Raw genomic sequence first — 90,922 nt, forward strand, 5'->3', positions numbered from 1 at the left:
ACGACCGGCTTAACATTACCGAGGGCTTGGGAGAACACCTCGAGGGGGGCCTTGCCGGACTTCTTCTCAATGATTTCCAGGGCGCCGTACACGATGCGCTCGGCAACCGACTTCTTACCGTCTTGCATGACGACGTTCATGAACTTGGACAGTTCTTCGCTACCGAACTTAGGATCCGGCAATACTTCACGTTTTGGTACTTCTCTACGACGCGGCATTATTCAACCTCAGTAGTTTTCAGTTGAGCGCTTTCGGCGCTCGCGACCACTCAGGGGAGTGATCACTTACTCGACGAGACCCTTGGGGCTACTCGCCGTCGTCGCGAATGTCTTGATCGAACAAGACCGGGCTCGCGACTCAACCCAGGCAAATTAAGCCTTCGGACGCTTGGCGCCGTACTTGGAACGAGCCTGCTTACGGTCCTTGACACCAGCGGTATCCAGGGAGCCGCGCACAGTGTGGTAACGCACACCTGGCAAGTCCTTCACACGACCACCGCGGATCAGCACGACCGAGTGTTCTTGCAGGTTGTGGCCTTCACCGCCGATGTACGAAATCACTTCGAAACCGTTGGTCAGACGCACCTTGGCCACTTTACGCAGAGCCGAGTTCGGCTTCTTCGGAGTGGTGGTATAAACGCGCGTGCAAACACCGCGCTTTTGCGGGCAAGCTTCGAGCGCAGGCACCTTGCTCTTGGCCGTTTCCGCCACACGTCCTTTACGGACGAGCTGGTTGATGGTTGGCATTATCTTTTTCCCAAAAGTAAAAAATGGCGCACTTCATGCCTAGGCATGAAGACGCACCCCCACTAAAAGAGCGCGGATTATAGGTAAATCAAGCGCTTAATGTCAACAAACCCTCCGGGCGACCAACGTGTTGCCACTTTGGTCGCCCGGAGGGTTGCTGATTCACCCAAACCCGATACGCCGGGCCGGATGGATTTCTGCTTAGGCTTCTTCCTGCGCGCTTTCGCTGGTTTCTGCTACCGCATCGATAGACTCGATATTCGGCAGCGTCTCGCCATTGCGTTGGCGGCGGCGGTTGTTGTGGTAAGCCAGACCGGTACCAGCCGGAATCAGGCGACCCACGATCACGTTTTCCTTCAGGCCACGCAGCTCATCGCGCTTGCCCATGATGGCAGCCTCGGTCAGCACGCGGGTGGTTTCCTGGAAGGAAGCCGCCGAGATGAAGGAGTCGGTCGACAGCGAAGCCTTGGTGATACCAAGCAGGATGTTGTCAAACTGGGCCGGCTGCTTGTTCTCAGCCAGCAGGCGATCGTTCGCTTCCAACACTTCGGCACGCTCAACCTGCTCACCCAGGATGAAGTCGGAATCACCGGCATCCGAGATCACCACGCGGCGCAGCATCTGACGCACGATCACTTCGATGTGCTTGTCGTTAATCTTCACCCCCTGCAGTCGGTACACTTCCTGCACTTCTTCGGTGATGTAGCGAGCCAGCGTTTCGATGCCCTGCAGACGCAGGATATCGTGCGGATCAGCCGGGCCGTCCACGATGGTTTCGCCGCGGTTCACTACCTGACCGTCGTGGACCAGCACATGCTTGTCCTTCGGGATCAGGTATTCGTGCGGGGTGCCGTCCAGGTCGGTGATGATCAGGCGCTGCTTGCCCTTGGTGTCCTTACCGAAGGAAGCGGTACCCGTGACTTCGGCCAGCATGCCGGCATCCTTGGGCGAACGGGCTTCGAACAGCTCGGCCACACGGGGCAGACCACCGGTAATGTCGCGGGTCTTGACCGATTCCTGCGGAATACGCGCCAGCACTTCACCCACACCCACCTGTTGGCCATCCTTCACGGTGATAATGGCGCCGACCTGGAAGGTGATGTTCACGGCGGCATCGGAGCCAGCCAGTTTCACTTCCACGCCGTTTTCGTCCAGCAGCTTGATCTGCGGCTTGACGCTCTTGCTCGCACCGGCCTTGCTCTTCGGATTGATGGCAACCAGGGTCGACAGACCGGTCACTTCGTCAATCTGCTTGGCCACGGTCACGCCGTCTTCGATGTTCTCGAAGCGCACCTGACCGGCGTACTCGGTGATGATCGGACGGGTATGCGGATCCCAGGTCGCCAACACGGCACCAGCCTTGATGGCTTCACCGTCGGTGACCTTCAGGGTCGCGCCATACGGCACCTTGTGACGCTCACGCTCGCGGCCGGCATCGTCGAATACGACGACTTCACCCGAACGGGTAATCACGATCTGCTCGCCCTTGGTGTTGGTCACGTAGCGCATGGTGCCAGCGAAACCAACCTTACCATTGGACTTGGTTTCCACCTGGCTGGCCGACGCGGCACGCGAAGCGGCACCACCGATGTGGAAGGTACGCATGGTCAGCTGGGTGCCCGGCTCACCGATCGACTGAGCGGCAATCACACCGACTGCTTCGCCAACGTTCACACGCTGACCACGGCCAAGGTCGCGGCCATAGCACTGGCCGCACAGGCCGTAACGGGTCTCACAGGTCAGCGGGGTGCGCACCTTGACCTCATCGATGCTCAGCGCTTCGATCTGGTCAACGATATCTTCGGTCAGCAGGGTACCGGCTTCGAACACGGTCTCCTGGGTAGCCGGGTCGATCACGTCCACAGCCGCCACACGACCAAGGATACGGTCGCGCAGCGCTTCGATCACGTCACCGCCTTGCAGCACGGCCTTCATGTTCACGCCGTTCTTGGTGCCGCAATCGTGCTCGGTCACTACCAGATCCTGGGTCACGTCAACCAGACGACGGGTCAGGTAACCGGAGTTGGCGGTCTTCAGCGCGGTATCGGCCAGACCCTTACGGGCGCCGTGCGTCGAGATGAAGTACTGCAGAACGGTCAGACCTTCGCGGAAGTTGGTGGTAATCGGCGTCTCGATAATCGAGCCGTCCGGCTTGGCCATCAGGCCCCGCATACCAGCCAGCTGGCGAATCTGGGCTACCGAGCCCCGGGCGCCCGAGTCGGCCATCATATAGATGGAGTTGAACGACTCCTGGTCGACCGTATTGCCTTCGCGGTCCACGGTCTTTTCCTTACCCAGGTGCGCCATCATGGTCTTGGCTACCTGGTCACCGCAGCGACCCCAGATATCCACGACCTTGTTGTAGCGCTCGCCCTGGGTCACCAGACCCGAGGTGTACTGGGCTTCGATTTCCTTCACTTCGCGCTCGGCCTCGGCCAGCAGCGTGACCTTCTCGGCCGGCACCAGCATGTCGTCCACGCAGATGGACAGACCGCCACGGGTCGAGTAGGTGAAACCGGTGTACATCAGCTTGTCGGCCAGGATCACGGTCTCGCGCAGACCGACGCGACGGAAGGACGCGTTGATCAGCTTGGAGATTTCCTTCTTCTTGAGCGCCTTATTGACGTTCTCGAACGGCAGACCCTTGGGCAGGATTTCCGACAGGATGGCGCGACCGACGGTGGTCTCACGACGCACCATCTTGTACTGCCACTCACCGGCTTCGTCCTGGTACCAATCCTTCAGGCGCACGCTGACCTTGGCATTCAGCTCGGCTTCGCGCGTTTCATAGGCGCGGATCAGCTCTTCCAGGTCTGCAAAGCGCAGGCCTTCGCCCTTGCCATTGATGCGCTCGCGGGTCATGTAATATAGACCCAGCACGATATCCTGCGACGGCACGATGATCGGCTCGCCGTGCGCGGGCGACAGCACGTTGTTGGAGGCCAGCATCAGCGTGCGGGCTTCCATCTGCGCTTCCAGCGACAGCGGCACGTGAACGGCCATCTGGTCACCGTCAAAGTCGGCGTTGAAGGCGGTACAGACCAGCGGATGCAGCTGGATGGCCTTACCTTCGATCAGCACCGGCTCGAAAGCCTGGATACCGAGACGGTGCAGCGTCGGTGCGCGGTTCAGCAGCACCGGATGTTCGCGGATCACGTCTTCGAGGATGTCCCAGACTTCCGGCACTTCCTGCTCGACCAGCTTCTTGGCGGCCTTGATGGTGGTGGCCAGGCCCAGCACTTCCAGCTTGTGGAAGATGAAAGGCTTGAACAGCTCGAGCGCCATCTTCTTGGGCAGGCCGCACTGATGCAGCTTCAGGGTCGGGCCCACCACGATGACCGAACGGCCCGAGTAGTCGACGCGCTTACCCAGCAGGTTCTGACGGAAACGACCGCCCTTACCCTTGATCATGTCAGCCAGCGACTTGAGCGGACGCTTGTTGGCGCCGGTCATGGCCTTGCCGCGACGACCGTTGTCGAGCAGCGAGTCGACGGCTTCCTGCAGCATGCGCTTTTCGTTGCGCACGATGATTTCAGGGGCCTTCAGCTCCAGCAGGCGTTTCAGACGGTTGTTACGGTTGATGACGCGACGATACAGATCGTTCAGATCGGAGGTGGCGAAGCGACCGCCATCCAGCGGCACCAGCGGACGCAGCTCAGGCGGCAGCACCGGCAGCACGTCCATGATCATCCACTCGGGCTTGATGCCCGACTTGTGGAAGGCTTCCAGCACCTTCAGGCGCTTGGCGATCTTCTTGATCTTGGCTTCCGAACCGGTCGACTGCAGCTCATGACGCAGGGTATCCATTTCGGCATGGATATCCAGCGTACGCAGCAATTCGCGCACGGCTTCGGCGCCCATCAGGGCCACGAACTCGTCACCGTATTCTTCGACCTTGGCCAGGTAGTCGTCTTCCGACAGCAGCTGACCACGGTTGAGCGGGGTCATGCCCGGCTCGATCACGATGAAGCCCTCGAAGTACAGCACGCGTTCGATATCGCGCAGCGTGATATCGAGCACCATGCCCAGACGCGACGGCAGCGACTTCAGGAACCAGATGTGTGCAACCGGCGAAGCCAGTTCGATATGGCCCATGCGCTCGCGACGCACCTTGCTCAGCGTGACTTCGACGCCGCACTTTTCGCAGATCACACCGCGGTGCTTGAGGCGCTTGTACTTGCCACACAGGCATTCGTAATCTTTGACCGGCCCGAAGATGCGGGCACAGAACAGACCATCACGCTCCGGCTTGAAGGTGCGGTAGTTGATGGTTTCCGGCTTCTTGACTTCACCGTACGACCAGGAACGGATCTTGTCAGGCGACGCCAGGCCGATGCGGATGGCATCGAACTCTTCTTCCTGCGTTACCTGCTTGAACAAGTCGAGCAAAGCTTTCATGTCTTTTTACCTCGTATGACCCGTGAGGCCCTGCAAGCCTGGGCGGGATCGCCCTTGGCTCTTGGGGCGCCTGGCGGGACGCGGCCTCACTGCCTCGTCCCGCGCGCCCATGTTGTTGCGACGGCTTAGAAGCGGTCCAGATCGATATCGATACCGAGCGAACGGATTTCCTTCACCAGCACATTGAAGGATTCCGGCATGCCGGCGTCGATCTTGTGATCGCCCTTGACGATGTTCTCGTACACCTTGGTACGACCATTCACATCGTCCGACTTCACAGTCAGCATTTCCTGCAGCGTGTACGACGCGCCGTAAGCTTCCAGCGCCCACACTTCCATCTCACCGAAGCGCTGACCACCGAACTGCGCCTTACCACCCAGCGGCTGCTGGGTAACCAGCGAGTACGGGCCGGTCGAACGGGCGTGCATCTTGTCGTCCACCAGGTGGTGCAGCTTGAGCACGTGCATGTAACCGACGGTCACACGACGCTCGAAGGCCTCACCGGTGCGGCCGTCATACAGACGCAGCTGGGTGCGGGTGTCGTTGAAGCCCAGACGCTGGGTATGCTCGGACTCGGCCGGGTAGGCGAGTTCCAGCATGGCCATCAGGTCGGCTTCCTTGGCACCGTCGAACACCGGCGTAGCGAACGGCACGCCGTCGCGCAGGTTGTCAGCCAGCTCCAGAATCTCAGCGTCGCTCATCGACTTCAGATCTTCCGGCTTGCCACGGGTGTTGTAGACCTGCTCAAGGAACTTGCGCACTTCACCCGCGCGCTTGGCTTCCTTGACGCTTTCGTCCTGCAACATGCGGTCGATGCGCTGGCCCAGACCCTTGGCAGCCCAACCGAGGTGGACTTCCAGAATCTGACCCACGTTCATCCGCGACGGCACGCCGAGCGGGTTCAGCACGATGTCCATCGGCGTACCGTCGGCCATATGCGGCATGTCTTCGATCGGCAGGATCTTGGACACCACACCCTTGTTACCGTGACGGCCGGCCATCTTGTCACCTGGCTGCAGACGACGCTTCACGGCCACATAGACCTTGACCATCTTCTGCACGCCTGGCGGCAGTTCATCGCCTTGGGTCAGCTTGCGCTTCTTGTCTTCGAAGCGCAGATCGAACTCGGCGCGCTTCTGGACCAGGTTGTCCTTCATCAGCTCGAGCTGCTTGGCCACTTCCTCGTCGGCCAGGCGGATGTCGAACCAGTCGTGACGGTTCAGATCAGCCAGGTATTCCTTGGACAGCTCGGTGCCCTTGGCGATTTTCTTCGGACCGCCATTGACCTTCTTGCCAACCAGCAGACGCTCGAGACGCTCGAAGGCATCGTTCTCCAGAATACGCATCTGGTCGTTCAGGTCGAGGCGGTAGCGCTTCAGTTCTTCATCAATGATGGACTGGGCGCGACGGTCGCGTTCAATGCCTTCGCGGGTGAACACCTGCACGTCGATCACGGTACCGCTCATGCCCGACGGCACGCGCAGCGAAGTGTCCTTCACGTCGGACGCCTTCTCACCGAAGATCGCACGCAGCAGCTTCTCTTCCGGCGTCAGCTGGGTTTCGCCCTTCGGCGTCACCTTACCGACCAGCACATCACCGGCTTCCACTTCGGCGCCGATGTACACGATGCCGGCTTCATCCAAACGGCCCAGCATGCGCTCGGACAGATTGGAGATATCGCGGGTGATTTCTTCCGGTCCGAGCTTGGTGTCACGGGCCACAACCGACAGCTCCTCGATATGGATCGAGGTGTAACGGTCCTGGGCAACCACGCGCTCCGAGATCAGGATCGAGTCTTCGTAGTTGAAGCCGTTCCACGGCATGAAGGCGACCAGCAGGTTCTGACCGAGGGCCAGTTCGCCCAAGTCGGTCGACGCGCCGTCAGCGATCACGTCATGCGCAGCAATCACATCGCCCACGCGCACGATCGGGCGCTGGTTGATGTTGGTGTTCTGGTTGGAACGCGTGTACTTGGTCAGGTTGTAGATATCCACACCGACTTCGCCTGCACGGGTTTCATCGTCATTGACGCGAATCACCACGCGGTTGGCATCGACGTAGTCAACACGACCACCACGCAATGCCTTCACGGCGGTGCCCGAGTCGACCGCACAGGTGCGCTCGATACCGGTACCGACCAGCGGCTTCTGCGCACGCACGCAAGGCACGGCCTGGCGTTGCATGTTGGCACCCATCAAGGCACGGTTCGCATCATCGTGCTCAAGGAAGGGAATCAGCGAAGCAGCAACCGACACGATCTGGCTCGGCGCCACGTCCATGTACTGGACGCGCTCTGGGCGGGCCACGATGGTTTCGCCGTGTTCACGGCAGGTGACCAGTTCATCGATCAGCGTGCCGTTGTCGTCCAGCTTGGCGTTAGCCTGGGCCACCACGTACTTGCCTTCCTCAATGGCCGACAGGTATTCGATCTCGTCGGTAACCTTGCTATCCACCACCTTACGGTACGGGGTTTCCAGGAAACCGTACTCATTGGTGCGCGCATAGATCGCCAGCGAGTTGATCAGACCGATGTTCGGGCCTTCCGGCGTTTCGATCGGGCAGACGCGGCCATAGTGAGTCGGGTGCACGTCACGGACTTCAAAGCCGGCACGCTCGCGCGTCAGACCGCCCGGGCCAAGGGCCGATACACGGCGCTTGTGAGTGATTTCCGACAGCGGGTTGGTCTGGTCCATGAACTGGGACAGCTGCGAGGAACCGAAGAATTCCTTGATCGCGGCCGACACCGGCTTGGCATTGATCAGGTCGTGCGGCATCAGGTTTTCGCTCTCGGCTTGCGAGAGACGTTCCTTGACGGCGCGCTCAACACGCACCAGACCGGCGCGGAACTGGTTCTCAGCCAGCTCACCAACCGAGCGCACGCGACGGTTACCCAGGTGATCGATGTCATCGACTTCGCCACGACCATTGCGCAGTTCCACCAGGATGCCGATCACGGCCATGATGTCGTCGACGCTCAGTACCGGCGAGCCGGTGGTGCCTTGCTTGCCCACGCGCTCGTAGAAGCGCTTGTGCCAAGCCGGCGCCTTGTCGTCCAGGCGATCCGGATAGGCGCGACGGTTGAACTTCATGCGGCCCACGGCCGACAGGTCGTAACGCTCAGGCGCAAAGAACAGGCCTTGGAACAGCGCCTCAACCGAATCTTCGGTGGGCGGCTCACCAGGGCGCATCATGCGGTAGATGGCAACGCGCGCGGCCTGACGGTCCGGCGTTTCGTCCAGACGCAGGGTGTTCGAGATGTAAGCGCCCTGATCAAGGTCATTGATGTAGAGCAGCTTGATTTCCTTGACGCCCGCACCTTCGAACTTGATCAGCAGATCTTCGGTGATTTCGTCATTGGCCTTGGCCACGATCTCACCGGTGCTCGGATTGATGACATTGGCGCCCAGCACGCGGCCGACCAAGAGATCGACCGGCACTTCCAGTTCCTTGACGCCCGCGTTCTGCAGGTCACGGATGTGCTTGGCAGTAATGCGCTTGTCCTTCTGGACCAGCACCGCGCCATCGGCACCGACGATGTCGAACTTGGCCACTTCACCACGCAGGCGTTCGGCAACCAGCTCCATGAACACACCCTGCTTGGTCAAGCGGGCGGTGTCGATCTCGTAGGACTCGGCAAGGATCTGCTCGTTGTTGTAACCGAGCGCACGCATCAGGATGGTGACCGGCATCTTGCGGCGACGGTCGATACGGAAGTACAGCAGGTCCTTCGGATCGAACTCGAAGTCCAGCCAGGAGCCGCGGTAAGGAATGATGCGGGCCGAGAACAGCAGCTTGCCCGAGGAGTGAGTCTTGCCCTTGTCGTGCTCGAAGAACACGCCCGGGCTGCGGTGCAGCTGGGACACGATCACGCGCTCGGTGCCGTTGATCACGAAGGAGCCGTTTTCCGTCATGAGCGGAATTTCGCCCATATAGACTTCTTGCTCCTTGGCTTCCTTAACCACCGGCTTGGACGATTCACGATCGAAGATGGTCAGACGTACGCGTGCGCGCAGCGGGGCGGCAAAGGTGATGCCACGCTGCTGACACTCCACCACATCGAAGGGTGGCTCGCCCAGCTGATAGCTGACGAAATCGAGCTTTGCATAGCCGTTATGGCTCGTGATCGGGAAGATCGACGAGAAGGCGGCCTGCAGACCAGTCGTGGTGCGCTGCTCTACTGACACGCCCAGCTGGAGGAACTCCGTGTAAGAGTCGATTTGAGTGGCGAGCAGATAGGGAACGTCCAGGACGTTCGCCCGCTTCGCAAAGCTTTTACGAATGCGTTTCTTCTCAGTGAACGAGTAACTCATAGAGTCTCCGATCGAGGTGGGGCGCTAAAACCAAACCGCAAGGCCCGTGTGAGCAGGCTTTCCGGTTTGGCTGCGCGGATGGCTGACGATTTGCTACAAGCGCAAGAAGGCTGACGACAGAGTCGTCAGCCTATCTTGCAATCACCCGAGGGTGATTACTTCATCTCAGCGGTAGCACCGGCTTCGATGAGCTTCTTCACCATGGCTTCAGCATCAGCCTTGGCAGCGCCTTCCTTAACAGCCTTCGGTGCGCCATCAACCAGATCCTTGGCTTCCTTCAGGCCCAGGCCGGTCAGTTCGCGCACGACCTTGATCACGCCAACCTTGTTGGCGCCAGCGCCGGTCAGGATAACGTCGAATTCGGTCTTCTCTTCAGCAGCGGCAGCGCCGGCGCCAGCAGCCGGGCCAGCAACGGCCATGGCAGCAGCGGAAACGCCAAACTTCTCTTCGAACGCCTTCACCAGGTCGTTCAGTTCCATCACGGTGAGGCTACCTACGGCTTCGAGGATGTCTTCTTTGGTCAGAGCCATGTTTACTACTCCTGATTAATACAGTCTGTCTATTTGAAAAGGCTGTCTGTGCGAAACAGACTTAAGCGGCTTCCGGGGCAGCTTCCACTGCTGCGGCTTCGGCCGGGGCGCCTTCGGACTTCTTGGCGGCCAGCGCGGCGAGGCCACGGGCAAATGCGGAAACAGGGGCTTGCATAACACCCAGCAGCATGGCGAGCAGCACATCGCGGCTCGGGATCGACGCCAGCTGGCCCACTTCGGCGGCGCTGAGCACCTTGCCTTCGTAAGAACCAGCCTTGATGACGATCTTGTCATTCAGCTTGGCGAAATCAGCCAGCACTTTGGCAGCAGCCACTGGGTCGGCGGAAATGCCGTACACCAGCGGGCCAACCATGTGCTCGCCCAGACCGGCAAACGAAGTGTCCTGTACAGCGCGGCGAGCCAACGTGTTCTTCAGAACACGCAGGTACACACCCTGCTTACGTGCTTCGGCACGCAGCTTGGTCATGGCGCTGACCTGGATACCGCGATATTCGGCTACCACGATGGTCTGAGCCTTGGCAACTTCTGCCGAGATCTCAGCCACTACAGCCTTCTTATCGTCGAGATTGAGACTCAAGGTCTACCCTCCTAGAAAATCCACTCCAAGGGAGCGGGGCCTAAAAGAAATGGCGACCAATTATCAGGGAGTGAATACCGCATCAGAACGATGTGGCAGCAAATCCTGTTCTTGGGTGCACCATCTGCGTAGGGCGGGGCGACGTGAGCAGCACGCTGCTTCGTATCGCCTAGCCGATTAAGGTGACCAACCGGCAAGCCGGTCAGCTACCCCCTACGGTCTTTGATAATCTGCCTGGCAAATGCGCAAGCAGCCCAAAGTCCGTGTTGGTGCGGCCCGAAAGCCGCACCCTTGATACTTAAGCGCCCAGCACCGAACCGGTGTCAACGCGCACGCCGGCACCCATGGTGCTCGAGACGGCGATCTTCTTGAAGTAAACACCCTTCGAAGAAGCCGGCTTGGCTTTTTGCAGTGCTTCGACCAGCGCAGCCAAGTTGGCCTTCAGGTCGGCAGCATCAAAGGCCGCGCGGCCGATGGTGCTGTGGATGATGCCGTTCTTGTCGGTACGGTACTGAACCTGGCCGGCCTTGGCGTTCTTCACAGCCTCAGCAGCGTTCGGGGTCACGGTGCCAACCTTGGGGTTAGGCATCAGACCACGCGGGCCGAGAATGGTACCCAGCTGACCAACGATACGCATGGCGTCCGGCGTCGCGATCACGACGTCGAAGTCCATCATGCCACCCTTGATCTGTTCAGCCAGGTCGTCGAAACCGACGATGTCAGCACCAGCAGCCTTGGCAGCTTCGGCGTTGGCGCCTTGGGCGAACACGGCAACGCGTACGCTCTTGCCAGTACCCTTGGGCAGCACGACCGAACCACGGACAACCTGGTCCGACTTACGTGCATCCACGCCCAGGTTGATGGCGACATCAACCGACTCGCCGAACTTGGCGGTGGCGCCTTCCTTGACCAGCGACAGTGCTTCGTCGATGGCGTACAGCTTGTTACGGTCGACCTTAGCCTTCAGGGCGGCGACGCGCTTGGAAACCTTAGCCATTTACACACCCTCCACATTCAGGCCCATCGAACGAGCGGAACCGGCGATGGTACGCACAGCGGCGTCCAGGTCGGCAGCGGTCAGGTCCGGGGTCTTGGTCTTGGCGATATCTTCCAGCTGAGCGCGGGTGATAGTGCCAACCTTGTCAGCATGGGGCTTGCTGCTGCCCTTGGTGATGCCAACAGCCTTCTTGATCAGGATGGTAGCCGGCGGGGTCTTCATCACGAAGGTGAAGGACTTATCCGCGAAGGCGGTGATCACCACCGGAATCGGCAGACCGGGTTCAACGCCTTGAGTCTGGGCATTGAAGGCCTTACAGAATTCCATGATGTTCAGGCCGCGCTGGCCGAGTGCCGGGCCGATAGGGGGCGAAGGATTTGCCTTGCCTGCCGGCACTTGCAGCTTGATGTAGCCGATGATTTTCTTAGCCACGATGTGCTCCTAAGAATGGGTATTTGACGCGAGCTAGGCCCGCTCCCCAGTTGCTAAACCCGGCTTGCGCCGGGCACTTGTCAGCTTGAGACTTAAACCTTCTCAACCTGCGAAAAATCCAGCTCAACGGGCGTGGCACGACCGAAGATCAGCACCGAAGCCTTGAGCTTGCTCTTGTCGTAATTGACTTCTTCGACCGTCGCATTGAAATCAGCAAACGGGCCTTCGGTCACGCGCAGCACCTGGCCCACGTCGAACAGCACCTTGGGCTTCGGCTTTTCCACGCCCTCTTGCATCTGCGCCATGATGTTCTCGACTTCCTTGACGGAAATCGGGGTCGGACGCATGCCGGAGCCGCCGATGAAGCCGGTCACCTTGGGCGTGTTCTTCACCAAGTGCCAGGTTTCGTCGGTCATATCCATTTCGACCAGCACATAGCCAGGGAAGAACTTGCGCTCGGTCAGGGCCTTGGTTCCGTTACGGATTTCCATGACCTCTTCCACCGGCACCAGAATCTGGCCGAACAGGTGCTGCATCTCGGAACGCTCGATGCGCTCCTTCAAAGCCTTCATCACGCTCTTCTCGAAACCCGAGTAGGCGTGAACCACATACCAACGCATTGCCATCTTGTTATCTCCGACAGGTCGATCAGCCGCGCTTCAGCAGCACGTCGTAGAACAACCAAGCCAGGCCGGAATCGACCAGCCACATGAATAACGCCAGCACGAAGGCAAACAGGAACACCATGCCGGTGACCTGCCACACTTCCTTCTTGCTGGGCCAGACGACTTTTTCCGCTTCCTTGATGGAGTCGCGGGCGTAATCCACAAACGTACGGCCGGTAGCCGAAAACCACATCACTGTAGCCGCCAGCAACACGCCGACCACTACAGCCAGCACGCGCAAGACCTGCTGATCGGCAGGCAGCAGATAGAAGCCGGCAACACCTGCCGCCACCAGCAGCAGCGCCGCACCGAGCTTCAATTTATCCATGTTTTCCATGCGTTGGCTCTATGCCCGAGAAATAAAACAGAGCCGCTTTCCTGTCGGAAAACGGCTATCTGAAGATTAAAAGCCACACTTACTATTCTGTGGCAGGCGAGGAGGGCCTCGAACCCCCAACCCCCGGTTTTGGAGACCGGTGCTCTGCCAATTGAGCTACTCGCCTGCAAACCCGCCCCGCACGATCAACTCACACGGGGCAGTTAAAACCTATTACTCGATGATCTTGGCCACAACGCCGGCGCCAACGGTACGGCCACCTTCGCGGATCGCGAAGCGCAGACCTTGTTCCATGGCGATCGGGGCGATCAGCGCAACAGTCACTTCCACGTTGTCGCCTGGCATCACCATTTCGGTGCCAGCCGGCAGCTCAACCGCACCAGTCACGTCGGTGGTACGGAAGTAGAACTGCGGACGGTAGCCATTGAAGAACGGGGTGTGACGACCACCTTCGTCCTTGGACAGCACGTACACCGAACCGGTGAACTTGGTGTGCGGCTTGATCGAGCCCGGCTTGGACAGAACCTGACCACGCTGAACGTCTTCACGCTTGGTGCCGCGCAGCAGGGCGCCGATGTTGTCACCAGCCTGACCTTGGTCCAGCAGCTTGCGGAACATTTCCACGCCGGTACAGGTGGTCTTGACGGTCGGAACGATACCGACGATTTCGATTTCTTCGCCGACCTTGACGATGCCTCGCTCAACGCGACCGGTCACCACGGTGCCACGACCAGAGATCGAGAACACGTCTTCCACCGGCATCAGGAAGGCGCCGTCGATGGCACGTTCCGGCGTGGGGATGTAGCTGTCCAGCGCCTCAGCCAGACGGAAGATGGCGGGCTCGCCGATTTCCGATTGGTCGCCTTCCAGGGCCTTCAGTGCCGAACCCTTGATGATGGGCAGGTCGTCGCCAGGGAAGTCGTACTTGCTCAGCAGTTCACGGACTTCCATTTCAACGAGCTCGAGCAGTTCGGCGTCGTCGACCATGTCGGCCTTGTTCATGAACACGATGATGTAAGGCACGCCAACCTGACGGGCCAGCAGGATGTGCTCACGGGTCTGCGGCATTGGGCCGTCAGCCGAGGACACCACAAGGATCGCGCCGTCCATCTGGGCAGCGCCGGTAATCATGTTCTTCACGTAGTCAGCGTGACCTGGGCAGTCAACGTGAGCGTAGTGACGATTTTCGGTTTCGTATTCGACGTGTGCGGTATTGATGGTAATACCACGTGCCTTTTCTTCCGGCGCGCTGTCGATTTGGTCGTAACCCTTGGCTTCGCCACCGAACTTCTTCGACAGAATGGTGGTGATCGCTGCAGTCAGCGTGGTCTTGCCGTGGTCAACGTGACCAATCGTGCCAACGTTTACGTGCGGTTTTGTCCGCTCGAATTTCTCTTTTGCCATGACGGAGTCCTTAAATGCGAATAGAAGAAACTATCAAGGGGATGGTGCCCATGGGCAGATTCGAACTGCCGACCTCTCCCTTACCAAGGGAGTGCTCTACCCCTGAGCTACATGGGCATTCCACACACAAAACGATGGAGCGGGTGAAGGGAATCGAACCCTCGTCGTAAGCTTGGAAGGCTTCTGCTCTACCATTGAGCTACACCCGCACGACAAGACTTCTTACCCACTTGCCACACGGCCAAACTTCACCGCGGCACTACCTACTACTATTGTTCTGGTGGAGGGGGAAGGATTCGAACCTTCGAAGGCAGAGCCGTCAGATTTACAGTCTGATCCCTTTGACCGCTCGGGAACCCCTCCTGAATGAGGGGCGCATTATGGTGATGAGCCTCGGAGGTGTCAACACTTTGTTTGCGATTATTTTCAATCTCGCTGCCACGCAAGCCGCGCCAGCGGGCCAAAATCGGCATTTTTCCGCCTCAAAGTCGCATTCAACTTCGTCTGAATCCAGCAACAAATCCTTTCAATTCAATACCGTGCACGCCAGACCGCCCGCGACGCATACGCAAAGCGGCGCAGCCTTGATGTTGATGCTGCTGGCGCTAATTTTATTTACCAGCAGCATGCTGATCGGCCGCGCCAATAACTTGGCCGCGAAGCAGCTAAGTGAGGCGCGCACACTGCAAGCACTGCAGAAAGCACGACTTGCATTGCTGGCCTGGAGCTACGCGCGCGGTGTGGGTGGCGCAGTCTGCAAGGATCAGGACAAGGATCAAGGGGTCTGTAATGACCGCCCAGGCGAGCTGCCCTGCCCCGACACCAGCGCGCCCGGTACGCCGGAATACGGCAGCGCCGAGGGTAGTTGCGCCGCCGGCGCACTGGGTCGACTGCCTTGGCGCACGCTGGGTCTGGGTGAAATCGTGGACGGCGATGGCGAGCCACTTTGGTATGCGGTGGACGGCAGCTTCCGTTGGCGCTGGAGCAGCTGGAACCGGGTGATCAATAGCGACACGCAGGCGAGCTTGCAGGTTTACGCCGGCGACGGCGCGACGCTGATCACGCCCAGCCATGCGCGCGCTGCCGCGGTGCTGTTTGCGCCTGGCAGCGCACTGGGAAACCAGCAGCGCGATGCTGGGGCAAGCACAGTTGCCAGTAACTATCTGGAGGCCGCCCTCGGACGCAGCAACCACAGCGCCGGCGGTCCGTTCATTGCGGGCCCGGTGTATGGCAGCAGCGGCGCCCCCTTGATGAACGACAGGCTAAGCATGATCAGCAGCATTGAATTGCTCGACCTTGCCTCCCGGCGCGTGGCGCGCGAGTTCGAACGATTATTGGGTGGCTATGCGAAAGCCCATGGGCGCTACCCGCACCCCGCCGCCCATGAGAATCCTGCCTGCCAGCTGAGTGCCCCATCCATGACGGTTAGCGCCTGCAGCCCCGACACCAGTCGCTGTCGCGGGCGCCTGCCCGCAGCGGAGAGTCTGTTCGCGGCGGACAGCTATCCATATTGGCTGAACTGGAACCTATGGCATCAGGCGATTTACTACGGCAACAGCGCAAATGGCCTTAGCCCGCATGGCGGGGCCTGCGGCGGCGTCCAACTCGGCAAGGGGCAAGGCACAGGGCTGATCGATACCTGCCATCCCAGCCCGGCGAGCTGTCCAGGCGGGGAATGCCCGGCGCAAGTTGGCATGCTGCAGTCGTGTCGCAGTACGCTCATATTGGACGGCCAGCCCGCCCTTGCCCTAATCGCCCTACCCGGCGCCAGCCGCAGCGCATCGCCAAGATTGGGCTCCAGCAATTTGGCCGACTATCTGGATGAGGTGCCCAACCAGGATGGCTGGGATAACAGCACCCCCGCCGCAGAGGCCGACAGCTATATCAGGCCCAGGCATCCGCATAATCTATTCAGCAGCCTGGAGTAAGGCATGCTCAGCCCATCTGCACGCTTCGTCACAGGCAAACCCCTGGCCTACGCACGCGGCTTCAGCCTGGTCGAATTGGCGATGGTGCTGATGCTGGTCGGACTACTGCTGGGTGCGACCTTGAGCGTGCTGCCCGCGCAACTGGCCAACCAGCACCACAGGGACACCACCGCCAAGCTGGAAGAAGCGCGCCAGGCGCTGCTCGGCTTTGCCGCCACCAACGCGCGCATGCCCTGCCCAGCCACCGAGACCAGCCAAGGCTATGAGTCGTTCTGCAGCAATGCCAGCGGCCCCTGCGGCACGGAATTGTTCGGCCCAGGCAGCACTGCGCCCAGCCACGGACGCTGCAGCGTGTTTGCCAGCGCCAATGCCAGCACCGGCTTGCTGCCCTCGCTGAGCCTGGGGCTATCGGGCTCGCTAGTGGGCGGCGTCAACACCGATAGCTGGGGCGGCAGCAGCGCCCATCGCCTGCGCTACGCACTCAGCAACCGTCAACTCAGCGCCGCCAGTAGCGGCTGGCTACCCATACCACCGCGCAGTCAAAGCAGCTTCTATCCATTCAGCGCGCCGCGCGATGCCAACACCGGGCGTAGCGGGCTGCAGGACATCGCCTTCAATGCCGGGCTCAATAGCCTGGATGCCATCAATGGCAGCTTCGGCCCGCAACTGGTGGTATGCAATAGCAGCAGCGGCGCCTCCAGCAGCGGCTGCGCCAGCCATGCCAGTACGCTGGCCATCGCCGCGGTGGCCGTACTGTATTCCGTGGGTCCGAATGCGCCGACCGGCGGCAGCGGTGCGGATGAAGCGCAGAACCCGAATCCGAAAGGTGGCAGCAATGACCGGGTATTTGTCTGGCACCCGCCTTATGAGGCCAATGGGAGTGGCGGCGGCTTCGACGACCAGCTGATCTGGCTATCCGGCCCCGAGCTTTACAGCCGCTTGATCTCGGTAGGTCAGTTGCCATAATCAGGAGCGCATTACCCGACCAAAAAATATATTGCGCAGGAGGAAACCATGCAAAACCCGCAACGGGGCTTCACCCTTATTGAAATCGCCATCGTGCTGGTCATCATCGGACTACTCTTGGGCGGTGTGCTCAAAGGCCAAGAGATGATAGAGAACGGCAAGATCCGCAATGCCGCCAATGAGCTGAACGGGATTTCCGCCGCCTTCAATAGCTATCGCGATCGCTACCGCCAATTACCGGGTGACGACAGCGGCGGCTCGGCTGGCATTGCTGCACGGGGTACGGCCTGGACGGATATTCCGGCAGGGAATGGCAATGGCGTGCTTGATATCAGCGATGCGCAGACCTTTACCGGCGCGGGAGAAGGCGACAATTTCTGGCGCCAGTTGCGAGCAGCCGGGCTGCTGACCGGCAATCCAGCCGATGCAGCAGCCAACTCGGTGCCAAAGAATGCCTATGGCGGACCGACCGGCATCACCAACGCCCCGATGGGCATAAGCGGCCCAGCTATCTGCATGGGCGGACTGCCCGGCAAGGCCGCGCTGGCGCTGGACACCCAGCTCGACGACGGCACACCCAATGCGGGCAGCACGCGCGCCACCACGGCCAGCGCCAACAACACCGCGCCTGCCGCTGCGGTCGCCGATGCCGCCACCGCCTATAGCGAGGACGCGCTCTATACTGTCTGCCGCGCGGCCTGATCCTCAAGCCAGCACCGCCCACGGTCAGCGTGGGCGGTTGCGCCGCCTACTCGCCTTGCAGCAGCCGCCGCTCCGCGCGGGCCAGTGCCTCAGGCGCGCCCAGCAGCACCATCACATCGCCGACCACCAGTATCTGGTCGGCGGGCGGCTCATCCACTTTGCGTCCAGCGTGGCGCAAACTCTTTAGGCTCACCCCATCGTCAGCCAGTTTCAGATCAGGCAAGGTACGCCCAACCGCCGCCGCACCGGCAATCAGCTGCACCGAATGCAGGCGCGGCTGAGCCTGCTCCTCGATGCTGTCGTCACTGGCGCCGCGGAAGAATCCCTTGAACAGGCTATAACGCTGCTCGCGCGCATCGCGAATATGGCGCAACACGCGGTTAAGTGGCACACCGAGCAGCATTAGCGCATGCGAGGCCAGCATCAGACTGCCCTCCATGATCTCGGCCACCACTTCGTCCGCACCGGCAGCGCGCAGCTTTTCGATATCGCTATCGTCCCAGGTGCGCACAATGACCGGCAGATCAGGCCGCTCGTGGCGCACGATATCGAGAATCTTCAAGGCCGAGGGCGTGTGGTCATAGGTGACGATCAGCGCGCGCGCGCGACTGAGCCCGGCCGACATCAACACCTCGCGCCGGGTGGCATCGCCAAAGGACACGCTCTCGCCCGCCGCCGCCGCCTCCTTGACCCTCTCTGGGTCCAGATCAAGCGCATAGATGCTGACATCCTCCTGCTGCAGCACGCGCGCCAGTGCCTGCCCGCTGCGCCCATAGCCACACAGGATCACGTGGTCGGAAGTGGCAATGGTCTTTGCCGCCAGCTGGGTCAGGCGCATGGCCTGCAGCATCCAGTCCGAGGCGATAAAGCGTCGCACGATGGCATCCGAGCGCTGGATCAGAAAAGGGGCAGCGAGCATGGATAAGAGAATGGCGGCCAGTGCCACCTGCTCAACCGCGCGCGGCAGCAGGCCTGAGCTCGCGGCCAGTGCCAACAGCACGAAGCCGAACTCGCCGCCCTGTCCGAGCGCCAGGCCAGTGCGCACCGCGGTACTGGAGCTGCGCCCAAACCAGCGGGTCAGGCCGGCAATCAGCGCCGCCTTGCCCACGGTGAGGAATAGAAACAGCAGCAGCACCGCCAGGAAGTGCGCCCATACCGCACCGAGATCGAGGCGCATGCCGACAGTAATAAAGAATAGGCCGAGCAGCAGATCGCGAAACGGGCGGATATCTTCCTCCACCTGATGGCGATACTCGGTTTCGGCAATCAACATCCCTGCCAGAAAAGCGCCCAGCGCCAGGCTCAGCCCAGCCTGGGCGGTCACATAGGAAATACCCAAGGTCACCAGCAGCACATTAAGCACGAACAGCTCGGTAGAGCGCCCCTTGGCCACCAGATGAAACAGCGGCCGCAAGAGCTTGGGGCCGAAGTAGAGCAGCACCACCAGGGTGATCGCGATTTTCAGGGCAGCCACGCCCAGCGCCAGGCCGAGATCACCGCTCGGGCGAGCCAGAGCAGGTGTCACGATCAGCAGGGGCACCACGGCCAGATCCTGAAACAGCAATACGCCAATCGCCTGCTGGCCATGGGTGGCATTCACTTCCACCCGCTCGGCCAGCAACTTGGTGACGATGGCGGTAGACGACATGGCCAGAATACCGCCCAGCACCAGCCCCACCTGCCAGGGCAGGCCATAGAGCAGGGTGGCCAGCATCACCAGCAGCATGGTCGACGCCATCTGGGCCGAGCCTAGGCCGAATACCGTGCTACGCATGGCAACCAGGCGCGGGAGGCTGAACTCCAGCCCAAGGCTGAACATCAGAAAGACCACGCCGTACTCAGCCAGCTCAGAAGCCTCGCTGGACGAGGCGATCAGGCCCGCCGCATGCGGCCCAATGGCAATACCGACTAAGAGATAACCGAGCATGGCCGGCAACTGAAAGCGCCGACATAGGGTGACCACCGCCACCGCGGCGGCAAGCAAGAGCAGAACGGTTTCCAGCGCGTGGTGCATGGCAGGCCTGAACAGAGTGATGCTCGATTATACGAAGGCCCTGGCTCGCCGCGCTTGCGCTGCAGCAAAAAGGGGAAATGTGCACCGCCCATCAAGAACCGTGCCTGCCGCCGCGCACGAGGGGCGAGGCTTCCCTTATACTTCCACGCCATGACCTCTCCACGCCCGCTTAACCAAGCCGATCTGCTTAGCCTGGCTCGCGATGTGCTCGCGATCGAGTCCGATGCGATTACCGCCCTCGCCGCCCGCCTGGACGAATCCTTTGCCCGCGCCCACGCCCTGATGCTGAACTGCAGCGGCCGCGTGGTGGTGGCCGGCATCGGCAAGTCCGGCCATATCGGCAGCAAGATCGCCGCCACGCTGGCCTCCACCGGCACGCCCGCCTTCTTTATGCACCCGGCTGAAGCCGCCCATGGCGACCTGGGCATGATCACCGCCGACGACGTGGTGCTCGCGCTATCCAATTCAGGCGAAAGCCATGAGCTGATCGCGCTGCTACCCGCCATCAAGCGCAAGGGCGCACGCATCGTGGCCATGACCGGCAACCCGCGCTCCTCGCTCGGCCAGGCAGCCGATGTGCATCTGGATGCCGGCGTGAGCAAGGAAGCCTGCCCGCTCAATCTAGCCCCCACCGCCAGCACCACCGCAGCACTAGCCCTAGGCGATGCGCTGGCAGTCAGCCTGCTGGAAGCGCGCGGTTTCAGCCGCGATGACTTCGCACTTTCCCACCCTGGCGGCAGCCTGGGGCGCAAGCTGCTGGTGCATGTGCGCGATGTCATGCATCAGGGCGAGGCACTGCCCGTGGTCAGCACGGCCGCCAGCATTCGCGACGCGCTGTTCGAGATCACGCGCAAGGGCCTGGGCCTGACCGCGGTGACCGATGCGGACGGCGAACTGCTGGGTGTATTTACCGACGGCGATCTGCGCCGCGCCATGGATAAGGATATCGACCTCAAGCAGGCCGCCATTGCCGATGTGATGACGCGGCGTCCGAAAACCATCGATGCCAACCGGCTGGCGGTCGAGGCCGTGCAGCAGATGGAACAATCCAAGGTCTATGTACTGCTGGTCACCGATGCCAGCCGCCTGGTCGGCGCAATACGCATGCATGATCTTTTGCAGGCTGGCGTGGTCTGAGCGCCATCAACCGATTTGAATAAGGACTACCCTGTGCTGGAACGCGCCCAAACCGTTCGCCTGATGATTTTTGATGTGGACGGCGTGATGACCGATGGCGGTCTGTATTACACCGACAGCGGCGAAGAGCTGAAAGCCTTCAATGCGCTGGATGGTCACGGCCTGAAAATGCTCAAGCAATCAGGCGTGCAGCTGGCCATCATCAGCGGCCGCAAATCCAAGCTGGTCGAGCACCGTGCGCGCAATCTGGGCATTGACCACCTGGTACAGGGTGCGCACGACAAGCGTGCGTCCTTCGAGGCCTTGATCGCAGAGCTGGGTTTCACGCCCGAGCAATGCGGCTTCATGGGCGACGATGTGATCGACCTGCCTGTCATGCGCCGCGTGCACTTCGCGATTGCCGTGCCCGACTCCCCCACCCTGGTGCGCCAGCACGCCCACTATGTCACCGGCGCGCGCGGCGGACACGGCGCAGTACGCGAAGCCTGTGAAGTGATCATGCAGGCCCAGGGCACCCTGGACGCACAACTGGCGCCCTATCTCGCATGAGCATGCTGCCTGATCGCGCCGCGCGCGCCTTCCCGCTGCTACTGCTGGGCCTGATGGCCGGCATGGCGGTGATGCTCGACCGGGTGACCGAGGTGCCGAGCTTTGCGCCCGGCGCCGCAGATCGCACGCCCGATCTGCGCATCAGCCATTTCGCCGCAATCGGCCATGGCGAGGACGGCAAGCCGCTCTACCAGCTGAAGGCCGATCAGATGCGCCACTACCCGAATGATGGCCGCTCGGAATTTGAGCGCGCCAGTCTGCAGCGCACGCTGCCCGGTGAACCGGCCCTGAGCGTGAAGGCTGACAAGGCCACCGCGAACGCCGGCGGCGACCAGCTGTGGTTCGAGCAGGATGTGTTGTTGGCGCGCGCCGCGGGCGAAACACCCGCGGTGCAGCTGCGCACCAGCCGCCTGCAGCTGGACGCAAGGCTCGGTCAAGCCAGCTCGGATGCACCAACCAAATTGCGGATGGGCGCCGACCAGGCCAGCAGCACCGGCTTTCATTACGATCATGATCAAGCTCGGCTCAAGCTGAGCAGCAAAGTGAGCATCGACTATGCCCCGCCCAAACGCTGAGCGGCTGCTGCAGCTCTGCCTGCTGGCCAGCCTGACGCTAACCGCTCAAGCCGAACTGGCCGACCGCAGCAAACCCATCCATATCGATGCCGGCAGTGGCCAGCGCGATGAAAAGAAGGGGCTGTCGGTACTGGAAGGCGGCGTCAAACTGACCCAGGGTTCGCTCTCGCTGCAAGCCGAGAAAGCCACACTGCAGGCGCTGCCCAGCGGCGACCAGCAGGTACGCGCACAAGGCCGCCCGGTGGCGTTTCGCCAGAAGCTGGAAGGCGAACGTGGTTGGCTGGAAGCACGTGCCGACAAGCTTGAATACGACAGCAGCAATGGCGAGGTGCGGCTGATGGGCCAAGCCTGGCTGAAGAGCGGCGGCGACGAGATCAGCGCCAGCAGCATTAGTTACAACACCCAGACCGAGCAATACCGTGCCGAGGGCAGCCCAGCCAGTACGCCAGGCAGCGATGGTCGCCTGCGCATGGTGATTCAGCCGCGCGTGAAGACCGAGCCAGCTGCCACTGCCGAAGGGCAAAGCAAGCCATGAGCCGCCTGTCTGCCCAGCATCTGCAAAAACGTTACAAGGCGCGCACCGTGGTGCGCGATGTGTCGCTGCACGTGGACGCCGGCGAAGTGGTCGGTCTGCTCGGCCCGAACGGCGCCGGCAAGACCACCAGCTTCTATATGATTGTCGGCCTGGTGGCCTTGAACGGCGGCCAGATCCAGCTCGACGACGCCGATGTCACCCATCTGCCCATGCACGAACGGGCACGCATGGGCTTGGGCTACCTGCCTCAGGAAGCGTCCATCTTCCGCAAGCTCAGCGTGGCCGAGAATGTGCGCGCGATCCTGGAGCTGCACGAGACCAGCAGCGATGCGATCGAACACCGGCTGGAAGAGCTGCTGCGCGAGCTCAATATCTCTCATCTGCGAGATAGCGCCGCACTGGCCCTGTCAGGCGGTGAGCGACGCCGCTGCGAAATTGCGCGCGCGCTGGCCGCCAATCCACGCTTCATCCTGCTGGACGAGCCGTTTGCCGGCGTCGACCCGATTGCGGTGATGGATATCCAGAAGATCATCCGCTTCCTGAAGGAGCGCGGCATTGGTGTGCTGATCACCGATCACAATGTGCGCGAAACCCTGGGGATTTGCGATCGCGCCTATATCATTAATGAAGGCAGCGTACTGGCCTCAGGCAGTGCCGAAGAAATCGTCCATAACGACAATGTGCGCCGCGTCTATCTCGGCGAGCATTTCCGGTTGTAAACCCAGGCAGCCCAAGCGCCCCATGCACAGACCGGTATGAAACAATCCCTCCAGCTCAAGCTCTCCCAGTCCCTCACGCTCACGCCCCAGCTGCAGCAGTCGATCAAGCTATTGCAGCTGTCCACCCTGGACCTGAACCAGGAGATCGAGCGCTTCCTGCAAGACAACCCGATGCTGGAGCGCGAGGACGATAACGAACCCGACACCTATCTGGTGCACGAAGACGGCACGCCCACCGCACCGGTCGAGCAGGCCGCGGCCGCGGCAGAGACGCCCGCGGACGAAGCGAGCCAGCCTGACTTCGATATGGATGACTCGCTCGGGGACAATTACTGGAATGAGGCCTCGGGCGGCAGCGGCAAGGGCAACGAGGGCGATGACGAGTTCGATGCACAGGCGAATGTCGCGCGTATTTCCACGCTGCGCGAGCATCTGCTGGAACAGCTTGGCCTCTTGCCGTTGAGCCCACGCGACCACGCGGTCGCCACGCTGATCATCGATGCACTCGATGACGATGGCTATCTGGGCATGAGCCTGGCCGAGATCCATGAGCTGATTCCGCCGGAGCTGCGCGAGGCGCTGGAACTCGAACTGGATGAGCTGCAGGTGGCCTGGCAGTTGGTACGTCAGCTGGAACCTTGTGGTGTGGGCGCAGTCGATCTGAAGGACTGTCTGGGCATGCAGCTGCAGCAGCTCAACAGCCACGAACCCGCCTGCAAACTGGCTTTGGCCGTGGTTACCAATGGCCTCGATTTATTGGCGAACAAGGACTACAGTAAGCTTAAGCGAACGCTGAAATGCGACGACGAGGCGCTGAAAGCCGCACAGGAGCTGATCAAGCGCCTGAGCCCGCGTCCCGGTGCCGCCTTCGGCGAATCCGACACCCGTTATGTGGTCGCGGATGTGATCGTGAAGAAACTCAAGCAGGGCTGGACGGTGCAGTTGAACGAAGCTGCCATGCCCAAGCTGAAGGTCAACCAGCTGTACGCGAACATTCTGCGTCAGCAAAGGGACAGCGGTGCCGGGCTTTCCGGCCAGCTGCAGGAGGCAAAATGGTTGATCAAGAATGTGCAGCAGCGCTTCGAAACCATCCTGCGCGTCGGCCAGGCCATCGTCGAGAAGCAGCAGCGTTTCTTCGAACATGGCGAAGTCGCCATGCGTCCCCTGGTACTACGCGATATTGCCGAGGAGCTCGATCTGCACGAATCGACCATCTCGCGCGTCACCACCCAGAAGTACATGCTTACCCCGCGAGGCATCTATGAGTTCAAGTATTTCTTCGGCAGCCATGTCGATACCGACTCAGGCGGTGAATGTTCCGCCATTGCCATTAAGGCCCTGATCAAACAACTGATACAAAGCGAAGACAATAAGAAGCCACTGAGCGACAGCGCGATTGCCGAAGTCCTCGGCAAGCAGGGCATCAACGTCGCCCGCCGCACCGTCGCCAAGTACCGTGAAGCCATGCATATCCCTCCCGTGAACCAACGCAAGTCCCTCTAGCCGCCAGCGCAGTCTCCGGCGGCATCCTTAACACAAGGAGAGTCGTATGAATCTGACCATCAGTGGGCATCACCTCGAAGTTACCCAAGCCATCCGCGAGTATGTTGAAACCAAGCTGGAACGGGTAACCCGCCATTTCGACCATGTGATCGACATGAATGTCATCCTTTCGGTGGAAAAGCTGCAACAGAAGATCGAGGTTACCGTCCATGTGCGAGGCAAGGACATTCACGTAGAAGCGATTCAGGAAGACATGTATGCCGCCATTGATCTGGTGGCCGATAAGCTGGACCGACAGGTGCTCAAGCACAAGGAGAAGCGTTACAACGACCGGCATTCCGATGCCATGAAATACCAGCCCGAGCCGGAGCAGCCGGCCGCCTGATTGCAAGACCTTTTCAGGCACGCGAGGGACGGGAATGGCACAGGGACGCCATTCCCGTTTTTTATTGTCCATCCCGACGCGCGGTCCGGCATGCGCGCCTTGCCGCTAAGGCGGAGCGGCGTACAATGGCGGCCTTATTTCGATCTGTCCCGTCATGGCCCTGATAGCCTCCATCCTGCCGCCAGCCAATGTCTTCCTCGATCTGGACCTGACCAGCAAGAAGCGCCTGTTTGAACAGGCTGGCCTCTTGTTCGAGAACAGCAATGGCATTGCGCGCAGCGCCACCTTCGATGCCCTGTTCGCCCGCGAGAAACTCGGCTCCACCGGCCTCGGCCAGGGCGTGGCCATTCCGCATGGACGCATCAAGGGTATCAAGCAGGCGGTCGGCATGTTCGTGCGCCTGAAAGCCGCCATTCCCTTCGAAGCACCCGATGGCAAGCCGGTCAATCTGGCCTTCGTGCTGCTGGTGCCCGAGCAGGCGACCGACCTGCATCTGCAGATCCTGTCCGAGCTGGCGCAGCTATTCAGCGACAAGAAACTGCGCGAGGCACTCTGCACCGCCGACTCGGTCGAAGAAAGCTATCGTTTATTGACTGCCTGGCAACCCTGAAACAGCGCACTAGCGGCTAGAATCGGGGCAACCGCCATGAGAGCCCGTCCATGCCGCAAATCACCGTCCGCCAGCTGTTCATCGACAATGCCGAAAAACTGCGCCTGACCTGGCTGGCAGGCCAGAGCGGCGCCAACAATCTGCTCTCCAACGACGCCGATAACCAGAAGCCCGCTCATGCGCTGGTCGGCCACCTGAACTTCGTTCACCCGAATCGCATCCAGGTACTGGGCCTCGCCGAAATCGCCTATCTGCAGGGCGTGGAGGCCGGGCCGCTGAAGAAGTCGCTCGACCATCTGTTCAGCACCGATATGGCCGCCATGATCGTGGCCAATGGCCAGCCGGCGCCCGATGTGCTGCGCGAGGCCTGTGAGCGTGCCCATGTCCCCCTGCTGACCTCGCCCGAGCAGTCGCCCTATCTAATGGATGTGTTGCGCTTCTATCTGGCCAAGGCCTTGGCGGTGTCGACCAATCTGCACGGGGTTTTCCTCGATGTGCTGGAAGTGGGCGTGCTGATTACCGGAGAGAGCGCGATGGGTAAGAGCGAGCTGGCGCTGGAGCTGATCTCGCGCGGCCACGGCATCGTGGCCGACGATGTGGTCGAGCTGTACCGCATCGCACCCGATACGCTGGAGGGCCGCTGCCCGCCGCTGCTGCGCGACTTCCTGGAGGTACGCGGCCTGGGCGTACTGAATATCCGCACCATCTTCGGTGAAACCGCAGTGCGCCCGCGCAAGAACCTCAAGCTGATCATCCATCTGACCAAGCAGGCCGAATCGGTAACCCCGCTCGATCGCTTGCAGATGCAGGCGGCGACGCAATCGGTGCTTGACGTGGCCATCCGCAAGGTCGTTCTGCCGGTGGCAGCGGGTCGCAACTTGGCCGTGCTGGTCGAAGCTGCCGTGCGCAACTACATCCTGCAACTGCGCGGCATCGATTCGACACGCGAGTTCATCGAACGCCATCAACGCTTTATGGAATCGGGAGAGTAAGCATGCAGTCGATAGCCGCAATGCAGATCGTGCTGATTTCCGGCCTGTCCGGCTCGGGCAAGAGCGTGGCGCTCAAGCAGCTCGAGGATCAGGGCTATTACTGCATCGACAATCTGCCCGCCACCCTGCTGCTACAAGCGGTGCAGGCGCTACGCGATGAGGGCCATCGCCGCATCGGCATCAGCGTGGACGTGCGGGGCATCCACAGTCTGCCCGCCCTGCCCGAGGCGGTGGCCAAACTCAAGGCCCAAGGCCTGGACTTGCGCGTGCTCTTCCTGGAGGCCAAGACCGATGCCTTGCAGATGCGCTTTTCGGAGACCCGCCGCAAGCACCCGCTCTCGGTCGCCCATCCCGAGCTGACGGTGTCGGAGTGCATCGTGCTCGAGCAGGAGCTGCTGGTTGGTGTGGCAGACCTTGCCCATCGTGTCGATACCAGTGATCTAAGCGCGAACGCGTTGCGCAGCTGGGTCAAACAGTTGCTGCATCTCGACCAATCGCAGCTGACGGTGATCTTCCAGTCCTTTGGCTTCAAGCACGGCCTGCCGTTGGATGCTGATCTGGTCTTCGATGCGCGCTGCATTCCCAACCCCTACTACGACACCACGCTGCGCCCGCTCACCGGACGCGACCAACTGGTCATCGACTTCCTTGAAGCCCAACCGGCTGGCCAGCAGATGTACGAAGATGTGGTGCGCTACCTCGATACCTGGTTGCCGGCCTTCGATAATGACAACCGCGCCTATCTGACGGTCGCCATCGGCTGCACCGGCGGTCAGCATCGCTCGGTCTGGCTGGCCGAGAAGCTGGCCCGGCGTTTTGATAGCGACCGCCAAGTGCTGACCCGCCATCGTGAACGGCGGGGTGAGGCATGAGCCAACCCCAGCGCATTACCCTGGCACTGACCGGTGCCTCGGGCATGCCCTACGGTCTGCGCCTGCTCGAATGCCTGCTGCAAGCCAAGGTGCAGGTCTACCTGCTGTATTCGCAGGCGGCGCAAATCGTCATCAAGCAGGAGATCGGCGAGACCTGGCCCTCGCGCGCCAAGGAGGTAGAGGCCATGCTGCACACGCGCTATGGCCTGGCGAATGGGCTGTTGCAGGTATTTGGCCGCGAGGAATGGTTCGCGCCAGTGGCCTCGGGCTCCAACCCGGCCGATGCGATGGTGATCTGCCCGTGCACGATGGGCACGCTGGCGGCTGTGGCCGCCGGCATGAGCGACAACCTGATCGAGCGCGCCGCCGATGTCAGCATCAAGGAAGGCAAGAAGCTGATCGTGGTGCCGCGCGAAACGCCGTATTCCGCGCTGCATCTGGAAAACATGCTCAAGCTGGCCCGCCTGGGCGTGTGCATTCTGCCGCCCAATCCTGGTTTCTATCACCACCCGCAGTCGGTCGAGGCCCTGGTCGACTTCGTGGTCGCGCGCATCCTCGACCAGCTGGCGGTACCGCATAACTTGATGAAGCGCTGGGGCGACGTCACATAATCCCCCTCAACCCTAGGAGAGAAGAGATGGCCATGGATGTAATCGATTACCAGCTGTTCGGCGACGATATGCAGTTCGTCGAAATCGAGCTCGACCCAGGCGAGGCTGCGGTGGGCGAAGCCGGTACGCTGTTCTATATGGAAGACGGCATCCAGATGGACACCGTGTTCGGCGACGGCTCCGCCGCGCAGCAAGGCTTCATGGGCAAGTTGATGGGCGCGGGCAAGCGCCTGCTGACCGGCGAATCGCTGTTCACCACTATCTTCGTCAACCAGGGTCAGGGCAAGAAGAAGGTCGCCTTTGGCGCGCCCTATCCGGGCAAGATCATCCCGGTCAATCTGTCCGAGCTCGGCGGTACGCTGATGGCGCAGAAGGATTCCTTCCTGTGCGCCGCCAAGGGCGTCTCGCTCGGCATCGGCTTCCAGCGCAAGCTCGGCGCCGGCTTCTTCGGCGGTGAAGGCTTTATCCTGCAAAAGCTGGAAGGCGATGGCCTGGCCTTCGTACACGCGGGCGGCGCGGTGATCGAAAAGGTACTCAAGCCGGGTGAAACCCTGCGTGTGGACAGCGGCTGCGTGGTGGCCTTCCAGCCCAGTGTGGATTTCGACATCCAGTTTGTCGGCAATGTGAAGAGCGCACTGTTTGGCGGTGAGGGCCTGTTCTTCGCCACGCTGCGCGGTCCGGGCAAGGTCTGGCTGCAAAGCCTGCCGCTATCGCGCTTGGCCAATCGCATCGTCGGCGCATCACGCGCAGGTGGCGGCACCGGCGGCGAGCAGGGCTCGGTGCTGGGCGGGCTGTCGAATATCTTCGAGCGCGAGTAAGCGCGGCGCTAGACAAGCAAAAGGCCACCCTGGGGTGGCCTTTTGCCTTGGCGTTGTCTAGCGCGCCAGACGGCTGTTGACCGCTTCCAGGTCCTTCTCGCCCAGATCGCCGACCGCGGCCGACAGCTTGAGCTGGTTGAGCAGGTAGTTGTAGCGGGCCAAGGCCAGGTCGCGCTTGGTCGAGTAGAACTGCTGCTGCGCATTCAGCAGGTCGAGCGTGGTGCGCACACCGACTTCGCGGCCCAACTTGGTGGAATCGAGCGAGCTTTGCGCCGACAGCTGCGCCTGGTCGAGCGCGCGGATCTGTGCGGCACCGGCCTGCACACCCAAGAAGGCCTGCTTGGTGTTTTGCGCGGTATCGCGGCGCGATGCCTCCAGCTTGTGCTGGGCCTGGTCGCGCAGGGCCAGCGATTCACGCAGCTTGGAACTGGTCGCGCCACCGGTGAAGATCGGCACATTCAGCTGCACGCCAATCGCCGTGGTCTTGGTCTTGTCGGTACCACCATTCGCCGTCAGGCCGCCTTTATTGAAGTCCTGACCGTACTGCGCATACAGGTCCAGCGTCGGTTGGCGATGCAGGCGGTACTTATCGATCTCGGCCTCGGCAATCGCCAGTGCGCCGCGTTGAGCATCGATGCTCAGGCTCTGCTGCTCAGCACGCTTGACCCATTCATTCACATCCGCCGGTTCTGGCGGGCTGGCTTCCATCTTGGTGGGCAGGCCGGCCAGGCCATCTGCCGGCACGCCGGTCAGCTGCAAAAACGCGTTCTGCTTGACCGCCAGCTCGTTCTGAGCGGCGATCTCGCTAGCGATGATGGCGTCGTACTTGGCCTGCGCCTCATGGGTATCGGTGATGGTCGCCACCCCTACCTCGAAACTCTTCTTGGCCTGGGCCAGTTGCTGCGAGACGGCATCCTTCTGTGCACGCACGAATTCCAAGCTGTCCTGCGCATACAGCACATCGAAATAGGCTTGCGATACACGCAGGATCAGATCCTGCTTGGCCGCCGCAAAGCTGACCTCGGCCAGGCGTGCTTGCTCGTTCAGCTGGCTGGCCCCCACGCTGACATCGGCACGGTACAGGGGCTGGGTGGCATTCAGGCTGTAGCCATACTGGTTGCCGCTATTGTCGGTATTCGCGCTCGGTGCGCCGCCAAATTCCTTTTCCGAACTCAGACGCTTGGCATCACCGGTCAGCTTGACGGTGGGCAGCCAGAGCGCATTGGCCTGCTTGGACTTTTCCTGGCCGGCGCGCAGTTCGGCCTCGGCCGCCGCATAGGTGGCGTCGTACTTCTTGGCTTCCTGATAAACCTGCAGCAGATCGGCGGCCGAGGCCAGCGAGCCGGTGGCCAGCGCCAGTGCCGCGACCAGCGAGCGAAGTGCAAAGCGTTGCATAGAGCATCCTTTGAGGTGGCCTGCGCGCCGCAGGCCTAAACATACCGATCGGTATTTTATACCGAAGAATAACTGAATTCTAAGTCATTTGCGGCTTATCGGCCAGCATCCAATGGTTTGCGCACCCGGTACCAGGCGGCATACAGCGCTGGCAGGAAGAGCAGGGTCAACACGGTCGCCACCAAGAGGCCGCCCATGATGGCCCAGGCCATCGGCCCCCAGAAGGTCGAGCGGGTCAGCGGCACCATGGCCAGGATGGCGGCCGCGGCGGTCAGCATGATGGGCCGGAAGCGCCGGACTGCCGATTCGACGATGGCATGCCACGGGTGTTCCCCTTCATCGGTGTGCTGAGTAATCTGATCGACCAGGATCACCGAGTTGCGCATGATCATGCCAGCCAGGGCAATCACCCCAAGCTGGGCCACGAAGCCGAACGGCACCTGGAAGATCAGCAGGGTGGCAGCCACGCCTATCATGCCCAGTGGCGCGGTCAGCAGTACCAGCACCATCTTGGAGATGCTCTGCAGCTGGAACATCAGCAAGGTCATCACCGTCACCAGCATGAGCGGCATTACCACCAGGATGGAGTTCTGGCTCTTGCCGCTCGATTCCTGCGAGCCGCCGATCTCGATGCCATAACCGATCGGCAAGGCGTCAGCCAGCTGCTTGATCTTGGGCCACAGCGCCATGCTCACATCGGGCGCCTGCGCACCCTCTACATCGGCACGCACCGAAATGGTTGGCATGCGGTTGCGGCGCCAGATGATGCTTTCCTCGCTCTCCAGCTTCAGGCGCGCAACCTGGCTGACCGGCACGTACTTGCCATTGTTCAGATAGATCTTGGCGTCCTTCAGATTATTCAGATCGGTACGCTCGGGCGCATCGAGGCGGGTGACCACGTCGATGGTGCGGTCATGCTCGCGATACTGGGTGACGGTGACCCCGCTCAGGGAGTTCTGCATGGCCAGCGACAGCTGCTGCGTCGTGATGCCGAGCGCGCGTGCCTTGTCCTGATCGACCTCCAGACGCATGACCTTGACCCGCTCGCTCCAGTCGGTGTTCACGCTGCGGATGTGCGGATTGCCGCGCATCAGCTCGGCCACCTGGTCGGCCACCACGCGCAGCTTGAGCGGATCGGGCCCCGACACGCGGAACTGCACCGGGTAGCCGACTGGCGGGCCGTTCTCCAGTCGGGTGACCCGGCCACGCACCAGCGGGAAGTCTTCCGCAAACAGCTGGCGGATCTTCTTCAGCACGTCCTCGCGCACATACTCGTCCTTGGTCATCACCATCAGCTGGGCGAAGTTCAGGTTCGGCAGCTGCTGCTCAAGCGGTAGGTAGAAGCGCGGGCTGCCATTGCCCACATAGCTGGTCACGCTGACGATGTTCGCGTCGCCCTTGAGCTTCTGCTCCAGCAATTTGACCTGGGCCTCAGTCTGCAGATAGGTGGAGGCCTGCGGCAGCCACATATCCACCAGCAGCTCGGGCCGGTTGGAAGCCGGAAAGAATTGCTTGGGCACGAACTTGAACAGACCAACCGCCACCACAAAAGCGGCCAGGGTGATCACGATCACCGTCTTGCGGTACTCAAGGCACCAGTTGACCAGGCGGCGGAAGCGCGCATAGAAGGGCTTCTGGTACACAGCATGCTCATCGCCGTGATGCGCGACTTCGGGCAGCAGCTTGTAGCCGAGGTAGGGGGTGAACACCACCGCGACAATCCAGGACAGGATCAGCGAGATACCGACCACCTGGAAGATGGACACCGTGTATTCACCAGCATTCGACTTAGCCAGGCCGACCGGCATAAAGCCGGCGGCGGTGATCAGCGTGCCAGTCAGCATGGGAAAGGCGGTGCTCGTGTACGCATAGGTGGCGGCGCGCATGCGGTCCCAGCCTTGCTCGAGCTTGAGCGCCATCATCTCCACCGCGATGATCGCATCATCGACCAAGAGGCCGAGTGCGATGATCAGCGCGCCGAGCGAGATGCGCTGCAAATCGAGTCCGAACGCATACATGGTCAGGAAGGTCATCGCCAGCACCAGCGGAATCGACAGCGCCACCACCATGCCGGTACGTAGGCCGAGCGAGACAAAGGACACGGCCAGCACGATCACCACCGCCTCGACCAGGCTCTTCACAAACTCGTGAATCGAGTTCTCCACCACCTTGGGCTGGTCGGATACTGCATGTACCTCAATGCCGATCGGCAGCTCGGCCTTGATGCGCTGCATGCTCGCATCGAGCATGCGTCCGAGCTGGATCACATCGCCGCCCTTGCGCATGCTGACCGCGAGGCCGATCGCTTCCTGGCCGTCGAAACGCATCTTGCTGACGGTTGGGTCGCTATAACCGCGGTAGACCTTGGCCACATCACCGAGGCGGAAATGCCGGCCATTCGCGCGCACGCCGATATTGCGCACCGACTCGATGCTGTCGAAGTCGCCGGTCACCCGTAGCGCCACGCGCTCAGTACCGGTTTCCACCACCCCGGCCGGCACCACCGCATTGGTGGCCTGCAGGGTCTGATGGATCAGCTGCGGGTCGAGACCGAGCGAGGCGAGCTTGGCGCTCGAGGTTTCGACGTAGATCTTCTCTTCCTGTACGCCGATATAGTCGATCTTGTTCACATCCGGCACATGCAGCAGCTCGGCACGCACCGCATCCACATACTTTTTCAGCTCAGCGTAGCTAAAGCCATCGCTGGTGAACGCATACAGATTGCCGAAGGTATCGCCGAACTCATCATTGAAGAACGGCCCCTGCACGCCGCTGGGCAGGGTATGGCGCATATCGCTGATCTTCTTGCGCACCTGGTACCAGATTTCCTGTACCCGCGCCGGTTGCACGCCCTCCTTCAGATTGATCAGCAGCTGGTTTTCGCCAGCCTTGGAGTAGGAGCGCACATACTCGACTTCGGACGCCATCTCCTGCAGCTTGCGTTCCATCTTGTCGGTGACCTGCAGCTCCATATCGGAGGCCGAGGCGCCCGGCCAATAGGTCTGGATCACCATGGCCTTGAAGGTGAATTCCGGGTCCTCCTTCTGACCCAGCCGCGTATACGAGAACACCCCGGCCAGCATAAAGACCAGGATGAAATACAGCACCAGCTGCTGGTGCTTGAGCGCCCATTCGGACAGATTGATGCCACGCATGCCTGTGTCCTTCCGCGCTTATTGACGGGCCAGCTGGCTGGTGGCCAGGCGCACGGCTTGATTGGCATGCAGCAGGTGGGCGCCGGCGGTGACGACGATCTCGCCCGCCTTCAAGCCCTGCGCGACCAGCACCACATCATTGCGCACGCCCAGCAGCTGCAGCGGACGTGCACTCACCCGCTTGGTCTGCGGGTTCACCACCCAGACCTTGGGCTGACCATCACGGTCGTAGATGGCGGTCAGCGGCAGTGCAAAGCCACCCTCACCCGCCACCTCGGGCAGACGCACCGTGGCGGTCATGCCAAGGCGCAAGGCTTCGTCTGCATCCAGAACACTGATGCGCGCGGCATAGGTGCGAGTAATCGGGTCGGTGTCGGGGGCGATCTCGCGTAACTTGGCCTGGTAGCGCTTGTCGGGATTGGCCCAGAGCGAGACCTGCAGGCCGTCGGCCGCACGCAGCTCGTTCACGCGCGATTCGGGCACGCTGACCAGCACCTCACGCTCGCCATCCTCGGCCAGCTTGATCAGCGGCGCACCCGCAGCCACCACCTGCCCCACCTCGGCATTCAAGGCGGTGACTACGCCAGCCCGTTCGGCCTTCAGCACCGTGTAAGCATCCTGATTGCTGCTCAGCTTGAACTGGGCCTGGGCCGCATCGAAGGCCACCTTGGCCTGGTCCACATTGGCCTGGCTGACAAAGCCCTGCTGGCGCAACTGGCGTGCGCGCTCGTAATCCATGCGGGCCTTCTCGAACTGGCTCTTCGCGGCAGCCTGCTGCAGGGCCACATCACGCGCATCCAGCTTCAGCAGCGGCTGGCCGACCTTCACCGCATCGCCCAGCTCCACATAGCGCGCCAGAATCTGCCCGGACAGGCGAAAGCCGAGCTGGCTTTCGCGCCGTGCGCGCACCTCACCCGAGTAGCTGGCCCCGGTGGCAATCGATTCCGGCTTAACCACCACGGTGCGTACCGGGCGGATCTCTTCATAGGGCTGGGCGGTCTTGCCGCAGGCCGCCAAAACCGCGAGGGCGGCCATGCTCAGGGCCAGCTTGAACTGCTTCATGCTTTCTCTCCAATGGGCTGTTCTATGTCTTGCTTGCTGCCAAAACCGTGGATGAGGGTGGCAATCACCTCATCAAGATAGTGCTCAATGTCCATCTCTGCGCCGCCGCACACGCTCGAGTGCTTCCACACCATGGCCATGATGACCGGCGCGGTCACCACCTTGACGGCGATATCGAGCGGGATGGGACGGAACTCGCCACGCGTGATGCCGTACTGGATCGCGCGCGCGATCAGCGCCTCGCCGCGCTCGATCACTTCCTCGCGATGAAAACGGGCGAGTTCGGGGAAGTTATTGCCTTCGGCGATCATCAGCTTGGGAATGCCGGAGAAGCGGGTGGCGCCATTCAGCTGCCACCAGTTGCGGATCACCGTGGCTAGCAGCTCGGCCGCGCTGCCCTGAAAATTACCGAGCAGCTGCTCGCCCTCCTGCAGGGTGGGCGCGAAGGCATCGCGTATCACCGCTTTCAGCAGCTCTTCCTTATTGGCGAAATAACGGTAGAGCGTGCCGGCGGTCACGCCAGCGGCGCGGGCGATCTCTTCCATGCGGGTGGCCGAGAAGCCACGTGCCACGAAGAGCTCAAGCGCGGCTTCCATGATTTCGCCCGGGCGCGCCTCTTTACGACGGGTCCAGCGCGTGACCGCGGCACTGAGCGCACAAGATGATTCGGGCGAGGGCGTAGCGCGGGATGAGTGCATAAGCAAATAGTAAATGAATGTTTATTTATTTTTGAAATCTACGCGACTCCGACGCGCCAAACAAGCAGCGGATGCGCTGCCAGCCAGGATAGGCGCTAAAATCGCGACACTTTCCCTGCAAGGACTCCCCATGCCCGTCATCGAACCGATTTCGCCCCAGACCGCCGCGATCACCGCCGGCGTGCTGGCCGAGGCACTGCCTTATATCCGTCGCTTCAAGGACAAGACCATCGTGATCAAATACGGTGGCAATGCGATGACCGAGCCGGAGCTGAAGGAAGGCTTTGCCCGCGATGTAGTGCTGCTCAAGCTGGTCGGCCTGAACCCGGTGGTCGTGCATGGCGGCGGTCCGCAGATCAATGCCCTGCTCGATCGCGTCGGCAAGCAAGGTCAGTTCATCCAGGGCATGCGCGTGACCGATAGCGAGACCATGGACATCGTCGAAATGGTACTCGGCGGGCTGGTGAATAAGGAAATCGTCTCGCTGATCAATCAGCACGGCGGCCGCGCAGTCGGTCTGACCGGTAAGGATGGCCACTTCATCCGCGCGCAAAAGATGTTCCTCAAGGGCGAGAAGGACGAGGAGCAGATCGATATCGGCCAGGTCGGCGAGATCGAATCCATCGATCCGGAGCTGGTCGCCCTGCTCGACACGCGCGACTTCATCCCGGTCATTGCCCCGATCGGCGTCGGTAGCGCGGGTGAGGCCTTCAATATCAATGCCGACTTGGTGGCCGGCAAGCTGGCCGAAGTGCTGGGCGCGGAAAAGCTGATCCTGATGACCAATACGCCTGGCGTGCTCGACCAGCAAGGCCAGCTACTGACCCGCCTGACGCCGAAGATCGTCGATGCACTGGTGGCTGATGGCACGATCTCGGGCGGCATGATCCCCAAGATCAGCTCGGCGCTGGAAGCCGCGGTCAACGGTGTAAATGCCGTGCACATTATCGATGGCCGCGTGAAGCACGCGCTGCTGCTCGAGGTGCTGACCGACCACGGCGTGGGCACCATGATAGAGCGCGACGAGTAAGCCTCTTGCAGTGCAGCATGCGAGCCCACTTGGCCGGCACGCATGCGCTGCTATAGTGAGGGCAGGTTTCATCCCACCGATATCCCGCTTACGCATGGAGAGAGTGCAGCATGAAAACAGCCCGTCAGCTTCTGCAGGAAAAAGCCCGCCCCGGCATCTTCTCGGTGCCGCCCAATGCCACGGTGTACCAGGCGCTGCAGCTGATGGCCGAGAAGGATATCGGCGCCGTGCTGGTCATGGACGGCGCGCGCCTGAGCGGCATCTTCTCGGAGCGGGACTATGCACGCAAAGTGGTGCTACAGGGCAAGACCTCGGCCGGCACGCCCATCGTCGACATCATGACCAAGCGGGTCATCGTGGCGCGCCCGAGCCAGACCGTGGATGAATGCATGGCCATCATGTCGGAAAAGCGCTTCCGCCACCTGCCGGTCTGCGATGGCGACACCGTGATCGGCGTGCTGTCGATTACCGATCTGGTGCGTGAACAGATTGCCGAGCAGCAATTCCTGATCGAGCAGCTCGAACACTATATCCACGGCTGAGCCAAGCACGCCCCAGCTCGCAAGCCGGCCCTGCGCCGGCTTTTTCTTCGCCCTCACCTTGCCCACCACCATGCCGCCCACCTGGATCTTCGACCTCGACAACACGCTGCACGACGCCGAGCCCTACATCTTCCCCGAGATGAACCGGCTGATGACTGCCTATGTGGCCGCCCACACCGGCTTGAGCCGGGACGAGGCCGATGCGCTGCGCCTGCACTACTGGCAGCGTTATGGCACCACCTTGTCCGGACTGCAGAAGCACTATGGCGTGGATGCCGAGCATTTCCTGCATCACACCCACCAGTTTGCGCAGCTACCCCAGGCGCTGCTCCCGATGCGCGCGCTGCATGCGGTGCTACGCCAGTTGCCCGGACGCAAGATCCTGTTCACCAATGCGCCCTCGGCCTATGCGCATGCCGTACTGCGCGGACTGCGCATCGCGCACCACTTCGAAGGGGTGATCGCGATCCAGCACACGGCTTACCGTCCCAAGCCCCACTTTGCCGGCTATCGCCAGCTGCTGCGCCAGCACCGGCTAGCCGCCGCCAACTGCATCATGGTTGAGGACACCCGCGCCAATCTGCTGAGCGCCAAGCGCCTGGGCATGCGCACCATCTGGCTGAATCCGCGCCCCTGGCACGGCCATGGCGTTGATCTGGCCCTGCGTGAGCTGAGCGAGTTACCGCGTGCAGTGCGCCGACTCGGCTGGCTTTAAGCTAATAACCAAATTAAACAATTTACGGGAAATCACTCACTTTGCAGGAATAAAAGCATTCGCTAAAGTCCTGCTGACGCCCCAGCTTACCGCCGGGCGCCATCCAGACTGACTACGAGTAACGGACACCCCGTGATCGCCCTGCATCACCTGAACAAAACCTACCGCGTCGATGGCCGTGCCGTGCCGGCCTTGCGCGATATCAGCCTGGAAATCGCTAGCGGCGAAATCTTCGGCATCATCGGCCGCTCGGGCGCCGGTAAGAGCACGCTGCTGCGTACGCTGAACCTGCTCGAGCGCCCAGATAGCGGCCAGGTGCTACTCGATGGTCAGGATATCAGCGCGCTGAATGCCGCCGCCCTGCGCGCGCAAAGACGTGGCATCGGCATGGTGTTCCAGCATTTCAATCTGCTCAGCCACCGCAGCGTGGCGGGCAATATCCGCTTTCCGCTTGAGCTGGCCGGCGAGCTGAGCACCGCCGCCATGGATGCACGGGTGGCCGAGCTACTTGAACTGGTCAGCCTCAGTGCCCAGGCCAGCCAATACCCGGCCCAGCTGTCGGGCGGCCAGAAGCAGCGCGTCGGCATCGCCCGCGCGCTGGCCAATCAGCCGCGCCTCCTGCTGTGCGATGAGGCCACCAGCGCGCTCGACCCACAGACCACCCAGTCCATTCTGCAACTGCTGCTGGATATCAATCGTCGCTTCGGCCTGACCATTGTGTTGATCACCCATGAGATGGCCGTGGTACGCGCGATCTGTGACCGGGTCGCCGTGATCGAGGCGGGCGAGATCGTGGAAAGCGGCGCGGTGGCCGAGGTCTTCCTGCACCCGCAGCATGCCGCCACGCGCAGCATGGTGGCCGAGGATGGTCATGCCGCCGAACTCGACCTGGCGGGCAAGCTTGGTCAGCTGGCCGGCACGCTGCTACGCCTGACCTTTGTCGATGCCACCACCTATGAGCCGGTGATTGCCGAGGTCGGCCAGCAGCTGCAGGTGCCGATCAGCATCCTTCAAGGCAGCGTGGGCAGGATCAAGGATAGACCCTATGGGCAATTGATCGTCGGACTGCAGGGCGACGCCACCCTGGCCCAATCCGTATTCAGCGCGCGCGGCGTGCGCTGCGAGGTACTCAGCGCATGAACCCAAGCACTTTCGACTGGAGCCTGATCGACTGGGCCGATATCTGGCTGGCCACGCAGGACACGCTGATCATGCTGGGCGTGTCGCTCGGCTTCACCATCCTGCTCGGCCTGCCGCTGGGCGTACTGCTGTTTTTGCTCGGCCCGCGCCAGTTGCTGGCCAATAAGCCGGCCTATGCGCTGCTGTCCTTCATCGTGAATGCGCTACGCTCCTTGCCCTTCGTGATCCTGCTGATCGTGCTGATACCGGTCACCGTCAAGCTGGTCGGCACCTCGATCGGCGTAGCCGGCGCAATTCCACCGCTGGTGGTCGGCGCAGCACCTTTCTTCGCCCGCCTGGTGGAAGCCGCCTTGCGCGAAGTGGACCGCGGCATCATCGAAGCCAGCCAAGCGATGGGCGCCACGCTGTGGCAGATCATCACCCGCGCGCTGCTGCCCGAGGCCCTACCCGGCCTGCTGGCCGCCAGCACCGTCACTGCGGTCACCCTGGTTTCCTACACCGCCATGTCGGGCGTGATCGGCGGCGGCGGCCTGGGTGACCTGGCTATCCGGTATGGCTACCAGCGTTTCCAGACCGAGGTCATGGTGGTCACCGTGCTGGCCCTGCTGATCCTGGTGCAGCTGCTGCAAATGGCCGGCGACTGGTTGGTCAAGCGCGCTGCGCGCAAATGAATCTGGCCGGCTGCCCAGGCTGCCGGCCTCCCAAGCTCCCCGCCCCCTCTATTTTCCGGAAAGACACGCCATGCAACTCATCAAATCCCTCCTGCTCGTAACGGCCGCGTTGGCCGCCTTGTCGGCCCAAGCCGAAAAGCTCACCGTGGCTGCCACGGCTGTGCCGCACGCCGAGATCCTCGAGTTCATCAAGCCGACCCTCGCCAAGCAGGGCGTAGAGCTGGATGTGAAGGTATTCACCGACTATGTACAGCCAAATGTGCAGCTGGCGGAAAAACGCGTGGACGCCAACTACTTCCAGACCAAGCCCTATCTGAATGAATTCAACAAGAACCGCGGCACCACGCTGCAAACCGGCGTGGCCGTGCATGTCGAGCCCTTTGGCGCCTACTCGAAGAAGGTGAAGAGCGTGGCCGCCCTACCGCAAGGCGCGGTAGTGGCGATTCCCAACGAAGCCTCCAATGCCGGCCGTGCGCTGGTGCTACTGGCCAAGCACAAGGTAATCAGCCTGAAGGACCCGGCCAATATCCTTTCCACGGTCAAAGACATCACCGCCAACCCGAAGCAGCTGAAGTTCAAGGAACTGGAAGCCGCCACCCTGCCGCGTGTGCTTGACCAGGTTGACCTCGCACTGATCAATACCAATTACGCGCTGGAGGCCAAGCTCGTGCCCACCAAGGACGCGCTGCTAATCGAAGATGCCAAGTCGCCTTACGCCAACTATGTGGTTACCCGCGCCGACAATGCCAAGGCGCCGGCCATTCTCAAACTGTCGGGCGCGCTGAGCTCGCCCGAGGTGAAGAAGTTCATCGCCGACAAGTACAAGGGCGCCGTCATCGCGGCCTTCTAAGCCGTTGGCCGGGCTGATGCCCGGTCCCTACCGTTTGACTCCATGCTGTTGAACTCGGCCACGCCTTGCGCGTGGCTTTTTTTTCCACGGGTGGCACAATTCGGCCATTCTCCCGCAGGCCATCCCCATGCTGATCCGCAAGCTGTTCAAATTCGAGAATGCGCACATCGTGCGCAACTGCAGCAGCGAGCGCTGCCGCTATTCCATCCATGGCCATAGCTATAAGGTGGAAGTGCTGCTGGAAGCCCATGCCTTCGATCATGGCCAGATGGTGTACGACTTTGGCCTGATGAAGGGCACGATACGCGACGTGATCGATGCCTTCGACCATGCGATCTGCTTCTGGGACAAGGACGAGGCCGACTATATCGCCTGGGCCAAGCGCTATTCGGCACGCTGGATCAGCATGCCGGTATCGCCCTCGGCCGAGCAGTTCTCGCGCATGTTCTTCATCATCATCGATGCGATCCTGCAGAACACCCGCATGGCGAATGGCGAGCAGGATGTGGCGCTGCATTCGGTGATCGCCCACGAGACAGAGACCGGCTACGCGCAGTGCTTCCGCGCCGATGCCTATAACCCGCGCATGGGGAATATCGCGCTGGCCGATGTGGTGTTCTCCGAGCAATGCCAAGCGGAATGGAAGGACCCCGCCATGTACGAGAAGCTGCTGCACAAGCAGCCCTTCATCAACCAAGCATTGCCGCTGCAGGTGCCAGTGGACGACGCAGCGGGCTAGGCACCCAGCACCGTTGGCTGACTGGCACGCCGCCAGTCGCGCGCAATGCGCCAGATCAGATAGGCGGCCGCCAGCCACGGCCATACTTCCGACAGGGTTTGCGTGAGCCCATTGAAGTCGCGCAAATGCCCATAGCGCCAGCGGAACAGCGCTGCCATATGCGAGCTGGTGGCGGTCAGCGGCCAGAGCGCCTCCACCAATTGGGTCAGCATCAGACTGACCAGCGCGGCCAACGCCTGCCAGCGCCGCTTGAGCTTGAGCAGCACCAAAAGCAGTAGCCAGGCCAGCACGCCGCCCAACAGCACATTCATATTCACCCAGGCCAGGAACTCGCTGGGCTTGAGCAGCAGACCGGCAAACAGCGCCTTCAACAGCAGCGAGACAGCAAACAGCAGCAGGATGCCGCTCGCCGCATGGCGTCGGTGCGCGAGGATGCTGACCAGCAGCAGATTGACGGCCAGAAAGCTCAGCGTCACGCCCAAGCCCTCTAGGAGGCGCAGGAACAGTAGCGCATCCGCAATCGGCGAGACCCAGGGCTGGGGAATGCCCTGAGGCTGGACCACCACGCCAAACAGCGGCACCGCAGGATTGAGTTGGGTGATCAGCCATAGCCCGAGCAAGACCAGGCCGTAATCATTGAATGCCCCATCGGCGAAATAGCGCTGGCGCAAGACATGCCAGTTGCGCACGATCAGGAGCTTGCTGAACAGGCCGGCCAGTAGCGCACCACACAAGGCGCCGGCGCCGTTGTAGAGAATGTCCAGATTGGACGCGATGCGCTGGGGCAGAAACTGCTGAATGAATTCAACCGAGCCCGATAAGCCCAGGCCCAGCCCCAGGGCCAGCAGCGGCGCATACCAGCGACAGCGGAAGAACAGCGCCCAGGCATAACCGAGCGGCAGATAGGCAAGCAGATTGAGGCTGTTATCCGTCAGCGTGTGGTAGTAGGGCAGCGGATAGCCAAGATAGGCGAGCACCGGCTCACCGGTATAGCGCCAGCCACTGAAGGGATAGAGGCTGGTGACCAGGATCACCGCATGCCAGGCGAGCAGGAAATGCTTACCCAGCCAGGAAGGCGAGCTGGCGCGCGCAAGATAGGAAATAGGCAATGGCCCAGGCATGGCGCGGAGCTTATCACGCCTTCCCACCGGCTCCATGTACGGCGGCGGGCTCTAGAAAACAAAAAAGGAAGCCCTAGGCTTCCTTTTTTGCGGCGGACGAATCTCGCTTAGACGCGCAGATCGTCGATATTGCCACCAGCGGCCAGGTGGTCGGCCACCCACTGTGGCTTACGGCCACGACCGGTCCAGGTCTGCTCGGCATTGGCCGGGTTCTTGAACTGGGCTGCAACCGGGCCACGCTTGCCGCTGGCGCGCTTGGCCGGGGCTTCTGCACCCAGCAGTTCTGCCAGGCTGAAACCACGTTCAGCAGCCAGCTTTTGCAAATCAGCCAATGCCTTCTGCTTATCTTCAACCTTGCGACGACCGACTTCGCGCTCCAGGTCTTTTTGCAGTTGATACAGTTGCGGCAAGCTCAGGCCAGACAAATCTACCATTTTTAAATTCTCCAGACGCGAATAGGGACATAATTGTGTTGAAACAGTTTTCCCGATTATGCATTGCCCTGCCGACTTAAATCAACCAACTAACAATAAATAATCGGCAGCGCAAGCATTTTATGACATTCGAATTGAATACTGCTTAAGCCACGCGGCGCACTTCAGCTTCCATTTGGGCATTTAAGGCCTCATAGGATTTCTTCAGGCGCGCCTCTAGCTCGGACAATTGCTGCCGAATGCCGGCATCAATCTCGCTCAGCTCTTCAATTCTATCCTCCAGCGTATCGGTAGCTTTGTGAATGCGCTTGACGCTCTCCAGGCGACGACGCAATTGCATCTGATGCTCGCGCACCTGGGTCTCCATTGGCGCCATTACCGCCTTCAGCCAATTCTCCACGTCGCGATTGGCGACCTCGTAGACATAGACCACACGGCTGGCAATGGTTTCAAAGAACTTCTTAGTCAGCGTATTTTGTGAGGTGGTCAAAATCGCGCCGAAGGTATTGAAGTGCTCGTTGAAGCTCTTCTCCAGGCGGGCAATTTCCTTATGATATTTCAGCGTGGAGAAGGGCGGCGGACTCACCGCGCCCAAGCCATGCTCCTCACTGAATTTCTTATACATCCCGGCCATCATGGCTTGAATCTCGGCCACCTGTTCGGCCGACTTGCTGATATTGCCGTTAATATCCTTGAAGAACTTCTGCATCGCGCTGGTCAGCCCGGACGAGAAACTCGACGACTCCATTTCGCCGCGAATACGGGTAATCCGGTTCTTCAAACCATCCATGCCTAGATAGCCGAACAGCACATTGGTCTGCTGCGAGAACACGCTGCGCAGCGCCTGGAAGCGCTGCATGCCGCGCTCGAAATGCACTTTCTCCTCGCCGATCTTGTCCAGCATGTGCTCGATCACATCGCGGTTCTTGCCGCGCAAGGCGCCAAGCTCATCCAGCTGCTCCTTCACCCCTTCGCGGCGGGCATTCAGAATACCGCGCGTGGCCAGCACGATGTCCTCAACCTCGGTATGGGTGTTGTCGCGCACGATCTCCTGCTTGAAGGGGATCAGATCCTCGGACAGCGCGCGCTCCAGATCAGCCAGACGCGCTTGATCGAGCAGTTCCTGATCATTGCTGATCTTGGCGACCAAGCCTTTCTGTGCCGACACCGGGAAGACCTGGTTCGGACGAATACCGAGCAGATCGGCACTGGTCTGCACCTGCTTGTCGATCTCGGCCTCGATCTCGGCCTCGCTCTTCAGGCTGTCCCACAGGCCATCAATCTTGTTCAAGACCACCAGGCGACCGCGCTGGCCGCTCTGGGCACGCCCGATGTGATTGCGCCAGACATCGATATCCGTCTTGGTCACGCCGGTGTCGGCCGCCAGGATAAACAGGATGGCATGGGCATTCGGCAGCAGATTGAGGGTTAGCTCCGGCTCGGTACCAATCGCGTTCAGGCCCGGGGTGTCCAGAATCACCAGCCCCTGCTTCAGGAGCGGATGGGGGAAATTGATGATGGCATGGCGCCAGCAAGGAATTTCAATCTGACCGTTTTGCACCGACAGCTGGTGATCGGCGTCGGTTTCGTCGAACAGGCCAAGCTTCTTGGCTTCTGCCACACTGACGCGCTTCTTCATGCCCACCTGCTGGAAAGCCGCCAGCATGGCGTCGCCCGACTCGACATCGAGCTCCACCGTAGTCCACTCATCCGGGTAGCGCTTGTATTCCGACGTGGTGGTATCGCCAGCGCGGGTCTCGATCGGCAGCAACTGGATGCAATTGGGACGTGCGGGGTCATATTGCAACTCGGTCGGGCACATAGTGGTGCGACCGGCCGAGGAGGGCAGCAGGCGCTGCTTGTATTCGGCAAAGAAAATGGCGTTGATCAGCTCGGACTTGCCACGCGAGAACTCGGCCACGAAGGCGATATTGAGCTTGTCGTCGCGCAGCTTATCGAGCAAGTGCTGGATGCGCATATTGGTTTGCGCATCATTCAAATCCTGCTCGGAAAGCCAACGTTGCAATTCGCTAATACGCTGAATGAGGTTGCCGCGCCATTCGCTATAGGCTTCGAAATTGGCAACCAGATTGTCCTGTGACATCGTTACTTCCCCTCACGTGGCCGGCAACTGTTTAAGTTTTGGCAATGCCGACCTGACGATAAAAACCCGTTGTCATTAAATAACGCGCCGCCAGGTGATGCAAGCGCGGTCATCCGGCACAGATTACCGCCCTTCGGGCCATTGACGGAATATTCCTGATTTTCTCAGCCTGCCTGGCAGTTTGGGCACCACCAGCTTGAGCGCTGCCCCTGGCGCATTTGCCGTATCGGGCTACCGCATTTGAAACAGGGTTGCTCAGCACGGTCATACACGAAATAGCGCTGCTGGAAATAACCGGGCTTTCCCTCACTGTCGACAAAATCGCGCAAGGTGCTGCCGCCTGCCTCAATCGCCTCAGCCAGCGTGCTACGAATCGCTGCATGCAGGCGCGCATATTCCGCCGGGCGCAAATCGCCAGCCGCCCGACTTGGCGCAATGCCTGCACGAAATAAGGCCTCATTGGCGTAGATATTGCCCACTCCGACCACGATATGGTTATCCATCACGGCCAATTTAATCGCGACGCGCTTACCCGCCAGCGCCTGCTGCAAATAGTCGGGCGTGAAGGTCTGCTCCAAGGGTTCCGGCCCCAGCATCTGCAGCAGCGGATGAAAAAACAGTTCGCCCGACTGCCACAGCAGCGCGCCGAAACGGCGCGGGTCGCGATAGCGCAAGGCGCGCGTCCCATCGGGGCTAGCAAACAGCAAGTCGATATGGTCGTGCTTGGCGGGTGGCAGGTCGGCAGCCACCACCCGTAGGCTGCCCGACATGCCCAGATGCACAATCAGATGCCCAGCGCCAAGGTCGAACAGCAGATATTTCGCACGCCGCCAGACGCGCAGAACCTGACGACCTGCGACAATGTCTGACAGATCAGGCGGTACCGGCCAGCGCAGCCGGGTGTTGCGCAGCACGGCGCCGCTCAAGGTCTGCCCGCATAGCGCGGCTTCAATGCCGCGGCGGGTGGTTTCCACTTCGGGCAACTCAGGCATGGTTTCGGCTTGAGATAGAAAGGCGGCCGACTATACCATGGCCGAAATTGCCGCCCCGGCGGCCAAGGACACATTAGCTATGCCCAACATCCTCGCGCTTGGCGGCCAGATTCTGCTGCTTTCCACCTTGCTGAGCGCCTGCGCTACCAGCAATCCCGCGCCAAGCCCATCCGACAGCACGCCCGCCGCGCCCCCCACCGCCGCGCCCGAGCGCAGTGAAGCCGCGCCGGCCGAGATAGAGGCCGAGCTACCCAAGCTGGCACTAAGCAAGGAGTGGCTATTCAGTATGCTGCTGGCCGATATCGCCGCGCAGCGCGGCGAGCGCCAGCTGTCTGCCGATGCCTGGCTGCAGGTCGCCAAGGAAACCCAGGATCCGCGCGCCGCACGCCGTGCGCTGGAGATTGCCTACTCGGCCGGCAAGCTCGACAATGCGCTGCAGGCAGCACAGCTATGGCGCAAGCTTGATCCGCAGCAACAGCTCGCGCACCAGATGCTGGCCAGCCTGCTCGCCCGCAGCGGCCGCCTGGCCGAGGCCGAGGCGGAAATCCAGCAGTGGCTGCGCGAGCGCCCGCAGGATGCCCCGAGCCTGTTCCGCCAAGCGCATACGCTGTGGCCACCGCAGGCCGACAAGCAGACGGTGCTCGCACTCACGCAGCGCCTGGCCGACCAGCACCCTCAGCTGGCCGAGGCGGCACTGGCGGTCGCCCTGGCCGCCAGCAGTGCCGGCAATAGCGTGCAAGCGCTCAGCGCGGCCGAGCTGGCAGTGCAGCGCAAGCCCGACTGGGAAACCGCCATCCTTTATCGCGCCGCACTGACCGAAGGGCAGTCCAGCCAGGCCGCCATCGATTATCTGCGCGCCGCCAGCCAACGCCTGCCCAAGTCGCGCGACCTCCAGTCCGCGCTGGCGCGCAAGCTGGCCGACGCACGCCAATACCAGGAGGCTGGCCGTGTCTACGCCGCACTGAAGACCGCCTATCCGACCGAGGTCGAATATCCGGTCGGCGAGGCGCTGGCCGCCATCCAGAGCCGCAACTATCCGCAGGCGGAAGTCGCGCTCGAACAGGCCCTGCGCCTGGGTGTGGATAAGCCCGATGCCTTGCGCTACTACATGGGCATCGTGGCAGAAGAGCAATTCAAGCTGGCCGCCGCGCGTGAACACTATGCCCAGGTCGGTGATGGCGAGATGGGCGTGCAGGCCGCGACACGGCTGGCTCGCATTGAGGCCAAGCTCGGCAACCAGGCAGCCGCCCTGCAGGCTTTGCAACGTCTGCCCAACCGCAGCCCGGCCGACCAGATCGCGCGCGTTCAGGTCGAGGCGCAGATCTGGCGCGAGCTGAAGAATCTGCCCCAGGCACGCAGCACGCTGGATGCCGGTCTACGCCAGCACCCGGACAGCAGCGAGTTGCTGTACGACCGCTCGCTGATTCTCGACCTGCTCGGCGACCTGACCGCCACCGAGCAGGACCTGCGCCGCTACCTGAGCCTGAAACCCGACAATGCGCTGGGGCTGAATGCGCTCGGCTATACGCTGGCCAACCGCACCCAACGCTTCGATGAGGCCGAGGCCCTGCTACAGCAGGCGCTGAAGCTGGAACCGGACAATCCCATCATCCAGGACAGCATGGGGTGGCTGGAGCTGCGCCGTGGCAATGTAGGGCGGGCCGTGGAATGGTTGCGCCGCGCCTACACCGGCATGCCCGATCCGGAAATCGCCGCGCACTACGGCGAAGCGCTCTGGCGCCAGGGCAAGCGCAGCGAGGCACGTAAGGTCTGGGCCGAAGGCGAGAAGCTCGACCCGCAGCATGAGGTACTGCAAGAAACCCTGCAAAGACTGGGAGCCCGCTAAACCATGTCGATGCGAATCTACGGCCTGGGCCTGCTACTAAGCCTGGGCCTGGCAAGCTGCGCCACCTATCAGCCCGCCCCCGCCGCCCCGAGCAGCCTGCCTGAGCAATACAGCGTATCCGGCCGCGTGGCGGTGAATGCTGCCGGCAAGGGCTATAACGCGCGCTTCAGTTGGTCACACGATCAGCGCGATGATCGGGTCGATATCAGCAATCCGCTCGGCCAGATCGTGGCGCGCCTGGAGATGCGACCGGACGGCGCCGTCTTTCACGACAAGGATGGCAAGGCCCATGCTGCCGAGGATGTGGAAACCCTGAGCGAGCGTGAGCTGGGTTGGCGCCTACCGGCCGATGGTCTGCGCTATTGGCTGCTCGGACTGGCCGACCCCGCACGCCCCGCGCGCTGGGAAGCAGAAGCCGACGCGCGCGTGCTCTGGCAGGATGGCTGGCGTATTCAGTACCCGCCCGCCAGCACGGGCGCGCCCGACAAGCTATTTCTGCGCCGCGCCGACCTGGAAGTACGCATCGCCCTGTATGACTGGCAACTAAGCAAACCATGAGCCCCTTCCAGCACTTTCCTGCCCCCGCCAAACTGAATCTGTTCCTGCATATCACCGGCCGCCGCGCTGATGGCTATCACCTGCTGCAAAGCGTATTCCGCCTGATCGACTTCGGTGACGATATCGCCATCGCGGTCGATGACAGCGGCGAGATTTGCCATGAGAACCCGCTGCCCGGCGTGCCGGCCGAGTCCGACCTGATGGTCCGTGCTGCACGGTTGCTACAAGCGCACACCGGCAGCCGACGGGGCGCGCGCCTGCGCATCAGCAAGCGTCTGCCCATGGGCGGTGGCCTGGGCGGCGGCAGCTCGGATGCGGCCACCGTACTGCTGGCGCTCAATCATCTCTGGCAGACCGGACTCAGCCGTACCGAGCTGCAGCAATTGGGCTTGCAGCTGGGTGCCGATGTGCCGGTATTCATCTTCGGCCGCGATGCTTTCGCGGAAGGTGTGGGCGAGCAATTGCACGCAATTACCCTGCCGCCACGCTGGTATATTGTGTTGATTCCACCGGTATCGGTGCCCACCGCAGAGATTTTTTCCGATCCGAGCTTGACACGCGATACCAAGCCCATAATAATGGCGGCCTTTCCGAACGACGGAATCCGAAACGATCTGGAAAACGTCGCCAAGAAACGATACCCAGTGATTGCAGAATACCTTGAGTGGCTTGGCCAATTCGGTGCTGCGATGATGACGGGATCAGGTGCTTGTGTATTTGCTGCATTCGATACACAGGAAGAAGCGAAGCGTGTGATGTCATTCCTGCCCGCCACAATGCAGGGGTTTATAGCGCCGAGTTTGATGCAGCATCCTTTGTTTGATTTGGCGAATTGAATTGATTTCAGTTCGACAGATTTAGGGGAGTCGCCAAGTGGTAAGGCATCGGATTTTGATTCCGACATTCGTAGGTTCGATCCCTACCTCCCCTGCCAGTTATTTCGCAGTAAACGTGCTTGGGCAATGTGCCGATGCGCGCAGCTAAAGCAAAAAGAAACCGGAAAGCGTGTAATAACGATTACACGCTTTCTTTTTTTTCCAGGGATCAGAACATGGCCTACGAAAATTTGATGGTCTTTACCGGTAACGCCAACCCACAGTTGGCCGACGCCGTCGCTAAACACCTCGATATCACCGTGGGCCGTGCCTCGGTCGGCCGCTTCAGCGATGGCGAAGCGACCGTGGAGCTGCTGGAAAACGTGCGTGGCCGCGATGTGTTCGTGCTGCAATCGACGTGCGCGCCGACCAATGACAATCTGATGGAAGTGCTGCTGATGGTGGACGCGCTCAAGCGCGCCTCGGCCGGCCGCATTACCGCTGCCATGCCCTACTTCGGCTATGCGCGTCAGGATCGTCGTCCGCGTTCGGCTCGCGTGCCGATCTCGGCCAAGGTGGTCGCCAATATGCTGCAAGCCGCCGGCGTAGACCGCCTGCTGACCGTTGACCTGCATGCCGACCAGATCCAGGGCTTCTTCGACATTCCGGTGGACAATATCTACGCCACCCCGGTGCTGCTCGACGATGTACGCACCAAGAATTACGAAGACCTGATGGTCGTGTCGCCTGACGTGGGTGGCGTACTGCGCGCCCGCGCCATGGCCAAGCAACTGAATACCGAACTGGCCATCATCGACAAGCGTCGTCCGAAGGCCAATGTCTCCGAAGTTATGCATATCATCGGCGATGTGTCGGGCCGCACCTGCCTGATCATGGACGATATGGTCGACACCGCCAACACGCTGTGCAAGGCCGCCGAAGCGCTCAAACAGCACGGCGCCAAGCGCGTGATGGCCTACTCGACCCACCCGGTGCTGTCTGGCGCCGCCGTCGAGCGCATCACCAATAGCGAGCTTGACGAGCTGGTGATCACCGACACCATCCCGCTCAGCGAAGCAGCCAAGAAGTCGGACCGCATCCGCGTGGTCAGCCTGGCCCCGCTGCTGGCCGAGACGCTGCGGCGCATCAATAACGAAGAATCGGTTTCCACCCTCTTCGTTGACTAAGCTTTCGACGGCCGCCCATTGCGCAAGCGATAGGCGGCCGTTAAACCAAGCATCACCTGGTCGCGGGTGATGTTTTTTTGTTGTTAGGAGTAGTCATGACTATCGAAGTTATTGCAACAAGCCGCGCACAACAGGGCACTGGTGCGAGCCGCCGCCTGCGTCACGCCGGCAAGGTCCCGGGTATCGTTTACGGTGCTGGCCAAGAGCCGGTCGCCATCGAACTCGACCACAACAATCTGTACTACGCGATGCAAAACGAAGTGTTCCACGCTTCGGTGCTAAGCCTGGTGATCGACGGTAAGGCCGAGCCTGTGCTGATCCGTGATGCCCAATACCACCCTTGGAAGCAGATCGTCATGCACGTGGACTTCCAACGTGTTGACGCCACCAAGGCGATCCACACCAAGGTGCCGCTGCACTTCATCAACGGCGACAGCGCACCTGGCGTGAAGGCCAGCGGCGGCATCGTGTCGCACGTGCTGAACGAAGTGGAAGTGTCCTGCCTGCCAGGCAAGCTGCCCGAGTTCATCGAAGTGGACCTGATCGACCTGCAAGCTGGTCACTCGATCCACCTGGCTGACCTCAAGCTGCCGGAAGGCGTTGAGCTGGTTGCCCTCAAGCATGGCGACAACGGCACCGTGGCCACCATCCTGGCCGTGCGTGGCGCTGCTAGCGACGAAACCGCCGCTTAATTCCAGCGCGTTTTCGCAAAACGGCTCGTCGCCCTTGGGCTGGCGGGCCGTTTTTCATATCAGCCTTCGGACCTGTGAATGAGCACGAGTGCCCTTCCGATTCGCCTGGTGGTTGGCCTCGGCAACCCCGGCAACGAATATATCGATACCCGCCACAATGCCGGCTTCTGGTGGGTGGATGCGCTCGCGCGCGAGCTGGGTGTCCATCTGCAGCTGGAGAGTAAGTTTCACGGCCTGGCCGCGCGTAGCCGCGACGATGTGTGGCTCTTGCAACCGACCACCTATATGAACCGCTCCGGCCAATCGGTTGCCGCCTTGGCGCGCTTTTACAAGATTCCGCCCGAGGCCATCCTGGTCGTGCACGATGAGCTCGATCTCTTGCCCGGTGAAGCCAAGCTTAAGCAAGGTGGCAGCCATGCCGGCCATAATGGTCTGAAGGACATCCAGGCCCTGCTCGGCACCGCGAATTTTTGGCGCCTGCGCCTCGGTGTTGGCCACCCTCGTACGCTGAACCTGAACCAGTCGGTGGTGGATTTCGTCCTGCAGCGCCCGCGCCAGAACGAGCAACCCGACATCGAGGCGGCCATAGAACGCAGCCTGAAAGCCTGGCCATTGCTGGCTGCCGCGGAATTTCCGCGCGCCACCATGGCAGTGAATACCAAACCCAAGGCAGCCAAGCCGGCCGCGTAAAGGGGCCAAGCTGCGCGAGCAGCCTGCCACTACGCCGGAACGCTGCCCCGATTTAGAATGACGCTTTCTCCCTAGGAATTCCCCATGAGCCTCAAGTGCGGCATCGTCGGCCTACCCAATGTCGGCAAATCCACCCTGTTCAATGCCCTGACCAAGGCCGGCATCGAAGCTGCCAACTATCCCTTCTGCACGATCGAACCGAATGTCGGCGTGGTGGAAGTGCCTGATCCGCGCCTGGCCCAGCTGGCTGCCATCATCAATCCGCAGAAGATCGTGCCGGCCATCGTCGAATTCGTCGATATCGCTGGCCTCGTTGCCGGTGCCTCCAAGGGTGAGGGCCTGGGCAACCAGTTCCTGGCTAATATCCGCGAAACCGACGCCATCGTGAACGTGGTGCGTTGCTTCAACGATGACAACATCGTCCACGTGGCCGGCAAGGTCGATCCAATCGACGACATCATCGTGATCGGCACCGAGCTCGCGCTCGCCGACCTAACCACGGTTGAGAAGGCGATCCAGCGTGACGGCAAGAAGGCCAAGAGCGGCGACAAGGATGCGATTGCCCTGCTCAAGGTGCTCGACAAGCTGGCGCCGCACCTCAACGAAGGCAAGCCCGCCCGCTCCGCCGGCCTGAGCGACGATGAGAAGCTGCTGGTCAAGTCGCTGTGCCTGCTCACCATCAAGCCGGCCATGTATGTGGCCAATGTGGCCGAGGACGGCTTCGAGAACAATCCGCTGCTCGACAAGGTGAAGGCGCATGCGGCGGCCGAAGGCGCACCAGTGGTGGCCGTTTGTGCCGCCATCGAATCGGAAATCGCCGAGCTGGATGATGCCGACAAGGCCGAGTTCCTGGCCGAGCTCGGTCAGGCCGAGCCGGGCCTGAACCGCCTGATCCGCGCCGCCTTCCAGCTGCTCGGCCTGCAGACCTATTTCACCGCCGGGGTGAAGGAAGTGCGCGCCTGGACCATCCATATCGGCGACACCGCCCCGCAGGCGGCCGGGGTGATCCACACCGACTTCGAGCGCGGCTTCATCCGCGCCCAGACGATTTCCTTCGATGACTTCATCCAGTACAAGGGTGAGCAGGGTGCGAAGGAAGCCGGCAAGATGCGCGCCGAAGGCAAGGAATACGTGGTCAAGGATGGTGACGTGCTGAACTTCCTGTTCAACGTCTGATTCATGCGGGCGGCTGTCATACGGTCGTCATGCTGTTTTGCTAGTCTCGAAAGGAATACCACCATGGCAAGAATGGTTAACTGCATCAAGCTCGGCCGCGAAGCCGAAGGCCTGGATTTCCCGCCCCTGCCGGGCGAGCTGGGCAAGAAGCTGTTCGACAGCGTGTCCAAGGAAGCTTGGGCCGCCTGGGTTAAGCACCAGACCATGCTGATCAACGAGAACCGCCTGAATCTCGCCGACAGCCGCGCGCGTCAGTATCTGTCGCAGCAGCTGCAGAATTACTTCTTCGGCGCGGGTGCCGATATGCCGCAAGGCTACGTCCCGCCGCAGCAGTAAGCCTGCCGTCAGCCCCAATGGCCGCCTTGTGCGGCCATTTATTTTGCCTGCGCGACTGACGTTATACTCAAGGCTCAAACCCGCATTGCGACACGTTTCCATGACCCAAGCCCACCACGCCGACACCAGCACCGAACTATTCCTGAATCGCGAGCTCGGCCTGCTCGAATTCAACCGCCGCGTGCTGGCCCAGGCGGAAGACCCGCGCAATCCGCTGCTTGAACGCCTGAAGTTCCTCTGCATCGTGTCCTCGAATATGGATGAGTTCTTCGAGGTGCGCGTGGCCTGGGTGAAGGAAAACATCCGCATGCACTCGACCCGCCCGGCGCCCGATGGCCTGTCGCCCGAGGCGGCTTTCCAGCGTATTTCGGAAGAAGCGCATGCGCTGGTCGAGCGCCAGTACAAGATCCTGCGTGAAAACCTGCTGCCCGCACTGGCCGAAGAAAGCATCGTCTTCCTGCGCCGCACCAGCTGGAACGATGCCCAGCGCGCCTGGGTACGCGACTACTTCGAGCGCGAGCTGGCACCGGTGCTGACACCGATCGGCCTCGACCCGGCCCACCCCTTCCCGCGCCTCTTGAACAAGAGCCTGAACTTCGCGGTCGAGTTAGATGGCCGCGATGCCTTCGGGCGCTCGTCCGGCATTGCCATCGTGCAGGCGCCGCGCATCTTTCCGCGCTTCATCAAGCTGCCCAGCGACGTTTCCGGCGCCGAGCATGGCTTCGTCTTCCTGTCCTCGGTACTGCATGCGCATGTCGATCAGCTCTTTCCCGGCATGGAGATCAAGGGCTGCTACCAGTTCCGCGTCACGCGCGACTCCGACCTGAATGTGGACGAGGAGGATGTGAAGGATCTGCGCGCCGCCCTGCAGGGCGAGCTGACCCAGCGCCAGTACGGCGACGGCGTGCGCCTCGAGGTGGCCGATAACTGCCCGCACCATATTTCCGACTACCTGAGCGAGCAGTTCGGCCTGCTGCGCGAAGACATCTACCGCGTGGATGGCCCGGTGAACCTGGTGCGCCTGATGCAGGTGCCCGACCAGGTCGACCGCGCCGACCTGAAATTCCAGCCCTTCATGCCCGGCGTGCCGAAGGAGCTGCGCAAACAGCCCGATATGTTTGCCGCCATCCGCCATGGCGACATCCTGCTGCACCACCCCTTCCAGAGCTTCACCCCGGTGATCGACCTCTTGCAGCAGGCTGCGCGCGACCCGGCCGTGGTGGCGATTAAGATGACCGTCTACCGCACCAGCAAGGATTCGGCGCTGATGGAGGCGCTGATCGAGGCGGCCGAAGCGGGCAAGGAAGTGACTGCCGTGGTGGAGCTGATGGCGCGCTTCGATGAGGAGGCGAATATCAACTGGGCCGCCAAGCTCGAACGGGTGGGCGCCCATGTCGTGTATGGCGTGTACGGCTACAAGACCCATGCCAAGATGTTGCTGATTGTGCGCCGCGAGGAAGGTCGCCTGCGTCGCTATGCCCACCTGGGCACCGGCAACTATCACCAACGCACTGCCAAGCTCTACACCGACTTCGGTCTGATGACCTGTAACGAGGACAAGTGCGCCGACGTTAACGATGTGTTCATCCAGCTGACCGGCATGGGCAATCCAGGCAAGCTGAAAGCGCTGTGGCAGTCGCCGTTCACCATGCACTCCTCGATGATTGCCGCCATCGACCGCGAGGCGAATATCGCCCGGGCCGGCCGGCGCGCCGTGATCATTGCCAAGATGAACTCGCTGCTCGAGCCCGCGCTGATCGAGGCCCTGTATGCGGCCAGCCAGGCCGGCGTGACCATCCATCTGATCGTGCGCGGGGTATGCACACTGCGCCCAGGCGTGAAGGGGCTGTCCGAGAACATCAAGGTGCGCTCGATCGTCGGGCGCTTCCTCGAACACACGCGCGTGTTCTACTTCTTCAATGACGGCGCTGAAGACCTCTATCTCGGTTCGGCCGACTGGATGGGGCGCAACTTCTTCCGCCGCGTGGAAGTGGCTTTCCCGATCTACGACAACAAGAGCAAGCGTCGCATCATCCGCGAGGGCCTGCGCCCCTACCTGGTCGACAATGCCCAGGCCTGGGAGATGCAGCCGGACGGCCGCTACCGCAAGAAGGCGGCGCGCGGCGGCATTCTGCGCAGCGCGCAAGGCATGTTGCTGAGCGAGCTGGCGGCCAAGGCCAGGGATTGAGTTTTCACAGGGCGCTGCGGCGCCCTTTTTGATGGTGGGAGCAAGCGGCGATGAAAATGAATCTGATCCTGTGGCGCCACGCCGAGGCCGAGGCGCAGACCGACGATATGGCGCGCTGGCTGACCAGCCGCGGTCAAAAGCAGGCCGCACGCATGGCCAACTGGCTGGCCGAAAGGCTGCCCACCGAGGCGCGCATCATCGCCAGCCAGGCGGTGCGTGCGCGCCAGACGGCCGCAGCGCTCAACCCCAACCATCTGGTCGATGCGCGCCTGAACCCAGGTGCCAGCGTGGCCGACTACCTGGCGGTGGCGCAGTGGCCAGATGCGGGCGGCACCGTGGTCCTGGTCGGCCACCAGCCGAGCTTGGGCAAGCTGGCGGCCAGCCTGCTGGCCGGCTTCGAGGCGGAATGGAGCGTGAAGAAGGGGGGCATCTGGTGGCTGCAGTACCGACTGCGCGATGGCGCGAGCCAGACCGTGCTGAAGACCATTCTGACGCCCGAGCAGGTGTAGACGAAAAAAAGCCAGCCCCATGAGGCTGGCTTTGCATGGCGGCAGGCGGACCAGTCAGCCCATGCCGATACCGCGCGCCATCAGGCTTGCCAACAAGGGGATGCACAGCAGCAGCAACAGCTGTACACGGACCAGCATGATCACGCGCCGGTACTCGGCCGGCATCAGTACGCCACTATGTTGAGCAGCGCGACGCCAGGCCATGTAGCGCAGGGTCGGGTAGATGGATAACAGGCCGAGCAGTACGAAGACCGTCAGCTTGGCGTGGAAGAGCGGATTGCTCAGATAAAAGGCCGTACCCTTTTCGCTATACAGGCGGGCCAGACCGCTGCCCAGCTGCACGATGGCGCTCAGCCCATACAGTGCATCGATACGCGCGAGGGTGCGTGCACGCGGCGCATCGAGCTCGGGCTTGAGCAGCAGATGCTCGGCCACCAAGCAGGCCATCAAGACCATGGCGCCCAGATAATGCAGCGCAGCCAGCAGGGCGGCACTCATGGGCGCTTCTCCAGCAGATCGAGCGCCAAGCCCAGGCTGGCACGGTAATGCTCATTGGCCTCCTGCGGCTCATCCAGCTGTTCAAGCAGCTGGCCGAGCTCGGCATGGGCAACCGGCGTGGCCGCCAGCGCCACGCTGGCTTCCAGATAGGTGCGTGCCTTGCCCCAGAGCGCCGCATCGCGGCATAAGCGCCCCAGCGCCAGCAGCAGGTAGTGATCGTTCGGATGATGGCGCAGCCAGTCCTCGGCACGCGCCAGACGCTTGACCGCATCGCCCTGCCCGCACAAGCGGCCCAGCTCGCCATAGACCTCGAGTGGCGCCACGTCCCAGTTGTGTTCCAGCGCCTCCACCAGCAACTGCTCGGCTCGCTCGCCCAGGCCCAGGCGGGCGAACTCGCGCGCGGCGGCGGCAGCCAGGCGCGGCTGGAAGCGTTCTTCCTTGCCCAGGCCATGCCACCAGCGCTCCAGCTCGCGTGCATCCATCGGCGCGAGCTTGAGCTGGGCCAGCCGTGCCTGGCCACGCACGCGGCTGGCCTGACTGGCTTCGATCGCCTCGCTCTTTTCCAGCATATCGGCCAGCTCGACCACGCGGGCCGGATGGTTCTCCTGCTGACGCAGCTTGAGTTCGAGCTTGAGCGCCGAGGTCAGCTTGGGTGAGATCGCATACACCTGCTGCAACACTTCCAGCGCCTCACGGCTACGGTATTGCTCGGCCAGCAGCTCGGCTTCCAGCATCAGCACCGCCAGCGAACGCGGCCCGCCCAGCTCGCGCGCCTGCTTCAGATAGGCGTCGCGGCGCTCGAAATCGCGGCAGTGGTGGCTGGCGCGCGCGGCCATCAAGGTATCGGTCAGCTTGAGCTCGGCATCGTCCTGCGAGGCCAGCGCCACGCGCAGGCTGCGCTCGGCACGCAGATGGCGGCCTTCGAACAGGGCCAAAAGCGCCTCACGGTGGTACTTGCCCGCATTGGCGGCGCGGCGGCTGGCTTGGTAGCGGCGCACATTGGCCGGCATGCTCAACACCCAGTCCAGCAGCTTGAGCAGGCCATAGCCGCCCAGTAGCAGCGCGGTAAAGATCAGCACAAAGGCGTTCAAGGACAGCTCGATGCGCCATTGGCGGAAGAACAGCAGCGCGTAACCGCTGTTCTCGCGCGCGAACAGCGCCAGCAACACGGCCAGTATCGACAGACCCAGCAACCAGAACAGCGACCTCATTTGCTGTCCTCCCGGCTGACCTTGCGGCGCGCATCACGCGCGGCATTCAGACTATCGACCAGGCTGGGCAGGGTTTGCGCCGGGCGGGCAGTCTGCGCCTCGGCCAAGGCGGTCAGCATGGCCTTTACCGGCTTGCTGCGGGTATCGAACTGCTCGCGCAGTACCACCTGGGCCACCGACAGATCCTGCCGGAAGGTCACCTCATCACGCTGCAGCAGCGCCAGACGCGCATTCAGCAGGCGCAGTTTCAGATGCTCGCGCAGATAGAAGGCCTGCTCGGGTGCCAGCAGCACCGGATTCGGCTGGTCGATGCGGCGGATTTCCACCAGTGCGCCGAGCGCACGGCCGATCTCGCCCAACAGCCCGCTGCGCTGGGTTTCCGGCCGCGCGGCCGCATCGCGGGCGCGCCCGTCGACCACCAGGGGCAGCTTGTCGACCTGGGTAGCCAGGCTATCGAGGCGCGCCGACAGGCCCACGTAATCAATCCAGGGCATGCTCTTCAAGACATCGATATCGCGCGCCACGGCGCGGCGCAGCGGCATCAGGCGCGGCTTGTCGTGGCCGGACAGGCGCTCGTCCAGGCGATAGAGCGCGGCCAGGGCGGCGCCCACATTACCGGTCAGCTGCAGCTGCTGGCTGGCCAGCGACAGGGTCAGCTCGGCATCAGCCAGCAGGGTTTCCTCATGCCCGCCGGCCACCGCGCCGTACAGGGCCAGCAGTTCAGACTGCTGGGCGCGCAGCGCTTCCACGCGCTGCTGGCTGGCCGCCAGCGCCACCTCCAGCTGGCGCAGCTGCTCGCCTTCGCGTTGGCCGCTGTTATTCAGGCGACTTTGCTGACCTTCCAGCGCAGCGAGGCGGGTTTGCAGCTCGCCGTGCAGCGCACGTGCCTGGAACTGGTAGACCAGGGCCGAGATGCCAACGGTGAGCAGCACCAGCACCAGGGTGCGACGCAGAAAGCCTAGCCAGGCGCGCTGCGGCCGGCTGATGCTGTGGTGTGTCGGGGCGGGCGTAGCGGCGGCCGTGTCCGCGGGCTGACGAAGAACCGCCGCGCTAGGCGCCGGGCTGGGTATGGGCGTAGCAACGGGCGTGCTGCCTGAAACGGCTTGACCAGCCGGGCTGGCCGAAAAATGGGCGCGCAGATCAGCCAACAGGCCTGCATCGCCAGCCGACAGCACATGCACCTGCGCGACCGCATGGCGACGTACTGTCTCGGCGATGGCCGCATGGCTGGCGAAGAAACTCAGCCCGCGCAGCTGCTCGGCCAGCACGCTATCGGCCAAGCCGAACAGATTATTGACCGCTTCCGAGCTGGTCACGATCACACCGTCGCAGCCCTCGGCCAGCAGGGCCAGTACTTGCTCATGGTTCAGGCTGGGGCTCAGGCGTCGGTAGGCTTCCACCACCTCCACCGTCGCGCCACGTGCACGCAGCGTATCGGTCAGCAGTTCGCGTCCGCCATTGCCCCGGAACAGCACCACGCGCTTGCCGCTCAGCTGCTGCAGGGCCGGCTGTTGCAGCAGGCCCTCGCTATCGAACTGGTTGTCCGGGCTGATTACCTCGAGCATGCCCAGCGCCAGTGCGCGTTCGCGTGAAGCGGGGCCGACCACGGCCACCGCCAGCTCCACCGGCCACGGCTGCACCAGCTCGCCGATCACGTCCAGCGCGGTGGGGCTGACAAACACAGCCAGGTCGAAATCGCCCAGCCTTTGCAGCACGGCCTGCAGCTCGTGTTGCTGCTCGGTGGGAGCGATGGCAATCATCGGCGCCAGCAGCGGTGTGGCACCGGCCTCGCGCAGCAGCTGGGCCAGATGGGCCGACTGGTTTTCCGGGCGGGTGATCAGGAAACGACGTGAAGCAAGCGGACGGGTCATGGACGGGTCTCGACAGCGGTTTACACGGCAGGTTTGAGCAGGGCGCGCGCGCCTTCGGTCAGCATCAGGTCGGCCACCTGGCGCCCCAGGCCGGCCGCGGCAGCACGGCTGCCATTCGATTCGGCGCGCAGCATCTGGGCGCCATCGGGGCTGGAGACAAAGCCGCGCATGCGCAGGAAGTGCTCATCGACCACCTCGGCATAGGCGCCGAGCGGGGTTTCGCAGGAACCATCGAGGCGCAAGCTCATCGCGCGCTCGGCCGTCACGCAGTCGGCCGTCTCGGCATGGTTGAGCGGGGCGAGCAGGGTAGCCAGATCGCTACGATCGGCGCGGATCTCGATACCCAGCGCGCCCTGGCCCGGCGCGGGCAGGCTTTCCTCGGGGCTGAGCAGGGAGCGGATGCGCTCACCGAGGCCCAGGCGCTTGAGGCCGGCGGCGGCCAGGATGATGGCGTGGTAATCACCGGCGTCGAGCTTGGCGAGGCGGGTTTGCACATTGCCGCGCAGCGGCTTGACCACCAGCGCGGGAAACTGGGCGCGGATCTGGGCCTCGCGGCGCAGGCTGGAAGTGCCGACCACGGCACCGGCGGGCAGCGCCGCCAGGTTCGCATACGCATTGGATACGAAGGCATCACGCGGGTCTTCACGCTCGGTGATGGCGGCAATCGCAAAGCCCTCGGGCAGGCGCATCGGCACATCCTTCATCGAATGCACGGCGATATCGGCGCGCCCTTCCTGCAAGGCGGTTTCCAGCTCCTTCACGAACAGGCCCTTGCCACCGATCTTGTTCAGCGTCACGTCCAGGATGCGGTCGCCCTGGGTGGTCATGCCGAGCAGTGCCACTTTCAGGCCGGGGTGCAGGGTTTCGAGACGGGCGGCGATATGGCGGGCTTGCCACAGAGCCAGCGCGGATTCACGCGTGGCGATGACGAGACGGTCGGGGATGGGCACGGCGGGGAATCTCGCTGGTTTTTGGTTTGCCGGAGATTCTAGCACGCTGACTTTTGGCTGCCGGTCTGGCGGCGGGCGCTGAAAACCCTAAACTGAAGCGTCGCGCTTCCCAAGGCCCATTCCTATGTCCATCCCGCGCCGCCTCGCCCTACTTGCGCTGCTGCTAGGACTGCCCATGGCACAGGCACGCAGCCTGACCCTGAGCCTGCAGGACTATCCGCCCTATATGGGCGAGCAACTGGTCGAACAGGGCATCCTGACCCAGGTGGTGCGCACGGTGTTTCTGCGCGCCGGCATCCATATCAAGCTGGTGGCGGTGCCGAATAATCGTGCCATCGAGGGTGCGCGCAACGGCCTATACGACGGCAGCTTTGGCTGGGCGCGCACGCCGGAACGCGAGGCTGATCTCTATTACAGCGCACCGGTCATGTCCTTACGCATGGTGTTCTGCCAGCGGCGCGGCGAGAACTATCGCTGGAGCACGCTGGCCGACCTGGCGCCGCACCGGCTCGGCGTGACGCGTGGCAATTTCTACTCGAGCGACTTTGATGCGCTGGTCAGTGCCGGCACGCTGCTGACCGATGTGGCGAATAGCGATGTGGAGAATCTGCGCAAGCTGCTGGCGCGGCGCATCGACCTCTTGCCCATCGATGCCGAGGTCGGCCCCTTCCTGATCCAGACTGCACTGAGCGCCGAGCAAAGCCGCCAGCTGATCTGCCCGCCACAAGCCTATTGGAGCGCCCCGCTGCATGTGGTGCTCACGCGCCAGCATCCGGGCAATGCGGCGCTGCTGCACCGCTTCGATGCGCGCCTGGCCAGCATGCGTGCGAGTGGCGAGCTGGAGAAACTGATCGCTACGACGCGCGAAGCGGTGATCGCCGCGCAGCGCCCGCACTAGTGCCGGCTCAACGCCCCATGCCGCCGACCTGCTGGGCCAGATAGGTGGCGTAGTTGTCGGTCATGCCGCCGATGAAATCGAGCACACGCATATAGCTCTCGTACAGCGGCCATTCCTTGTGCGGCGCGTTGTACTCCATCAGGTCGAGTATGCGCTTATTGCGGAAGCTGAGCTTGTCCGGCTCGGTACGCAACTGGTAGGCCGCACCGCAGAAGGCTTCCAGCAGGATGTCCAGGCAGGTGAAGCTGCCGACCTCGATTTCCACCTTGCGCCGATTATTGAAGATGCGGTCACGCGCCAGCTGCTTGGAAGCAGCAATGCCATGGCGTACAAAGTCCGGGCAGGCGGCGATCAGATCGCCCTCGTACTCGCCGGCCAGCAGCGCATCGTGGTGGCGCAGGAAGGCGGCAGTCACCTCGCGCACGCAGCGGTCGATGGCCTTGGAGCGCAGCAACGACATCTTGCGGCGCACGCTGGGCGCCCCCGCCACTTCCAGCGCCAGCAGGTCGTCATCGATGCCGGCCAGCTTGATCAGCATCGGCGCAATCGTCTCGAAGGGCAGCATGCCGATCTCCACGCCATCCTCGAGATCAAGAATCGCGTAGCAGATATCGTCAGCCGCCTCCATCAGATAGCTAAGCGGATGGCGGCACCAGATGCCATTCGGCTTGGCGATCAGGCCCAGCTCATGCGCGACTTCGTCGAGCAGCTTCTTCTCGGCCTGGTAGCAGCTGAACTTTTCCTTGTAGCCGGCATGCTCGCTGGTCCAAGGGTATTTGAGCGTGGCGCCCAGCGTGGCATAGGTCAGGCGCATGCCGCCGTCGAAGCGGTGGTTCTCCAGCTGGGTGACCACGCGAAAGCCTTGCGCATTGCCCTCGAAGGTCTGCACATCGCGCCGTTCGGCCGCGCTGAGGTTCTGCAACATATAGGCATTCGAGGACTGGCGGAACCAGTCGCGGATCGCGTATTCGCCAGCATGGCCAAACGGTGGGTTGCCGATATCGTGCGCGAGGCAAGCAGCCTGCACGATGGCACCGATATCGTAGGGAATGATATGGGCCGGCAGGCGTTCACCGAGCGCCTGGCCAACCATGATGCCGAGCGAGCGGCCCACGCAACCGACCTCGATACTATGGGTGAGGCGGGTATGCACATGGTCGTTCTCGGTCATCGGGTGCACCTGGGTCTTGCGGCCCAGGCGGCGGAACGGTGAAGAAAACGCGATGCGGTCGTGATCCTTGTGGAAGTCGGAACGACCGATGGCGGGGCCGGTTTCCGGTTGGCGGCGCGGTGCGCCCAGGCGGTCGGCGGACAGCAGTTGCGGCCAATTCATTTGCGGCATGAAAGCTACCTTGACGGCCGGCGCAGCGGCCCGTGAATACGAGGGAGTCGCATTGTAGGCGGCAAACCAGCCCGCGCGGCAAGCGCGGCGCCGGCGCTAGTCGTGCAGCGCGCGCGCCATGATGGCCGCGAGGTCGAGGCCGGCCGGCAGCGTGCCGAAGCTTTGCCCCCAGTCGCCGCCCAGGCGCGATTGCACAAAGGCCTCGGCCAGAAAATCCGGCCCGTGCTGGATCAGCAGGCTGGCCTGCACGGCCAGCACCAGCTGCTGGGTCAGCCGGCGCGCGCGGCCTTCCTGCTCGCTGCCATCGGCCAGCTGCGCCTGCAGGGCGGCCAGATAGTGGTCGTAGGCTGGATAGCGACCCAGGGCCGGCGCCAGCTCGGCCTGCAGCACCTCGCGCGTGCGCACGCTCTTGCCCAGCGCGCGCAGCACATCCAGACACATGATATTGCCCGAGCCCTCCCAGATCGAATTGACCGGCATCTCGCGGTAGATGCGCGCCTGCACGCCCTCCTCCACATAGCCATTGCCGCCCAGCACCTCCATCGCCTCGGCGGCCAGCTCAGGGCCGCGCTTGCACACCCAGTACTTGGCAGCTGGGGTGAGCAGGCGGCGCAGCAGCGTGGCGTCCTCATCCTGCGTATCGAAGGCGCGCGCCATGCGCAGGGCCAGCTGCAGGGCGGCCTCGCTTTCCAGGGCCAGATCGGCCAATACATTGCGCATCAATGGCTGGTCGACCAGGCGCTGACCGAAGGCGCAGCGGTGGCGCGCATGGTGAATCGCCTGCGACGTGGCCTGGCGCATCATGCCGGCCGTGCCCAGCACGCAATCGAGCCGGGTGTAGGTACCCATCTCCAGAATGGTGGGCACGCCGCGGCCGGCCTCACCGAGCAGCAGGCCGTAGGCGGCGTGGAATTCCACCTCGCTGGAAGCATTCGATCGATTGCCCAGCTTGTCTTTCAGGCGCTGGAGCAGAATGGGGTTCTTGCTGCCATCGGGCTGCCAACGCGGCACGAAGAAGCAGCTCAGCCCCTGCGGCGCCTGGGCCAGCACCAGGTGGGCATCGCACTGCGGCGCGGAGAAGAACCATTTATGTCCGTTCAGCCGCCAGCTGCCATCGGGCTGTGGCTCGGCACGCGTGGTATTGGCGCGCACATCCGAGCCACCCTGCTTCTCGGTCATGCCCATGCCAATCAGGCCGCCCCGCTTATCGGCAAAGGGCAGGTCGCGCGGGTCGTACTCACGGCTGAACAGGGTGGGCAGCCAGTCACGTGCAAGCTCGGTGTGCCGGGCCAGGGCGGGAATCGCGCCATAGGTCATGGTGGTTGGGCATAGCGAGCCGGCTTCCACCTGGGCCTGCAGCAGATAACCGGCCGCGCGCGCCACATGGGCGCCGGCACGCGGCTCGGCCCAGGGGCGGTTATGAAAGCCGCGCGCGGCAATGCCCTGCATCAGCGTATGCCAGGCCGGATGGAACTCGACCTGGTCGCGCCGGTAGCCCTTGGCATCAAAGGCACGCAGCTGGGGTGCATGCTGATTGGCGAGCCGGCCTAGCTCGAAGCTATCCAGTCGCCCGAGTTCGGCGCCGATCTCGACCAGCTCATCGCGCGCCCAGGCGGCGCCCTCACGCGCGGCGGCTTCCTGCAAGGCCGGGTCGGCCAGGAACAGGTTGTAGTCACCCAGCACGGGCGATTGGTTGAATACCTCGTGATTGGCTGTGTGCATGCTGGTCTCCAGTTTCGTATCTGACCAGCCTAGTCAGCGCGGAAATATCAAGCAAGCGCTCGGGCAGTGCCTACCCAAGATCGCCCTAATACCGGTCTGCACAGCGACCCGCCGCTCAATACCAATTCAATGCCTGCTCATATAGCCACACCGTGGCAACTGGTCGATGCACGACCCGAGCCGGCCGCGAGCAGACCACTTTCCCGCTCGTCGCAGCGCGCAATGCAGGCTTTGGCAGCCAGCCGCCTGGCGCGCTAGCATGCCTTTGTCATTTTTCATCTTTTCCCGCGTACAACACCAATCAAAAACCACCAGGAGGCAGCATGCCGCACCACTCCCCCCGTCTCTTACTGACCGCCGGTCTGGCCAGCCCTTTGCTACTGGCGCTGGGCAGCACCGGCGCCCAGGCCCATGGCGCGATGGCCGTGCCGGTCGATCGCGTTTACAACTGCTTTCTGGAAGGGCCGGAGAATCCCAAGTCGGCCGCCTGCAAGGCCGCGCTGGCCTCGGGCGGGCCGCAAGCGCTGTATGACTGGAATGGCGTGAACCAGGCAAATGCGAATGACCAGCACCAGGCACTGATCCCGGATGGCAAGCTGTGCGCGGCCGGCAAGGACATCTACAAGGGCTTCAATCTGGCGCGCGACGACTGGCCGGCCACCCACATCGCCCCGAATGCCAATGGCCAATACGACTTCCTGTACAAGGCCACCGCGCCGCACGCCACCAAGTCCTTCAAGTTCTATGTGACCAAGACCGGCTACAACCCGAGCCTGGCGCTCAAGTGGTCGGACCTGGAAAGCCAGCCCTTCTGCACGATTACCAGCAATACCCTGATCAACGGCCATTACAAGATGAGCTGCCCCTTCCCGCAGGGCAAGAGTGGCCGGCACCTGATCTACGGCATCTGGCAGCGCGCCGACAGCACGGAAGCCTTCTACTCCTGCCTGGACGTGAATTTCGGCGGCGCCAGCACGCCAGTGGCTTGGAAGGAGATCGGCCAGGTACGCGCCCAGCAGGACCTGGCTCTGAACAGCAGGGTCACCTTCCGGGTGTTCGACCCGGCCTTCAAGGATCTGGAAAGCCATAGCATCACGCTGGGCAGCGGCCAGACCGGCGCCAATCAGTGGCCGTTCTACCTGGCGCAAAAGGTCAACGCCGCCTCGCAATACCTGAAGGTCGGCGTGCTCGACGGCAAGGGCAGTATCGCGCCGGTGCAGAGCGCCATGGACAACCGCGTCTACGAGCGCAGCACGGTCACGGCCGATTACAGCTTCGAGATCGATATCAGCAGCGGTGGCGATAGCGGGGGCGGCGGCACGGTCGACTACGTCTACCCGACCGGCATCAGCAGCTACAAGGCCGGCACCATCGTGCGCGGCAGCGATGGCCAGCGCTACCAGTGCAAGCCCTATCCTTACTCGGGCTGGTGCAGCCAATCACCGACCCACTATGCCCCGGGCAGCGGCAGCCACTGGCAGGATGCCTGGACGCGTCTGAACTAGCGCAGATGGCGGGGCCACACCGGCCCCGCCCGCTCAGGGAATATCGGCCCAGCGCATGCGGCGCTGGATGATGGCGGCCTTGCGGTTCAGGCCGCGCGCATTGCGGTTCTTATCGTAGAAGCGTGGCTTGGGCACCATAGCGGCCAGCCGCGCGGCCTGGGCCGGGCCGAGCCTGGCCGCGCTGCTGCCGTAGTAGTGGCGCGCGGCGGCCTCGGCGCCATACACGCCCACGCCCCACTCGATCACATTCAGGTACACCTCGAAGATGCGCCGCTTATCCCAGGTCGCTTCAATCATCAGCGTGATGACGGCCTCCTCGGCCTTACGCACATAGCTGCGCTTGCCGCTGAGGAACAGGTTCTTGGCCAGCTGCTGGCTGATGGTGGAACCACCGGCCGAGATGCGCCCGCGCTTGGCGTTCTTTTCCCAGGCAGTCTGGATGCCTTCCCAGTCAAAGCCCTCGTGCTCGAGGAATTTCGCATCCTCGCTGGCCACCAGCGCGCGCTTCAGATGTGGCGAGATCTGCGCATACGGCACCCAGTCATACTTGAGCTCGGCCTGCGGGTCGCTTTCCTGAAGCACGGCCAGCTGCTGGCGCATAAAGGCGGTGCTGCTCGGGTTCTCGTACTTCCACCACAGCACATGGCCAAATAGCCAGAGCTGATAGAGCAGCACCAGGACGATAAGCAGCAGGAAGAGGCGGCCAAAGAGGCGTAGGAAGGTCATGGGCGGCGAGTATAGCCGCAGCCCGCGACGGCTTTCAGCGCTCGGCATCGGACTTGTCGCGTCGGGCCGCAGCCTGGGCAGCCTGACGCAGAAAGCGGCTCTGCCGCGCGAAGTTGCTGCAGCGCTCGCACAGGAAAAGATGGACACGCAAAGCGAGCCGCTCCGATAAGGCGAGCTTGCGATCGAGTCCTGCCGACACCATACGGGTCGCTTGCTTGCAGTTCATCATGCTTGAAGTCCAAACCAGTTCTTTTCCAGGCACAGGCGCAAGCTCATGCGCGCGCGGTAGAGCAGCACTGAGCAATTGGTCGTGCTGATCTCCAGGTTCTGACAGATCTCGTCGATCTCGAGGCCGAGCGATTCGCGCATGGCGAACACCAGCGCGGTGCGCTTGGGCAGGCGCTCGCTGCATTCGGCATACACGCGCCAGAAATCCTGCGCCTCCAGCGCGGCCTCGGGCTTGGCCCAGTTGCGCGGCGCCTCGCTGCCCCAGTGGCCCTGGGTATCGAACAGGCTGTCGAAATCGCTGCTATCGCCATCCTCATCCACGCGCTCATCGAGCTGGAAGGGGTCGCGGCACAGGCGGCGCTGCGCATCAATGATCTTGTGCTTGAGGATGCCGGTCAGCCAGGTCTTCACGCTGGACTGGGCGGCAAAGCCCTGTTTGGCCTGCAGCGCAGCCAATAGGGTGTCCTGCACTGCCTCTTCGGCGGCGGCTTCGTCGCGCAGCCGGTACAGCGCATAGCGCAGCAGATAGTCGCGGTAATCGGCAAGTTGCTGGTCGGCAGGCAGGGTCAAGATCGTGGCTCGGGGGAAACGGGATGGCGCGCGCTCAGCTGGTCACGCGATTACGGCCGGCATGCTTGGCGCGATAGAGCGCGGCGTCGGCCTGGGCGAGCAGATTGTGCAGCTCGGCATGTTCATCGCGCAATGCCGCCACCCCGATGCTGACGGTAAAGGCCAGCAGGCGGCTATCGGCCAGCATCAGTGGCGCATTCTCCACCGCCTCACGCAGGCGCTCGGCCGCTTCCAGCGCATGGGTCAAGTCGGTCTCAGGTAGCAGGGCCACGAATTCCTCGCCACCCAGGCGCACGGCCAGATCGCCCGTGCGCAGCGTGGCATCGAGCAGGCGGGCCATACGTACCAGCACTTCGTCACCAATGCCGTGGCCGTATAGATCGTTAACCTGCTTGAAATGGTCGAGATCGATCATCAGCAGCGCCAGCGGCCTTTGGTGGCGGTGCGCCAGCTCGAACATCTCGCCGCCCTGTTCAAGAAAGCGGCGCCGGTTGGCCAGGCCGGTCAGCGCATCGGTGCCGGCTTCGTGGCTAAGCCTATGCTCGCGCGCCACGCGCTGAGTCACATCCATCATGCTGACCAGCACATCGTCACCGCCACCATTGCCGGCCAGGAGCGTGGCCGACAGGTCCACCCAGCGCAGGGTGCCGCCGGAGGTATGCAAGGCGTACTCACGTTCGCGCACCGTGCCAGCCTCGCGCAGGGCGGCGCGGCACGCGGCCCAGTCCTCGGGCTGCGCGAACAGGCTGGCCATGGGCTGGCCGGCCAACTCGCTGACCGGCCGCCCGACCAGGTCAGCCATGTCCGGGTTCAGGTAGCGGATATGGTCGGTACTGAAATCCAGCAGGCCGAGCGCACAGGGCGAAGCTTCCACCATGCGACGCATGCGCTGCTCCTGCAGCGATAGGCGCGCCTCGCTTTGGCTCAGTGCGCGCGCCTGGCGCCCGCCGCGCCACAGCAGCAGCAAGAGCAGGCTGCCAAACACGATCAGAAACAGCAGGCCCAGCGCGGCCACCCAGGCCGATTGGCGCCAGGTGGCCAGGTAGTCGTCCTCGGCCAGCGCCACCCCCAGGCTGAACGGATAGTCGCTGAGCTGGCGCTGCACCAGCAAATAGCGGCCGCCGCTGGCATCGTGAAAGAACTGGCTCGCCTCACCCAGGCCGCTAGGCTGCAATTGGCGATCCGGCAGCGGCCGCCCGATGCGCTGGCGATTGGGCAAGGGCTTGGCGGCCACCAGATGCTGTTCGCGGTCGGCCACATAGGCCAGCCCAGACGCCCCCAGATGCAGATCGTGCAAATGGCTGAGCCAGGCCTCGATATGCACGCCGGCCAGCACGATGGCCTGCAGACGCCCACTAGGGCCGAATACCGGCCGGGCGAAAGCCACGCCCTCGCGCCCGCTCACGCGCAGCTGATAGGCGCCAGACACATAGAGCTGCGCCTTGGGCTGAGCCAGCACGCGCGCCACGATGGGCAGGTCGGCGAAATCCGCACCGCGCGCGGCCGAGGTCGAATAGGCGATACGCCCGTGGGCATCCAGCACGCTGAGCACCACCACATGCGGTAGGCGCTCGGGCTTGTCGCGCAGCATCAGAATGGTTTCGAAGCCGAGCGGCTCGCTCCACTCGACCGGCGGGTCGATCGGCAGGCGCACCGCCTCGCGCGCCACATCATCCAGCAGCAGATCAACTTCGCGCATGCTGGCCAGCGTGCGCTGCTCAAGCAGGCGGGCCGCGCTGACCGCATCAGCCAGCGCGCGCTGCTCGGCCACCTGCCGGCTGCTCCATAACCACCAGCTGAGCAGGGCGGCCACCAGCAGCAGCAATAGACCCACGCCCGCCATGATCAGCCGGGTGCTGAAGGCGAGGTGGCTATCGGATACGGAGTGCGCAGGGGCGGACACAGGTAGGCTTTGGGTACGCAAACGAACACAGCCTCATGCTAGCTGCCGCCTGCCTGCAATGCTATGTGCCCGTGAGCGGGCTTAGCGATGGTTCTTACGCTTACAGCCAGTGCGCGGCGTCGCCACGCTGCTGGTGGGCGTGCAGGATGTGCTGGAACACCCCCGGATCCTTGCGGTAGGTCAGCTCGCCGGCCGGTGGCTTGTGCCAATCCCACAGGCGCGACACCCAGAAGCGCAATGCCGCGGCGCGCAGCATCAGCGGCCAGGCTTCGCGCTCGGCCGCATTCAGCGCACGGGCAGACTGGTAGCCCGCGCACAATGCCTGCGCGCGCTGCGCATCGATCTGCCCATCGGGCAAGGCGCACCAGTCATTGACGGTGATCGCCAGGTCGTAGATGAGGATGTCGTTACAGGCGTAATAGAAGTCGATAAAGCCGCCGATGCGGTCGCCATGCATGAGCACATTGTCGCGGAACAGATCGGCATGGATGACCCCGCTCGGCAGATGGGCGAAGCGCGCGCGCCCCTGCTGGCTGATCTCGTTGCGCAGCATGCTGGCATCCGTACTGCTCAGATAGGGGTAGAGCTCGCTGGCCGCCGCCGTCCACCACTGCGGACCGCGCGGATTGGGCATATGGCCGGGATAGGTCTCGCCGGCGCGATGCATCTGGGCCAGCATGGCCCCCAGCGCATGGCACTGGGTGGGGCTGGGCACATCGACGGGCTCGCCCTGTAGCCAGCCCACCAGCACGGTGGGCCGGCCGCACAGGCTGTCTATCATCTCGTCGCGCTGGTTGGCGATGGGTGCGGCGCAAGCGATGCCGTGGTGGGCGAGATGGGCCATCAAGTTCACATAGAAGGGCAGCTCGCTGGCCTGCAGGGTCTCGAACAGGGTCAGCACATACTTGCCCTGCGTGGTGCTGACCGCGTAATTGGTATTGGTGATGCCGGCGGCAATGCCCTTGAGCTCGACCAGGTCGCCCAGCGAATAGCGCTTGAGCCAGGCGGCCAGCTCGGCCGGCGTAACGGTAGTGAAAACAGACATGGGCGGGCTAGATCTAGGAATGGGTTGGGGCAGCGGGCCGTGGCATGCCGGCCCGGCCAATCAAAAGCGCTTGATGGTCCACTTGGGAGGGCGCAGCGTGGGCTGCCCATCGCGGCGCACCAGCTGGCCGGTGCCATCTTCATCGCTGAGGAAATACTCGGGGCCGACCTTGGGCTTGACCTTGATCAGGTAGAGCCGCCCGGCCAGCCGGTATTCGGTCACGGTGGCATCGGCCTTTTCGACGATGGTCACTTCCGGCTCGATCACCGCCTCGTCGGCGGTGCCGCTGGGGATGGCCGGCGGTGGCGGCACTTCCAGCGGGGTATCGGCGGCAATGGGAGCACCACTGGCGAGCAGGGATAGGGCAATCAGACAGTGGCGCATGGTGGGCTCCGGTAGGCGCTTACAGACTCAGTTGCATTTCGCGTTCGGCCGGGCTGAGGCCAAAACCGCGGGTTTCGTAGAATTTGAAGATAGCATCGACCACCGCATGCGGTTCGTCGATGACCTGCATCAAATCCAGATCGGCGGGATTGATCATGCCCTCGGCCAAGAGCGTGTTGCGCAGCCAGTCGAGCAGACCGCCCCAGAACGCACTGCCGACCAGAATGATGGGCATCTTGCGGCTCTTGCCGGTCTGGATCAGCGTCAGCGCCTCGCTCAATTCATCGATGGTGCCAAAGCCGCCCGGCATCACCACATAGGCGGTGGCGTTCTTCACGAACATCACCTTGCGGGCGAAGAAGTGGCGGAAAGTCTGACTGACATCCTGGTAAGGATTGCCATGCTGTTCGTGGGGCAACTGGATATTCAGCCCCACCGAAGGCGATTTGCCGTGGAAAGCGCCCTTGTTGGCAGCCTCCATGATGCCCGGCCCGCCGCCGGAAATCACGCTGAAGCCGGCATCGGACAGCAAACGGGCAATTTCCTCGGTGAGTTTGTAGTAAGGATGGTCGCGCGGCGTGCGCGCCGAACCGAACAGCGACACGGCCGGCTGGATGGCCTGCAGGCGCTCGGTCGCTTCGACGAATTCGGACATAATCTCGAAAACCCGCCACGCCTCGCGCGAGCGGTAGGCCTGGCTGGCGGCCATGGCGGCCGGATCGGTGTCGCTGGGGAGTTTGCTGTGGGCACTCATTGTTGTTCTCTTTCTTTGTTTTTCTGGATGGGCGTGGGCTGCCAAGCCATGCGCCATCTCATCTTGCTGGGGCAAACGCATGTCTGATAAGACGCTCTTACTGATCGACGGTTCTTCCTACCTGTATAGAGCGTTTCACGCCATGCCGGACCTGCGCGGTCCGAAGGGCGACCCGACCGGCGCGCTGCGCGGCATCATCGCCATGCTGAAGAAGCTGGTGAAGGAGGTACCGGCCGATTATATCGGCTGCGTCTTCGACGCCAAGGGCAAGACCTTCCGCGATGATCTCTACGCCGAGTACAAGGCGCAGCGCCCGTCCATGCCCGATGATCTGCGCGCGCAGATCGAACCCATCCATGCCGCCATCGCCGCCATGGGCCTACCGATCCTGATGGTGGACGGCGTGGAGGCCGACGATGTGATCGGCACGCTATGCCGCAGCGCCGACGCCCAGGGCGTGAAGGTGGTGGTATCGACCGGCGACAAGGACATGGCCCAGCTAGTCACGTCCAATGTGACCCTGGTCAATACCATGAGCGAAGAGACACTGGACGAGGCCGGCGTGCTGGCGAAGTTCGGCGTGCCCCCCGCGCGCATCGTCGACTACCTGGCCCTGATCGGGGACACGGTGGACAACGTACCCGGTGTACCGAAGTGCGGGCCGAAGACTGCGGTGAAGTGGCTGTCGGAGTACGACAGCCTGGATGGCGTGATGGCGAATGCCGACAAGATCGGCGGCGTGGTCGGCCAGAACCTGCGCGACACGCTGGATTGGCTGCCGATGGCGCGCACCCTGGTCACCATCAAGTGCGATGTGGACCTGAGCCGCGAGATGCCACAAGGCCTGGCCAGCATCGCGCCGCGCGATGCCGACAAGCCCAGACTGATCAGCCTGTTCGAGAACTATGGCTTCAAGGGCTGGCTGGGCGAGCTGAAGGGCGACGCCGCCATCGGCGACAAGATCGCCGCCGAGGGCAATGCCAGCGCGCTGCGCCCCTTCGCACCCAGCGAAGACATGGGAGAGCTGACGGAGCTGGCGCGCGATTACGCGACCATCCTGAATGAAACCGAACTCGATACCTGGATTGCCAAGCTGAACGTGGCCGACATCGTGGCCGTGGATACTGAGACCGATAGCCTGGAACCGCTGCAGGCGCATATCGTCGGCATCAGCTTTGCCACCGCGGCCGGCGCGGCCGCCTATTTGCCGCTAGCCCACCGCTATGCCGATGCGCCCGAGCAATTGCCGCTGGAGGCCGCGCTGGCCAAGCTCAAACCTTGGCTGGAAGACGCGGGCAAGAAGAAGGTCGGCCAGAACCTCAAGTACGACCAGCATGTGTTTGCCAACCACGGCATTGCCCTGGCCGGCATTGCCGAAGACACGCTGCTGCAAAGCTATGTGCTGGACAGCACCGAGCGCCACGGCATGGACGAGCTGGCGGCCAAGCATCTGGGCCTGAAGGCGATCAGCTATGAAGAGGTGGCGGGTAAGGGCGCCAAGCAGATCGGCTTTGCCGAGGTGGCCATCGATGTGGCCACGCGCTATTCGGCCGAGGATGCCGACATCACCCTACGTCTGCACGAGGCCTTCGCGCCGCGCCTGGCGCAGGAACCGCGCCTCGATTTCGTCTACCGCCAAATCGAGCTGCCCTCGCGCGAGGTGCTGTTCAAGATGGAACGTCATGGCGTGCTGCTCGATAGCGCGCTATTGCACAAGCAAAGCCATGAACTTGGCCAGAGCATCCTCAAGCTCGAGCAGGAGGCCTTTGAGCTGGCTGGTCAACCGTTCAACCTCGGTTCGCCCAAGCAGATCGGCGAGATCCTGTTCGACAAGCTCAAGCTGCCGGTGAAGAAGAAAACCCCCAAGGGCGCACCGAGTACCGATGAGGACGTGCTGACCGAGCTGGCCCAGGACTACCCGCTGCCGGCCAAGCTGCTGCAGCACCGCAGCCTGTCCAAGCTCAAGTCCACCTATACCGACAAGCTGCCGCTGATGGTCAACCCGCGCACCGGCCGCGTGCATACCAATTACGGCCAAGCCACCGCAGTAACCGGCCGGCTGGCCAGCAATGACCCGAACCTGCAGAACATCCCGGTGCGCACGGCCGAGGGTCGTCGCATCCGCGAGGCGTTTATCGCCGCGCCGGGCTGCCAGATCGTCAGCGCCGACTATTCGCAGATCGAGCTGCGCATCATGGCTCACCTGAGTGGCGACGAGGGTATGTTGAGAGCCTTTGAAGCCGGCATCGATATTCACCGCGCCACCGCGGCCGAGGTATTCGGCGCCACTCCCGAGACGGTAACGAGCGACCAGCGCCGCTATGCGAAGGCGATCAACTTCGGCCTGATCTACGGCATGAGCGCGTTTGGCCTGGCGGCCCAGCTCGATATCGAGCGCAGCGCCGCACAGAACTATATCGACCGCTACTTCGCCCGCTACCCCGGCGTGGCCGTGTATATGCAGACCACGCGCGAATTCGCGCGCGAGCATGGCTATGTGGAAACCTGGTTTGGCCGCCGCCTGTGGCTGCCGGCCATCCACTCCAAGAACCAGGGCCTGCGCACCGGCGCCGAGCGCGCCGCCATCAACGCGCCCATGCAGGGTACGGCGGCCGACCTGATCAAGCTGGCCATGGTGGCCGTGCAGGACTGGCTCGAAGCCGATGGTCTCAAGAGCCGGCTGATCATGCAGGTGCACGATGAACTGGTACTGGAAGTGCCGCAGGCCGAGCTGGAACTGGTGAAAGTGAAGCTACCGGCGCTGATGGCCGGCGTGGCCTCGCTGAAAGTGCCGCTCTTGGCCGAGGTCGGCGTAGGACCGAGCTGGGAAGCCGCCCACTAGGCGCCATCCCGCTCCACACAGCAGGCCGGCTTCATGCCGGCCTTTCTTCTGCCCCGGCCGCACGCTTATCGCAGCGGGTTCGCACTGGGGCGGCAAACTTTATATATTTGAATGAAACCGGCCAGCAGAGCGGTGCTGTCAGGAGGCCTCGCGCATCACCACCACGCCTGAGGGGCTCGCCATGACCATGCGCACCAAACTGATCTTGCTCGTTACCGCCTTGCTGGGCCTGATGCTGTTTCTCGGCATCAACGGTCTGTTCCGCCTGGCCAGCACCAACGCGCATTTCGCCACTACCTACCAGGACCGGGTTCTGCCACTCAACCAGCTCAAGGTGGTGGCCGATATGTATGCGGTCAATATCGTCGATGTCACCCACAAGGCCAATCACCAGTCGCTGAGCGCGGCCGAGGCGCGCAAGGCGGTGGCCGAGGCACGTCAGAAGATTCAGCAGTCCTGGCAGGCCTATGCGGCCACCGAGCTGACCGCCGAGGAAAAGCAGCTGGTGCAGGAGGCAGAGGGCGCGATGCAGAAGGCCGACACGATCGCCACCCAGCTTGATCAGCTGCTGGCCGGCGGCGATGCCGGAGCGCTGGACAGCTTTGCGCGCAGCGCGCTCTATCCGGCCATCGACCCAGTCTCCGCCGCCATCTCCAAGCTGGTGGAGCTGCAGCTGAACGAGGCGCGCAAGAATTACGAGGCCGCGCAGCGCGATTATGCGCACACGCGCAGCACCACCTGGATCACCCTGATCGCGGCCGTGCTGCTGGCCGCCGGCCTGTCCACCTGGCTGATCAGCGGCATGAACCGCAAGATCGCCACCCTGCGCGAAGTGCTGCGCCAGGCGCGCGACCAGCGCGATCTGACCCTGCGCGTACCGGTACGCGGCAATGATGAGATCGACAGCATCGCGCGTGCCTATAACGCGCTGACCGAGAATATGCAGGGCCTGGTGCAGGCGGTGGCGCAAGCAGTCGAGCAGGTAAACGAGGAAGCGGCCCAGCTGGCCAGCACCACCGAGCAGGTGGCCAAGGCATCCGAATCAGGCGCCGAGGCGACCAGTGCGATGGCGGCCGCGGTCGAGCAGATGTCGGTCAGCATTGCCCATGTGGCCGACAGCGCGCAGGACACCCACGAGCTGGGCGCCGCCAGCCGCCAGCAGGCCGAACATGGTGCCCAGCATATCGCCGCCACGGTCAGCCAGATGCAGATGATCGACCAGGCGGTTACCGAGGCCGCCGACAAGGTCACCACGCTGGGTCTCGATGCGCAGCGCATCACCTCGGTGGTGGGCGTGATCAAGGACGTGGCCGACCAGACCAATTTGCTCGCTCTGAATGCCGCCATCGAGGCCGCGCGCGCCGGCGAGCAGGGGCGCGGCTTCGCCGTGGTGGCGGACGAGGTGCGCAAGCTGGCCGAACGCACGGCCAATGCCACCGTGGATATCCAGCAGATGGTCAGCCAGATCGACAGCGCCAGCGGCCAGGCGGTGGCCGCCATGGGCACCACCGTGCAGCGAGCACACGAATGCGCGGCACTGGCCAGCAAGGCCGGCGAATCGATTGCCGCGATCACCCAGGGCGTGGAGCAGAGCGAGCAAGCGGTGGCCGATATTTCCGGCTCGCTGCAGGAGCATAAGGCCGGCACCCAGCTGATCGCCCAGCAGGTGGAAAAGGTCGCGCAGATTAGCGAGGAAAACACTGCCGCGGTGACCGCCATGAACCAGACTGCCAGCGCCCTCGGTCAGCTGACGCGCGATCTGCATGTGGAAGTGAGCCGCTTCCACTTCGCCTGAGACGGCGCCCAACGCACTTGCGCGTACGCCCGCATGGCAATGCGCCTATAGTGGGCTCATGTGGCTGGCGTCACAGGATGGCAGCCACTGCGGGGCGACACCCGCAATCGCAGCAGTACTGCCACGGTACAGATGCCGGGGCAGCAAGGAGAACAGCATGGCCAAGGGTCAGGTACGCGGGAATAAGGAAAGTAAGAAACCCAAGAAGGAAAAGACCGTCACCGCGCCGGTCAGCCCCTTCCTATCCCAGATGAAGGCCGCCGAAGCCGGCAAGGCCAAGTAGCGCTGGGCCGCCCCACAAGAACCGGCGCAAGCCGGTTTTTTTCCGTCTGTAGTTTGCCGCCGCTTTATCCGCCAGACGGCTTCAAGCCGGCGCCCGCTTAGCCGATACAGGGGGATGCATGACTGACAGGAGATCAAAAATGACCAACCCCCTATCGAATTCGGGCAAGCCCACCCTGCCGCCCAGCACCAGCCGCAGCGAGGCGCGTAGCCCAAACAGCAATGCGGCGGCACCCGCCAAGCCGACCGCAAGCAGCCAAGCGGCACAGGACACTGTCAGCCTCGGTCAGGGCCGTGGCACTGACAGCGCGCTCACCTATGCCGATCCGCGCAGCATCCTGCGCGAGGAGCGCCCCGATCTCGCCAGTCTGCTCGAGCAATCGGAACGCGATGTGGCGGCCTTTATGCTGCAGCTGCGCGGCATCATCGATGAGCAGGGTCTGGAGTGGAACAAGGTATTCCGCGGCGAGCAGAAGCTCACTGCCAGCGTGGAAGAGATCGAGGCGGCCAAGGCGGCGATTGCCGAGGATGGCGAGTGGGGTGTGCGCAAGACGGCCGAGCGCATCCTGAACTTTGCCCTGGGCACCAGCGGCGGCGATGCCAGCAAGCTCGACAAGCTGCGCGCCGCCATCCAGGACGGCTTTGATCAGGCACGCGAGGCGCTGGGCGGCCAGCTGCCGCCCATTAGCGAAGACACCTATGCGGCGGTGATGGCCGAACTCGACCGCTGGGGCCAGGAGGGCATGCCAACGGGCCCGGTGTCGCTGGCGCCCAAGACCCAGGATGAGGCCGCCAACTAAGGTCCGCCGCGGCAGCAGACGCCACACACATGAAAAAGCCGGGGCATGCCCCGGCTTTTTTGCGTGCACCGACAGCGTGCTTACTGCAGCTTGCTGATGCGGTCGAGCGCGGGCACCGCCAGCGGGCTGCTCGCCTTGATGTAGTCCTCCAAGGCATCCACATCCTGCTTGCCGCCCAAGGTGTTCTTGCCCTGGACCAGCACCACGAACTTGTCACCGCCGGTGGCCAGGTAGTTGTTCACCGTGACGCGGTAATTGCTCTGCGCATCCAGCACCACGCCATCGAGGCGGATACTGGCCGCATCGACACGCTGGCCGGCCGGGCGCGTGCTATCCCAGCTGTAGCTGAAGCCCTTGGACACATGCAGGATGCGGTTGCTGGTCTGGCCATTGCTGTGACCGACGAACTGCTGCTCGAGCAGCTCCTTGATCTGCGCGCCGGTCAGGGTCATGGTCACCAGGCTATTGCCGAAGGGCTGGGTGGTGAACAGCTGGCCATAGGTCACTTCGCCGGCCGCATTCGGGGTCAGCTCGGCACGCACGCCGCCCGGATTCATGAAGGCGATCTTGGCGGCGCCGAAACCGGCCGGGCTGGTGGCAGCCAGCTGGGCATCGGCAATCACGCTACCCATGACCGATTCACCGGCCGCATTCACGGTACGGCTCAGTGCACCGGCCACCTTACCGACCACGCGGCTTTCCAGCGGGGCGACCAGTTGCTCGTACTTGGCGATCAGCTGGCTGATCAGGCCATCCTTGGCCACGTCCTGGCTGACCACCACATTGCTGGCCTTGCGCTTGGCCACGTCGCGGGTCTTGCCGTCCAGGGTGAAGTCGATTTCCGAGATCACGCGGCCGTACTGATAGGCGCTGCTGACCAGCTTGCCATTGATCTCGCAGTTATAAGCCTGATGGGTGTGGCCGCTGACCACCATGTCCACGGCTGGGTCGAGCCGGTTGACGATATCCACGATGGGGCCGGACACGCCCTTGCACTCATTCAAAAGGCCAGTCTGTGCGCCGCCTTCATGCAGCAGCACCACGATGGCCTCAATGCCCTGCGCCTTCAGCTCGGGCACCAGCTTGTTCACCGTATCGGCCTCGTCGAGAAACTTCAGCCCGGCCACGCCGGTGGGGGTGACGATGCTGGGCGTGCCTTCCAGCGTCATGCCGATAAAGGCCACCTTGATGCCCTGGAAGGACTTGACCAGATAGGCGGGGAACAGCGGCTTGCCCGTGGTCTCGTTGACCACATTGGCGGCCAGGAACTTGAAGTTGGCGCCGGCAAAGCTGGTCTTGCCCTGGCAGCCATCGGTCGGGTGGCAGCCGCCGTTCTGCATGCGCAAGAGCTCGGTCGCGCCTTCGTCGAACTCATGGTTGCCCACCGCATTGAAGTCCAGGCCGAGGGCATTCATCGCCTCGATGGTTGGCTCATCGTGGAATAGCGCCGACAGCAACGGGCTGGCGCCGATCAGGTCACCGGCCGACACCACCACATTGTTCGGGTTCTTGGCCTTCAGGCTCTTGATCCAGGTGGCCAGATACTCGGCGCCGCCGGCGGCGACGCTGATCGTCTTGCTCGGGTCGGCCGGGTCGGGCACGGTGACATTGCCATTGGGCTTCAGATTGCCGTGGAAGTCGTTGAAGGCCAGCATCTTCACTTCCACCGTGGCGGGCAGAGGCTGGGTCGGGGCGGGGTTGTCATCGCTGCTGCAAGCGCTTAGCAAGGCAGCAGAGAGCAAAGACAAGGCAAGCATTGGGTAGCGCAGCATGTGCATGTCGTCCAGGTATTCGAGGTATAGGAGGCCTGCACGCTAAGCGCTGCGGGTTACAGGCGGATGAAGCCGGCCATGCCACAATGGCGACCTTTCGTTCCACCTGCCCACCATGTCCACCTCCCGCAAACTGTTCCTTAGCCTGGCCGTGCTGCTGGGCCTGCTCGCCCTGGGCGGTGCGCTGCTGGCCGGGCAGACGGTGTGGGAGATCCTGTTTGCCGAGCAGTTCTGCAGCATCCGAGGCCGTTATAACCGAGTGCAGACATGCCTGAGCTGGCGCACGCACAGCGTGGATAGGCTGCTGGCCCTGCTTGGCTTCGGCTTTCTGCTGCTGATGGCCTTGGGCACGGCGGCCGCCAGCCTGCTGGCTGCCCTCTTCCTGCGCCGCACGGCGCGCGCGCACTGATCCCCCGCCATGGCACCGATGCCACCGCCACCCCGACGCCTGCCGCGCACGCTGCTGCGCCTGCTGTGGGCCAGCTTCCTGCTCAGCTTTGCCGTGTACTGGCTGGCCGGCCTGCTGCTGAGCGGCCCGCCCCACAAGGGGCAGCCGCCGGCCGATGGGCATGACTATCTGCACTATCGCGGCGAATACCGGCAGCTGCGCGCGCTGCCCTATTACCGCCACCCCATCCATGGCTATGTACTGCTCGTGCAGTTCGTGCTGGCCATGGTGGCCGTGCCGCTCAGCGAGCGCGGCCTCGGTATCCGCCCAAGCCGGCGCGCCCGGCGCCGGGCCAGACGGGCGGCACGGCTCAAGGCGCGTCCTTAGCCGGCGGCGCCAGCGGGCGCAGCGGAATCGGCGTGGACATCACGATGGCGGTGCGCGTTTCGCCAAAGCGGTTGATCTGGCCGACGAACTGTTCGAGATGGCGAATGCTGGTGGCCACGACGCGCAAGACATAGGAATCCTGCCCGGTCACATGCAGGCACTCGCGCACCTCGGGCATGGTCTGCAACTGCGCCAGCAGCCTGACCTTGTCGGGCTGGGCGGTGGTGATGCCGATCAGGGCCATCACCCCGTAGCCGACCGCCTCTGCATCCACCTCGGCGCGGTAGCCGCGCACCACGCCCGCCTCCTCGAGGCGCTTGAGCCGCTCGGAGGTGGCCGGCACCGACAGGGCCACCTTGGCAGCCAGCTCGGTCAACGAGATACGTCCATCAGCCTGGATCGCTTCGAGGATCTTCCAGGACTTTCCGTCTATTTCCATTAAAACCTCAGGCGAACATACAAAATAAACTGCATTTCAAAGGCAAACGGCCCGTATTACGTGCTTTAGTGCATTCAAGCAGCCCGGCCGGCTGGCGACAATAGCGGCATCTCAACGCCTGGGCCCGCCGCCATGTACAGCAGCCTGTTTCTGCAAGCCGCCCTGATCGGGCTCTCGATTGCCGCCCCGGTCGGCCCGATTGGCCTCTTATGCATACAACGCACGCTTAGCCAGGGCGCGCGCATCGGCTTTGCCAGCGGCCTGGGCGCCGCGCTGGCCGATGCCTGTTACGGCGCGCTGGGCGCCTGGGGCATGGGCGGGCTGAACCAGGCCCTGCTCGGCCTGCGCCTGCCGCTGGCCTGGGCCGGCTGCTTGTTCCTGGCTTGGCTGGCCTGGCAGAGCTGGCGCGCCGCACCAGCCCACCAGGCGGCCCAGGCCGGCACAGCACGTGGCTGGCTGAGCGCAGCCGGCTCGGTCTTTCTGCTCACCCTGAGCAACCCGCTCACCATCCTGTCCTTCCTTGCGATCTTCGCCAGCCTGAACCAGGCCGGCACGCTCGCGGGCGGTGCCGCCGTGCTGGTGCTCGGCGTGTTCTGCGGCTCGGCCGCCTGGTGGTTGGGTCTCGCCCTCCTACTGGCCGCCACGCGTCGCCAGCTATCGGCCAGCTGGCAGCAGCGCATCCGACAGGGTTCGGGCGCGCTGCTGCTCGGCATGGCGGTCTGGCAGGCTGCCAAGCTACTGGCCGGCGCGCCTATTCCTTGACCATATTGCCGAGGATGGACCAGGCGAAGTCGAGCTTCAGCTTGCCGTCGAAGATCGGGTCGTTGAGGCTCATATAGAAGTCGGTGCCGTACGGCTTCTCGCGGTTGATCTTCTTGCCGTCCTGATCAAAGTACTGCGCCTTGGGCTGGTAGGCGGCCAGGCCGTGGCAGGTCATGCAATTGGTCTGCACGCCATAACGGTTCACCACCTCGCCCTGCGGGCCCTTGATCGGGCGCGGCGGGATAAAGCTGCTCGGGTCGCCATCGAAGCCGGCTTCCAGATGCGGGTTGTAGGCAATCACCGATGTACCCACATTCTGCCCGCCCACAATGGGCTGGGCCGGCGCCACCATCTGATAGGCCAGCGCCATCGCGTAATGGCGCGCAGCCGGGTCGAGGTAGGCCAGCGGGCGCGCGCTGGCCGTGGCGGCCGAGCTTGGCGCATACGGCGCATCGGCATTCGCCGACCACCAGAAGGTCTGCCAGGTCCAGCGCTTGGCCTCGCGCGTGGTCACATGCATGCCGACCAGGATCGCGTAGTCGCCTGCGCTGATCTTGCGGTTCGGCCGACTCAGGCTGGCTGCCTCCTCGGCACCGATGCGGTGGTGGATGAAGTTGTTCAGATAGAAGGTATTGCTGGCATTCGGCCCCTGGCAGCCAGGGTCGATGCGATTGCCACCCGTGCCGCGGCCGCGTACATCGACATACACACAGGCATTCCAGCTGCTCTCGTCAAAGGGCTTGGCCGGCTCGGGCGTACCGGGCCAACCGGGGAAGGTGTACAGACCCTGGGCATTGATATAGGCGGCCGAGATCACCTTGTAGACCGGCTTGATGGTGATGGCATTGACCGGGAAGTTCGGCACCTCGGTGTAACCCTGCGCCAGCAGCGTATCGAGCGAGCTTTGCAGGAACAGCTTGTTGGCGATCGCATGGTTGGCGGCCGGCGGATTGTAGGCGGTGGAGACAAAGATGCGTGTATCGGGGCCGGGCGCCGTGCCGGCTACCGGGTCGGCCTTCAGCACGGTCAGATGCGGACTGGCGCGGAACTGGTTCGGGCTGATCAGTTCCAGCATCGGCCGCTTGAGCGGCATGGCGCTGGCCTGCAGGCCACGGCTCATGCGGTAAAGCATATTGCTGGGCGAAGCCCAGGTCTGGAAGGCACGCACCGGGCTGCCATCCACCTCGCCCACCCATTGATTGAGGCCGGCCCACAGGCCCCAGCTGTGCGCGAGCATGGCATCGCGCTGGCCGCCATACACCCACTGGTTGATCGTGCGTTCCGCTTCCGGAAAGCGAAAGCCCGGCACCGGCTTGGGCAGATCGGGCAGGCAAAGCAGATTGCCATCGATATTGCCGATATCACCCTCGCGGCTGATTGCATTCAGGCAGGCGCTGAGTTGGTTCAGGCGGGTGTTCTGATAGCTGCCATTGAGCTTCTGGCAGCTGGCGCTCAAGGTATCGTCCTTGACCGCGATGGCGCGGCAGCTTTGCGCATAGCTGCCGTTGGGGCGGGTATCGGCCAGGCAGTATGGGGCCAGCAGAGCCAGCGCCAGCCAGTGGGCATGGGCGTGTAGCGTCATTTCCTTCTCCTAGTACGTGTCTGTTCTTATGCCGGCCGCAGCCGGCCCGCGGGCGCCAGCGGCACGCCCGCAGCCATTACGCACGCCGGGCGTCCGGCTGGCTGTGCCCGCGGTCGCCCGCCGCCTGTAAACAATTACCCAGCACGCACGCCACCTGAAAACCCGGCGCGGCCTAGCGCGGTAAGTTCGGTTTTTTCAGGCAATGAGCCCGTATGGCCTGTAGAAGGCATGCGCGGGCCAGCCCCAGCCCGGCCAGGCGATTTGTGCACAAGCCGGCTGCGAGATCGCACACAGCGGCCCAGCACGCCGGTCGCTGTAATGCCGACTTGGCGGGCGATGCACGCCCGCGGCCCGAGCCGGGCGTATCAAGGGAACTGGCATGAATATCAATGAAGAAACCCAGAAGGGCGCAATGCAGGGCACTGGCGCGCATTTCTTTCTGGTAGTGAACCTGAGCGACGCGCCGCTGAGCGGACGGGTGATGTGGCAGAGCGCCAGCCATGAGGTGGCGCTGGACGTGGAAGGCCTGGCGCCCGGTGGCGTATCGCGCCTGCAACCCTTCTACCCCTCGGGCGGGCATAACGACTACTGGCACTGGTCGCAGAAAGGGCGCAAATACCAGCTCAACTGCTACGACCGCGACCGCTATGCGGTGGTCACCATCAGCAACTACGGCATCGGCGTACTGCCCAGCGAAACCAGCCCGGACAGCTGGAAGTGGTGAGCGCGCGGACCTAGTCGGCCGCCACCCCGTAGCGGGCAAAGATGGCACGCAGCTGCCCGCTGCGGCGCAGCTCGGCCAGGCCGCGGTTCAGGCGCGTCAACAGCCCTGGCTGCTGCGCCAAAGCCGGCTTGCCCAACATGAAGTAGACCGGTGCACGGTTGATCTCCAGCGCCTGCACAAGACGCGCGCCGCCCAGTTGTTGGGCCTGATGCTGGATGGTGACCGGGTCGTCGATCAGGTAATCGAGCCGGCCGGCGTAGAGCTTGCGCAGATTGAGCGTGTTCACATGGGTGAACTCGAGGCGCTGCACAAAGGCCGGCGTACCCAGCAGCGCACCATACTCACCGCCATATACCGAATCGCGTATCACCCCGATGCGCACCGGGCGCGCCAGCAGGCTGCGCAAGGACGCCACCTTGGGCGCCCGCCCGTCCACCGCCATCAAGGCCACCCGCTCGGGCCGATACGCCTCGGTCCACACCACATAGCGTGCCCGCTCGGGCGACTTCGACGCACTCATTGCCATATCCAGGCCGCCCTGCTTGAGCAGCAATAGCTGGCGCGACCAGGGCAGCTTGAGAAACTGCACACGGTAGCCGGCGTGTTCGGCCATGGCCTGCACGATCTCCATATCGATGCCGGGCTGCGCGCCGTCGGGTGCAATCTGGTAGGGCGGGTAATCATCCCAAGCCACGCGCAATATGCGTTCCGCCGCCGCACTGGGCAGCGACAGCAGCAGCGCACACAGCGCGGTAAAAAACAGGGAAATGGAATGCATGGACGTGCCCGACGAAAGGCGAAAGCCTGCTAGCAGCCTAGTGCTTGGGCCCGGCCGGCGCTAGCCGGGCTGGGGTGGCGCATAGCGGCAGAGCAGCAATTGCACCGCCTCCTCAAGCTGGGCGGCCGCATACGCATCCGGCAGCGCCGGCAGGCCCAGCTGCAGGCGGATATGGTTCTCGCCCAGCAGCATGGACAGAAAAAGATCGGCCGCCAGACGCGGATTCGGAATGCGCAGGGCACCAATTGCGTCCACGGCGGTCAGGTAGTCGGCCACCCGGTCTATGGTGCGCGCCGGCCCTTGCTGGAAAAAGGTCAGGCAGGCCTCGTGCTGCTCGTCGGCCAGCGCATGCATAAGACGGAAATGTCGCAGCACGCTGTCGTGGCGCAGCAGGGCCAGGAACTGCCCGGCGATGCTGCGCAGGCCCTCGGCCGGTTGGGCCGGGTCGGGCGGGGCCGCCTTGCTGCGTGCAAACGCCTGCTCGGTGCGTGCGCTGATCACCGCCTCGAACAGCGCGCGCTTAGAGGGGAAGTAGCTGTAAATGGTCATCTTGGACACGCCCGACTCGCGCGCGATGGCATCCAGGCTAGCCCGCTCGTAACCGTGCGCGAGGAAGTGCACGCGGGCGGCTTCCAGCAGGCGCTGCATACGCTGCGGGTCGCGCGGGCGGCCGCGGCGCGGGCGTAATGAATCTGTCGTGTCTGCCATTTACTGTACCGAAGAGTAAATACTTCTTGAAATGCTGTACTAGTCAGTATAAAAAATAGCGCCGGGCGGGCCAAGCTCGCCGGCACCACCGTGCGCCGTCGCGCACCAAACCGCCCACCCAAGCAAGGGCAAACCACGCTGGCGGCCACCGCCAACAGGAGCAAATATGTTGCGTACCCCTCTTGTCCTGACGCTGTTCGCGTCGCTGTCCGTGCCAGTGCTGGCCAACGAAAACGGCTGGTCGCTCGGCATCGGCGTCGGCGCCGGCCAACGCACTTATCGCGACCAGAACACCAAGGTGATGCCGGTGCCGCTGGTGCGCTACCAGGGCGAGCGTTTCTTCGTGGAAGGCACGGCGCTGGGCATGAAGCTGTACGAGACCCCGCAATGGGGGGCAGACCTGATCGCCCAGGTCGACTTCCAGTCCTTCGACCCGGATGATGCCGAGCAGGCATCCTTCCGTGCCCTGAATGAGCGCAAGCCCAGCGCGCTGGCCGGCCTGCGCTTCAACTACAACCTAAGCCGCCAGGACAGCCTGGGCCTGAGCCTGCTTAGCGATACCGGCAGCCAGCGCCGCGCGCTGATCCCCACCGTCAGCTGGAAGCATGGCTTCGCCGCCTCCGGCCCGCAGACCCAGTTCTTCAGCAGCATGGAGTTGCGCTACAACCCGGCCAAGTACAACCGCTACTACTACGGCATCAGCGCGGAAGAGTCGGCGCGCAGCGGCCTGAGCGCCTACTCGCCCGGCAGCACACCACAGCTGGAAGTGGGCCTGGGCATCAACCACCGCTTCGACAGCGGCTGGTCGATGACCGCGATTGCCGGGGTGAAGTCGATCAGCAGCAAGCTCAAGGACAGCCCGATGGTGGAACGCACCGAGGCGCTGGGCGGCGTGCTCGGCCTCAGCTATCGCTTCGACTAAGCCCTTCCCGCCCCGGCAGCCGACGCAGCACCAGCGCGCGCGTCGGCTTTTTCTTGGCTGCCGCGCAATGCGGTTTACCAAGCTTGCGCTAGATCAATTACCGCACCGCGCCCGCATGCGACGCTGGCCTCCTATCGCCGGGGCGTGCGCGCCAACAGGCACATAAAGGGGGAAGGGCAACACAGCGCACCGTGTATCGACACTGATCGATTAACGGAGAGCCTGTTATGAACACGCAAAGAAAAGCCTATCTGGTCGGCGGCGGCATTGGTTCGCTGGCTGCCGCAGCCTTCATGATCCGCGACGGCAAGCTGCCGGGCGCCCAGATCACCATCCTCGAAGCCACGCCGCTGCTGGGCGGCAGCCTGGACGGCGCAGGCGACGCCGAGCGCGGTTATTCGCTGCGCGGCGGGCGCATGCTGACCTTCGACAACTACGAATGCACCTGGGACCTGTTCAAGAGCATTCCTTCGCTCGAACACCCGGGCCAGAGCGTGTTCGACGAAACCGTCGCCTTCAACGAGGTCTACCGCGCCCACTCGCAAGCGCGCCTGGTGGACCGTCGGCGCGCCAAGGTGCCGGTCAGCTCGATGGGCTTCACCATGCAGGACCGGCTCGAACTGCTCAAGCTCAGCCAGACCGACGAGGCCACGCTGGGCGACAGCCGCATCACCGACTGGCTCTCGCCCGAATTCTTCGAGACCCGCTTCTGGTACATGTGGGCCACCACCTTTGCCTTCCAACCCTGGCATAGCGCGGTGGAATTCAAACGCTATCTGCACCGCTTCATGCTCGAGTTCTCGCGCATCGAAACCCTGGGTGGCGTGCGGCGCACCGTCTACAACCAGTACGACTCGCTGGTGCGCCCGCTCCAGCATTGGCTGGCCGCGCAAGGCGTGCAGTTCGTGCACGAATGCACGGTTACCGAGCTGCAGCACCGCGAAGCCGACGGCGAATTCATTGTCACCGGTCTTATCTGCCAACAGGGCAGTGAAACACGGCAGATCGCCGTGGGCGAGGACGATCTCGTGTTCGTGCAAAACGGCTCGATGACCGATGCGTCCAGCCTGGGCTCGATGCAGGCCGCACCGCCCAAGCTCGGTAAGGCGCACAGCACCGGCTGGGCGCTGTGGGAAAAGCTGGCCGAGGGCCGCCCCCATTTTGGCAACCCGGCCGCCTTTAACCTCCATATCGCGCAGTCGATGTGGGATTCCTTCACCGTCACCCTGAAGGACCCGGCTTTCTTCAACGAAATGATCCGCTTCAGTGGCAACCAGCCTGGCACGGGCGGCCTGGTGACCTTCCAGGATTCAAACTGGCTGATGTCCATCGTGCTCGCCCACCAGCCGCACTTCGCCAATCAGCCGGCCGATGTGCAGGTGTTCTGGGGCTATGCACTGTTCCCCGACCGTATCGGCAACTTCGTCGCCAAGCCGATGAGCGACTGCACGGGCGAAGAGATTTTGCGCGAGCTATGCGGTCATCTGCGCTTCGAACCGGAAACCGTGCACGGCGCCAACTGCATCCCCTGCCATATGCCCTATATCACCAGCATGTTCATGCCGCGCCAGCACAGCGACCGCCCACTGCCGGTGCCCCCGGGCAGCCGCAACCTGGCCTTTGTGAGCCAGTTCGTGGAAGTGGCCGACGATGTGGTGTTCACGGTTGAGTATTCGGTACGTGCGGCGCAAATGGCCGTCTACCAACTACTGGCCATCGACCGCGCCGTGCCGCCCATCAAACAGCACGACCATTCGCTGCGCGTGCAGTTTGATGCGCTGTTGAAGGCCTTGAAGTAAACACCGGGGCGCCATGTGACACGACGCCCGAGTGGCGCATGCGGGCGGACCACACCGCATGCATGCGCTTCGCGCCTGGCGCCCCGCCTATCACCCTGCGCATTGGAAGTCGCGGTCGGCCCTCACCGCACATCAGCCTTTGAGTTTTTCCTCGTGGGATTTCAGATCAATTTTTAACTTGAGCACCCCAACCGCATATTTAATGGCGACCGATGCCAAGCCGAAGATCACCGCCAAACCAATGATGACGCCGAGTATGGCCAAGCCGATTTCCTTACCCTCGAACTGATAAAAGTCCTGACCCAGAAATACGTAATAGAGCGCTCCGAGAATACTGGCGAAAATGACCGCTCCCATCGCCGACTGCTTGAGGAAGTAGCGCTCAAAGTAGTTCGATCCATAACGCGTTAGCAGGCCCTGGATATTGATTAGGTCTTTGAACGCCAGCACCACCGCATCGCGCGATGATTCAAACAGTGCGGACTTTTCACCAAACCACTGCACGGGCTTCGTTTTATTGACGTAGACCACCGTAAGCTGAATGTGCTGGTCAACAAAAGGCTGGTAAATGGCCCTGGCACCCGGCGGCCAAATCATGGTCACATCGCCGATTTTGTATCGGTAGTGCTTGCTTCTCGCCCCGGTTTTGGGGTGGACCGAATGAAAGATCTCCTCTTTCAAGACCCCATCCAGGGAATGGGCCGATTGCTCGGGACGGCAGCGGCGCGACAGGAAGCCTTTCAGCAATAGCGCGCCTAGGACGCCCACCCCCAGAAAAAGCAGCACAAAAGGTATAACCCATGCTTCCGGCCCGCGACGCGAGGCCTCGTAGATCACCGCCCACACCATCACCAAGCCGGTGACGAGGATAAGCAGCGAGAAAGCTGCCAGCACCCAGTTCTCCAGCGATGCGATACGGCTTTGCAGCCTGATGTAGCGTTTTTCCAGCGGCGTGAGCGGTCGATCTTGCCCGCGCTCAGGCGGTGGCAGCGCGGCCTTGGTGCGACTGCCTTTTGACTGATTTTCCATACCCAGAGCATCCCTCATGCATGCCGCTTTGCGCAGCGGGCTCAACGCGCCAGCCAGGCCAGACACCCACCAGTGGGCGCGCTGGGCGTGACTTTAGCAGCCATGGGCAATACCAGCGCCATGGCGCTGGCCTACACCGCCAACGAAAAGATCCATTTCCGGGGGGCGGTGAAGCAACACGCCGGCAAGTGGAACGACTTGGTCTGCGGGCTGGTGGCCGTGCATTTGATGTCTGAGCGGGCTGCGCACAGCCACACTCAGCCCGCCAGGGCTGTCGCCTCCACAAAAAAAGCCGACGTTCAGCCAAGCGTCGGCTTTGGCGTTGGTTGTGGCGCAGTTCACTTTGGCAGCGGGGAAAAGTACATGCCCACCGCCCATGGCCAAGCCGCGCTTGGCGCAGTTTGCCGATATCTGCCAAAGTGTGGGCATGGCACGGAGCCAGGACAGCCCGCCCGTGCCGTTGCCCGCCGCCAAACAGACCTCCTACCTCTCCTCGATTCAATTTGAAAGGCATTCCATGCGAACCAAAACCCTGATCGCCACCCTGCTGGCCATGAGCCTGACACCGGTATTTGCCACCCAAATCGGGCCTGCAGTCACACCCGCAGCTGACGGGGCTGTTGTCCAACAAGCCACACCTTCGGTCTCCTCACCCGTAGCCGTAAACGCCCCCGCATCCGCAGGCAGCGCTGCTGCCGGCGCGGGTGGCATTGGCGGCATCGGCGGCCTAACGGCTGGCACCCTCGCTACCGGCGTTGCCGCCGCCGCCGCCATCGGGATTGCTGTCTCGTCTAGCTCGGATTCGACCAGCAACCACACCGTCACGCCTTCGCACCACTAAGCGCGCAGACTAAACAACAAGGCCGCAGCCCAGTCATGGGTTGCGGCCTTGTTGTTACTAGCCGTTGAAACGGAACACTCACCGCGCGCGCAATCCTTGTGCGGAGGTCAGCAAGCAATACAAAAGGCGTCCTTGCCTGTTTGCGCAGATAGGCACCTTCAGACAAATTCCACCACTTCCATATGTGAATCGCACTCAGAACATGCTGACGTTGATAAAGCCCATTCGCTCGCGCACCAATGCCTGGCTCACCTTGGTCAGCGCACTACTCACGACTGCAGCGCTCCCCGCGTTCGCACTGGACAACCCGAAGAAAGACCATGCGCTGCCTGATGGGGTCTGGGAAGGCGTGCTCGATTCAGATACCGTTGATCACCACAACACCAAGCACCCAATGAGCCAGAAAGTGCTAATGGCAGCCTGTGCTGGCGAGGTTCGCTTCCTACTGGCAGAAAACGATCGATATTCCCCGCTGGGCGTGCAATACCAGCGCCACTCACTACCGAGGTCTCACCTCGTCTACATGATGGATGCCGAGGGCCCAAAACCAGGCTGGGTAGAGTTCCATACCTATGCCCTGTTTGAGATCAACCCTGAGCTTGTCCACGCTCAGTGGACCCGCGGGGTGAACAACCTTGAAAAATCGGAAACAGAAGCTGGGCGAACGTACTTTAGCCATGGGGTTATAGACTTCAAACGAACCGCCACCACATGCGACCGGCGATTCGTGCCAGATTACAGCCTGAAGTCCGGACAGACCCGCTGAGTGCGACAAGGCCATGCCCCCTCCGCCAACACCCTACAGCCATTGCTGCACTAGGCACTTACTGCCCGGCTCATCCGGGGGCATGTGATAGCGCTCCCAGCGCTTAAAGCCCGGCTTGTCTTTGATGGATGCATGAATGGCGGACAACTGCTCCTGCAAGCCTTCGGTGCTCATGCCGACTTTGGTGTGGCTATGCTGCGTACGTTTTAATGACTGGCTACTCTTGCCGGTGGGAAAACTGGGCACATTCATCTCAGGCAGGAAGGACACCTTGTTGAGCTTGTCCTTCCCATAAGCGTTAGATTCATACAGATCGAAGGTCTCCTCATCCCGCGCCACCACCACAAACTGGTGATCTGCATCATGACCTGTCCCCTGCTCGCTCCGGACCAGGTGAATGCCTTTTGGACTGCCCCGGGTCTGGTAGACATCCGCAGCTTATGATTTGGACTGCCCCGGGTCTGGTAGACATCCGCAGCCTATGATTTGAGCATAGGAGGATGTCCATGAGCAGTCAGCGTTATTCACCCGAATTTAAGGAAGAAGCCGTCAAGCAAGTGACCGAGCGCGGCTATGGGGTCGCCGAAGTTGCGGCTCGACTTGGCGTTTCCGGACACAGCCTGTACAAGTGGATTCGGGCGGTAACGCCCGACAATAGCGAGAAACAAGCAGCGGACCTGATTGAGGCCAAATCAGAAATCCTGCGCTTGCGCGCCCAGTT

87 protein-coding genes, 5 tRNA genes and 1 pseudogene (1 of these 93 cut by a window edge) are annotated in these 90,922 nt (G+C 62.7%); 49 read left to right on the forward strand and 44 right to left on the reverse strand.

The window, feature by feature from the left end:
• The 15 genes from rpsG to BT173_RS09190 all read right to left on the reverse strand — a co-directional run.
• Positions 1-218 carry the beginning of a 30S ribosomal protein S7 gene (gene rpsG, locus BT173_RS09120; protein WP_072428334.1) on the reverse strand. 253 nt of this gene lie to the left of the window's left edge, so only the first 218 of its 471 coding nucleotides appear in the window; it begins with the start codon at positions 216-218; its stop codon lies off the left edge, out of view.
• Between the two features lie 153 nt (positions 219-371).
• Positions 372-746, reverse strand: coding sequence for a 30S ribosomal protein S12 (gene rpsL / locus BT173_RS09125; RefSeq protein ID WP_072428335.1), 375 nt, complete (start codon positions 744-746; stop codon positions 372-374).
• Positions 747-947: 201 nt separating this feature from the next.
• On the reverse strand, positions 948-5,144 hold the full coding sequence (gene rpoC / locus BT173_RS09130) for a DNA-directed RNA polymerase subunit beta' (protein WP_072428336.1): 4,197 nt from the start codon (positions 5,142-5,144) through the stop codon (positions 948-950).
• Between the two features lie 125 nt (positions 5,145-5,269).
• Positions 5,270-9,454 carry a DNA-directed RNA polymerase subunit beta gene (gene rpoB, locus BT173_RS09135; protein ID WP_072428337.1) on the reverse strand — a complete coding sequence of 1,395 codons (4,185 nt, stop codon included), beginning with the start codon at positions 9,452-9,454 and terminating at the stop codon, positions 5,270-5,272.
• A 155-nt stretch (positions 9,455-9,609) separates the two neighbouring features.
• Positions 9,610-9,984, reverse strand: a complete 375-nt coding sequence (rplL, locus tag BT173_RS09140; protein ID WP_072428338.1) for a 50S ribosomal protein L7/L12 — start codon at positions 9,982-9,984, stop codon at positions 9,610-9,612.
• A 61-nt stretch (positions 9,985-10,045) separates the two neighbouring features.
• The gene (rplJ, locus tag BT173_RS09145) at positions 10,046-10,582 is read right to left on the reverse strand and encodes a 50S ribosomal protein L10 (RefSeq protein ID WP_072428339.1); all 537 of its coding nucleotides are present in this window, start codon (positions 10,580-10,582) and stop codon (positions 10,046-10,048) included.
• Positions 10,583-10,880: 298 nt separating this feature from the next.
• Entirely contained in the window at positions 10,881-11,579 is a 699-nt protein-coding gene (rplA, locus tag BT173_RS09150) for a 50S ribosomal protein L1 (protein ID WP_072428340.1), read from the reverse strand.
• Complete coding sequence (rplK, locus tag BT173_RS09155) at positions 11,580-12,011, reverse strand: 50S ribosomal protein L11 (protein ID WP_072428341.1); 432 nt, start codon at positions 12,009-12,011, stop codon at positions 11,580-11,582.
• Between the two features lie 92 nt (positions 12,012-12,103).
• Positions 12,104-12,637 (reverse strand): transcription termination/antitermination protein NusG, encoded by a 534-nt coding sequence (gene nusG, locus BT173_RS09160; protein WP_072428342.1) that lies wholly within the window; start codon positions 12,635-12,637, stop codon positions 12,104-12,106.
• A 22-nt stretch (positions 12,638-12,659) separates the two neighbouring features.
• The gene (gene secE, locus BT173_RS09165; protein WP_072428343.1) at positions 12,660-13,004 is read right to left on the reverse strand and encodes a preprotein translocase subunit SecE; all 345 of its coding nucleotides are present in this window, start codon (positions 13,002-13,004) and stop codon (positions 12,660-12,662) included.
• A gap of 99 nt (positions 13,005-13,103) precedes the next feature.
• Positions 13,104-13,179: transfer RNA gene (locus BT173_RS09170), tRNA-Trp, on the reverse strand.
• Between the two features lie 47 nt (positions 13,180-13,226).
• Positions 13,227-14,417 carry an elongation factor Tu gene (gene tuf / locus BT173_RS09175; RefSeq protein ID WP_072428344.1) on the reverse strand — a complete coding sequence of 397 codons (1,191 nt, stop codon included), beginning with the start codon at positions 14,415-14,417 and terminating at the stop codon, positions 13,227-13,229.
• Between the two features lie 42 nt (positions 14,418-14,459).
• A tRNA-Thr gene (locus BT173_RS09180) sits at positions 14,460-14,534 on the reverse strand.
• 18 nt (positions 14,535-14,552) lie between these two features.
• Positions 14,553-14,626: transfer RNA gene (locus BT173_RS09185), tRNA-Gly, on the reverse strand.
• Between the two features lie 69 nt (positions 14,627-14,695).
• Positions 14,696-14,780, reverse strand: a tRNA-Tyr gene (locus BT173_RS09190).
• 224 nt (positions 14,781-15,004) lie between these two features.
• Between BT173_RS09190 and BT173_RS09195 the strand changes: the two genes are divergently transcribed.
• The 3 genes from BT173_RS09195 to BT173_RS09205 are packed head-to-tail and all read left to right on the forward strand — an operon-like array spanning position 15,005 to position 18,013.
• Positions 15,005-16,345: a hypothetical protein gene (locus BT173_RS09195; RefSeq protein WP_072428345.1), complete on the forward strand. Its 1,341-nt coding sequence runs from the start codon at positions 15,005-15,007 to the stop codon at positions 16,343-16,345.
• Positions 16,346-16,348: 3 nt separating this feature from the next.
• Positions 16,349-17,311 carry a prepilin-type N-terminal cleavage/methylation domain-containing protein gene (locus BT173_RS09200; RefSeq protein WP_072428346.1) on the forward strand — a complete coding sequence of 321 codons (963 nt, stop codon included), beginning with the start codon at positions 16,349-16,351 and terminating at the stop codon, positions 17,309-17,311.
• Between the two features lie 48 nt (positions 17,312-17,359).
• Complete coding sequence (locus BT173_RS09205) at positions 17,360-18,013, forward strand: prepilin-type N-terminal cleavage/methylation domain-containing protein (protein ID WP_072428347.1); 654 nt, start codon at positions 17,360-17,362, stop codon at positions 18,011-18,013.
• Positions 18,014-18,059: 46 nt separating this feature from the next.
• Here the strand turns inward: BT173_RS09205 and BT173_RS09210 are convergent, their stop codons facing one another.
• Positions 18,060-20,027 carry a monovalent cation:proton antiporter family protein gene (locus BT173_RS09210; RefSeq protein ID WP_072428348.1) on the reverse strand — a complete coding sequence of 656 codons (1,968 nt, stop codon included), beginning with the start codon at positions 20,025-20,027 and terminating at the stop codon, positions 18,060-18,062.
• A 150-nt stretch (positions 20,028-20,177) separates the two neighbouring features.
• Between BT173_RS09210 and BT173_RS09215 the strand changes: the two genes are divergently transcribed.
• The 12 genes from BT173_RS09215 (at position 20,178) to BT173_RS09270 (ending at position 29,333) form a co-directional block, all read left to right on the forward strand.
• Positions 20,178-21,164: a KpsF/GutQ family sugar-phosphate isomerase gene (locus BT173_RS09215; protein WP_072428349.1), complete on the forward strand. Its 987-nt coding sequence runs from the start codon at positions 20,178-20,180 to the stop codon at positions 21,162-21,164.
• Between the two features lie 63 nt (positions 21,165-21,227).
• Positions 21,228-21,713: a KdsC family phosphatase gene (locus BT173_RS09220; RefSeq protein ID WP_084658385.1), complete on the forward strand. Its 486-nt coding sequence runs from the start codon at positions 21,228-21,230 to the stop codon at positions 21,711-21,713.
• On the forward strand, positions 21,710-22,288 hold the full coding sequence (lptC, locus tag BT173_RS09225) for an LPS export ABC transporter periplasmic protein LptC (RefSeq protein WP_072428350.1): 579 nt from the start codon (positions 21,710-21,712) through the stop codon (positions 22,286-22,288). The genes BT173_RS09220 and lptC overlap by 4 nt, the downstream gene beginning before the upstream one ends.
• Positions 22,269-22,823, forward strand: a complete 555-nt coding sequence (gene lptA, locus BT173_RS09230) for a lipopolysaccharide transport periplasmic protein LptA (RefSeq protein WP_072428351.1) — start codon at positions 22,269-22,271, stop codon at positions 22,821-22,823. The genes lptC and lptA overlap by 20 nt, the downstream gene beginning before the upstream one ends.
• Positions 22,820-23,542, forward strand: a complete 723-nt coding sequence (gene lptB, locus BT173_RS09235; RefSeq protein ID WP_072428352.1) for an LPS export ABC transporter ATP-binding protein — start codon at positions 22,820-22,822, stop codon at positions 23,540-23,542. Before lptA ends, lptB begins: the two co-directional genes overlap by 4 nt.
• Before the next feature lie 36 nt (positions 23,543-23,578).
• Entirely contained in the window at positions 23,579-25,045 is a 1,467-nt protein-coding gene (locus BT173_RS09240) for an RNA polymerase factor sigma-54 (RefSeq protein WP_072428353.1), read from the forward strand.
• Positions 25,046-25,091: 46 nt separating this feature from the next.
• Positions 25,092-25,430, forward strand: a complete 339-nt coding sequence (hpf, locus tag BT173_RS09245) for a ribosome hibernation-promoting factor, HPF/YfiA family (protein ID WP_072428354.1) — start codon at positions 25,092-25,094, stop codon at positions 25,428-25,430.
• A gap of 154 nt (positions 25,431-25,584) precedes the next feature.
• Positions 25,585-26,040: a PTS sugar transporter subunit IIA gene (locus BT173_RS09250; protein WP_072428355.1), complete on the forward strand. Its 456-nt coding sequence runs from the start codon at positions 25,585-25,587 to the stop codon at positions 26,038-26,040.
• Between the two features lie 50 nt (positions 26,041-26,090).
• Entirely contained in the window at positions 26,091-27,032 is a 942-nt protein-coding gene (gene hprK, locus BT173_RS09255) for an HPr(Ser) kinase/phosphatase (RefSeq protein ID WP_072428356.1), read from the forward strand.
• Positions 27,033-27,034: 2 nt separating this feature from the next.
• Positions 27,035-27,904 carry an RNase adapter RapZ gene (rapZ, locus tag BT173_RS09260; RefSeq protein ID WP_308417569.1) on the forward strand — a complete coding sequence of 290 codons (870 nt, stop codon included), beginning with the start codon at positions 27,035-27,037 and terminating at the stop codon, positions 27,902-27,904.
• Positions 27,901-28,515 (forward strand): flavin prenyltransferase UbiX, encoded by a 615-nt coding sequence (locus tag BT173_RS09265; protein WP_072428358.1) that lies wholly within the window; start codon positions 27,901-27,903, stop codon positions 28,513-28,515. Before rapZ ends, BT173_RS09265 begins: the two co-directional genes overlap by 4 nt.
• Positions 28,516-28,541: 26 nt before the next feature.
• The gene (locus BT173_RS09270) at positions 28,542-29,333 is read left to right on the forward strand and encodes a TIGR00266 family protein (protein ID WP_072428359.1); all 792 of its coding nucleotides are present in this window, start codon (positions 28,542-28,544) and stop codon (positions 29,331-29,333) included.
• Positions 29,334-29,390: 57 nt separating this feature from the next.
• Here the strand turns inward: BT173_RS09270 and BT173_RS09275 are convergent, their stop codons facing one another.
• From BT173_RS09275 to BT173_RS09290, 4 genes are all read right to left on the reverse strand, one after another.
• Positions 29,391-30,728, reverse strand: coding sequence for a TolC family outer membrane protein (locus BT173_RS09275; protein WP_072428360.1), 1,338 nt, complete (start codon positions 30,726-30,728; stop codon positions 29,391-29,393).
• A gap of 95 nt (positions 30,729-30,823) precedes the next feature.
• Positions 30,824-33,883 carry an efflux RND transporter permease subunit gene (locus tag BT173_RS09280; protein ID WP_072428361.1) on the reverse strand — a complete coding sequence of 1,020 codons (3,060 nt, stop codon included), beginning with the start codon at positions 33,881-33,883 and terminating at the stop codon, positions 30,824-30,826.
• A gap of 18 nt (positions 33,884-33,901) precedes the next feature.
• Positions 33,902-34,945, reverse strand: coding sequence for an efflux RND transporter periplasmic adaptor subunit (locus BT173_RS09285; RefSeq protein ID WP_072428362.1), 1,044 nt, complete (start codon positions 34,943-34,945; stop codon positions 33,902-33,904).
• Entirely contained in the window at positions 34,942-35,643 is a 702-nt protein-coding gene (locus tag BT173_RS09290; protein ID WP_072428363.1) for a TetR/AcrR family transcriptional regulator, read from the reverse strand. The genes BT173_RS09285 and BT173_RS09290 overlap by 4 nt, the downstream gene beginning before the upstream one ends.
• Before the next feature lie 130 nt (positions 35,644-35,773).
• On the opposite strand from BT173_RS09290, the gene argB reads away from it, so the two are divergent.
• The 8 genes and pseudogenes from argB to BT173_RS09325 all read left to right on the forward strand — a co-directional run bounded on the left by argB (position 35,774) and on the right by BT173_RS09325 (position 41,330).
• Entirely contained in the window at positions 35,774-36,673 is a 900-nt protein-coding gene (argB, locus tag BT173_RS09295) for an acetylglutamate kinase (protein WP_072428364.1), read from the forward strand.
• Positions 36,674-36,783: 110 nt separating this feature from the next.
• Positions 36,784-37,215 carry a CBS domain-containing protein gene (locus tag BT173_RS09300; protein WP_072428365.1) on the forward strand — a complete coding sequence of 144 codons (432 nt, stop codon included), beginning with the start codon at positions 36,784-36,786 and terminating at the stop codon, positions 37,213-37,215.
• 70 nt (positions 37,216-37,285) lie between these two features.
• Entirely contained in the window at positions 37,286-37,930 is a 645-nt protein-coding gene (locus BT173_RS09305; protein ID WP_139256105.1) for a pyrimidine 5'-nucleotidase, read from the forward strand.
• 132 nt (positions 37,931-38,062) lie between these two features.
• Positions 38,063-38,797 (forward strand): annotated as a pseudogene (locus BT173_RS20055) (methionine ABC transporter ATP-binding protein); the annotation flags it as partial.
• The gene (locus tag BT173_RS20095; RefSeq protein ID WP_308417573.1) at positions 38,783-39,070 is read left to right on the forward strand and encodes an NIL domain-containing protein; all 288 of its coding nucleotides are present in this window, start codon (positions 38,783-38,785) and stop codon (positions 39,068-39,070) included. The pseudogene BT173_RS20055 and the gene BT173_RS20095, both read left to right, overlap by 15 nt.
• A complete protein-coding gene (locus BT173_RS09315; protein ID WP_072428368.1) occupies positions 39,067-39,741 on the forward strand; it encodes a methionine ABC transporter permease in 675 nt (224 codons plus the stop codon). The genes BT173_RS20095 and BT173_RS09315 overlap by 4 nt, the downstream gene beginning before the upstream one ends.
• Before the next feature lie 70 nt (positions 39,742-39,811).
• Positions 39,812-40,591 (forward strand): MetQ/NlpA family ABC transporter substrate-binding protein, encoded by a 780-nt coding sequence (locus BT173_RS09320; RefSeq protein ID WP_217651436.1) that lies wholly within the window; start codon positions 39,812-39,814, stop codon positions 40,589-40,591.
• A gap of 127 nt (positions 40,592-40,718) precedes the next feature.
• Complete coding sequence (locus BT173_RS09325; RefSeq protein ID WP_072428369.1) at positions 40,719-41,330, forward strand: 6-pyruvoyl trahydropterin synthase family protein; 612 nt, start codon at positions 40,719-40,721, stop codon at positions 41,328-41,330.
• On the opposite strand, the gene BT173_RS09330 is transcribed toward BT173_RS09325, so the two are convergent.
• The 4 genes from BT173_RS09330 to mutM all read right to left on the reverse strand — a co-directional run bounded on the left by BT173_RS09330 (position 41,327) and on the right by mutM (position 45,981).
• Positions 41,327-42,451: a VanZ family protein gene (locus tag BT173_RS09330; protein WP_072428370.1), complete on the reverse strand. Its 1,125-nt coding sequence runs from the start codon at positions 42,449-42,451 to the stop codon at positions 41,327-41,329. The genes BT173_RS09325 and BT173_RS09330 overlap by 4 nt on opposite strands.
• Positions 42,452-42,558: 107 nt before the next feature.
• The gene (locus BT173_RS09335; RefSeq protein ID WP_072428371.1) at positions 42,559-42,885 is read right to left on the reverse strand and encodes an H-NS histone family protein; all 327 of its coding nucleotides are present in this window, start codon (positions 42,883-42,885) and stop codon (positions 42,559-42,561) included.
• Between the two features lie 145 nt (positions 42,886-43,030).
• Positions 43,031-44,989, reverse strand: a complete 1,959-nt coding sequence (locus BT173_RS09340) for a dynamin family protein (protein WP_072428372.1) — start codon at positions 44,987-44,989, stop codon at positions 43,031-43,033.
• Positions 44,990-45,153: 164 nt separating this feature from the next.
• On the reverse strand, positions 45,154-45,981 hold the full coding sequence (gene mutM / locus BT173_RS09345; RefSeq protein WP_072428373.1) for a bifunctional DNA-formamidopyrimidine glycosylase/DNA-(apurinic or apyrimidinic site) lyase: 828 nt from the start codon (positions 45,979-45,981) through the stop codon (positions 45,154-45,156).
• Between the two features lie 79 nt (positions 45,982-46,060).
• On the opposite strand from mutM, the gene BT173_RS09350 reads away from it, so the two are divergent.
• The 11 genes from BT173_RS09350 (at position 46,061) to BT173_RS09400 (ending at position 55,978) form a co-directional block, all read left to right on the forward strand.
• Positions 46,061-47,827, forward strand: a complete 1,767-nt coding sequence (locus BT173_RS09350; protein ID WP_072428430.1) for a tetratricopeptide repeat protein — start codon at positions 46,061-46,063, stop codon at positions 47,825-47,827.
• A 3-nt stretch (positions 47,828-47,830) separates the two neighbouring features.
• Positions 47,831-48,385 (forward strand): lipoprotein insertase outer membrane protein LolB, encoded by a 555-nt coding sequence (gene lolB / locus BT173_RS09355; protein ID WP_072428374.1) that lies wholly within the window; start codon positions 47,831-47,833, stop codon positions 48,383-48,385.
• Positions 48,382-49,221, forward strand: coding sequence for a 4-(cytidine 5'-diphospho)-2-C-methyl-D-erythritol kinase (ispE, locus tag BT173_RS09360; protein WP_072428375.1), 840 nt, complete (start codon positions 48,382-48,384; stop codon positions 49,219-49,221). The genes lolB and ispE overlap by 4 nt, the downstream gene beginning before the upstream one ends.
• Before the next feature lie 23 nt (positions 49,222-49,244).
• Positions 49,245-49,319 (forward strand) — tRNA-Gln (locus BT173_RS09365).
• Positions 49,320-49,436: 117 nt separating this feature from the next.
• Positions 49,437-50,387 (forward strand): ribose-phosphate pyrophosphokinase, encoded by a 951-nt coding sequence (locus BT173_RS09370; RefSeq protein ID WP_072428376.1) that lies wholly within the window; start codon positions 49,437-49,439, stop codon positions 50,385-50,387.
• Between the two features lie 95 nt (positions 50,388-50,482).
• Positions 50,483-51,079: a 50S ribosomal protein L25/general stress protein Ctc gene (locus BT173_RS09375; RefSeq protein ID WP_072428377.1), complete on the forward strand. Its 597-nt coding sequence runs from the start codon at positions 50,483-50,485 to the stop codon at positions 51,077-51,079.
• Between the two features lie 78 nt (positions 51,080-51,157).
• On the forward strand, positions 51,158-51,769 hold the full coding sequence (gene pth / locus BT173_RS09380; RefSeq protein WP_072428378.1) for an aminoacyl-tRNA hydrolase: 612 nt from the start codon (positions 51,158-51,160) through the stop codon (positions 51,767-51,769).
• Between the two features lie 84 nt (positions 51,770-51,853).
• Complete coding sequence (ychF, locus tag BT173_RS09385; protein ID WP_072428379.1) at positions 51,854-52,945, forward strand: redox-regulated ATPase YchF; 1,092 nt, start codon at positions 51,854-51,856, stop codon at positions 52,943-52,945.
• Between the two features lie 63 nt (positions 52,946-53,008).
• Positions 53,009-53,281: an oxidative damage protection protein gene (locus BT173_RS09390; protein WP_072428380.1), complete on the forward strand. Its 273-nt coding sequence runs from the start codon at positions 53,009-53,011 to the stop codon at positions 53,279-53,281.
• A gap of 100 nt (positions 53,282-53,381) precedes the next feature.
• Entirely contained in the window at positions 53,382-55,469 is a 2,088-nt protein-coding gene (gene ppk1, locus BT173_RS09395) for a polyphosphate kinase 1 (protein ID WP_072428381.1), read from the forward strand.
• A gap of 50 nt (positions 55,470-55,519) precedes the next feature.
• Positions 55,520-55,978 carry a SixA phosphatase family protein gene (locus BT173_RS09400; protein ID WP_308417570.1) on the forward strand — a complete coding sequence of 153 codons (459 nt, stop codon included), beginning with the start codon at positions 55,520-55,522 and terminating at the stop codon, positions 55,976-55,978.
• A 54-nt stretch (positions 55,979-56,032) separates the two neighbouring features.
• Here the strand turns inward: BT173_RS09400 and BT173_RS09405 are convergent, their stop codons facing one another.
• From BT173_RS09405 to hemC, 4 genes are read right to left on the reverse strand one after another with little or no spacing between them, the layout of a single operon-like run.
• Entirely contained in the window at positions 56,033-56,476 is a 444-nt protein-coding gene (locus BT173_RS09405) for a DUF2214 family protein (protein ID WP_072428382.1), read from the reverse strand.
• Complete coding sequence (locus tag BT173_RS09410; protein ID WP_072428383.1) at positions 56,473-57,687, reverse strand: heme biosynthesis HemY N-terminal domain-containing protein; 1,215 nt, start codon at positions 57,685-57,687, stop codon at positions 56,473-56,475. Before BT173_RS09410 ends, BT173_RS09405 begins: the two co-directional genes overlap by 4 nt.
• The gene (gene hemDX, locus BT173_RS09415) at positions 57,684-59,558 is read right to left on the reverse strand and encodes a fused uroporphyrinogen-III synthase HemD/membrane protein HemX (RefSeq protein ID WP_072428384.1); all 1,875 of its coding nucleotides are present in this window, start codon (positions 59,556-59,558) and stop codon (positions 57,684-57,686) included. The genes BT173_RS09410 and hemDX overlap by 4 nt, the downstream gene beginning before the upstream one ends.
• A gap of 20 nt (positions 59,559-59,578) precedes the next feature.
• On the reverse strand, positions 59,579-60,508 hold the full coding sequence (hemC, locus tag BT173_RS09420) for a hydroxymethylbilane synthase (RefSeq protein ID WP_072428385.1): 930 nt from the start codon (positions 60,506-60,508) through the stop codon (positions 59,579-59,581).
• Positions 60,509-60,632: 124 nt separating this feature from the next.
• Between hemC and BT173_RS09425 the strand changes: the two genes are divergently transcribed.
• Positions 60,633-61,406: a substrate-binding periplasmic protein gene (locus tag BT173_RS09425; RefSeq protein ID WP_217651438.1), complete on the forward strand. Its 774-nt coding sequence runs from the start codon at positions 60,633-60,635 to the stop codon at positions 61,404-61,406.
• Positions 61,407-61,413: 7 nt separating this feature from the next.
• Here BT173_RS09425 and BT173_RS09430 read toward each other — a convergent pair whose 3' ends face one another.
• Both BT173_RS09430 and BT173_RS09435 read right to left on the reverse strand, forming a co-directional pair.
• Positions 61,414-62,748, reverse strand: coding sequence for a deoxyguanosinetriphosphate triphosphohydrolase (locus BT173_RS09430; RefSeq protein ID WP_072428386.1), 1,335 nt, complete (start codon positions 62,746-62,748; stop codon positions 61,414-61,416).
• Positions 62,749-62,844: 96 nt separating this feature from the next.
• On the reverse strand, positions 62,845-64,470 hold the full coding sequence (locus tag BT173_RS09435) for an isovaleryl-CoA dehydrogenase (protein WP_072428387.1): 1,626 nt from the start codon (positions 64,468-64,470) through the stop codon (positions 62,845-62,847).
• A gap of 323 nt (positions 64,471-64,793) precedes the next feature.
• Between BT173_RS09435 and BT173_RS09440 the strand changes: the two genes are divergently transcribed.
• Positions 64,794-65,975 carry a lytic polysaccharide monooxygenase gene (locus tag BT173_RS09440; protein WP_072428388.1) on the forward strand — a complete coding sequence of 394 codons (1,182 nt, stop codon included), beginning with the start codon at positions 64,794-64,796 and terminating at the stop codon, positions 65,973-65,975.
• 33 nt (positions 65,976-66,008) lie between these two features.
• On the opposite strand, the gene mtgA is transcribed toward BT173_RS09440, so the two are convergent.
• The 7 genes from mtgA to BT173_RS09475 form a co-directional block, all read right to left on the reverse strand.
• Positions 66,009-66,701: a monofunctional biosynthetic peptidoglycan transglycosylase gene (mtgA, locus tag BT173_RS09445; RefSeq protein WP_072428389.1), complete on the reverse strand. Its 693-nt coding sequence runs from the start codon at positions 66,699-66,701 to the stop codon at positions 66,009-66,011.
• Between the two features lie 34 nt (positions 66,702-66,735).
• The gene (locus BT173_RS09450; RefSeq protein ID WP_072428390.1) at positions 66,736-66,930 is read right to left on the reverse strand and encodes a zf-HC2 domain-containing protein; all 195 of its coding nucleotides are present in this window, start codon (positions 66,928-66,930) and stop codon (positions 66,736-66,738) included.
• The gene (locus BT173_RS09455) at positions 66,927-67,499 is read right to left on the reverse strand and encodes a sigma-70 family RNA polymerase sigma factor (protein WP_084658380.1); all 573 of its coding nucleotides are present in this window, start codon (positions 67,497-67,499) and stop codon (positions 66,927-66,929) included. Before BT173_RS09455 ends, BT173_RS09450 begins: the two co-directional genes overlap by 4 nt.
• A gap of 34 nt (positions 67,500-67,533) precedes the next feature.
• On the reverse strand, positions 67,534-69,402 hold the full coding sequence (locus tag BT173_RS09460; RefSeq protein WP_072428391.1) for a sensor domain-containing diguanylate cyclase: 1,869 nt from the start codon (positions 69,400-69,402) through the stop codon (positions 67,534-67,536).
• A gap of 100 nt (positions 69,403-69,502) precedes the next feature.
• Complete coding sequence (locus BT173_RS09465) at positions 69,503-70,447, reverse strand: homoserine kinase (protein WP_072428392.1); 945 nt, start codon at positions 70,445-70,447, stop codon at positions 69,503-69,505.
• A gap of 60 nt (positions 70,448-70,507) precedes the next feature.
• Positions 70,508-70,831, reverse strand: a complete 324-nt coding sequence (locus BT173_RS09470) for a DUF2782 domain-containing protein (protein ID WP_072428393.1) — start codon at positions 70,829-70,831, stop codon at positions 70,508-70,510.
• Between the two features lie 19 nt (positions 70,832-70,850).
• Positions 70,851-71,585, reverse strand: coding sequence for an LOG family protein (locus BT173_RS09475; protein WP_072428394.1), 735 nt, complete (start codon positions 71,583-71,585; stop codon positions 70,851-70,853).
• Positions 71,586-71,664: 79 nt separating this feature from the next.
• Between BT173_RS09475 and polA the strand changes: the two genes are divergently transcribed.
• The 4 genes from polA to BT173_RS09490 all read left to right on the forward strand — a co-directional run bounded on the left by polA (position 71,665) and on the right by BT173_RS09490 (position 77,304).
• Positions 71,665-74,427: a DNA polymerase I gene (polA, locus tag BT173_RS09480; protein ID WP_072428395.1), complete on the forward strand. Its 2,763-nt coding sequence runs from the start codon at positions 71,665-71,667 to the stop codon at positions 74,425-74,427.
• A gap of 181 nt (positions 74,428-74,608) precedes the next feature.
• Positions 74,609-76,222, forward strand: coding sequence for a methyl-accepting chemotaxis protein (locus tag BT173_RS09485; protein WP_072428396.1), 1,614 nt, complete (start codon positions 74,609-74,611; stop codon positions 76,220-76,222).
• Between the two features lie 157 nt (positions 76,223-76,379).
• The gene (locus BT173_RS19940; RefSeq protein WP_281247357.1) at positions 76,380-76,505 is read left to right on the forward strand and encodes a hypothetical protein; all 126 of its coding nucleotides are present in this window, start codon (positions 76,380-76,382) and stop codon (positions 76,503-76,505) included.
• A gap of 139 nt (positions 76,506-76,644) precedes the next feature.
• Complete coding sequence (locus tag BT173_RS09490; RefSeq protein WP_072428397.1) at positions 76,645-77,304, forward strand: hypothetical protein; 660 nt, start codon at positions 76,645-76,647, stop codon at positions 77,302-77,304.
• Between the two features lie 80 nt (positions 77,305-77,384).
• Here BT173_RS09490 and BT173_RS09495 read toward each other — a convergent pair whose 3' ends face one another.
• A complete protein-coding gene (locus tag BT173_RS09495) occupies positions 77,385-79,076 on the reverse strand; it encodes a bifunctional metallophosphatase/5'-nucleotidase (RefSeq protein WP_308417571.1) in 1,692 nt (563 codons plus the stop codon).
• Between the two features lie 115 nt (positions 79,077-79,191).
• Between BT173_RS09495 and BT173_RS09500 the strand changes: the two genes are divergently transcribed.
• Positions 79,192-79,485: a hypothetical protein gene (locus tag BT173_RS09500; RefSeq protein ID WP_072428399.1), complete on the forward strand. Its 294-nt coding sequence runs from the start codon at positions 79,192-79,194 to the stop codon at positions 79,483-79,485.
• A 9-nt stretch (positions 79,486-79,494) separates the two neighbouring features.
• The gene (locus BT173_RS09505) at positions 79,495-79,851 is read left to right on the forward strand and encodes a hypothetical protein (RefSeq protein WP_072428400.1); all 357 of its coding nucleotides are present in this window, start codon (positions 79,495-79,497) and stop codon (positions 79,849-79,851) included.
• Here BT173_RS09505 and BT173_RS09510 read toward each other — a convergent pair.
• Positions 79,835-80,290 (reverse strand): Lrp/AsnC family transcriptional regulator, encoded by a 456-nt coding sequence (locus BT173_RS09510; RefSeq protein WP_072428401.1) that lies wholly within the window; start codon positions 80,288-80,290, stop codon positions 79,835-79,837. The genes BT173_RS09505 and BT173_RS09510 overlap by 17 nt on opposite strands.
• Before the next feature lie 132 nt (positions 80,291-80,422).
• Here BT173_RS09510 and BT173_RS09515 point away from each other — a divergent pair, with 132 nt between their 5' ends.
• Positions 80,423-81,052 (forward strand): LysE family translocator, encoded by a 630-nt coding sequence (locus BT173_RS09515; protein WP_072428402.1) that lies wholly within the window; start codon positions 80,423-80,425, stop codon positions 81,050-81,052.
• Here BT173_RS09515 and BT173_RS09520 read toward each other — a convergent pair.
• Complete coding sequence (locus BT173_RS09520; RefSeq protein ID WP_072428403.1) at positions 81,042-82,634, reverse strand: hypothetical protein; 1,593 nt, start codon at positions 82,632-82,634, stop codon at positions 81,042-81,044. The two genes, BT173_RS09515 and BT173_RS09520, sit on opposite strands and share 11 nt — an antisense overlap.
• A gap of 379 nt (positions 82,635-83,013) precedes the next feature.
• On the opposite strand from BT173_RS09520, the gene BT173_RS09525 reads away from it, so the two are divergent.
• Complete coding sequence (locus BT173_RS09525; protein ID WP_072428404.1) at positions 83,014-83,358, forward strand: hypothetical protein; 345 nt, start codon at positions 83,014-83,016, stop codon at positions 83,356-83,358.
• Between the two features lie 10 nt (positions 83,359-83,368).
• Here BT173_RS09525 and BT173_RS09530 read toward each other — a convergent pair whose 3' ends face one another.
• Positions 83,369-84,136 carry a substrate-binding periplasmic protein gene (locus BT173_RS09530; RefSeq protein ID WP_072428405.1) on the reverse strand — a complete coding sequence of 256 codons (768 nt, stop codon included), beginning with the start codon at positions 84,134-84,136 and terminating at the stop codon, positions 83,369-83,371.
• A gap of 60 nt (positions 84,137-84,196) precedes the next feature.
• Entirely contained in the window at positions 84,197-84,844 is a 648-nt protein-coding gene (locus BT173_RS09535) for a TetR/AcrR family transcriptional regulator (RefSeq protein ID WP_072428406.1), read from the reverse strand.
• Positions 84,845-85,010: 166 nt separating this feature from the next.
• On the opposite strand from BT173_RS09535, the gene BT173_RS09540 reads away from it, so the two are divergent.
• Both BT173_RS09540 and BT173_RS09545 read left to right on the forward strand, forming a co-directional pair.
• Positions 85,011-85,766 carry a MipA/OmpV family protein gene (locus BT173_RS09540; RefSeq protein ID WP_072428407.1) on the forward strand — a complete coding sequence of 252 codons (756 nt, stop codon included), beginning with the start codon at positions 85,011-85,013 and terminating at the stop codon, positions 85,764-85,766.
• 227 nt (positions 85,767-85,993) lie between these two features.
• Positions 85,994-87,565: an oleate hydratase gene (locus tag BT173_RS09545; RefSeq protein ID WP_072428408.1), complete on the forward strand. Its 1,572-nt coding sequence runs from the start codon at positions 85,994-85,996 to the stop codon at positions 87,563-87,565.
• Between the two features lie 132 nt (positions 87,566-87,697).
• Here BT173_RS09545 and BT173_RS09550 read toward each other — a convergent pair whose 3' ends face one another.
• Positions 87,698-88,612: a hypothetical protein gene (locus BT173_RS09550; protein WP_072428409.1), complete on the reverse strand. Its 915-nt coding sequence runs from the start codon at positions 88,610-88,612 to the stop codon at positions 87,698-87,700.
• Between the two features lie 358 nt (positions 88,613-88,970).
• On the opposite strand from BT173_RS09550, the gene BT173_RS09555 reads away from it, so the two are divergent.
• Entirely contained in the window at positions 88,971-89,435 is a 465-nt protein-coding gene (locus BT173_RS09555; protein WP_072428410.1) for a hypothetical protein, read from the forward strand.
• 202 nt (positions 89,436-89,637) lie between these two features.
• Positions 89,638-90,201 carry a hypothetical protein gene (locus tag BT173_RS09560; protein ID WP_072428411.1) on the forward strand — a complete coding sequence of 188 codons (564 nt, stop codon included), beginning with the start codon at positions 89,638-89,640 and terminating at the stop codon, positions 90,199-90,201.
• Between the two features lie 33 nt (positions 90,202-90,234).
• On the opposite strand, the gene BT173_RS09565 is transcribed toward BT173_RS09560, so the two are convergent.
• Positions 90,235-90,540, reverse strand: coding sequence for a hypothetical protein (locus BT173_RS09565; protein ID WP_139256106.1), 306 nt, complete (start codon positions 90,538-90,540; stop codon positions 90,235-90,237).
• A 167-nt stretch (positions 90,541-90,707) separates the two neighbouring features.
• On the opposite strand from BT173_RS09565, the gene BT173_RS19000 reads away from it, so the two are divergent.
• The coding region (locus tag BT173_RS19000; RefSeq protein WP_139256107.1) for a transposase at positions 90,708-90,922 on the forward strand (215 nt) is incomplete at its 3' end.

The sequence above is a fragment of the Chitinimonas taiwanensis DSM 18899 genome (assembly GCF_900119825.1).
GTDB lineage: Bacteria > Pseudomonadota > Gammaproteobacteria > Burkholderiales > Chitinimonadaceae > Chitinimonas > Chitinimonas taiwanensis.

What these genes read in the sequence shown, in the direction of transcription:
- rpsL (WP_072428335.1), bottom strand. Translation starts at nt 746, where the DNA reads ATGCCAACCATCAACCAGCTCGTCCGTAAAGGACGTGTGGCGGAAACG.
- rpoC (WP_072428336.1), bottom strand. Translation starts at nt 5,144, where the DNA reads ATGAAAGCTTTGCTCGACTTGTTCAAGCAGGTAACGCAGGAAGAAGAG.
- rpoB (WP_072428337.1), bottom strand. Translation starts at nt 9,454, where the DNA reads ATGAGTTACTCGTTCACTGAGAAGAAACGCATTCGTAAAAGCTTTGCG.
- rplL (WP_072428338.1), bottom strand. Translation starts at nt 9,984, where the DNA reads ATGGCTCTGACCAAAGAAGACATCCTCGAAGCCGTAGGTAGCCTCACC.
- rplA (WP_072428340.1), bottom strand. Translation starts at nt 11,579, where the DNA reads ATGGCTAAGGTTTCCAAGCGCGTCGCCGCCCTGAAGGCTAAGGTCGAC.
- nusG (WP_072428342.1), bottom strand. Translation starts at nt 12,637, where the DNA reads ATGGCAATGCGTTGGTATGTGGTTCACGCCTACTCGGGTTTCGAGAAG.
- secE (WP_072428343.1), bottom strand. Translation starts at nt 13,004, where the DNA reads ATGGATAAATTGAAGCTCGGTGCGGCGCTGCTGCTGGTGGCGGCAGGT.
- tuf (WP_072428344.1), bottom strand. Translation starts at nt 14,417, where the DNA reads ATGGCAAAAGAGAAATTCGAGCGGACAAAACCGCACGTAAACGTTGGC.
- BT173_RS09195 (WP_072428345.1), top strand. Translation starts at nt 15,005, where the DNA reads ATGTTGATGCTGCTGGCGCTAATTTTATTTACCAGCAGCATGCTGATC.
- BT173_RS09200 (WP_072428346.1), top strand. Translation starts at nt 16,349, where the DNA reads ATGCTCAGCCCATCTGCACGCTTCGTCACAGGCAAACCCCTGGCCTAC.
- BT173_RS09205 (WP_072428347.1), top strand. Translation starts at nt 17,360, where the DNA reads ATGCAAAACCCGCAACGGGGCTTCACCCTTATTGAAATCGCCATCGTG.
- BT173_RS09210 (WP_072428348.1), bottom strand. Translation starts at nt 20,027, where the DNA reads ATGCACCACGCGCTGGAAACCGTTCTGCTCTTGCTTGCCGCCGCGGTG.
- BT173_RS09215 (WP_072428349.1), top strand. Translation starts at nt 20,178, where the DNA reads ATGACCTCTCCACGCCCGCTTAACCAAGCCGATCTGCTTAGCCTGGCT.
- BT173_RS09220 (WP_084658385.1), top strand. Translation starts at nt 21,228, where the DNA reads ATGATTTTTGATGTGGACGGCGTGATGACCGATGGCGGTCTGTATTAC.
- lptC (WP_072428350.1), top strand. Translation starts at nt 21,710, where the DNA reads ATGAGCATGCTGCCTGATCGCGCCGCGCGCGCCTTCCCGCTGCTACTG.
- lptA (WP_072428351.1), top strand. Translation starts at nt 22,269, where the DNA reads ATGCCCCGCCCAAACGCTGAGCGGCTGCTGCAGCTCTGCCTGCTGGCC.
- lptB (WP_072428352.1), top strand. Translation starts at nt 22,820, where the DNA reads ATGAGCCGCCTGTCTGCCCAGCATCTGCAAAAACGTTACAAGGCGCGC.
- BT173_RS09240 (WP_072428353.1), top strand. Translation starts at nt 23,579, where the DNA reads ATGAAACAATCCCTCCAGCTCAAGCTCTCCCAGTCCCTCACGCTCACG.
- hpf (WP_072428354.1), top strand. Translation starts at nt 25,092, where the DNA reads ATGAATCTGACCATCAGTGGGCATCACCTCGAAGTTACCCAAGCCATC.
- BT173_RS09250 (WP_072428355.1), top strand. Translation starts at nt 25,585, where the DNA reads ATGGCCCTGATAGCCTCCATCCTGCCGCCAGCCAATGTCTTCCTCGAT.
- hprK (WP_072428356.1), top strand. Translation starts at nt 26,091, where the DNA reads ATGCCGCAAATCACCGTCCGCCAGCTGTTCATCGACAATGCCGAAAAA.
- rapZ (WP_308417569.1), top strand. Translation starts at nt 27,035, where the DNA reads ATGCAGTCGATAGCCGCAATGCAGATCGTGCTGATTTCCGGCCTGTCC.
- BT173_RS09265 (WP_072428358.1), top strand. Translation starts at nt 27,901, where the DNA reads ATGAGCCAACCCCAGCGCATTACCCTGGCACTGACCGGTGCCTCGGGC.
- BT173_RS09270 (WP_072428359.1), top strand. Translation starts at nt 28,542, where the DNA reads ATGGCCATGGATGTAATCGATTACCAGCTGTTCGGCGACGATATGCAG.
- BT173_RS09275 (WP_072428360.1), bottom strand. Translation starts at nt 30,728, where the DNA reads ATGCAACGCTTTGCACTTCGCTCGCTGGTCGCGGCACTGGCGCTGGCC.
- BT173_RS09280 (WP_072428361.1), bottom strand. Translation starts at nt 33,883, where the DNA reads ATGCGTGGCATCAATCTGTCCGAATGGGCGCTCAAGCACCAGCAGCTG.
- BT173_RS09285 (WP_072428362.1), bottom strand. Translation starts at nt 34,945, where the DNA reads ATGAAGCAGTTCAAGCTGGCCCTGAGCATGGCCGCCCTCGCGGTTTTG.
- BT173_RS09290 (WP_072428363.1), bottom strand. Translation starts at nt 35,643, where the DNA reads ATGCACTCATCCCGCGCTACGCCCTCGCCCGAATCATCTTGTGCGCTC.
- argB (WP_072428364.1), top strand. Translation starts at nt 35,774, where the DNA reads ATGCCCGTCATCGAACCGATTTCGCCCCAGACCGCCGCGATCACCGCC.
- BT173_RS09300 (WP_072428365.1), top strand. Translation starts at nt 36,784, where the DNA reads ATGAAAACAGCCCGTCAGCTTCTGCAGGAAAAAGCCCGCCCCGGCATC.
- BT173_RS09305 (WP_139256105.1), top strand. Translation starts at nt 37,286, where the DNA reads ATGCCGCCCACCTGGATCTTCGACCTCGACAACACGCTGCACGACGCC.
- BT173_RS20095 (WP_308417573.1), top strand. Translation starts at nt 38,783, where the DNA reads ATGGTGGCCGAGGATGGTCATGCCGCCGAACTCGACCTGGCGGGCAAG.
- BT173_RS09315 (WP_072428368.1), top strand. Translation starts at nt 39,067, where the DNA reads ATGAACCCAAGCACTTTCGACTGGAGCCTGATCGACTGGGCCGATATC.
- BT173_RS09320 (WP_217651436.1), top strand. Translation starts at nt 39,812, where the DNA reads ATGCAACTCATCAAATCCCTCCTGCTCGTAACGGCCGCGTTGGCCGCC.
- BT173_RS09325 (WP_072428369.1), top strand. Translation starts at nt 40,719, where the DNA reads ATGCTGATCCGCAAGCTGTTCAAATTCGAGAATGCGCACATCGTGCGC.
- BT173_RS09330 (WP_072428370.1), bottom strand. Translation starts at nt 42,451, where the DNA reads ATGCCTGGGCCATTGCCTATTTCCTATCTTGCGCGCGCCAGCTCGCCT.
- BT173_RS09335 (WP_072428371.1), bottom strand. Translation starts at nt 42,885, where the DNA reads ATGGTAGATTTGTCTGGCCTGAGCTTGCCGCAACTGTATCAACTGCAA.
- BT173_RS09340 (WP_072428372.1), bottom strand. Translation starts at nt 44,989, where the DNA reads ATGTCACAGGACAATCTGGTTGCCAATTTCGAAGCCTATAGCGAATGG.
- mutM (WP_072428373.1), bottom strand. Translation starts at nt 45,981, where the DNA reads ATGCCTGAGTTGCCCGAAGTGGAAACCACCCGCCGCGGCATTGAAGCC.
- BT173_RS09350 (WP_072428430.1), top strand. Translation starts at nt 46,061, where the DNA reads ATGCCCAACATCCTCGCGCTTGGCGGCCAGATTCTGCTGCTTTCCACC.
- lolB (WP_072428374.1), top strand. Translation starts at nt 47,831, where the DNA reads ATGTCGATGCGAATCTACGGCCTGGGCCTGCTACTAAGCCTGGGCCTG.
- ispE (WP_072428375.1), top strand. Translation starts at nt 48,382, where the DNA reads ATGAGCCCCTTCCAGCACTTTCCTGCCCCCGCCAAACTGAATCTGTTC.
- BT173_RS09370 (WP_072428376.1), top strand. Translation starts at nt 49,437, where the DNA reads ATGGCCTACGAAAATTTGATGGTCTTTACCGGTAACGCCAACCCACAG.
- BT173_RS09375 (WP_072428377.1), top strand. Translation starts at nt 50,483, where the DNA reads ATGACTATCGAAGTTATTGCAACAAGCCGCGCACAACAGGGCACTGGT.
- pth (WP_072428378.1), top strand. Translation starts at nt 51,158, where the DNA reads ATGAGCACGAGTGCCCTTCCGATTCGCCTGGTGGTTGGCCTCGGCAAC.
- ychF (WP_072428379.1), top strand. Translation starts at nt 51,854, where the DNA reads ATGAGCCTCAAGTGCGGCATCGTCGGCCTACCCAATGTCGGCAAATCC.
- BT173_RS09390 (WP_072428380.1), top strand. Translation starts at nt 53,009, where the DNA reads ATGGCAAGAATGGTTAACTGCATCAAGCTCGGCCGCGAAGCCGAAGGC.
- ppk1 (WP_072428381.1), top strand. Translation starts at nt 53,382, where the DNA reads ATGACCCAAGCCCACCACGCCGACACCAGCACCGAACTATTCCTGAAT.
- BT173_RS09400 (WP_308417570.1), top strand. Translation starts at nt 55,520, where the DNA reads ATGAAAATGAATCTGATCCTGTGGCGCCACGCCGAGGCCGAGGCGCAG.
- BT173_RS09405 (WP_072428382.1), bottom strand. Translation starts at nt 56,476, where the DNA reads ATGAGTGCCGCCCTGCTGGCTGCGCTGCATTATCTGGGCGCCATGGTC.
- BT173_RS09410 (WP_072428383.1), bottom strand. Translation starts at nt 57,687, where the DNA reads ATGAGGTCGCTGTTCTGGTTGCTGGGTCTGTCGATACTGGCCGTGTTG.
- hemDX (WP_072428384.1), bottom strand. Translation starts at nt 59,558, where the DNA reads ATGACCCGTCCGCTTGCTTCACGTCGTTTCCTGATCACCCGCCCGGAA.
- BT173_RS09425 (WP_217651438.1), top strand. Translation starts at nt 60,633, where the DNA reads ATGTCCATCCCGCGCCGCCTCGCCCTACTTGCGCTGCTGCTAGGACTG.
- BT173_RS09430 (WP_072428386.1), bottom strand. Translation starts at nt 62,748, where the DNA reads ATGCCGCAAATGAATTGGCCGCAACTGCTGTCCGCCGACCGCCTGGGC.
- BT173_RS09435 (WP_072428387.1), bottom strand. Translation starts at nt 64,470, where the DNA reads ATGCACACAGCCAATCACGAGGTATTCAACCAATCGCCCGTGCTGGGT.
- BT173_RS09440 (WP_072428388.1), top strand. Translation starts at nt 64,794, where the DNA reads ATGCCGCACCACTCCCCCCGTCTCTTACTGACCGCCGGTCTGGCCAGC.
- mtgA (WP_072428389.1), bottom strand. Translation starts at nt 66,701, where the DNA reads ATGACCTTCCTACGCCTCTTTGGCCGCCTCTTCCTGCTGCTTATCGTC.
- BT173_RS09450 (WP_072428390.1), bottom strand. Translation starts at nt 66,930, where the DNA reads ATGATGAACTGCAAGCAAGCGACCCGTATGGTGTCGGCAGGACTCGAT.
- BT173_RS09465 (WP_072428392.1), bottom strand. Translation starts at nt 70,447, where the DNA reads ATGTCTGTTTTCACTACCGTTACGCCGGCCGAGCTGGCCGCCTGGCTC.
- BT173_RS09470 (WP_072428393.1), bottom strand. Translation starts at nt 70,831, where the DNA reads ATGCGCCACTGTCTGATTGCCCTATCCCTGCTCGCCAGTGGTGCTCCC.
- BT173_RS09475 (WP_072428394.1), bottom strand. Translation starts at nt 71,585, where the DNA reads ATGAGTGCCCACAGCAAACTCCCCAGCGACACCGATCCGGCCGCCATG.
- polA (WP_072428395.1), top strand. Translation starts at nt 71,665, where the DNA reads ATGTCTGATAAGACGCTCTTACTGATCGACGGTTCTTCCTACCTGTAT.
- BT173_RS09485 (WP_072428396.1), top strand. Translation starts at nt 74,609, where the DNA reads ATGACCATGCGCACCAAACTGATCTTGCTCGTTACCGCCTTGCTGGGC.
- BT173_RS19940 (WP_281247357.1), top strand. Translation starts at nt 76,380, where the DNA reads ATGGCCAAGGGTCAGGTACGCGGGAATAAGGAAAGTAAGAAACCCAAG.
- BT173_RS09490 (WP_072428397.1), top strand. Translation starts at nt 76,645, where the DNA reads ATGACCAACCCCCTATCGAATTCGGGCAAGCCCACCCTGCCGCCCAGC.
- BT173_RS09495 (WP_308417571.1), bottom strand. Translation starts at nt 79,076, where the DNA reads ATGCTGCGCTACCCAATGCTTGCCTTGTCTTTGCTCTCTGCTGCCTTG.
- BT173_RS09500 (WP_072428399.1), top strand. Translation starts at nt 79,192, where the DNA reads ATGTCCACCTCCCGCAAACTGTTCCTTAGCCTGGCCGTGCTGCTGGGC.
- BT173_RS09505 (WP_072428400.1), top strand. Translation starts at nt 79,495, where the DNA reads ATGGCACCGATGCCACCGCCACCCCGACGCCTGCCGCGCACGCTGCTG.
- BT173_RS09510 (WP_072428401.1), bottom strand. Translation starts at nt 80,290, where the DNA reads ATGGAAATAGACGGAAAGTCCTGGAAGATCCTCGAAGCGATCCAGGCT.
- BT173_RS09515 (WP_072428402.1), top strand. Translation starts at nt 80,423, where the DNA reads ATGTACAGCAGCCTGTTTCTGCAAGCCGCCCTGATCGGGCTCTCGATT.
- BT173_RS09520 (WP_072428403.1), bottom strand. Translation starts at nt 82,634, where the DNA reads ATGACGCTACACGCCCATGCCCACTGGCTGGCGCTGGCTCTGCTGGCC.
- BT173_RS09525 (WP_072428404.1), top strand. Translation starts at nt 83,014, where the DNA reads ATGAATATCAATGAAGAAACCCAGAAGGGCGCAATGCAGGGCACTGGC.
- BT173_RS09530 (WP_072428405.1), bottom strand. Translation starts at nt 84,136, where the DNA reads ATGCATTCCATTTCCCTGTTTTTTACCGCGCTGTGTGCGCTGCTGCTG.
- BT173_RS09535 (WP_072428406.1), bottom strand. Translation starts at nt 84,844, where the DNA reads ATGGCAGACACGACAGATTCATTACGCCCGCGCCGCGGCCGCCCGCGC.
- BT173_RS09540 (WP_072428407.1), top strand. Translation starts at nt 85,011, where the DNA reads ATGTTGCGTACCCCTCTTGTCCTGACGCTGTTCGCGTCGCTGTCCGTG.
- BT173_RS09545 (WP_072428408.1), top strand. Translation starts at nt 85,994, where the DNA reads ATGAACACGCAAAGAAAAGCCTATCTGGTCGGCGGCGGCATTGGTTCG.
- BT173_RS09550 (WP_072428409.1), bottom strand. Translation starts at nt 88,612, where the DNA reads ATGAGGGATGCTCTGGGTATGGAAAATCAGTCAAAAGGCAGTCGCACC.
- BT173_RS09555 (WP_072428410.1), top strand. Translation starts at nt 88,971, where the DNA reads ATGGCCAAGCCGCGCTTGGCGCAGTTTGCCGATATCTGCCAAAGTGTG.
- BT173_RS09560 (WP_072428411.1), top strand. Translation starts at nt 89,638, where the DNA reads ATGCTGACGTTGATAAAGCCCATTCGCTCGCGCACCAATGCCTGGCTC.